The organism is Pseudomonas sp. RIT357, assembly GCF_000632245.1.
GTDB lineage: Bacteria > Pseudomonadota > Gammaproteobacteria > Pseudomonadales > Pseudomonadaceae > Aquipseudomonas > Aquipseudomonas sivasensis.
In genome coordinates this window covers 400,256-481,695 of the sequence record NZ_JFYX01000012.1, presented here as the reverse complement: position 1 = coordinate 481,695, position 81,440 = coordinate 400,256, and the positions used below count along the sequence as shown (strand labels likewise).

The following is an 81,440-nucleotide window of genomic DNA, read 5'->3' as shown; positions in this document are numbered from 1 at the left end:
TCCGCCCCTTCGCCGGGGCGCTTGGAAAAACCCCAAAAAAAAAAAAGAGCTCTTGCCCCAACACTCGGCACCTCGCTTAGGCTCGGTGTGCCCGCACTCCGGCTTGAATCCGTGGGCCGCCGCAATGGGCCATCCATGGCCCAGTGCGGCTAACCCGGCGTCCTGCCGGGTTACCCACGGATTCAAGCCTGCGTGCGGCCAGCGTGTTTGACGGGGCGCCTAAGATCACGATCAAAAGCGCAGATCAAAAGACCGCTGACTTCGTCAGCGAAAAGGATGTAAGAGCAAAGGCAAAAGCAAAAGCAAAAGCAGATCTAAAGCAGATCTAAAGCAGATCTAAAGCAGATCTAAAGCAGATCTAAAGCAGATCTAAAGCAGATCTAAAGCAGGCTGGGACTTATCTGATATGTGGAGATCAAAATGTGGGAGGGGGCTTGCTCCCGATGAGGGTGTGTCAGTTGATGCAGTTGTGACTGACCCACTGCCATCGGGAGCAAGCCCCCTCCCACAATTGGACGGAGTTCGGCTTAAGAACCCGGTCGGCTCTAAGGCCGCCGCGCTGTTGCTTTTGATCTGGAATCGCCCCGTCAACCACGCTGGGCCAGCATTCCGGCCTTTTCCAAAAGTGACCCGTTGTAAGAGCGGAACCATAGGCGGCAGTTACCGCAGCAACGGATATGCCCCCCAACCCACGCACTCAATCAAACACCACGCGCCCGCATGAAATCCCCCCACCTGCGCACCAGGTAGTTGTGCTCATCCATCACCGAGTTCCACACCGCAATATGCCCCATCCGTTGCTCATACGAACCACCATCACGCACTTCGCCAATATCAATCAGCGGTAGCCCGTCACTCCCCAACAATTCCTCCCGCGCAGGCTTGCCGGCGTACCAGTAATCCCACTCGGCGCTGCTCAGGTGATCGCGGCTGCGCGCCGGGTTGCCGATGTAGTAACCCTGCCGGGCCATGACCGCGCCGGGCCAGCCGGACAACCACCAATTGAGGTAGGCATAGGCCGCATCCAGCACCGGGCCTTGGGCATGGCGCGACAGTGACAAACCGCCAAACCAGGCGCGATAGCCTTCGCGGGGTACGGCCAGGCGGTATTTCACTCCGGCGCGGTGCAGGCGCATCAGGGTCGGCGACCACAGGCTCTGGATATCGATGCTAGGGCTGAGCATCAGTTGCGCAGCCTCTTCATCGTCAGACCAGAACGCAGCGAAATGCCCTTCTTTCTGTTTGCGCACCAGAATGTCAGCAAGCACGTCGATCTCTTCGATGCTCATATTGCCGATGTCGTTAAAGCGGGCCAGCCCCGCGCCCTGCACCGCCAGTGCGGCGTCCAGGGCGCCGATGGCGGCGTCACTTTGCAGCGCTGTGCGCGCGCGCCAGGCCGGGTCCAGCAGCCAGCCCCAGCTTTCGTTGCCGTGGCAAAAACCTTCGGGCAGGCGCTCGGGGCGGTAGGCGAAACTGTCGGCGTTGTGGGTCAGGGGCAGCATGCTGATGCGGTCGGTGACGGTGCTGCCGAGGCTGCCGTCGTGCTGCACAAATAAACGCTCACTGGGCACGCTGCCGCTACCCAGGCGGTCGCTGGGCGACAAACGCCCCCGTTTGGGCAGGTCGTTGATCTCATGCCACAGCGCGATGCGCCGTGTGTCGATGGGCTGGATCGCCCGGGCCGGCCACACGAAGTCGACGTTATGAAACCACTGGTCGTACAGGTCGTAGCTGTCGGGCTGCATCACCGCAATGCGTTGGGCCTGTTCAACGTCGTGCACCTGGTACACCAGGCGAATACCCAGCTCCTGTTCGGCACGTACGCGCAGGGTTTCAAGCAAGGTCACGGAGGTGCCGAGGACGCGTAAAGTGATCATCCGGCGAACCGCCGCGAGAACACATCAAAAGAACGCCGCAACAGCGCAGGGTCAAGACCACGCAGGATAAACACCAGGCGCGATTGCCGGTCTGTGCCCGGCCACGCAGGCAGATGGACCGGGGCATGCAGGCAGTGCTGCACGCCATGAATGACGATGGGGGCGTTGCTGGCGTTCACGTTGAGCAGTCCTTTGACGCGAAGGATTCGTTCGCCGTGGCATCTTAACAGCATCGACAACCACACCCCGAAGCCGACCCAGTCCAGCGGCTGGTCGAAGGTCAGGCTGCACACTTGCGCTGCACCGTGGGTGGCGGTGGTGGTTTGATGCAGTTGCCAACGGCTGACTTCCATCGCCGGCTCGGCGCTGCGCAAGCCTTCGCCCAGCAGCAATTGATCGCCGCTGTGAATGTCATGGGTATTGAGGATCGGCGTGCCGGTATTGAGTGCCCGCAGATGCGCGCGCAGGGGCTCGCACTCGCCCGCCAAGTCCGTCTTGCTCAGCAGCAAACGGTCCGCAGCCGCCACCTGGGCCAGCCATTCCGGGTGCAGGCGCTCTTGCAGGGCGGCGTGGCTGGCATCGACCAGCGTGATCACCAGACCGATATGAAAACGTCCACGCAATTGCACATCGTTGTTCAGGGTGGCGAGGATCGGTGCCGGGTCGGCCAGGCCGGTGGTTTCCAGGATCACGCGTTTGAACGCGGGTATTTCCCCACGCTCGCGGCGCTGCAACAGGCCGAGCAACGCGTCCTTGAGTTCGCCACGGATCGAGCAGCAAATGCAGCCGCTGGGCAGCAGCACGGTGTCTGGCGCGACTTCTTCCACCAACAGATGATCAATGCCGACGTCGCCGAATTCGTTGATCAGCAACGCAGTATCGCCGAGGCTTTCGCCTTGCAGCAGGCGTTTGAGCAAGGTGGTCTTGCCGCTGCCGAGGAAGCCGGTAATGACATTCAGCGCGATGCTCATGGGGTTGACTCCAAGTGATCCAACAGCCGTGGATCGAGAGGATCCAGCGGGCGGCCGAGCATGGTTTCGGCCGCCTGCCAGAGTTGATCCAGGCCGCTCGCCAGTTCCTGTTTACCGGTGGCGCCCAACAGCAGATAGGAGGCGCCCTGGAAATCTTCGACCTTGAGCCGGAACACCGCCAACACCTGGTTGATCGCAGCGATACGGCGCAGGCGCTCGCGGCGCCGGGGCAATTCGTCGCCCAGGGGATCACTCCAGTGCAGGTCTTCGCCGAGCAATCCGCAGAGTCCGCACATGGCTACACCTCACTCATGGCATGACATCGCCGGAGTTCGGGCCCAGGGTCTGGCCGACGAACAGATTGCCGCCCGGCTCGCTGGCGAGCAGCACGGCGGTAGGCGCGACTTCGTCCGCCAGGCCAAAGCGGCCCAAGGGCAGTTCGGCGGCCTTGGCGCGTTTCCAGTCGTCGCTGATGCCACCGACCAAAGGGGTTTCGATCGGGCCAGGGGCGATGGCGTTGACCAGCACGTTGTCCTTGGCCACTTCCAGCGCCAGGGACTTGGTAAACCCAATCACACCCGCTTTGGCCGCCGCGTAGTGAGTCAGTTCGGCGCCGCCCTTGATGCCCAGTTGCGAGGCCACATTAATGATCCGCCCCCAGCGCTGCGCGACCATGTGGGGCAAAGCGCGCTGGCTGGCGACGAACACGCTGGTGAGGTCGACGCGCAGCATGTCGTTCCACATCTCGATGGACAGGTCGACGCACCGCGCCTGGGTAAGCATGCCAGCGTTGTTGACCAGAATATCGATGCCGCCGAAGTGCTCGACGCAGCGGTCAACACTGGCTTGAGCGCCCTCGACGGTGCCCACATCGGCCACGCACTCGACCACTTCGGCGCCGAGGTTGCGGCAGGTGATTGCGGTTTCGGCGAGGCTGGCGGCGTGGCGGTCGGCCAATAGCAGACGCGCGCCTTCAACGGCGTAGGCGCGGGCGATGGCGGCACCGATGCCGCTGCCGGCGCCGGTGATCACGGCGCGGCGGTTGGTCAGTTGGTTCATGCAAAAACTCCTGAAAAATTCCACTTCCAATGTGGGAGGGGGCTTGCCCCCGATGGCAGTGGGTCAGTCACAGATGGGCTAACTGAACCACCGCCATCGGGGGCAAGTCGAATCGTCGCACCGCCCCTCCCACATTTGGATCAAGTACATCAGTCAGTCAGGCCAGCGCACGGTCAGGCCGCCGTCGATGACGATGCTTTGCCCGGTTAAATAACTCGACGCATCACTGGTCAAGAACTGCACCAGCGACGCCACTTCATCCGCGCGCCCTACCCGCCCCAGCGGAATCGCCCGCGCGGCTTTCGCCAAACCTTCCGGGCCCAGCGAGTTCTTCGCATCCAGGGACTGCGGCGTCTCGATCAAGCCTGGGATCACCGCATTGCAGCGAATTCCCAAACCGGCCAATTCCACCGCCAGCGACCGGCACAAGCCCGGCACACCGGCCTTGGCGGCGGCATAGTGCGAGTGCTCCTGCCAGCCATACACGCCGCCGGCAATCGAGGAAATCGCCACCAGCGCGCCGCCTTCCTTCATGTGCCGCGTCGCCGCACGGAAGGTGCGCATCACCCCCGTCAGGTCGACGTTGAGCATCTCGTCCCAGAGTGCATCGGTCATTTCCAGCAGTGGCGCGCGACGCAGCAAGCCGGCGTTGGCGACCGCGTAATCCAATCGGCCGAAGTGCTGCACGGCCTGTGCGGCCAGCTCGTCGACCGAGGCGGTATCACCGACATCCAGCGGCAACATCAGGCATTCGCCACCGGCCTCTTCCACCAGGGAAACGGTGGTCTGTGGATCATGGGGATCGGCCGGGTAGTACCCGCCCACCACCGCCACGCCGTTGCGCGCATACGCCACGGCGAGGGCTTGGCCGATGCCACTGGCGGCACCGGTAATCAAGGCAACTTTACGACTCATCAATCACTCCTTACTGAACGGTTTCCGGACGCACATGGCGCGCGGCAAACATCAGGACACCGGACAAAAAGCACGGCAAGGCGCCGAACCACAGCGCGGCGGTCTGCCAGTCGCTGCCGGCGGACAACACCTGGGTTGCACCGAAACCGGCGACTACTGCGCCAATCGGCCCCATGGCGTGGATGATCGCGCCACCGGTGGCGCGGATGCTGGTGGGGAAACTTTCGCTGATGAAGAACAAAGCCGCCGAGTACGGCCCGATCAGGAAGAACAGGCCCAGGCTGTAAAGCCCGACCACCATGGCCATGTTGCTTGGGCCAAACAGCATACCGGCGAACGACAGGCCGCCCAGCATCCAGCCCAGGCCGATCACGTTGCGACGGCCGATCTTGTCACCCATCCAGCCGTGGCTGAGGTAACCGCAGTAACCCACCAGGTTCGACAGCACCAGGATGATCAGCGAGTTCTCGAACGAGATGTGGTGCACGCTGACGATCACGGAAGTGCCCAACACGCTGAACACCTGGATCGCCGCCCAGTTGAGCAACAACGCAGCGCCGATCACCAGGGTGGCGCGGCGGGCCGGGCCACGGAACGCAGCTTTCAGGCCGGCCTTGCTGTGTTCGTCGTAATCCACGCCGTAGGTTGCCGCCACGTTCTGTGCTTCTGTCACCGCGCCGTTTTTGCGCAGTTGGCTGATGCGCTCATGGATCTGGAACTGCGGGCTCTCCTTGAGCTTGCGCGCCATGATCGCAATCACCACCGCCGGGATCGCGGCGAAGATAAAGCAGCCCTGCCAGCCGATGATCGGCAGCAACAGTGCAGTCAAGCCAGCGGCGATCAATGCACCGACCGGCCAGCCGCCCTGCACCAGGCTGTAGATGAAACCGCGACGTTTGGTCAGTCGCGGGTCTTCCGAGGCGCCGTACAGCTCACTCAGGTACGTGGCGTTGACGGTTTCCTCGGCATAGCCCAGGCCGCCCAACGAACGGATCAGAATCAGCGGTGACTTACCCCACGCCCCACCAATCGCGGTCAGCGCCGAGCACAGCGCGGAACCGGCCACGGTGAAGATAATGCCCTTGCGACGGCCCAACTTATCGACCACAGGGCCGATGGCAAAGGCGACTACTGCCGTGCCCACCGCCACCCACGTCGCGATTTCAGCTTGCTCCACTTCACCCCAGCCAAAGTGCCGGCCGATCTCCGGCAGCAAGGTGCCGAACAGGATGAAGTCATACACCGCAAACACCCAGGCGAAAAACGCAATCCAGGTCGCAAACCGCACTTCCTTGGAGGTGAGTTGCCGGGGTTTCCAGCCAGTCAGGTCAAGCTTGTTGTAGATGGACATGAGTCGCGCCTCGGAGGTGGGGGGCTGTTTTTCTAAGGGTCAGGTACGGGGTTGGCGGCGGATAAAGTCATCGGCGATTTCATCGAAGGTGACGAAGCGCACGCCGGCATGGCTCTGGATGTGTTCGATCAGGCGCTCAAGCATCAACAGCACTTGCGGACGGCCGGACACGTCGGGGTGGATGGTCATGGTGAACACCGCGTGTTCGTGTTCGCGGTAGACCCAGTCGAACTGGTCGCGCCACATTTCTTCGAGGTGACGCGGGTTGACGAAACCGTGGCTGTTGGGGGCTTTCTTGATGAACATCATCGGCGGCAGGTCGTCCAGGTACCAGTTGGCCGGGATCTCCACCAAGTCGGTTTCTTCGCCGCGCACCAAGGGTTTCATCCAGGTGTCGGGGTGCTGGCTGTAGTCGATCTTGGTCCAGGTGTCGCCCTTGCGGACGTAGTACGGATGGAAGTCGTTGTGCATCAGACTGTGGTCGTACTTGATGCCCTTTTTCAGCAGCAGTTCGTTGGTGACCTTGCTGAATTCCCACCAAGGCGCGACGTAGCCGGTGGGACGTTTGCCAGTCACCTGGGTGATCAACTCGATGGATTTATCGAGGACGATTTCTTCCTGCTCGGCGGTCATCGCAATCGGGTTTTCGTGGCTGTAGCCATGCACGCCGATTTCGTGACCGGCGTCGGCCACGGCCTTCATCTGCTCAGGGAAGGTTTCCATCGAGTGGCCAGGGATAAACCAGGTGGTGCGCAGGCCGTAACGTTCAAACAATTTGAGCAGGCGCGGCGCGCCGATTTCACCGGCGAACAGGCCACGGGAAATATCGTCGGGCGAGTCTTCGCCGCCGTAGGAACCGAGCCAGCCGGCGACGGCGTCCACGTCAACGCCAAATGCACAGAGGATGTCTTTAGCCATGGTGTGTCTCCTTAAACGTTAAGTACGGTTTCGACGGACAACGCTGCGCGCAGCAGGCGTGCGTCTTCTCCTGTCGGGGCGCTGAGCAGCAGCCCGGTGGGCAGGCCCTGGGCATCGCGGCCGCTGGGCAAGGTCACGCCTGGCATGTCCAGCAAACTGCCGGGCATGGTCAGGCGCAGGGTGGCGAGGTTGGTGTTCACGAAGAGGTCGTCGTCGTTTTCCAGGGGCGCCAAAGCGGGCGCGACGTGGGCGACGGTGGGGGTGATCAGGATCGCGCCGTCAAGGTCGTCGAGCAGTTGCTGTTGCAGACGACGGCGCGCATCGGTCAGGTGGATAAGTTGGCTGGCCGGCAGCGCGCGGGCGGCTTCGAGGCGGCGGCGCACGCGGGGGTCGAGTTGCTCGGCATCGGCGCTGTCAAGCAGGGTTTGGTGCAGAGCGAACGCTTCGAAGGCACCGAGCCAGCCGTGGTGTTTGATCAGATCCAGAGTGGCCTGGAAGGTCGGGCATTCACGTTCTTCGATCAGCGCGCCTTGGGCCTTGAGTTGCGCCACGGCGCTCAGCAGATTGTTGCGCACAGCGGGCTCGACGTCCTGCTGCGCCAGTACAAAGCGCTGGCCTTTGAGGCTGCGGGCGCTGTGGGTCTGTGTGCGGCCATGGAGCAGGTCATCGATGGCCAGCGCATCACGCACGCTGCGGGTCAGCGGGCCGAGGCTGTCGAGGGAACGAGCCAGGGGAAATACGCCGTCACGGCTGTAACGTCGGCTGCTGCTGCGGTAACCCACCACACCATTGAGCGCCGCCGGGATGCGAATGGAGCCAGCGGTGTCGGTGCCCATGGCAATCGGCACAATGCCGGCGGCCACGGCCACGCCCGAACCCGAGGACGAGCCGCCGGAAATGCGCGGCTGGTCCGTGCCATGGGGGTTGTGCGGCGTGCCGAAATGCGGGTTGAGGCCCAACCCTGAATAAGCGAGTTCGCTGAGGTTGGTTTTGCCGATGCTGACCATCCCGGCGCGGCAAAGCAGGCCCACGCTCGGTGCGTCGAGCAAGGCCGCAGGCGCGTTGCGCCGGTAAGCAGCGCCGGCTGTGGTGACGCTGCCAGCCACATCGAACAGGTCTTTCCAGGCCACGGGCACACCATCGAACCCACTCAAGGGCTGGCCAGCTCGCCAACGGGCCGCGGACGCTTCGGCTTCACGGCGGGCGCGCTCGGCGGGCAGGGAAATGAAAACGCTGGCCGAGCGGCTCGCTTGATCGAGTGCCTGTTCGAGGGCTTTCACCGGGTCGCTGCGACCGCTGGCGAAATCCTCGGCCATTGATGTGGCGTCTGACATCAGGAGAACCTCATAAAACGTACATATTCATAAAATGTACATTTTACAAAGGCAGCTTTCGTGCCAGTCTCTACGTAGCGCTGTTTACGCGGTTACGGTTTTTCGCCCATAGCAGCGGGATAGATGGTTTTGATCGATGGAAAAATGTCTTGCATCACACCTGGGATCCACCTCCAATGAAATAATGTATCTTTTATTAATAAGTACATTTTGGTGCAGAAAAGTAACAGTCACACCTTTCAGGCCCCAAAAAAGTGCCACCGACGTAGCACAGAGTGACAGGCGCAACTTATGAGAGAATCCCCGGCCACCGTCCTACAAGCCCCAGAGAAAGTGATGAAAGCAGTGTCCGCCTCGGCCTCCCGTTACGCGATGATTCACCAGGTGTTGCGCGACGCGATCGTCAATGGCACCGCCCGTCATGGCTTGGTTTTACTGGAAGCGCCCTTGGCCGAACTGTTCGGCACCAGCCGCGTGCCGGTGCGCAAGGCGCTGGACCTGCTGCATGCTGAAGGCTTGATCTGCCGCTTCAACGGCCGGGGTTATCTGATCAACCCCGAAGGCCTGGTCATGGAGCCGCTGCGCCTGCCCCTGAGCCATGCGCACCTGGGTCTCAACGGCGAGGCTGAGCTGGTGGACACCCGGCCGCTGGGCGAGCGGATCGTCGAGGAGATCGGCGCGGCACTGTCCACCTGCATTGCCTTCGGCCATTACCGCTTGGATGAACAAGCCGCCGCCGACCACTACGGCGTCAGCCGAGCGGTGGTGCGTGAAGCGCTGATGCGCCTGCGTGACCGTGGCCTGGTGGAAAAAGAGCCCTACTCCCAATGGTTGGCCGGGCCGTTGACCGCGCGGGAAGTCACCGAGGATTACGAACTACGTGCCTGCCTGGAGCCCGAGGCGCTGCGCCAGAGCGCACCGAACCTGGACCGCGAGGTCCTTGAAGCCATGCTGCAGCGGGTACTGGATGCCCAGAACAGCGCCGAGTGCAGCCTGGAAGCCATCGAGCAGATCGAAGAAGACTTGCACCAGCGCTGCCTGGCCGGGATGCAGAACCGCAAGATTGCCGCGCTGATTCGCCAGGGCCAAAGCCCGATGATCATCAGCCGGATTTTTTACCGATTGCTGGGGATCGGCGCGGATCCAGCCATGCTCGCCGAACATCGCTTGATTCTGGATTTGCTGCTGCATGGCGCGTTTGACGCGGCGGCGTTGAATCTGCGCGAGCATTTGCAACGTGCACGGCAGCGGATGTTGCAGCGTTTGAAAGTGCTATCGGTGCTGCCAGAACAGCCACTCCCCGCCTACCTCCACAAAATCAGCTGACGCAACACGGAGCCAATGTTGGCAGGGCGGTGCGACGATTGACTTGCCCTCTCCCACATTGACCAAGTCGCCGCAGGAATTTCATGCAATATGTTGCTATCTCACGCCCCCCATTGAAACCACTGCTGCCTCGCCCCATCTAACCTCCATACTTCCTTATGCAGGTGCCCCATGAGCGACCAGCAAGAATTCCCTGATTACGACCTCAACGACTACGCAGACCCCGAAAACGCTAAAACCTCCTCGTCCAATACCGGCCTGGCTCTTCCAGGGCAAAACCTGCCGGACAAGGTCTATATCATCCCGATCCACAACCGGCCTTTCTTCCCGGCGCAAGTGCTGCCGGTGATTGTCAACGAAGAACCGTGGGCTGAGACCCTTGAGCTGGTGAGCAAATCCGACCACCACTCACTCGCTCTGTTCTTCATGGACACGCCGCCGGAAGATCCACGCCACTTCGACACCTCCGCCCTGCCGCTGTACGGCACCCTGGTGAAGGTGCATCACGCCAGCCGCGAGAACGGCAAGCTGCAATTCGTGGCCCAGGGCCTGACCCGCGTGCGCATCAAGACCTGGCTCAAGCACCATCGTCCACCGTATCTGGTGGAAGTCGAATACCCACACCAGCCCACCGAGCCGACCGACGAGGTCAAGGCCTACGGCATGGCGCTGATCAATGCGATCAAAGAGCTGCTGCCGCTTAACCCGCTGTACAGCGAAGAGCTGAAGAACTACCTCAACCGCTTCAGCCCCAACGACCCGTCGCCCCTCACCGATTTCGCCGCCGCGCTGACCTCGGCCACCGGTAACGAGCTGCAGGAAGTGCTGGACTGCGTCCCCATGCTCAAACGCATGGAAAAAGTCCTGCCGATGCTGCGCAAGGAAGTCGAAGTCGCGCGCCTGCAAAAGGAGCTCTCCGCCGAGGTGAACCGCAAGATCGGCGAACACCAGCGCGAGTTCTTCCTTAAAGAACAGCTCAAGGTGATCCAGCAGGAGCTGGGCCTGACCAAGGACGATCGCAGCGCGGACGTGGAGCAATTCGAGCAACGCCTGGAAGACAAAGTGCTGCCAGCCCAGGCGAAAAAACGCATCGATGAAGAACTGAACAAACTGTCAATCCTGGAAACCGGCTCGCCGGAATATGCGGTCACCCGCAACTATCTGGATTGGGCAACCTCGGTGCCGTGGGGCGTGTACGGCGAGGACAAGCTCGACCTGAAACACGCGCGCAAGGTGCTGGATAAGCACCATGCCGGCCTGGACGACATCAAGAGCCGCATCCTCGAATTCCTGGCGGTAGGCGCTTACAAAGGCGAAGTCGCCGGCTCCATCGTGCTGCTCGTCGGCCCGCCGGGCGTGGGCAAGACCAGCGTGGGTAAATCCATCGCCGAGTCTCTGGGCCGGCCGTTCTACCGGTTCAGCGTCGGCGGCATGCGCGACGAGGCCGAGATCAAGGGCCATCGCCGTACCTACATCGGCGCCATGCCGGGCAAGCTGGTGCAGGCGCTCAAAGATGTTGAAGTGATGAACCCGGTGATCATGCTCGACGAGATCGACAAGATGGGCCAAAGCTTCCAGGGCGACCCGGCCTCGGCCCTGCTCGAAACCCTCGACCCGGAACAGAACGTCGAATTCCTCGACCACTATCTCGACCTGCGCCTGGACCTGTCCAAAGTGCTGTTCGTGTGCACCGCCAACACCCTTGACTCAATTCCCGGCCCGCTGTTGGACCGGATGGAAGTGATTCGACTGTCGGGCTATATCACCGAAGAAAAAGTCGCCATCGCCAAGCGCCACCTGTGGCCAAAACAGCTGGAAAAAGCCGGCGTATCGAAAAACACCCTGACCATCAGCGACGGCGCCCTGCGCGCATTGATCGACGGTTATGCCCGTGAGGCAGGGGTGCGCCAGTTGGAGAAACAACTGGGCAAACTGGTACGCAAAGCCGTGGTCAAGTTGCTGGATGCGCCGAACTCGGTGATCAAAATCGGCAACAAGGACCTGGAAAGCTCCCTGGGCATGCCGGTGTTCCGCAATGAGCAAGTGCTGTCCGGTACCGGTGTGATCACCGGACTGGCCTGGACCAGCATGGGCGGCGCGACCCTGCCAATCGAGGCGACGCGCATCCACACACTGAACCGCGGCTTCAAGCTCACCGGGCAATTAGGCGAGGTGATGAAAGAGTCTGCCGAAATTGCCTACAGCTACATCAGCTCCAACCTGAAGTCGTTTGGCGGCGATCCGAAGTTCTTCGACGAAGCCTTCGTGCACTTGCACGTGCCGGAAGGTGCCACGCCGAAGGACGGCCCGAGCGCTGGCGTGACCATGGCCAGTGCGTTGTTGTCCCTGGCCCGTAACCAAGCGCCGAAAAAAGGCGTGGCCATGACCGGCGAACTGACGCTGACCGGGCATGTACTGCCGATCGGCGGCGTGCGCGAGAAGGTGATCGCAGCGCGACGTCAGAAGATTCACGAGCTGATATTGCCGGAACCCAATCGCGGCAGTTTTGAAGAGTTGCCGGAGTATCTTAAAGAGGGCATGACGGTGCACTTTGCCAAGCGGTTTGCGGATGTGGCTAAAGTGCTTTTCTAAGCGATAGAGAGCAACCGTGTACTCATAATGACCAGGTTCAAGCCTGGTCATTTTCATTTCAGATTTGCGGTAATCAATCCCTTCCTGAGTTATCGCCAACCCGTCTAAAAAACTGTCATTTCTCACAGGTCCCAGTTGTTCCGGCGCCCTCTACATTGAAGCGACTGCGCGTCCAATCATGCGCAGGTCCAATCAAGGAGAAACCAATGACAGCAACTCGCGAAGCACCAGCCGAGATCGAAAACATTACGGGTGAGTTCAAAGGATCCGTGTCCAAACGTGGGAATTTCCAAACCCAACAGCTGGAATATACAGCCGATGACAAATGGCTTGGCATAACCGCCATTGCTGAGCGACAAAGCCGCCAAAGCGAGCGAAGAATCGAGCTGGTACTCCATCGTGATATTAAGCCCGGCACGTACCATTTTGAAGGCACCCCCTCACCACCCGTGGTGAGAGTGCGCTACTTTGAAATGTACCGCATCGGCTTCTACCACTATCTGGGTGAGGCCACAACCCAAAAAGGAACGCTGGTTTTAGATATCTCGACAGACAACCAACACCATACGGCAAAGCTAGACTTCACCGTCAAGCTCCGGAACGGAAATGAACTCAAGCTAAGCATCAAATATGACGTATGGCTGACTACGACCCTTATTTGAAACTTAGGCGGCACAGACGGTGCCGCCGTCACACCTTGTCTCATCTTCGGTTATGCTCGCCCTTCGTCGTGTATAAACGGAGTCTCCATGACTGCTGCCCGCCTGCTTCTCCCCCTGAGCCTTTGCCTGCTGACCGCGTGCGCCAGTGCGCCGAAGCAAAACGTCACCGTGGAAAACCAGAGCGCCTGCCCGCTCCAGCTTAAAACCGGGCAAAACCTGATCCTCACCCTGCCGAGCAACCCCACCACCGGCTACCGCTGGGCCATCCAGGATTCCGCCGGCGGCGTGCTGCGTGCGCTGAGCCCTGAGGTCTACAGCAGCACTGAGTCCGGCGTGATCGGGGGCGGTGGTCAATCCACCTGGCGCTTCCAGGCGTTTGCCGCCGGCCAGGGTCGTTTACGCCTGACGTCCCAGCAGCCGTGGGAGCCGGAAGCCGAACCCGTGGAGACCTTCGACTGCACCCTTACGGTGAACTGATATGCCATGGCTGATACTCGCGTTGATGGGCGCCGCCACTTTTATCTACGGTTTGAGCACTCACGCGATGTTGCTCTGCCTGCTGGTCAAACCGCTGCCGGTACTGGCGTTGTTGGGCTGGCTGCATGACGCACCGCCCACCGACTATCGACGCTGGATCAGCCTCGGGCTGATTTTCTCACTGGTGGGCGACGTGTTGCTCGCTTGGCCTGGCGACTTGTTTATCTTCGGCCTCGGCGCGTTTCTGATTGCGCACCTGGCATACCTCAAGGCCTATTTCAGCGATTGCCGTCGTTTGGCGGTATTACCGTTGGTATTGGCGCTTGGTGTAGGCGTCGTCCTGCTGAGCATCCTGATTTCCCATGGCCTTGGCGACTTGTTGATTCCCGTCGTGGTTTACGCCTTGGTGATCAGCGCAATGCTCTGGCGCGCGCTCGCGCGGCTGGGCAGTGACGTGCCAAAACGCTCGGCCTTACTGGCTGCGGCGGGCGCGGTGTCGTTTGTGTTTTCAGACGCCCTGATCGGCATCAATCGGTTCGTGGTGGCGTTCGACGCCGCGCCGTATTTGCTGATCACCACGTATTGGCTTGGCCAGTGGGGCATCACCGCCTCTGCTTTCCATCAGACAACCCGCGCACACGAGGGCCAACTTGGCTAAAATGCCGGCCTTTCCCCCCTCGTCGCCGGAACAACCGTGAGCAAAGAACCCGATCGCCTTTTCGCCCAGCCCCTGCCCCAGGTGCCGGACTTCGCCTTTAACGAGGACGTGGTGCGGGTATTCCCGGACATGATCAAGCGCTCGGTGCCAGGCTACCCGACTATCGTCGAAAACCTCGGTGTTCTCGCGGCGCAGTTTGCCCAACCCAACAGCGTGCTCTACGACCTGGGTTCATCCCTTGGCGCTGTCACCCAAGCCCTGCGCCGACACGTGCGTACCGACGGCTGCCGAGTGATCGCGGTGGATAACTCCGCCGCCATGGTCGAGCGCTGCCGCGAATACCTCAACGGCCAGGACTCGATGTTCCAGGAGTTGCTGCCGGTCGAGGTGATCGAGGGCGATATCCTCGCGCTGCAATTCCAGCCGGCCTCGGTGGTGGCGTTGAATTTCACCCTGCAATTCATCGCGCCCGACGAGCGCCTGAGCTTGCTGTCGCGTATTCGTCAGGCGCTGTTACCGGGCGGTGCGCTGATCCTTTCGGAAAAGCTGCGCTTCAATGACCTTGAAGAACACGCGCTGCTCACCGACCTGCATATCGCGTTCAAACGCGCCAACGGCTACAGCGAACTGGAAATTGCCCAGAAGCGCAGCGCCATCGAAAACGTCATGAAGCCCGACAGCCTCGAAGAACACCGCGAACGCCTGCTGGCAGCCGGGTTCTCGAAAGTCGTGCCGTGGTTCCAGTGTCTTAACTTTGCCTCGTTGATTGCCTTGCCATGATTGATTTGTCTCCCCTCGCCCGCCATCTGGTCGGCACTCCTCTGGCCGTATGGGCCCAAGGCCTGCAAGCGCAGCTCGACAGCAAAATGGAAAAAGGACATGGCGACCTGGAGCGCTGGCAGAGTGCATTGGATGCACTGCCGAAGATCATGCCCAGCGACGTCGACTTACTGAATGACCTGGTGCTGGACACCGACTGCGACGACGAAACCCGCGCACAGATGCGCACCGCATTGATGGGCCTGAGCCCATGGCGCAAGGGGCCGTTCCACCTGTTCGGCGTGCACGTCGACACCGAGTGGCGCTCGGACTGGAAGTGGTCGCGCGTCGCACCGCACCTGGACTTGAAAGGCAAGCGCATCCTCGATGTCGGCTGCGGCAACGGTTACTACATGTGGCGCATGCTCGGCGCCGGCGCCGACAGCGTGATAGGTGTCGACCCGAACTGGCTGTTCTTCTGTCAGTTCCAGGCGGTGCAGCGGTATCTGTCCGAACCGAAAGCCTGGCACCTGCCATTTCCGTTTGAAGACTTGCCGGCCAACCTCGAAGGCTTCGACACGGTGTTTTCCATGGGCGTGTTCTACCACCGTCGCTCGCCCATCGAGCATTTGCTGGCGCTGAAGGACACCTTGGTCAAGGGCGGCGAATTGGTCCTGGAGACCCTGGTGGTGGAAGGCGACCAGCAACAGGTGCTGGTGCCGGAAGACCGTTATGCGCAGATGCGTAACGTGTGGTTCCTGCCGTCGGTGCCGGCGTTGATGCTGTGGCTGCGCCGCGCAGGTTTCAGCGATGTGCGTTGCGTGGATGTGAGCGTGACCACGGTGGAGGAACAGCGCGGGACGGAATGGATGAAGTATCAGTCCCTGAGTGACTTCCTCGATCCCGAGGATCACAGCAAGACGATTGAAGGGCTGCCGGCACCGATGCGGGCGGTCATCATCGCCAAGAAGTAACCGCTAATCTCCCTGAAAAAATGAAGATCAAAAATGTGGGAGGGGCAAGTCGAATCGTCGCACCGCCCCTCCCGCATTTGATACTCGGTGTTGGTTAGATCTGAGGCTTCGCCCGGCGGGCCTTGAAGAACTCGCTCAACACCGTGCCGCACTCCTCGGCCAGCACACCGCCTTCAAACACCACCCGATGATTCAGAAAGCCCTGGGTAAAAAACTGCCCCTGGCTTTGCACAATCCCCGCCTTCGGCTCCAACGCGCCATAGACCACCCGCGCGACTCGCGAATGCACGATCAACCCCGCGCACATGCTGCAAGGCTCCAACGTCACATACAGCGTGCTGCCCACCAGCCGGTAGTTACTGATGGCCTGGGCGGCGTCGCGTATGGCGACCATCTCGGCATGGGCGCTGGGATCGTTGCCGCTGATGGGGCGGTTGAAACCTCGACCAATGATTTCACCGTCCTGTACCAACACCGCACCCACGGGCACTTCGCCCAGTGCGGCGCCTTGGGCGGCAAGTGCCAGGGCTTCACGCATGAAGTCTTGGTCGCGGCTGCGGTCGATGATTGCCGAGGGGCGAATCTGGCGCATCACGCCACCTCGATGGCGGCCATCAGGCCGGTTTCCATGTGGTCGATGACGTGGCAGTGGAACATCCACACTCCAGGGTTATCCGCCACCAAGGCCACGCGGGCGCGCTCGTTCTTGCCCAACAAATAGGTGTCGGTAAAGTAGGGGGTCACCTTGTGGCGATTCGAGGCGATCACCTTGAAGCTCATGCCGTGCAGGTGGATCGGATGCTGGTACTGGGTCATGTTCTTCAATTCGAAAATGTAGCTCTTGCCCTTTTCCAGCTTGGCAATCGGTCGGTCGGCGCAGGTCTTGTCGGTGATGTCCCAGGCCTGGCCGTTGATCTGCCACAGGCTCGGCGGCTTGCCATTGTCGACGTTGACCGAGACCGAGCCGACCCACTCGAAATTGAAGTTGAGTTTCTCGGCATTGGCCAGGTCCGGTTCGGCAATCGGATTGGCGGGCAGCGCCGGGGGCCATTCGGTCGGTGCATCGGTGTTGGCGACTGAGCGGAAAGTGCCCAGGCGCACCGGGCCGTTGCGAATAGAGAGCTCTTCGCCTGCCGGCGGTGCCTTGATCGCCAGGCAGATGCGCATACCCGGCCCCAACCAGTACTCCTTGCCCAATGGACGCGGTTCGATGGGATTGCCGTCCAGCGCATAGATCTGCGCTTCGACGTCGGGGATGTTGATGCGATAGGTCAGGGTGTTATCGAGGTTGAGCAGCCGCACGCGGGTGATCTGCCCAGCGGGTAAGTCGATCACCGCCTGGGATACGCCATTGATCGTCGACAGCCGCCCGGCCGTACCGCCACGCGCCGCTTCACGGGGAACGCTGAAGGCAACGAACGCACCCTCTTCGTCCACATGCCAGCTCTTCAGGCTGAGGGTCCGTTCGTGTTTGAAACCGGTGGGTTCACGCTCTTCGATGATCAGCGGGCCGACCAGGCCTCGGCCGAGTTCTTCGCTGCTGTTCACATGCGGGTGATACCAGTAGCTGCCGGCGTCGGGCACGCGGAATTTGTAGTCGAAGTATTCGCCCGGCAGCACCGGCAGTTGCGAGACATAGGGCACGCCGTCCATTTCCAGCGGCAGGCGGATGCCGTGCCAGTGGATGGTGGTCGCGACCGGCAGGTGGTTGATAAAGCGCACCCGCAACCATTCGCCCTGACGCACACGCAACTCGGTGCCGGGTGCCGAGGGGCCGAACGCCCAGGCTTGGGTCTTGTGCCCCGGCACCAGCTCCACGTCCAACGGTGCAGCGATCAGCTCGTAGTCGTGACCCGCTTCGGATTCGGCGACTTTCCCCAGCCAGTAACGGTAGGCGCCACCGGCACCGACGCCCACTACGGCCAGGCCTGCAAGACCACCCAGGATTTGTCGACGGGAAAAGGATCGGGACACAACAACCTCACGTATCTGCCGCAGGCCCAAGGCCTGCAAAGGGCAGATACGATACACCTGCATCGGCTAAACAGTAAGGCTTCTCATGTGGGAGGGGGCTTGCTCCCGATAGCAGTGTGTCAGCCACCACATTTATGGCTGATACACCGCTATCGGGAGCAAGCCCCCTCCCACATTGGTTCTTCATTGTTTTTTAGGGCTTGGAGGCCGCCAGGATCAGGGCTTTCATCTCGGCCACAGCGCCTTTGAAACCGACGAACAGCGCGTGGGCTACCAACGCGTGGCCGATGTTCAGCTCGTTGATGCCTTTGATCGCAGCCACGGCTTCGACGTTGTGGTAATGCAGGCCATGGCCGGCGTTGACGATCAGGCCTTCATTGAGGCCGCAGTTCACACCTTCAATGATGCGCTGCAGTTCATCCGCCACTTCGGTCGGCGTGGTGGCATCGGCGTAACGGCCGGTGTGCAGTTCGATGGCCGGCGCGCCGACACGACGCGACGCTTCGATCTGGCGCTCGTCGGCGTCGATGAACAGCGACACTTCGCTGCCGATTTTCGACAGGCGCTCCACCGCGGCCTTGATCCGCGCTTCCTGGCCGGCCACGTCAAGGCCGCCTTCGGTGGTCAGCTCCTGGCGGGTTTCCGGTACCAGGCAGATGTGCGCTGGGCGAATGCGCTCGGCGAAGAGCATCATTTCTTCGGTGACGCCCATTTCGAAATTCATGCGGGTTTGCAGCACGTCCTTGAGCAGCAACACATCGCGTTCCTGGATGTGGCGGCGGTCTTCTCGCAGGTGCACGGTGATGCCGTCGGCGCCTGCTTCTTCGGCGTCCAGCGCGGCCTTGACCGGGTCAGGGTAACGGGTGCCCCGGGCCTGGCGCAGGGTGGCGACGTGGTCGATGTTGACGCCAAGAAGAATGCGATTGCTGGTGGTCACGGAAGCGCTCCTGAAAAGGGAAAGAAACGGTGCACAGCATACACGGGGAGATCAGGGCTTTCGAAACAACTCGCGGCTGACCAACGGCCGTCCGCCCAGGTGCACGGCCAAGGCCTGACGCATCAAGCGCTTGGCGGCGGATAACGCACCGGGTGCGCTCCAGTCGGCATCGCTCATGGCCAGCAGTTCGGTGCCCTGGAACAGGCCGGGTTGCAGCAGGTAGACGCGCTCAAGACCCGCGTCGACTTGCAGGCGGTACATGCCGTCGGCGGCGACGGGGTCGCCGTGCAGGTCGTTGCTCAGCTCGAAGCCGTAGCCCAGGTCATCGAGCAGACGCCATTCGAAGGCACGCAGCAGCGGCTCCAGAGGGCGACCTTCGGCCAGGGCCAGCAAAGTGGCAGCATAGTGATCAAAGACAGCCGGGTGCGGGTCTTCGGCGGGCAACAGACGGATCAGCAGCTCATTGAGGTAGAGCCCACTGAACAACGCATCGCCATTGAGCCAGGCGGAAGTGCCGACGCTTTCCAGGCGGCCGACGTTTTTCAGCTCGCCCTTGCCGCGAAACTCCACGTCCAACGCCACGAAGGGCCGCGCCAATGTCCCCGCCTTGCCCCGCGCGCTACGCAACACCGCGCGCAGGCGGCCTTGGGGCGTGAGGAAATCCACTAGCGCGCTGGTCTCGCGGTAGGCGCGGCTGTGCAGGACGTAGGCGAGTTGGCTGGGGGGTTGGGACATGGGTGCTCACTGCTGGAATGCATTTTTTGAAAACTACACAAACCTAATGTGGGAGGGGGCTTGCCCCCGATGGCAGTGTGTCAGTCACTTATTTATTAACTGACTCACCGCCATCGGGAGCAAGCCCCCTCCCACATTTTTTGCCCTGCGGTGTTCTTACAGGTCGCCGTAACCGAGGGAACGCAGAGCGCGCTCGTCATCGGACCAGCCGCCTTTCACCTTCACCCACAGGTTGAGCATGATCTTGGAATCGAAGAGCAATTCCATGTCCTTGCGCGCCTCGGTGCCGATGCGCTTGATGCGCTCGCCCTTGTCGCCAATGATGATTTTCTTCTGGCCGTCACGCTCGACGAGGATCAGCGCATGGATATGCAGGGTCTTGCCCTGTTGCTTGAACTCTTCGATTTCGACGGTGATCTGGTACGGCAGCTCAGCACCCATCTGGCGCATGATTTTCTCGCGGACAAGTTCAGCGGCGAGAAAGCGGCTGCTGCGGTCGGTGATCTGGTCTTCCGGGAAGAAGTGCTCGTTCTCCGGCAGGTAGCCAGCGATCACGCGCTCCAGGGCTTCGAGGTTATGACCGTGCTGGGCCGAGATCGGCATGATCTGGGCGTTCGGCAGTTGCTCCTGCAACCAGGTCAGGTGCGGCATCAGTTCGGCTTTGTCTTCGATGCGGTCGGTCTTGTTCAGCGCGACGATCAATGGGCCGGTGACGTACTGCACACGCTCAAGGACCATCTGGTCTTCGTCAGTCCACTTGGTGCGGTCGACCACGAAGATCACCACGTCGACGTCTTTCAACGCCGCCGATGCGGTCTTGTTCATGTAGCGGTTCAGGGCTTTCTCGCCACCTTTGTGCATACCCGGGGTGTCGACGTAGACCGCTTGCACGGCGCCTTCGGTCTTGATGCCCAGCATGTTGTGGCGAGTGGTCTGAGGCTTGCGCGAGGTGATCGCGAGCTTCTGACCGAGGATGTGGTTCAGCAGCGTGGACTTGCCCACGTTCGGGCGGCCAACGATGGCAACATAGCCACAGCGTGTTGCGGTTGAATCAGTCATGGCCATTCTCCACGCCCAGGGCAATCAGTGCTGCAGCGGCCGCTACCTGTTCGGCAATACGACGGCTCACACCCTGACCTCGGCTTTTTTCATTCAGTAAGGTGATTTCACATTCCACGAAGAACACGCGGCAATGGGGCTCACCCTGGATATCCACCACTTCGTAGCGTGGCAGTTCGCAACCACGGGACTGCAGGTATTCCTGCAGGCGGGTCTTGGGATCTTTGTTGGTGTCGACCAGCGTAAGGCTTTCAATCTCCGAAGCCAGCCAGGCGACCACGCGCTCCTTGGCCGTTTCCATACCTGCATCGAGGTAAATCGCGCCGATCAAGGCTTCGAGGGCATCGGCCAGGATCGACTCGCGACGGAAGCCACCGCTTTTCAATTCGCCCGACCCCAGGCGCAGGTACTCACCCAGGCCGAAACCACGGGCCAGTACGGCCAGGGTCTCACCCTTTACCAGACGTGCACGCAATCGCGAAAGCTGGCCTTCGCGCGCTTGCGGGAAGCGTTCGAACAGCGCCTCACCGGCGGCGAAATTGAGAATGGCGTCACCGAGGAATTCCAGGCGCTCGTTATTACGCCCTGCAAAGCTGCGGTGTGTGAGGGCAAGGATCATCAATTCCTGATCCTTGAAGGTGTAGCCGAGCTGGCGCTCTAAACGACTTAGCGAAACGGTCACGGTTTATCCATACCTAGTTGCTGCATATCTAGTGGGTGGCACCGGCGGCCATCGACGATTGACGCAGTGTTCAAATTCAAATCCTGATGGTTACAGCCTGGAGCCGGAATTGTCCAAGCCCCAGAAAAGCAGTCGGCGCTGTGTTCACAGCGCCGCTTGTATTACTTGATCAGCCCGACCCGCGAGAAGTTCGGCAGGTGGCTGAGCTTGGGTTCCGGCCAGCTCATCCAGACCGCGAAGGCCTTGCCGACGATATTCTGGTCGGGAACCATGCCAAGCAGCTCCTTGGGAATGCTCGGGTCATCCCAGTAGCGGCTGTCGTTGGAGTTGTCACGGTTGTCGCCCATCATGAAATAGTGCCCGGCTGGCACTTTCCACTCTCCATCAGGCATGGCGCGGTAGCGGCTCATTTCCTTGCGGATTTCGTGCTCTACCGCACCGAGTTTTTCCTGGTACAGCTCGGCGCTGCCCAAGCTGTTCGGTTCGGAACCGAGCAGTTTCTCGGCCACCGACTCGCCATTGATCAACAGGCGCTTGTCGCTGGTGTAGCGAATCACGTCGCCCGGCAGGCCCACCACACGCTTGATGTAATTGACGTTCGGGTCGCTTGGATAGCGGAACACCATCACATCACCGCGCTGCGGATCACCGACTTCGATGACCTTCTTGTCGATCACCGGCAGGCGAATCCCGTAGGAAAACTTGTTCACCAGGATGAAGTCGCCCACGTCCAGGGTAGGTTTCATCGAACCCGAAGGGATCTGAAACGGCTCCACCAGAAACGAACGCAGCACCAGCACGATGAACAACACCGGGAAGAACGACTTGCCGTACTCAACCAGCAAAGGCTCTTTGTTCAGCTTCTCGATCACCACGACATCGGGCTGGCTGACGCTGCCCTGATAGGACGCGATAGCCGCCCGCCGACGCGGGGCGAAGAACACCAGATCGAGCAACGCCAGGAGACCACAAACGGCAACGGCGATGACCAGCAACAGCGGGAAATTTAGCGACATAGGACCTAACTATCCAACCTGAGCACCGCAAGGAAGGCTTCTTGTGGAATTTCCACGTTGCCCACTTGCTTCATGCGTTTTTTACCGGCCTTTTGCTTCTCAAGCAGCTTGCGCTTACGGCTTACGTCACCGCCGTAGCATTTGGCCAGTACGTTCTTTCTGAGAGCCTTGACGGAGGTCCGTGCAATGATCTGCCCGCCAATAGCGGCCTGGATCGCGACGTCGAACATCTGGCGCGGAATCAGTTCTTTCATCTTCTCGGTCAACTGGCGACCTTTGTAGTGCGCGTTGTCCTTGTGCACGATCAGTGCAAGGGCATCAACCTTGTCGCCGTTGATCAACACATCCAGTTTCACCAGATTAGCCGATTGATAACGATCGAAATGGTAATCCAGCGAAGCATAGCCGCGACTGGTGGATTTGAGACGGTCAAAGAAGTCCAGGACCACTTCGTTCATCGGCAAATCGTAGGTCACTTGCACCTGGGTACCGAGGAACAGCATGTCGTGCTGCACGCCACGTTTTTCGATACACAGGGTAATGACGTTGCCCAGGTGTTCCTGCGGCACCAGGATATTGGCGCGCACGATCGGCTCACGCATGTCTTCGATAGAAGACAGGTCTGGGAGCTTGGACGGGTTATCTACATAAATCGTTTCACCGGTTTTCAGCGCCAGCTCAAAAATAACCGTTGGCGCGGTGGTGATCAGGTCCAGGTCGTATTCGCGCTCAAGGCGCTCCTGAATGATCTCCATGTGCAGCATGCCGAGGAAGCCGCAACGGAAACCGAAGCCCAGGGCGTCGGAGCTTTCGGGGGTGTACTGCAACGACGAGTCGTTGAGGGTCAGTTTCTGCAGCGCTTCGCGGAAGTCTTCGAAGTCATCGGAGCTGACTGGGAACAGACCGGCGTAAACCTGCGGCTGGATGCGTTTGAAGCCAGGCAGCACGTCGACGTCAGGGGTGGAGCTCAAGGTCAGGGTGTCACCCACCGGCGCACCGTGGATGTCCTTGATACCGGCGATGATGAAACCTACTTCACCGGCTTTCAGATCAGTGGTTGCAGTGTGTTTCGGGTTGAATACACCGACGCTGTCCACCAGGTGGATCTTGCCGGTGGACTTGACCAGGATCTTGTCGCCCTTCTTCACACGGCCGTGGCGTACACGTACCAGGGAAACAACCCCCAGGTAGTTGTCGAACCAGGAATCGATGATCAACGCTTGCAGCGGATCTTCGTAGTTGCCGGTGGGGGCAGGAATGGTCTTGACCAGGCGTTCGAGCACTTCGTCAACGCCCAGGCCGGTCTTGGCGCTGCACTCGACGGCGTCGGTGGCGTCAATGCCGATGATTTTTTCGATTTCTTCTTTGACGCGGTCCGGATCGGCCTGTGGCAGGTCGATCTTGTTCAGCACCGGCATCACTTCCAGGCCTTGCTCGATGGCGGTGTAGCAGTTGGCCACGGACTGGGCTTCAACGCCCTGACCCGCGTCCACCACCAGCAGCGCACCTTCGCAGGCCGCCAGGGAACGGCTGACTTCATAGGTGAAGTCGACGTGGCCCGGGGTGTCAATGAAGTTCAGCTGGTACTTGATACCGTCTTTGGCGGTGTAGTACAGAGTAACGCTGTGGGCCTTGATGGTGATCCCGCGCTCGCGTTCGAGGTCCATGGAATCCAGTACCTGGGCTTCCATTTCACGCTCGGCAAGGCCGCCGCACATCTGGATGAATCGATCGGCCAGCGTCGACTTACCATGGTCAATGTGGGCGATGATGGAGAAATTGCGGATATGACTCAAATCACTCACGGATCAACACTCAAAAAGGCTGCAGGCAGATTGCCCGCTGAAAAATAGCCGGGAATTGTACCTGAAGCTTCGGCCAGACGTCATCTTTGCTGACCAGAACAAAAATGCCCCACTCATTCGAGCGGGGCATTTTTTGTGCATAAGCGCGGTATCAGCCAGCTCGGCGCAGCAGCCAGAACCCGGCCAGGGCGCAGATGGCGGTCGGCACCAGCACCGCAAACAGCGGCGAGAAACCGAATACCAGGCTCGACGGGCCGAGAAGGTCCTGAGCGATGCGGAAGGTGAAACCCACCAACACGCCAGTAAACACACGCTGACCCAGGGTCACGGAACGCAATGGGCCGAAGATGAACGAGATCGCCATCAACACCAGCGCGGCGGTTACCACTGGCTGCAACACCTTGACCCAAAACGCCAGCCAGTAACGACCGTTGTTCAGCCCTTGCTCCTTGAGGTAGTGGATGTAACTCCACAACCCAGAGATAGGCAGGCTTTCCGGAATCATCACCACGGTGTTGAGCAATTCCGGCTTGAGAGCGATGTCCCACTCTTCGCTTGGCTCATTGATCACTTCGGTGCTGGCCTTGGTGCCTTGGCCGACATTGCGGAAGTGAGTGGTAGTGATGTCCGTCAGTTGCCATTTTTCGCCGCTGTACTGCGCACGTTTGGCGAAGCTGGACGACAGCATGTGACGTTCTTTATCAAAGGTGTAACGCGTCACACCGATCAACAGGCCGCCCGGTTGCACGGCGTTGATGTGGATGAACTCATCACCCTGGCGATGCCACAGGCCATGCTTGGCGCTTTGCGCATCGCCCGAACCCTGCGCCAGGGCGCGGTTGGCTTGGGCGGTGGTTTCTGCCGGCGGCGCGACGTATTCACCGATCAGCACGCTGCACAGCATCAGCAGCAACATGGGCTTCATCACCGCCCAGACGATACGGCCGATGGACACCCCGGCGGCACGCATGATGGTCAGTTCGCTGTTGCTGGCCAGGCTGCCCAGGCCGATCAAGCAGCCGATCAGCGCAGCCATCGGCATCATGTCGTAGAGCCGACGCGGCGCGGTGAGTGCCACGTAGCTCAGTACATCCCACACGGTGTAGGTGTCGCTCACGTTGCCCACTTCATCGATGAAGGCGAACAACGAGGCAAGGCCCAGGATGATGCCCAGAACCGCCAGAATGGCGATCAGGACGCTGCTACCAATGTAGCGATCGAGCTTAGCCACGAGCCAACTCCTTCTGGCCGCGACGGCTCAACATTTTCAAACGGATAGGTTCCCAGTAGAGCAGGCCCAGGCCGATCACCAGGAAGATCCCGTGCACCCACCACAACCCCAGGGTCGGCGAAAGCTTGCCCTTCTCCAGGGAGCCGCGAGCGGAAATCAGAATGGTGAGGTAAGCCATGTACAGCAGGATCGCTGGCAACAGCTTGAGGAAGCGGCCCTGACGTGGGTTGACGCGCGACAACGGCACGGCCATCAAGGTCACGATAAACACCAGCAGTGGCAGGGAAATACGCCATTGCAGCTCGGCAATGGAGCGCAGTTCCTTGCTGCCGAACAAATCCTTCGTGGGGATGGCGTCGCGGTCAGTCACCTCGTCGCTGACATCCGGACGGGCGAGCAACACGCCGTAAGTGTCGTACTTGATGGCGCGGTAGTCGGCCTGGCCGGGACTGCCGTCATAGCGATAGCCGTTCTCCAGGATCAGGTAGCGACTGCCATCGGGACGCACGTCCTGGCGACCGGACTCGGCCACCAGCACGGAGATGCCACGGTCTTTCTTGTCCTGGCCCAGGCGCTTCTCGGAGATGAACACCCCGCCCAGGTTGGCACGGTCTTCGGTCAGGGTTTCGGTATAGGTGACCCGCGTGCCGTCATTGAGTGCCTGGAAGCGGCCCGGTTCAAGGGTGTCGAACTCGGTCATCGCGTCCTGCTTGTTCAGCACCAGCTGGAACTGCATGGCGCCCTGGGGGGCCAGGCTCAGGCTCAGCCAGGCGACGATAAGCGCGATGCCGGCTGCCGGGATCATGGTCATGCCGAGCAGACGCTGCTGGCTCATGCCGGTGGCCGAGAGCACAGTCATTTCGCTTTCGAGGTACAAACGACCGTAGGCCAACAGGATCCCGAGGAACAGGCCCAGCGGCAGGATCAGTTGCAGGAACCCCGGCAGGCGAAAGCCCATGATCAGGAACAACGAGCCTGGATCCAGGGCGCCCGAAGCGGCTTGGGCCAGGTATTTGACGAAACGACCACTCATGATGATGACCAACAGGACCGCACTCACGGCACTCAGGGTCAACAGGACTTCGCGGGATAGATAACGGAAGACAATCAAACCAGACACTCCAGGGTTGTCAGGCTAAGGCGGCCAAACAAGCAAGCATACCGAGTCAGCCCCTTTACGCAGGGCCGATTAAAAAGATGGCGCATTATCCTGTGATTGACCGCGCCTGTCACTGCGCAACCTCATACGCGGGTACAAAGCGCGTACGAAGGGTTGTCAGGCTCCGCCGGCGAGGTTCAAACTGCGGCCTTTGTCGCTGGCGGTTTACACAGCTGCCACGCTTTAAAGCCTGGATACAAATACCAGGCTCTCAGACCTTTATAAGGGACCCGAAAATGGAATTGGTTGTAAAAAGCGTTAGCCCCGAAACGTTGAAAACCGCCACCCTCGTGGTCGCCATCGGCGAAGGCCGCAAGCTCGGCGTGGCCGCCAAGCAACTCGACGAACTCAGCGGCGGCGCCATCAGCGCCGTGCTCAAGCGCGGCGACCTGGCCGGCAAAGTCGGTCAGAGCCTGCTGTTGCAGAGCCTGCCTAACCTCAAGGCCGACCGCATTTTGCTGGTCGGCGTGGGCAAAGACGCTGAGCTGGGCGACCGCCCGTTCCGCAAGATCATCAGCGGCATCCTCAGCACCCTGAAGGGCCTGGGCGGTGGCGATGCGACACTGGCTCTCGACGAAATCGTGGTCAAAGGCCGCGACAGCTACGGCAAGACGCGCCTGCTGGCAGAGACCCTGGTGGACGGCGGCTATATCTTCGACCAGTTCAAGAGCCAGAAAGCCGAACCCCGCGCCCTGAAGAAAATCACCCTGCTGACCATCAAGGCCGCGCAGGCTGAAGTTCAGCGCGCCGTAACCCACGCTACCGCGATTGCCAACGGCATGTCGTTTACCCGCGACTTGGGTAACCTGCCGCCGAACATCTGCCACCCGACCTACCTGGGCGAGCAAGCCAAGGCGCTGGGCAAAGAGTTCAAGGGCCTGAAAGTTGAAGTGCTGGACGAGAAAAAGATCAAGGAACTGGGCATGGGCTCGTTCTACGCCGTGGGCCAGGGCAGCGACCAGCCACCACGCCTGATCGTGATGCAATACAACGGCGGCAAGAAGTCCGAGAAGCCTTACGCCCTGGTCGGCAAAGGGATCACCTTCGACACCGGCGGCATCAGCCTCAAGCCGGGCGCGGGCATGGATGAGATGAAGTACGACATGGGCGGCGCCGCCAGCGTGTTCGGCACCCTGCGTGCCGTACTGGAGCTCAAGCTGCCGATCAACCTGGTGTGCATCCTGGCCTGCGCCGAGAATATGCCGAGCGGCGGCGCTGCCCGCCCAGGGGATATCGTCACCACCATGAGCGGCCAGACCGTCGAAATCCTCAACACCGACGCCGAAGGCCGTCTGGTGCTGTGCGATGCCTTGACCTACGCCGAGCGCTTCAAGCCGCAAGCCGTAATCGACATCGCCACCCTGACCGGTGCGTGCATCGTTGCCCTGGGCTCCCACACGTCGGGCTTGCTGGGTAACAACGACGAGCTGATCGAGCAACTGCTCAGCGCGGGCAAGGCTGCCGACGATCGCGCCTGGCAACTGCCGCTGTTCGATGAATACCAAGAACAGCTGGACAGCCCGTTCGCCGACATCGCCAACATCGGCGGCCCGAAAGCCGGCACCATCACCGCTGCCTGCTTCCTGTCGCGCTTCGCCAAGAACTTCAACTGGGCACACCTGGACATCGCCGGCACGGCCTGGACCAGCGGCGGCAAGGACAAGGGCGCCACTGGCCGCCCGGTTCCGCTGCTGACCCAGTACCTGCTGGATCGCGCAAAGGCCTGAAACTGAAGATGCCGGGGCGGCCATCACGCCGCTCCGGTCTCAGGAACCGCAATGACCCAAGTCGACTTCTATATATTGCCCAGCGCCGACCCGCTCGCGCGCCTGGACTTTGCCTGCAAACTCACCGAAAAAGCCTGGCGCATGGGCCATCGCATCTACCTGCATTGCAGCGATGCCGCTCAACGCGACGAGCTCGACGCCCGCCTGTGGCGCTTCAAGGGTGAAAGCTTCGTGCCCCACGGCCCTGCCGAATCACAACCTGAAGGTCTGATAGTGCTGGGGCTGGGTGACAACTGCGGCGATCACCATGACCTGCTGGTCAACCTGGACCTGAAAGTACCGCCGTTCGCCAAGGCCTTTGCCCGTGTGGCGGAAGTGGTGGTGGAAGATCCGGCTATTCGTCAGGCCGCGCGGGAGAGTTTCCGTTTCTACCGCGAACAGGGCTATCCTTTGCAAGATCACCGGCTACAACGACTTTGAGCACACGATGGACACTTCCAACCCTGTAAAAAAAGATGACCACCTGCTGGACGACCTGGAGTCGATCCGTCAGTTGCTGGGTGATGATGGCTTGCAACCGCCGCTGCTGACCGAACCGGTCGACGGCGAGGTACAGATTCCGTTGCTGTTTGACATGGTGGGCGGCAAACCTGCGCCGGCACCGGTCGAACTGCCCGTCGTAGAACCAGCCCCCGTTGCCGCCGCCGCCGAGAAAACCCCCGACGCCCTGCTGCTGCATCTAGACAACGAACTGCGCGCCGCCGCGCAATTGATCATGCAAGACGTGATCGACGACTTTGCCCCGCATATCGAAACCGAGATCAAGCGCCGAATGGATGCGCGAATGGAACGGTTGCTCAGCCAGTACCAGTCTTAAACCGTGCATAGATCCCCTGTGGGAGGGGGCTTGCCCCCGATCGCGGTGTATCAGTCAGCCCATGTATGGTTGACACATTGCCATCGGGGGGCAAGCCCCCTCCCACATTGACCGGCGCACGTCTTTAGCCCGTCTTCGCCTCGCCCTGCGCCCTATCCCCCGTTATACTTGCCGGCTTTCCTGAATATATGCCAACTAGGGTCCCGCCGCGCATGGATAAGACCTACCAGCCGCACGCTATTGAAACTTCCTGGTACAACACCTGGGAGTCCGAGAACTATTTCGCTCCGCAAGGTGCGGGCGAGTCCTACACCATCATGATTCCGCCACCGAACGTCACTGGCAGCCTGCACATGGGCCATGGCTTCAACAATGCGATCATGGATGCGTTGATCCGTTTCCGCCGCATGCAGGGTCGTAACACCCTGTGGCAACCGGGCACCGACCACGCCGGTATCGCCACCCAGATGCTGGTGGAGCGCCAACTCGAAGCCACCGGCCAGAGCCGTCACGACCTGGGCCGTGAGAAATTCCTGGAAAAGATCTGGGAATGGAAAGACCAATCCGGCGGCAACATCAGCCGTCAGATCCGTCGCCTGGGCTCGTCCGTCGACTGGAGCCGCGAGCGTTTCACCATGGACGACGGCCTGTCCGAATCCGTGAAAGAAGCCTTCGTGCGCTTGCATGAAGACGGCCTGATCTACCGCGGCAAGCGCTTGGTCAACTGGGACACCAAGTTGCACACGGCGATTTCCGACCTCGAAGTGGAAAACCACGACGAGAAAGGCTTCCTGTGGAACCTTAAGTATCCGCTGGCCGACGGCGCCAAGACCGCTGAAGGCAACGACTACCTGATCGTCGCCACCACCCGTCCGGAAACCATGCTCGGCGATGCCGCCGTCGCGGTTAACCCGAACGACGAACGCTACCAGGCACTGATCGGCAAGTTCGTCGACCTGCCATTGGTTGGCCGTCGCATCCCGATCATCGCGGACGACTACTGCGATCCCGAATTCGGCACCGGCTGCGTGAAGATCACCCCGGCCCACGACTTCAACGACTACGAAGTCGGCAAGCGCCACAACCTTCCGCTGCTGAACATCTTCGATAAAAATGCCGCCGTACTGCCGGCCTGCCAGGTGTTCAACCTGGACGGCACGCTGAACGAAAGCATCGACGGCAAGATCCCGGCCGAATACGCCGGCCTCGACCGTTTCGAAGCACGCAAGCAGATCGTGGCCGCTTTCGATGCCGCCGGCCTGCTGGTCAGCGTTGACGACCACGGCCTGAAAGTGCCGAAGGGCGACCGCTCCGGCACCGTGATCGAGCCGTGGCTGACCGACCAGTGGTACGTGTCCACCAAGCCGCTGGCTGAGCCTGCGATTGCTGCCGTAGAAGATGGCCGTATCCAGTTCGTACCTAAACAGTACGAAAACATGTACTTCTCGTGGATGCGCGACATCCAGGATTGGTGCATCAGCCGTCAACTGTGGTGGGGCCACCGCATTCCGGCCTGGTACGACGAGTCGGGCAAGGTCTATGTCGGCCGCGATGAAGCCGAAGTGCGTGCCAAGCACAACCTCGGCCCGGACGTGGCGCTGCAACAGGACAACGACGTACTGGATACCTGGTTCAGCTCTGGCCTGTGGACGTTCTCCACCCTGGGCTGGCCGCAGCAGACCGAATTCCTCAAGAAATTCCACTCCACCGACGTGCTGGTGACCGGCTTCGACATCATTTTCTTCTGGGTTGCCCGGATGATCATGCTGACCATGCACTTGGTGAAGAACGAGGACGGCACGCCGCAGGTTCCGTTCAAGACCGTGTATGTGCACGGCCTCGTACGTGATGGCCAGGGCCAGAAAATGTCCAAGTCCAAGGGCAACGTCCTGGACCCGCTGGACATCATCGACGGCATCGACCTGGAAACCCTGGTGCAGAAGCGCACTTCGGGCTTGATGCAGCCGAAACTGGCAAAGAAGATCGAAAAGCAGACACGCGACGAGTTCGCTGACGGCATCGCCAGCTACGGCACCGACGCCCTGCGTTTCACCTTCTGCTCGCTGGCGTCTACCGGTCGCGACATCAAGTTCGACATGGGCCGCGTCGAAGGCTATCGCAACTTCTGCAACAAGATCTGGAACGCCGCGCGCTACGTGCTGGATAAAGGTGAAGACTGCGGCCAGAACGGCGAAGCCTATGAGCTGAGCCTGGCCGACCGCTGGATCATCTCGCAGCTGCAACGCACCGAAGCCGAAGTGACCCGCCAACTCGACCAGTTCCGTTTCGACCTGGCCGCGCAAGCCTTGTACGAGTTCATTTGGAACCAGTATTGCGACTGGTATCTGGAGCTGTCCAAGCCCGTGCTGTGGGACGAAAACGCACCGGTCGAACGCCAGCGCGGCACCCGTCGTACCCTGGTACGCGTGCTGGAAGTGGCGTTGCGCCTGGCGCATCCGTTCATGCCGTTCATCACCGAAGAAATCTGGCAGCGCCTCGCGCCGCTGGCCGGTATCGAAGGCAAGACCATCATGCTGCAGCCTTGGCCGGTGGCCAATGAAGCACGCATCGATGAAGCCGCTGAAAGCGATATCGAATGGCTCAAGACCCTGATGCTCGGCACGCGCAACATCCGCGCCGAGATGAACATCGGGCCGGGCAAGCCGTTGGCGGTGTTCGTGAAGAACGCCAGTGCCGAGGACCAGCGTCGCCTTACCGAAAACGATGCACTGCTCAAGAAACTGGCGAAGCTGGAGTCGATCACCGTCTTGGCTGACGGCGCCGAAGCACCGTTGTCCGCTACCGCGCTGGTTGGCGACATGGAAGTGCTAGTGCCAATGGCCGGTTTGATCGACAAGGGCGCAGAGCTGGCCCGTCTCGACAAAGAAATTGCGCGCCTGCAGGGCGAAGTGCAGCGGGTGGGCGGCAAGCTGTCCAACGCGGCATTCGTCGACAAGGCGCCAGCTGAAGTGATCGAGAAAGAGCGCGCCAAGCTCGCCGAGGCCGAACAGGCTCTGGGCAAGCTGGCGGAGCAACATGCGCGGATTTCCAGCCTGTAAGGTGGAATCAGCGTGAAAAAAGAGACCTTCGGGTCTCTTTTTTTATTTGCGAACCCGGTCAATGTGGGAGGGGGCTTGCCCCCGATAGCAGTGCATCAGCCTGAATATCTTTGACTGTCACACCGCCATCGGGGGCAAGCCCCCTCCCACATTTGCCCGGGTCAGGCTCAAGATGTGTGACAATGCCCACCACTTTGAGCCAACACCAGAATCAACATGACCGCCCCCACTACGCCCAAACCTCCGCGCAAGAAGCCTAAAACCGCTGCCACGGCCAAACCCGTCGCGCCGCGCAAAGAGGCCACCCTGCACCCGCGCAACCGCCACACAGGCCGTTACGACTTCCCGGCGCTGATCAAGACCACGCCGGAACTGGCGAAATTCGTGATCCTCAACCCCTACGGTAAGGAAAGCATCGACTTCGCCAGCCCTGACGCCGTGCGGGTATTCAACCGGGCGTTGCTCAAGTCGTTCTATGGCATCCAGCATTGGGATATCCCGCAGGATTACCTATGCCCGCCGGTGCCGGGGCGTGCGGACTATGTGCACTTCCTCGCCGACCTGCTGGCCAGCGTCAACGACGGCAAGATTCCCCGTGGTTCCATCGTCAAGGTGTTGGACATCGGCATGGGCGCCAACTGCGTCTATCCGCTGATTGGCTACATGGAGTACCGCTGGAACTTCCTTGGCTCGGAAGTCGACCCTATCGCCGTAGCCGCTGCCAAGGCCATCGTGCAGTCCAACGACCTGAGCAAGGTCATTCAACTGCGCCAGCAAAATAACCCCAAGCACATCCTGTTGGGCCTGCTGGAACCTGGCGAGCGCTTTGACCTGACCATGTGCAACCCGCCCTTCCATGCGTCCATGGACGAAGCCACCAAGGGCAGCGAACGCAAGTGGCGCGCGCTGGGCAAGGCTGATCCCAAGCGCAAATTGCCGGTGCTGAACTTCGGTGGCCAGTCGGCCGAGTTGTGGTGTGAAGGCGGTGAAGCGCGGTTCGTGACGCAGTTGATCGCTGAAAGCGCGAATTTTGCCCATAAGGTGCTGTGGTTCAGCACCCTGGTATCAAAAGCGTCGAACTTGCCCGTCATTGAGACAGCCCTGAAAAAAGCCGGCGTGCTGGAAAGTCAGGTGGTGGAGATGTCCCAGGGTCAGAAGCAAAGCCGTTTCGTGGCATGGACTTTCCAGACCAAGAACGAGCAGCAGATCTGGCGCCAACGCTGGGTTCGCGATTAATAAATCGCAGGCAACAAAAAACCGTGCCCGGATTGCTCCGGAGCACGGTTTTTTTTTGCTGCGTCTTACTTGTTAACAGCGTCGGTCAGGCCTTTGGCCACAACCAGCTTGATAACTTTCTTGGCAGCGATTTCGATGGCAGCGCCAGTCGAAGGGTTACGGCCAGTACGGGCTGGACGCTCGGTCACTTTCAGTTTGCCAACGCCTGGCAGAGTGATTTCGCCGCCGTTTTCCAGCTGATCAGCAACAACTTGGCTCAGTTGGTCCAGCAGAGCGCGCACGGTAGTTTTCGGTGCGTCTACTGCTTCAGCCAGGTCAGCGATCAGTTGGTCTTTAGTAATAGCCATTGTGGTGTTCCTTCCCTATCAAATTCATATGGATTGCAGAGTGCAGTGTCAGCCGTCGAGCCCGACCGTCTAGGCCTGGCACCCCAGGCTTATAACCTCGGAGAACGGGGTTATAGATGCTTGAAACGGGGATTGGTTCGACCTGACAGATGCTGAATGCACGCTTAACGCCGAGACTTGGCGTAAGACGGGGCAAAACTAGCACAGAGACGGGGAAATATCCGCCTCTACCTACCCATTTGGTCAGCTTTATCGCTCTAAACCGTCAAAAAAAGGAATATACCCGGTCGGACCCCACCCAAAACGCCCTTCGAAGCGCGTCTTGACCAATGGGTGCGGTACACTGGGCGACTTTTCGGGGAGGCCAACCGCTCCCCTTCAACCAGCCGAGAAGCCTATGCCGATCCGTCATTGCATCGTCCACCTGATCGACAAAAAACCCGACGGCACGCCCGCAGTTCTCCACGCACGCGACTCGGAGCTCTCCGAATCCGCCGCCATCGAGAATATGCTTGCCGACCTCAACGAGAGCTACAACGCCAAACAAGGCAAGGCCTGGGGTTTCTTCCATGCCGAGTCCGGCGCGCACCCGTTCAGTGGCTGGTTGAAGGAATATTTCGAGGGTGGCCAGGATTTCACCACCTTCAGCCGCACCGCCGTTGAGCATCTGCAGAAGCTGATGGAGGAATCCAACCTCTCCACCGGCGGCCACGTACTGTTCGCCCACTACCAGCAAGGCATGACCGATTACCTGGCCATCGCCCTGCTGCACCACAGCGAAGGCGTAGCGGTAACCGACGAGCTGGACGTGACTCCGTCGCGCCACCTGGACTTGGGCCAACTGCACCTGGCCGCACGGATCAACGTGTCGGAGTGGCAGAACAACAAGCAGTCCAAGCAGTACATCTCGTTTATCAAAGGCAAGAATGGCAAGAAAGTCTCGGAGTACTTCCGCGACTTTATCGGCTGCCAGGAAGGCGTCGACGGTCCGGGCGAGACCCGCACCCTGCTCAAGGCCTTCAGCGACTTCGTGGAAAGCGAAGACCTGCCGGACGAGTCCGCCCGCGAGAAAACCAAAACCCTGGTGGACTACGCCAGCAGCCAGGCCAAGCTCGGCGAGCCGATGGGCCTGGAAGAACTGTCGGGCTTGATCGATGAAGATCGACCAAAGGCGTTCTACGACCATATCCGCAACAAGGACTACGGCCTCTCGCCGGAAATCCCCGCCGATAAGCGCACCCTTAACCAGTTCCGCCGCTTCACCGGGCGCGCCGAAGGGCTGTCGATCAGTTTTGAAGCGCACCTGCTGGGCGACAAGATTGAGTACGACGAAGCCGCTGGCACCCTGATCATCAAGGGCCTGCCGACCCAACTGACTGACCAGCTCAAGCGCCGTAACTGATGCTCGGCGGGGTTCTCAAGAAAGTCCTGTTGGTGTTGCTGGTGGTGGTGGTTATCCAGAACTGGGGCAAGATCGAGCGGCTATTCAACCCGTCGCAGGTGGTTTCAGAGCAGGTCCGCACTTCGGCGCGGGTGGTGCTCTATGCCACCGAGTGGTGTGGCTACTGCAAGCAGATCCGGCGCTTCCTGGATCAGAAAGGCATTCCGTACCAGGCCTTCGACATCGAGAAGGACGCCCCTGCGCGCAAGGCGTATGAGGCGTTGGGCGGTGGCGGGATTCCGTTTGTGGATGTGAATGGGACGCTGATTCGCGATTACAACCCTGAGGCGATCATGGCGGCGTTGAAATAATCAGCGCACCACGATCACCCGTCCCAGCAGGCTGTGCTGTTCAAACCCCAGCACTGCCTGCAACGCGTTCAGCACGGCCTGCGGGTCTTTGCTCGGGAAGCTGCCACTGACCCGCTTGGCGCCCATATCTTCGTTGAGCAGCAGGATGCGGCCAGGGTAGTAACGCCCCAAATCCTTCACCACATCGGCGAGCGGTGCCTTGTAGTAGTTGAGCCAGCCGTCGCGCCAGGCCAGGCGCGATTCGCTGTCGACCGCGTGCAGGGGATCGGCAATGCCATCGGCGTAAACCACTTGCTGACCTGCCGTCAAAACCTGCTGCTGGCCCTGCTCCGACGGCGTCACGCCGACCCGCCCCGACAACACCGTCACTTGAGCGCCCGCTGGTTGCAGGCGCACTTCGAATTGTGTGCCGAGCACCCGCGCTTCACCGCTGCCCGCCCCCACCACAAAGGACTCGCCGGTGTGGGTCACGCTGAAAAAACCGGCGCCGCGACGCAGCTGGATATGCCGCTCGCCATGGCTGAAATCCACGGCAATCGCGCTGTCGGCATCCAGGGTGACTTGAGATTGATCCGCCAGGGTGACGGTTTTTATTTCTCCTGGCGCCGTCACGTAATCGGCGCCGAAATCATCGACCCAACGCGATGGCTGCCAACCTACGCCCATGGACACCATCAACAGCAGGCAGGCAGCCATGGCCAGGGCGCCGGACCAGCGTACGACACGTGAACGCTTCGCGGTGTTCATCGTATTGAGGTAGCCCTGCAATGCCAGGGCTTCTTCTTCCGCCAGGGCGCGTGCAGGTACTTCGCTCAGCTCCCAGAGCACCTGGGCCTGGGCGTAGGCCTCGACGTGTGCCGGGTTGGCGCGCAGCCAGTGGCTGAACGTCGCCTGGTCGCCGCTGCTGGGTTGGTCGTGCAACAGACTCAGCCAGGCCAGTGCGGCGTGTTCCTGCTCGGGCGTGGGGGTGACGTTCACGGTGCTTTCCCTGGCGTGCGTGGAGGCGATGGGTCGCGAAGGCTGGCCTTGCAAGCTTCGAGGGCACGCATCATATGTTTTTCCACGGCACTTTGGGACAGGCCCATGGCCTTGGCGATTTCCGCGTATTTGCGGCCATGGATGCGGTTGAGCAGGAAAATCTGCCGAGTGCGCTCGGGCAGGCTGCGCAAGGCGGCTTCGACATGGCGCAGGTCGTTACCCGCTTCCAGTGCGGCCTGGGGTTCAGAGCCCTGGTTGTCCTGCTGCTCGGGCAACCAACCTTCGCTGCTGCGCACCCGCGCGCCTTCGCTGCGCAGGTGGTCGATGGCGATATTGCCGGCGCAGCGCAGCAGGTAGGTGCTGAGCTCTTCGACCTGCACCAACGGCCGGCGCCAGAAGCGTAGAAACAGATCCTGCACCAGGTCGGCCGCCGTGGCGCGGCAGCCTACACGTCGACTCACCAAGGCTTCCATCTGCGAACGCTGGGACAGAAAAACCTGCAGAAAATGCGCACGCCCACCCGCCGCATCAGCTTGCGAGCTGTCCTGGGATTCGGGTGGGGTGCTGATCATCATGGCTTGGGCTCAGAGGGTGGCGAAGGCCGCAACGGGGCTGGCCATCAGGCCGACGCCCGCGAGGATCAAGGCCAGCCTTGGCCGATACGGCAACAGCAACACCAGCAGCAGCGCGCTGAGCATCAATACAGCGCACCACTCCACCAATCCCAGGCCCCAGCCAGCCACGCTCACGGCGGGCCAGATCGCGACGGCAAGCAGCAACCCGCCAGCCACACGCAAACCCAGGCGTCGACGAGGCGATGGCTTGCTGTGCAGCAGTTCGCCGTGATGGCGATCGGTGGACAGGCACAGAGCAGTAAACCCGGCATAGCACATCAGCAGCGCGAGGAGCATTCAATTGGCCTCTTGCTTGAGGTTAAGCGGACGCGCCCGTTCAGCCTTGGGCTGCGGTGCCGTGCGGTGGTGCATCTTCCACGCCGCCCAAGCGAGAAACACGCCGCTGCCCAGACAGGTCAGATCAAAGCCGGCCATCGCCCAGTCACCACGGGCCAGGGACACGCCCAAAGGGTGATCGGTGGTGATTGCGTTGAGCAGTGGCACCGCGGCAAACAACAACGCACCGACGCTCAATTGCTCGACCCAACCCTGGCGCCCACGACGCACAATGGCGTGCAACAGGCTCAGGCCCCAGGCGATAAAGAAGGTCTGCACTTCCCAATCGGAGCGTTCGGCGAGGCTCACCGGCAGCAGGCGGTTGGCCCAGAAGAACGCTGCAATGGCGATCAGCAAACCGGACATGCTGGCGATATTCAGCACTTCCACCAGTCGCAGCTCAAACGGCATCACAGCGGTTTTGGCATGTTTGAGTTGGCGCTTGCCAAGCCAGATCACGAGCCCGGTGCCGATCATCGCAGTGCCTGCCAGGCCGCAGATGAAGTACAACCAGCGCAGCACCGGCCCAGCGAAATGACCCATGTGCAGGCCGTAGAAACTGCCGCCGACCATGGCGGTCAACGATTGCCCGTCGCTGGCCCGCAACAGTTCGCCGGTGTGCCCGTTAAACGACACAATGCTGTCGAATTCATGCACCACGCTGTCGGAACTTGCGCGGAACACATTGACCGACGCGTTGACATCACCGGGGTTATTCACCCCGATCCGCCCTACGTGGCCACCCTCCCATTGCGCCCGCGCTTGCTCGTACATCGGCAGCAGCGGCACCAATTTGCCCGGCTGCCCCGACGCCGGCGCGTTGTTGGTCGCGGGGAATATCTCGTTGAAAAATGCGCGGGTATCGTTGCCATAGGAGGCCATGATCGGCGCCGGCATCACCATGCTCATAAAGATCACCAGGCTGCTGTACGTGATCATCAGGTGAAACGGCAGCACGAGCACACCCACCGCGTTATGCCCGTCGAGCCAGGAGCGCTGGCCTTTACGGGGGCGGAAGGTGAAGAAGTCCTTGAATATTTTCTTGTGGGTGATGATGCCGGTGATCAGCGCCACGAACATCACCATCGCAGCGAGGGTGGACAGCCAGCGGCCCCAGGGGTGCGGCATTTGCAGTTGGAAGTGGAAACGGTAGAAGAAATCCCCGCCCATGCTTTCGCGGGCCTCTACGGCTTGGCCGCTGACGGGGTCGAGGGTTTTGCGCATGAAATTGCCGCGGCGGCCGGGGTCGAGCTTGTCTTGCCACATGACCGACAGGCCGGGGTCGCGGCTATCCGGCAGGGCGATAAACCAGCGTGCCGCTGTGGGTGCCACCTGTTGCAGGTAGGTTTGCGCGACGCTGAGGCTGCGCGCATTGTCCAACGGATGAGCCTGGACCTCGGGCTGCATCCAGTGGCTGATCTCATCCTTGAAGTAAGACAGCGTGCCCGTCAGGAAAATCGCAAACAGCAGCCAGCCGAAGATCAAGCCCGCCCAGGTATGCAGCCAGGCCATGGCCTGGCGAAATCCCTCTTTCATGTGCGCACCATCCACAAGCCAACACCCGCCAAAGCGGCAAAGACTGCGCTCGGCAGCATCACGCCAAACCAGGCGCGCCAAGCCGTACGGCAGGCGAAGCACCAGAGTACGGCCAGCAAATAGAACACAAATGAACTCATCATCCCGGTGATCACGGCGTCGGCGCGAGAGGTTGGCATCCACAATGCCAGGCAGATGGCGGCGAGGGAGGCCATGAGGTAGCCACCGACCACGGCCGCCAGCACGCGGGAGGTGACAGCCAAGCGGTAGAGCGCGGGAAGCGAAGTTTTGCTTTTCATGCGGGAGGCGCCAGGTTCATCAGCGCGCAATATTAATGATAAATATTCTCATAAGCAAAAGAGAACGGATGAAACACCTGCTCTGCCGGATTGCCGAACCGTGTCTCGGGCCATACAATGCGAACAATTCTTGTTCTCTAAAGCATGCCGATATTTGCGGAGTGTTTGCGTTGAGCCCGTCCAACCCCGTCGAAGTTCTGTACAACGACCATCACCACTGGCTCACCGGCTGGTTGCGACGCAAGCTCGGCTGCCCGGAAAGTGCTGCCGACCTGGCGCAGGACACCTTCGTCCGCGTACTCACTGCAAGGGAAACGCCCACGCTGGTCGAGCCGCGCGCGTTTCTCACCACCGTCGCCAAGCGCGTGCTGTTCAACTTCTATCGCCGCCAGGACCTCGAACGCGCCTATCTTGACGCCCTCGCACAAATGCCCGAACACGTGGCGCCGTCGGAAGAAGAACGCGCAATCATCCTGCAAACCCTGGTCGAGCTGGATCAACTGCTCGCCGGCTTGCCCACACAGGTCAAGCGCGCGTTCCTGCTGGCCCAACTCGATGGCCTGACCTACGCGCAGATCAGCGCTGAACTGGGCATTTCCATTGCCACCGTCAAACGCCACCTGAATAAAGCCGCCATGCGCTGCTACTTTGCCCTATGAACGTCTCGACCCAAGTCGCCGAACAGGCCGTGCGCTGGCTGATGGAAATGCAGCAAGGCGCGCTCAACCCACGCCAACAGGCCGCCTGGCAACACTGGCTGAATGCCCACAGCGAGCACCAGCGCGCCTGGGACCATATCCAGCGCGTTAACCAGCGCCTGCGCGGCATGCCCTCGCCCCTGGCTCACGCCGCGTTGAATGCGCCGACGTCTACCAGCCGGCGGCAGGCGCTGAAGTTGCTGTTGATCCTCGGCGCTGGCTCGGCAGCCGCCTGGAGCCTGCGCCAGCAGCATATTCTGCCGCCCCTGACCGCCGACTACCGCAGCCCGGTGGGCCAACGCCGCAAGGTGCAATTGGCCGACGGCAGCCAGTTGCAGCTCAATACCGGCAGTGCCGTAGATGTACATTTTGATGGCCAGCAACGGCTGATCCGACTGCTCGAAGGCGAGATAATGCTGAACGGCATCGCGGGCAACACGCCATTGCGCGTCCTTACCGGCCAGGGCCTGCTCAGCAGCCAAGCGGCGCGCCTGAACGTACGTCAGTTCAACGACCACACCCAGCTGGCGGTGCTCGACGGCCAAGTCGAGGTGATGCCGAACACCTACAGCGGACTGCCGCTGACAGTCGAAGCGGCGCGCCAAGTCAATTTCACCCGCAAAGGCTGGGACACCCCGCGCCCCACCGACGCCAACAGCGGCGCCTGGGCCGACGGCATGCTGGTGGCTGCACACATGCGCCTGGAAGATTTCCTCGGCGAACTGGGCCGCTATCGTCGCGGCCAGGTCAATTGCGATCCGCAGGTTGCCAATTTATTGATCTCCGGCAGCTACCCGCTGGACGACAGCGAACGCATTCTCAACCTGTTGGAAGTCAGCCTGCCGGTGAAAGTGCGGCGCTTTACCCGCTATTGGGTGACAGTGCAGGCGCGCGCCTGAAATTATTTTCTGTACCTGTGAGCCGTTTTCCACACCTCGCGTGACAGAGAAGGAAAGCCACCTTGATCCTTCCTTCTCAGGACCGCTCTTCATGCCCCAGCAGCCGACCCTAATCGCCCGCACCTTGCGCCAACTGTTACTGGGCGCCAGCCTCAGTTTCGCAGTATTGCCCCCGGTGATGGCCGCCGACGCCAAGCCTTATCACATTGCCCCGACCTCGCTGGAAGCGGCCCTCAATCAGTTTGGTCGCGAAGCCGGCGTATTGATTTCCTTCGGTTCCGAAATCACGGCGGGCATGCAGAGCCGTGGTTTGTCCGGCAGCTACAGCACCACCGAAGGCCTGCAAAAACTGCTGGAAGGCACAGGCCTGGAAGCCCGCCCTGAAGGTGACAACGCCTTCAGCCTGCAACCGGTAAACGCACCCGCTGCGGTAGAGCTGGCGACTTCCAGCGTGGTCGGCGACTGGCTCGGCGATGCGGCACAAACCAATGTGTTCGAACACCCCGGCGCCCGCGATGTGATCCGCCGCGAAGAGTTCGAACGCCAAGGCGCCACCCAAGCCAAGGACGTGCTCAACCGCATCCCCGGCGTCAACGCTCCGGACAACAACGGCACCGGCAGCCACGACATGGCGCTGAACTTTGGCATTCGCGGACTCAACCCGCGCCTGGCGTCGCGCTCCACCGTGCTGATGGACGGCATCCCGGTGCCCTTCGCGCCGTATGGCCAGCCGCAACTGTCCTTCGCACCTATCAGCATGGGCAACATGGACGCGGTGGACGTGGTACGCGGCGGCGGCGCCGTGCGTTACGGCCCGCAGAACGTCGGCGGCGTGGTCAACTTTGTGACCCGCGCGATCCCGGATGCGCCCACGGTCAAAGGCGGCTTGCAGACTGAAACCAGCCCGTCATCCAGCCATGACGGTTTCAAGACCACCGGCAACCTGCTGGCCGGCGGCACGGCCGACAATGGCCTTGGCGGCGCGATTCTGTATTCCGGCACCCGGGGTGGCGACTGGCGCGAAAACAGCAACACGCGCATCGACGATTTGATCCTCAAGGGCAAATACCAGCTCGACGACGCCAATAGCTTCAACGCCATGGCGCAGTACTACGAAGGCCAGGCCGATATGCCCGGCGGTTTGAACGTGGCGAACTACAAGGCCGATCCGTACCAGTCCACCCGCCCCTACGACAAATTCTGGGGCCGCCGCACGATGTTCAACGTCGGCTACCGCTACGAACAGGATCGTCGCGAATTCACCGTCAACAGTTTCTTCACCAAGACCCTGCGCAGCGGTTATCTGGACCAGGGCACGTTCCTGTCGCTGTCACCGCGTGAGTATTGGGTGCGCGGCGTGGAAACCCGCTTCGCCCAGGGCTTTGACCTCGGCCCGACCAGCCATGAAGTGGGCGTCGGCTACCGCTACATCAACGAAGCCGGCCACGAGTTGCGCTACCGCACGCCGATTTCAGCCAACAACCAGCAAATCCCAACGACTGACAGCCGCAACGACCGCGACACCCGTGGCGGCACAGAAGCCAATGCGTTCTTCGTCGATGACCGGATTGATATCGGCAAGTGGACCATCACCCCGGGCATTCGCTACGAGATGATCGAGTCCCAGCAGAGCAACAACCTGACCAACGTCAAATACAAAGGCGACTACAACACCGCGCTGCCGGCGCTGAACGTGCTCTATCACCTGACCGACGACTGGAACCTGTATGCCAACACCGAAGGTTCATTCGGCAGCGTGCAGTACAGCCAGATGCCCAACCGTGTCACCAGCGGTGAAGTCAAACCGGAAAAAGCCCGCACCTGGGAACTGGGTACCCGCTATGACAACGGCACCTTGCGCGCGGAGATCGGTGCGTTCCTGATCAACTTCGATAACCAGTATGAAAGCAACCAGACCAACGACTCGGTAATCGCCCGGGGTGAGACACGCCATCAGGGTATCGAAACCAGCGTCAACTACGCCCTCGATGGTTTGAGCCCGGCGTTGGCCGGTTTTGATGTGTACGCCACCTACGCCTACGTCGACGCCACCATCCGCGAAGACGGCCCGAACAAAGGCAACCGCGTGCCCTTCTCGTCCAAGCACAAAGGCACCCTCGGCGTGGGTTACACCGAAGGGCGCTGGAAACTCAATGTGGACAGCAGCTACCAGAGCAGCCAGTTCGCCGATAACGCCAACACCGAGGCCGAGACCGCCGACGGTGCCAACGGACGCATCCCCGGCTACATGCTGTTCAGCAGCCGCGCGGCCTATGATTTCGGCCCGCAACTGTCGGATTTGAACGTGGCGGTCGGCGTGAAGAACATCTTCAACAAGCAATACTTCACGCGCTCGTTTGACGATAACAACAAGGGCAAATACGTCGGTGAGCCACGCACGGTGTACGTGCAGACCTCCATCGCGTTCTAACTGCCCAAGCAACACACCACCTGTGGCGAGCGGGCTTGCCCCGCGTTGGACTGCGTAGCAGGCCCGGCCTTTTCAAACAAAGAGCTGGGGTCGCTTCGCAACCTAACGCGGGGCAAGCCCACTCGCCACAACAAACCCGTTTGCCTTAATAGAATGCTCGCCCTGACCCGCCGGTTCTAACTGCCCGCCAGGCAACTGGGGGTGGCTTCGACCAATGCATCGATTGCACACCGTGTCTTGGCCGGCATATGCGTGGCAGTGGGCCAGATCACATGGATGGGCGCAGGTTGCTCGCGATAGCCGGGCAATACCGCGACCAACTTCCCACGCAGCACATAGTGCGCAATCAACCAACTCGGCAACCAGGCCAGGCCGACGCCCGCGATGGCGGCATCGGCCACAGCCTGGAGGTCGTCCATCATTAACGGTGAGGCCACGCGATTGCGGTGCGGGGTGCTGCTGCGGTAGGCGATGCCGCGATGGCCGGCAAGGTCTTCGATGCATTCAATCGGCCCAACGCGCTGCAAGTACGCCGGTGACGCTGACAGTCCCACGGCCTGCTCGCCCAGCCGACGCGCACTGAGGCGGTCGGTGTCGGGGAGCGGGCCGATCCGCACGGCGACGTCGAAGCCTTCCTGTGCCAGGTCCACCAGCCGATCGGCGAAGCTGATCTCGATTTCCAGTTCCGGATAACGCGCCATCAATCCCCACAATGCCGGGGCCGCGTAGTGGTGCCCGAAGGCCAGCGGCAAGCTGGCCCGCAAGCGGCCGCGTGGCTGTTGCCGGCCACTTTCCAGCACCGATTCGGCAGCCTCGAGTTCCGCCAACGCCCGCAGGCAATGTTCGTAGTACGCCTGGCCGTCCTCGGTCAAACGCTGGCGGCGGGTGGAGCGCTGCAGCAGGCACGTGCCCAAGCGTGCCTCCAATCGCGCCAGGCCCTTGCCAACCGCCGAGCGTGTGAGATTCAGGCGTTCGGCGGCCTCGGTCAGGTTGCCGCTTTCGACGATTTGCAGAAACAGCTCAACGCCATCAAAACGCGGTGTGGCCATGGCTCTATTGTCGCCCTTGATTCCCCTATTAGCAGAAAACTTATCACGAATAACGAACCCTATTCCCCTGAAAATATCCCGATACCCATCCACAGGAGAATCCCATGCCACCCGTCGCCACGTTAACCGCCACCAGCCGCCCGCGCACCGCCAGGAATGGGCTGGCCCTCACTGCCGTGTGCCTCGTCGCGCTGATGTTCGGCCTGGAGATTTCCAGCGTCCCGGTGATCCTGCCGACGCTCGAGCGAGAGTTGGGCACGGGCTTCCAGGACGCCCAATGGATCATGAACGCCTACACCTTGGCCTGTACCAGCGTGCTGATGGCGGCGGGCACATTGGCGGATCGCTTTGGCCGTCGCCGCATGCTGGTGTTGTGCCTGTGGGTGTTTGGCCTGGCCTCGCTGGCCTGTGGGCTGGCCGAGGAGGCTTCGCTGCTGATCACGGCGCGGTTTGTTCAGGGCATCGGTGCAGGAGCGATGATGATTTGCCAGTTCGCCATCCTGTCGCACCTGTTCAGCGAACCGGTAGCACGGGCACGGGCCTTTGCAATATGGGGCGTGATTGCTGGCGTGGGCCTGGGCTTCGGACCGATGATCGGCGCATTGATCCTGGCGGTGGCGGATTGGCGTTGGGTGTTCCTCGTGCACGTGCCGCTCACCCTGTTCACCCTGGTGCTGCTGCACATCAGCGTGCAGGAGTCCCGCGACCCGGCCGCCCGTCGCCTGGACATCGCCGGTATGCTCACCTTGACCGTGTCGGTGTTTGCCCTGGTGTACTTCATCACCCAAGGCACCGAGCACGGCTTCGGCGCACCGGCCATGCTCGGTTGGGCGGCGTTGTCGGTGCTCGGCTTGCTGCTGTTCATCGCGGTCGAGCTTCGCAGTGCACACCCAATGTTCGACTTCTCGGTGTTCCGCATCCAGCGTTTCAACGGCGCGTTGATGGGCTCTATCGGCATGAACTTCAGCTTCTGGCCGTTCATGATCTACCTGCCGTTGTACTTCCAGGCGGGCCTGGGTTACGACACCCTGACCACCGGCGCAGCCCTACTCGCCTACACCTTGCCGACCTTGCTGGTGCCGCCGCTGGCCGAGCGCCTGGCTCTGCGCTATGGCGCCGAACGCATTATCCCCTTGGGCCTGGGCCTGATGGGCGCGGGCTTTCTGGCCATGGCCGCCGTCAACGGCGCCGAGCACCCACGTATTGAGCTGGTGCTGCTCAGTTGCGTGATCGCCGGCGTAGGCCTGGCGCTGACCAACTCGCCCACCACCAACACCACCACCGGCTCGGTGTCGGCGGATCGCGCAGGCATGGCCTCAGGCATCGACCTCAGTGCGCGGCTGATCACCCTGGCGCTCAACATTGCCCTCATGGGGTTGGTGCTGTTGCTGGGGATCAGCCATCACCTGGCCGAGGTGCTGCCCGCTGCCACGGCAATGGATTGGCCGGTTATCAGTCAAAACATTGCCGCAGGAAAACTCGAGTCGATGGGGCTGACAGTCAACGACGCTCAGGCAGCACTGCGCCACGGCGCCGGTTGGGCGATGCTGTTTGCCGGGTTGGGTGCGGGCGGGCTGGCGGTGCTGAGCCGGTATTTTTTCCGACGCAGGCGCTAAACGAAAACGGGCCTGCAGATGCAGGCCCGTTTGAGGGGGTCAAAAGAAAGTTAGCCGTTGATGACAGCGTTTTCGTTTTCCAGGAATTCCTGTTCCAGCGCGTCTTCATTCACTTTGTTGATTGGCTGGTTTTTCGCGGCAGCGCGGGGCTTGCCTTGCAGTCTGCCAAACAGATGTTCCAACGCGTGGTCCAGCTTGGTGGCCGCACTGTCGATCGCTTGTTCCAGGGTATCGCCCTTGGCGGATACCGACAGTGGTTGATGGCCTTTTGGCCGCGCTTCCAGGCGGCAACTTAAATCGTGGGGACCGGGCTTGTCGCCGTTCTCATCCCGCAGATAGACCTCCACTCGGGTCAGGTCTTCTTCATAACGTTCGAGCGTGCTCTCAATGGTAGTACGTACCCACTCCTCCAGTCGGATGCTGCTTTCAATATGGTTATCGCTATTGACTTGGATTTGCATAGTTCTTCCCTTATTTCAGCTAGCTCGCGAGAGGTCACAAACTGCAACACCGGGGTGGTGAAACCATGACCTCTTGATTACACAATTGAGCAGCCAGAGAAACATTTCAACCCCTTTGCAAAGATAAATCCTACATTACAAATTAACCCTGACGACAAGCAAAAACGCTGTTAGGGTGGGGAGTTAGTTACATCTTTCTTACGCCCTGCGATCCTCACAATTGCCCCTCTCCGAGCGGGTGCAATGTGCGAAAAATCCCCGCTTCCTCTACCAGCCAGTCATGCACCGCGCGCACGCCCGGATGGCTCAGTGCGCCTGGCGCATACAGCAGCACATAGCGCTTGTGGTTGGGCACCGCGAGGCCAAATGGCACGATCAAGGTGCCGCGCTCCAGCTCATCGTTGAGCAAAGTACGCCGCGCAATCGCCACGCCCATACCGGCGATGGCGGCTTCTATGGTCAAGTGGTTGCGGTTGAAGGTGTGGCCGCGGCGAACATCGGCGTCGTGGTAGCCAATTGCATTCAGGTAAAACTCCCACTCGGCATACTCATAACTCCCACGCCAGGCGGTGATGTCGTGCAGCAGCGGGAAATGCACAAGGTCGGCCGGGCCATGCAAGGGCGGACGACCGCGCAATAGGCTTGGCGCACACACCGGAAATATCTGCTCATCCAGCAAGGCTGTGGATAACAGCCCAGGGTAGCTGCCGTCGTTCAAGTCGATAGCCAGGTCGAAGTCCCCCTCATGCAGGGCAATGCTGCTGTCCTCGGCAACCATGCGCAGTTGGATGTCCGGAAAGCGTTGCTGCAAGCGTGGCAAACGTGGGGTGAGCCACTTGCCGAGAAACGACGGGATCGAGCGTAGGCGCAAGGTGCCGCTAATCATCCCCGCATCGAGCCGCTGCAATTCGGCATCAATGCTGCCGTAAGCCTCCCCCACCGTAGCGGCCAACCGCTGCCCCTCCGCACTCAACTCCACACCCCGCGCCCGTCGATGGAACAGCCGAAACCCAAGACGCTCCTCCAACTGGCGGATTTGTTGGCTCACCGCCCCCGGTGTGATGTGCAGTTCTTCGGCGCAGCGGGTGAACGACAGATGCCGCGCAGCGCAGGAAAACACGTGTAACCAGACATAAGTCTGGCCATGGAGAGGGCGAGCCATAGGGTTTAGTCCTGCTAAAGGGTGTCTTAGGATAATTCGTTGGTCAGTGCCGATCCAGAGGCTCAGTATCGCGCCAATTGCGCTCGTCCTACAAAACATGGCAGCGATTCCTACTCCATTGCTTGTAAGGGTTTAGCATGGCTATCAGTGTTTTTGATCTATTCAAGGTGGGCATCGGCCCGTCCAGCTCCCACACCGTCGGCCCCATGCGGGCAGCGGCGACCTTCGCCCAAGCCCTGATCGACCAGCGATTGCTTACCGACACCCGACGGGTTGAAGTGCGTTTGTACGGCTCGCTGTCCGCCACCGGCGTCGGCCATGCCACCGACCGCGCCTGCGTAATGGGCCTGATGGGTGAATGGCCGGACCGTATTGACCCCACCTCGATCAACAGCCGTATCCAGCAACTGCGCGAGACCGGCCGCTTACTGCTGGCAGGCACCCAGGACATTGCCTTCAACTGGCACACCGATCTCCTGCTGCTGGAAGAAAGCCTGCCCTACCACCCCAACGCCATGTCCCTACACGCCTATGGCGACAGCGGACTGCTTAGCGAGCAGACGTATTACTCGGTGGGCGGTGGTTTCATCATCGAAGCTGCCGAAGCAGCGTCAGGCATTGCGCCGACCAGCGATGTTGAATTGCCCTACGACTTTTCCAGCGCCGTCGAACTGCTGGCCTTGTGCAACAAGCACGGGCTGCGCGTTTCAGAGTTAATGATGGCCAACGAGCGCGCGTGGCGCAGTGACGAACAGATCCGCAGCGGCCTGCTGCATATCTGGTCGGTGATGCGCGAATGCGTGGAGCAAGGCCTGCGCGATGAAGGCATCTTGCCCGGCGGCCTAGATGTGCCACGGCGCGCGGCGAAATTGCACCGCAGTTTGTTGGAAATCGGCAAACCCAATGTCATCACCTCGACCTTGTCGGCCATGGAATGGGTCAACCTGTTCGCCCTTGCCGTCAACGAAGAAAACGCCGCCGGCGGACGCATGGTCACCGCACCCACCAACGGCGCGGCGGGGATCATCCCGGCGGTGCTGCATTACTACATGAAGTTCAACGCCGACGCGTCCGACGACGACGTGGTCAATTTCTTCCTGGCCGCCGCCGCCGTCGGCATCCTGTGTAAGAAAAATGCGTCGATCTCCGGTGCCGAAGTCGGCTGCCAGGGCGAAGTCGGCTCGGCCTGCGCCATGGCCGCCGCCGGCCTTGCCGACATCCTCGGCGCCACCCCCGAACAACTGGAAAACGCCGCCGAAATCGGCCTGGAACATAACCTCGGCCTGACCTGCGACCCGGTCGGCGGCCTGGTGCAAGTGCCGTGCATCGAGCGCAACGCCATCGCGGCGGTCAAGGCCATCAACGCCACGCAAATGGCCCTGCGCGGCGACGGCAAACACTTCATCTCCCTGGACCGGGTGATCCGCACCATGCGCGATACCGGCGCCGACATGCATGACAAATACAAAGAAACTTCACGGGGCGGCCTGGCCGTGAGCTGGGTGGAGTGCTGAGGAGCATTCCCTGACTGCCCCAACGTGAGCCCGCGCAAAAATAATAACGAGGCAATAACGATGACCGATGTACGTACACCTGCTGCCGAAAATCCTGTTGAGGTAGAAAACACCGTAACAAACGGCTGGACCAAGCACGACACCACTTGGATGCTCGGCCTCTATGGCACCGCCATCGGCGCAGGCACTTTGTTCCTGCCGATCAACGCCGGCGTCGGCGGCTTCTGGCCACTGATCGTGCTGGCGTTGCTGGCCTTCCCGATGACCTTCTTCGCCCACCGTGGGCTGACGCGCTTTGTACTGTCAGGCACATCCGGCGACATCACCGAAGTGGTCGAAGAACATTTCGGCGTCGGTGCAGGCAAGCTGATCACTTTGCTGTACTTCTTTGCGATCTTCCCGATTTTGCTGGTGTACAGCGTCGCGTTGACCAACACCCTGGGCAGCTTTATGGAACACCAACTGCACATGACACCGCCGCCCCGGGCGATCCTGTCGCTGGTGCTGATCCTGGGTTTGATGGCGATTGTGCGCTGCGGCCAGGGCGTGATCGTCAAGGCCATGAGCGTGCTGGTGTACCCGTTCGTCGCCGCCTTGCTGTTGCTTGCGCTCAGTCTGATTCCCAACTGGAACGGCGCGTTTTTCGCTTCTGCCAGTGAGGGCATGCCGCTGCCCGTGTTCTTCAAGACCCTGTGGCTGGCGATCCCCGTGATGGTGTTCTCGTTCAACCATTCACCTATCATCTCCGCGTTCGCCGTCGACCAGAAACGCGTGTACGGCCCGCTGGCCGAGCGCAAAAGCAGCGGCATCCTCGCCACAGCCCACGGCATGATGGTGCTGACGGTGATGTTCTTCTGCTTCAGCTGCGTGCTGGCTCTGTCCCCGGCGGACCTGGCGGCAGCCAAGGCGCAGAACATTTCGATCCTGTCGTACCTGGCCAACCACTTCCAAACCCCTGTGATCGCTTACGCCGCGCCGTTGATCGCGCTGGTGGCCATTACCAAATCCTTCCTTGGCCACTACATCGGCGCCAGCGAAGGCTTCCAGGGCTTGATCGTCAAATCTCTGCGCGGGCGTAACCGCTCCCTGTCGTCCAAGTGGCTGGAACGTAGCACCGCCCTGTTCATGGTGCTGACCTGCTGGGCCGTGGCCACCTTCAACCCAAGCATCCTGGGCATGATCGAAACCCTGGGCGGGCCGATTATCGCGTGCCTGTTGTTCCTGATGCCGATGTACGCGATCCAGCGCGTGCCAGCCTTGCGCCAGTATTCGGGCCAGGTGTCGAATGTATTTGTGGTGGTGATCGGCGTGATTGCGCTGTCTGCGATCGTTTTCTCTGTACTGCCCTGAAACAGGTCACCGATTTCAATAACAACCCAAAACAATTGTGGGAGGGGGCTTGCTCCCGATAGCGGTCCTTCAGCCAATAAATGCTCGGCTGAAGGACCGCTATCGGGAGCAAGCCCCCTCCCACATTGGGATCACGGCGCCTGGAAGGCCACTGTACGGCACGCCCCTTGCTGTACAGCTCATGAGGTAAACGGAATTTGTACAACCTCAGCGACGGAGTGGCCGGTGGTCAGGAGACGCGAACTAATCACGACACCGGTCGTCAATGACTGCATGTTCTTATCAGGCGGTAACGCACCATGGACAATCCTTTTCAGATCATCACCGACACCTTCACCCCAAAATACCGCGTCAACCTGAGTATTCAACGGCTGGACGGCAGCATCATGCTCACCCTCTCGAATGAGGATGGCGTGGTGGCCAAGCGCATGATCAGCGCCGCACAACGCAACGACCCGCAACGGCTCAAACGCCTGGTGCAGAGCATCCAGTTCGGCATTGCCATCGAGCAGGGCCACAGTGCCATGGAGATCCTGGCGGTGATGACGGATGGCGATCACAAATTATTGCAGCGACCGCCCACCCGCCCCCTGCCCTTCAGCGTCGGGCTTTAAAGCTCGCCCTTCTCGGTTTCCAGGCTCGCCTCGCCCTTGCGACGCGGGCCTTCCACCTTCACCGACGGGAATGCCGACGAGGCGTAACGCACCACCAGAATCGCGAATGCCAACAGCAAGATCCCACCGCACAGGTAAATGATGCCCAAGTCTGGCGGATTGTGGTGGGACACGTTGGAGATCAGCAGACGCGTCAGCGCAGTGATTGCCACGTAGATCAGGAAGCGCACTGGCATGTGGTTGGTCTTGAAATAAATCCCGACCATGGCGCCCAATTCCAGATAGATGAACAGCAGCAAGATGTCATCGATCTTGATGTGTCCGTTCTCCAGCATCCCCAGAAATTCCATCACCGCCGCCCAGGCGGTCACCGCACCAATGGCGAACAGCGCCAGGTAGTGGAACGACTCCACAAACAGATTGCCCAGCGATTCAGCCAGCCCATGGACTTGCTGGCGCAGCTTTTCGGCCCAGTTGATTTTCACGAGGGTACTTCCTTAGGTCGATTCGACCGGATAATGCGGGTTGGACGTGACGGTTGTTCTGCATGCAGAAAAAAGGCCAGAGGCAGGGATAAGATGATGGCGGGGTGAGATGAGACACGCCAAACCTGTATTTACGGGCTACATTAAAAAACTGCTACCCAAACCACACGGTTTGGCTTACCCTTTTAGCTGTATATAAATACAGTAGTCGCAAAAGACAACTATCGTGAAGGCATGTGAGGTGGTGAATGGCCGTCGAAGTGGTATACCGCAGCAGCCGAGATCTGGAGCGTTTGTTCATGGATAAAGCCGAAGCTGACCGTCATGACAAAATGCTTGAACTCGCTGAGTTGCTGGCAGAAGTGTTGCAAAAAGCCGTGCCGTCCCTGAGCGAGCAGCAGGTGGAAGAAGCCGGGATCTACATGGCGAAGAATCGCGATGTATTTGCCAAGGCGTTCAAGAGCCAGCCGGACGCGTTGTCCGAGTTGCTCAACGCAGCGGCGGAATAAAGTCCGAATTGAACAGGCCCTGAATCAATGATTCAGGGCCTTTTTAATGCCTGATCATCCGTAGAGCAGGCGTTCGGCGAGTTCATCAGCCACGCGTGCTGGGGAGCGTTTTTCCGCCTGGGCGTGGGCGTAGATTTCGGTCAGGCGTTTGCCGATGTTGGACAGGTGCGCGGTGATGGTCGGCAGTTCGGCGCCGCTGTGCTTGAGGGCCACATATATCAAGCCACCGGAGTTGATCACATAGTCCGGGGCGTAGAGGATGCCGCGCCCTTCCAGTTGGTCGGCCACTTGCAGATTGGTCAATTGCGCGCTGGCGGACCCGGCCACGGCGGCGCAGCGCAGTTGCCCGACGCTGGTGCGGTTGAACACTGCCCCAAGGCCACAGGGCGCGAGGATGTCACAGGGCGTGCTGAGCAAGGCGTCGTTGGCGATGGGGTGCGCGCCCAGTTGTTCCATGGCCAGTTGCACTTTGCCGTGGTCGATGTCGCTGACCAGCAATTCAGCGCCGGCGGCGTGAAGTTGTTCAGCCAGTGCGTAACCGACGTTGCCCAGGCCCTGGATTGCCACGCGCAGCCCTTCAAGGTTGTCGCTGCCCAGGCGGGCCATGGCAGTGGTGCGAATACCGGCGAACACGCCCATGGCCGCATGGGGCGATGGATCGCCTGCGGCGGTGGTGCTGGTAACGAAGCGAGTGTGCTGGGCGATGCAATCCATGTCGGCCACTGAGGTGCCACTGTCGACAGCGGTGATGTAGCGGCCGTCGAGTTGTTCCACACAACGCCCAAAGGCTTCAAACAGCGCCGCACGGTTTTCCACATGGGCGGGGCGCAGGATGACCGCGGTGCCGCCACCCACCGGCAACCCGGCCAGGGCGGCCTTGTAGCTCATGCCCTGGGCCAGCCGCGCAGCATCGGCCACGGCGCTTTCGTCGTCGGGGTAGGCGATGTAGCGACAGCCGCCCAAGGCAGGCCCCAGGCGGCTGTTGTGAATGGCGATGACCGCCTTGAGCCCCGTGACCGGGTCGACGCTCAGGTGCAGCGATTCAAGGCGGGTGCTGTGCATGAGAGCAAACATCGTCAAGCTCCCGAATCACTTCTGGTGTCGCCAAGTATAGGCTTGCGGTAGAAAACTGCCGAAGTGCACTGGAATAAGCCGCCCGGTTTTGCAGGGCTTGCGACATAAGCGCGCGGGAAATTTCTTAAGGCACTGGACGAATATTCCCAGCAAGGCTAAAACGAGGGCATCCGCCGGAGAAAGCAATGAAGCCCCGCCAAGCCTTTTTCGCCTGCCTGCAACGTTCGCCGCCGGCGCTGTTCGAAGCGGCGTTATGGATCGCCGCCGAGCACGATCCTTTGGTGAAGCCGCTGGAGATCCTGCAGAACCTGACCTCACTGCAACAACAGATCAGCCTGAGCATGCCCATGTTGCCAGCGGATGAACTGGGTCAACCGCTGCTGCGGTGCATGAATGACCTGGGGTTCGCCCAGGATGACTTCACACCGCTGCGCCCCGCCGCCGCCCTGCTGGACAAGGTGCTACAGCGCAAACGCGGGCAGCCCTTGGCCATGGGGTTGATTGCCATGGAGTTGGCACGACGCCTGGATATTCCGATGGTTGGCGTCAATTTCCCTGGGCACTTCCTGCTGCGAGTGCCCGGTGCCGATCACCTGCTGGACCCGTGCGGCGGCCGACGCCTGTACCCCAACGATTGCCGAGAGCTGCTGCAACGCCAATATGGCCCCAACCTCACGCTGCAGGCGGACCACCTGCACACCGCCGATCCGCGTTCGATCCTGCAAAGGCTTTCGCGCAACCTGCGCCAATTGCATCTCTCCAACGACAACCCGCTGGCCGCCCTGGTAGACGCCGAGCGCGTGCTGGAACTGGGCAGCGCCAACGCCGCCGACTACCTCGCGCGGGCCAGTCTGTATCAACGCCTGGACTGCCCCAACGCCGAGCGCTTTGACTTGGAACACGCCCTGATGCTCAGCGAAGACCCGATCCAACGCCTGCGCCTGACCGAGCGCCTGGGGCACCTGCCGCCCAACTCAGTGGTGCATTGAATAGCGTGACCATCGGGAGAATCCTCAGTGATTCGCCGGCGCTTTCAGAATATCGCCAGGCAGGGGGCTGACAGGCGCATCGCGCCCTGGCGAACGCACCTGAATAATCAACAATGCCGCCATCACAGCCGGAATCGCGCAAAAGAAGAAAATCTGCTGCACCGGAATATGCATCGCCAGCAACATGCTGCCAAACAGCGGCCCCAGGATCGAGCCGAAACGCCCCACGCCCAACGCCCAGCCCGTACCGGTGGCGCGCACGTGTGCGGGGTAGAAATTGCTGGCGAAGGCATTGAGGGTCAGTTGCCCACCGATGATGCAGAACCCGGCCGCAAACACGCAGGCCACCAGGTAGCGCGGGTTGTCGTGGTTCAGCCCCAGCAGAATGGTGCACACCGCCGCTGCCGCCAATACGCCAGACAGCAGGCGCACCTTGCTTTTGAGCCGGTCGGCAAACCAGGCCATACCGATAGCGCCCAAGGTGCCGGCGAACAGAAACATCGACGTCACCAGGTTGGCTTCCTTCAACGCCAGGCCGCTCTCCAACAGCAGCGACGGTAACCAACTGATCATGAAATACAGCAGGATCAGGCTGACAAAAAAGGTCGACCAAATCAGCACGGTCGGACGCGCATAGCCGTTGCGAAACAGCTCCACCACCGTCAGTTTGCTGCCCTGTTCTTGCAGGTTTTCTGCCGCGCTCGCCAGCGGCGGCTGCCAGTCGGGCAGCATACGCCCGGTCACTTTGCGCAATCGCACGTACGGTGGAGCATCTCGTAGCAAGCGCGGCAAAGACTCAGGCAGCAGCCACACCAGAAACGGAAACAGCAGCAACGGCGTGACGCCACCGGCCAGGAACACCGCCTGCCAGCCGAAGTTGTCGATAAACCCCGCCGCCACGAACCCACCGGCCGCACCGCCGAACGAGAAACCACACGCCGCCAAGGTCACCATCAAGGTGCGCAGGCGCGGTGGGGAATACTCCGACATCAACGCCATGGCGCTGGGCATCGCACCGCCCATGCCGATACCGCAGATAAACCGCGCAGCCATGAGGGAGGTCAGTGAGTTGGCGAACACCATCAGCAGGGTCAGGCAGGCATAGATCAACACGCAGCCCAGCAGGATGCGCCGCACGCCAAATCGGTCAGCCAGAGGCGTTACCAGCAGCGAGCCCAATGTGAGCCCCAACAGGTTGGCGCTGAACACGGGGCCGAACGCGGCTTTTTCCAATCCCCAATCCGACGCCAGGGCCGGCACCACGTAACCTAGCACCTGGGCATCGTAGCCATCGGTGACCAGTAGCAGCGCCAGCAACAGGAGGATCAACCACTGATAGCGCGACACCGGACGGGCGTCGAGTGCCGCGCGAAAGCTGGCAATCTGATTGTGCATCGCAAGGTACCTGTTTATTTTTATTTGAAGTGACACAAATCCAATGTGGAAGGGGGCTTGCTCCCTCTCACATTGGGTTCTGTGCAAACCTGAACATCACGGGGTATCAGGTTGATTCGCGGGATGGGCCTGAATAAACGCCGGATGCTGCGCCGCCAAGCCGGCCACCCGCCCAATGCGCGGATAAGCCGCCAACGGCACCTTGAAGCGCTCCGCCGCATAGAGCTGGGGAATCAGAAACGCATCCGCCATCCCAGGCTGTTCGCCAAAGCAAAACCCGGTATCGCCAATCAACTGTTCCACCGCGCCCAGCCCCTGGCTAATCCAGTGGCCGATCCACTCCAACACCTTGGCCTCATCGTGCCCCCATTGGCGCAGCAGGTTCTGGGTGCTGGAGTTGTGCAGCGGGTGGATATCACAGCCGATGATCGACGCCACCGCGCGCTCGTGGGCGCGGGTGGCCAGGTCTTTGGAGAGCAGCGGCGCCTGTGGATAACGTTCGTCCAGGTACTCGATGATCGCCGGCGACTGAATCAACAGCTCGCCGTCATCGATGCGCAAAGCCGGCACACGGCCTTGCGGGTTGATAGCCAGGTACTCCGGCTGACGATTGGCACCGCCTGCCGGGGCCAACAGGTTCACCGGTATCGCCGTGAAATCCAGGCCCTTGAGGGCCAAAGCGATACGCACCCGGTACGACGAAGTGGAACGATAGTAGGTATAGAGTTCCATCACCCTGCCCTCTTAACGTGCGGCGACCACAGTGCCACGGCATTCGCCGAAGCCGATGGAGGCGAACCCTTCGCGGGTGCAACGGGCACGCAGGATGACTTCATCACCATCCTCCAGAAACCTGCGCACTTCGCCCGACGGCAATTCGATGACCTTCTTGCCGCCTTCGGTCATCTCCAGGAGGCTGCCGAACTGCCCGGCCTCAGGGCCGGACAAAGTGCCGGAACCGAACAGATCACCCGCCTGCAACTGACAGCCGTTGACGCTGTGGTGTGCCACCAACTGCGCGACGGTCCAGTACATATGCAGGCTGTTGCTCAGGGCCAGGCGATGGGCCGGCAATTTCTGTTCGCGCATGGCAGCGGTGGTCAGCAGCACTTCCAGTTCGATATCCAGAGCACCGGCGGCCTGATCACGTTTATCCAGCAAGTACGGCAGTGGTTGAGGGTCGCCCTCGGGACGAGCGGGTTGCGCCTTGCGGAACGGCTCCAGCGCTTCGGCCGTGACGACCCAGGGCGAAATCGTGGTGATGAAGCTTTTCGACAGGAACGGCCCCAGCGGCTGGTATTCCCAGGCCTGAATGTCCCGCGCGGACCAGTCGTTGAGCAGGCAGAAGCCGGCGATGTGCTCGGCGGCATCGCCGATGGCAATCGAGTCGCCCATGGCGTTGCCCTGGCCGATCCAGATGCCCAGCTCCAGCTCGTAGTCCAACCGTGCACAAGGGCCGAAGGTCGGCTCGGTCTGGCCAGCGGGCAGGGTCTGGCCCTTGGGACGGCGCACATCGGCGCCGGAAGCGCGAATGGTCGAAGCGCGGCCGTGATAACCGATCGGCACGTACTTGTAGTTAGGCAGCAAAGGGTTGTCGGGGCGGAACAGCTTGCCGACGTTCTGCGCGTGCTCGATGCCTACATAAAAGTCGGTGTAGTCGTTGATCCGGGCCGGCACATGCATCTGGCAATCGGCGGCACGGTGCAGCACCTGCGCCTCACGCGCTTGCAGCGGGCTGCCTTCACCGAGCAACTCCAACAGGCGTTCCCGCAGGGCAACACGCGGGCCACGGCCCAGTTCGAAAAACGCGTTCAACTGCCCGCCCGCTGTCGCTTCAACCGCTCGGCGTGCCTCACCTTCAAATGCATCCAAAGCGGCCTGCAGGTCGAAAATATAGTCGCCAATCGCCACGCCACTGCGGGGGGCCGAACCGTTGATGCTGAACACGCCCAGTGGCAGGTTCTGCAGTGGAAAGTCGCGGTGACCGTTGGCGCAGGCCACCCAGCTGCGGGTAGAAGTGGGCTGAGTCATGGGTTATCTCCGGTTCGGGTTGAAGGTGTTGGGCAGCGAGGCCCAGCACGCGTCGTAAGCAGGTTGTAGTTGCGGGCAGTCCAGGGCGAACTGAGTGGGACGCAGCACTTGGCTGGTCTCGAACATGAAGGCCATGGTGTTATCGATCTTGTGCGGCGCCAACTCGACGTTGATGGCCTTGGTGCAGGTCTCGCCGTCCGGACCGTGAGCGCTCATGCAACTGTGCAGTGACGCCCCGCCCGGCAGGAAGCCTTCGGCCTTGGCGTCGTAGGCGCCCTGAATCAGGCCCATGTATTCGTTCATCAGGTTGCGGTGGAACCACGGCGGACGGAAGGTGTTTTCGGCCACCATCCAGCGTGGCGGGAAGATCACGAAGTCGAGGTTGGCCAGGCCGTGCACGCTGGTAGGCGAGGTCAACACGGTAAAGATCGACGGGTCCGGGTGATCGAAACTCACGGTGCCGATGGTGTTAAAGCGGCGCAGGTCGTATTTGTACGGCACGTTGTTGCCGTGCCAGGCGACCACGTTCAGCGGTGAATGGTCGAGTTCACAGGCCCACAGTTCACCGAGGAATTTCTGCACCAGGGTTGTAGGCTGCTTCAGGTCTTCGTAGTGGGCAACCGGAGTGAGGAAGTCGCGTGGGTTGGCCAGACCGTTGCTGCCAATCGGGCCAAGGTCCGGCAGACGCAGCGGCGCGCCGTGGTTTTCCGCCACATAACCGCGTGCGTGCGCATCCAGCAGTTCGACGCGGAATTTAAGACCGCGCGGCAACACCACGATTTCCAGCGGCTCAACATCCAGCACACCGAGTTCGGTGGCGACACGCAAGCGACCCTGCTCGGGGACGATCAACAGTTCGCCATCAGCATTGAAGAACACGCGTTCCATCGATCGATTGGCACGGTAGGTGTAGATGCTGATGCCTGAAGGCTTTTCTGACCCGGAGTTAGCCACCATCCCAACAAGGCCGTCGATGAAGTCCGTCGACTCACTCGGAATATCCAGCGGGTTCCAGCGCAGACGATTGGGCGTCACCGCGCCCAACGGGCCACCGGCCAGTTGCCGTTCCAATTTGACGAACGCCGGGTGATTGGCCGACGGCTGGATGCGGTACAGCCAAGTGCGGCGGGCTTCGCTGCGCACCATGGTGAAGGCAGTGCCGGAGAACAGTTCGGTATACAGCCCGTAGGGCGCTTTTTGCGGGGCGTTCTGGCCGACCGGCAATGCGCCGGGAAGTGCTTCGCTGGCGAATTCATTGCCGAAGCCCGAAAGATATTCGAGGTTCATGGAGCATCCTCTGTACGGAAGTTGTTTTTATCGTAATCGAGTTACGCATAACGTAATTTGATCACTATCGACCGTCAAGCTATAAAGACGCCCATTCATCTCTCGGATCCTCGCCCTTCCATGGAAAAGCCTCGCGACACCGGTAAACAAAAAGTCCGCTCGGCCGAAGTGGGCACCGATATCCTCAAGGCCCTGGCCGAGTTGTCGCCCGCCACGTCGCTGTCGCGTCTGGCCGAACATGTGCAAATGCCGGCAAGCAAAGTTCACCGCTACCTGCAGGCGTTGATCGCGTCGGGTTTTGCCGAACAGAACACCGCCACTAACCACTATGGCCTGGGCCGCGAAGCGCTGCGGGTGGGCTTGGCGGCGCTGGGCAGCATGGACGTGCTGAAAGTCGGCGCGATGCCCCTGGCCGAGTTGCGCGATGACTTGAATGAAACCTGCTTTTTAGCGGTGTGGGGCAACCAGGGCGCGACCGTGGTGCACATCGAACCGGCGGTGCGTGCGGTTACGGTGGTGACGCAGTTGGGCTCGGTATTGCCGCTGCTCAGTTCGTCCACCGGGCTGGTGTTCAGCGCGTTCCTGCCAACGCGGGAAACCGTGGAATTGCGCGAGCGTGAGATCCAGGCCGGTATCGCCCATGCCCTGGCGGACGACCAAACCTACGCAACCACCTGCGAGCAGATCCGCAGCCGTGGCCTGCACTTTGTGCATGGCCTGCTGATGCCGGGGGTGGACGCGCTGTCAGCGCCGGTGTTCAACGCGGTCGGGAACGTGGCGGCGGTGATGACCGTGGTCGGCCCCACCTCGCTGTTCCACGCCGACGAAGATGGCCCGGCGGCGCAGCGTCTGCTGGCGGCGACCCAGGCCGTGAGTTGGCGGATGGGCTATCAACCCTGAGCTAGTCGTGCCATTGAGTCAGGGCCTGCACGACACGGTTCTCCAACGCGCGGATGGGCGCGGCGTCACTCACGTAGTTATTGCTGATCATCGAGAACACCAGGCGCCGCCCCTCGGCATCGGTGATATAGCCGCTCAACGATGACACGCCGGCCATGGAGCCGGTCTTGGCGTGCAGGTTGTTTTCAGCTGCGGTGCTGCGCAAGCGATAGCGCAGGCTGCCGCCGGTCATACGGTCGGCGTTGCCGGCAATCGGCAAGGCGTTGTACCAGGCCTCGAACCACGGTTGTTTCGCGGTCGCGAGCAGCAGGTCCGTGAGGTTCTGCGACGACACCAGGTTACGCCGCGACAAGCCCGAGCCGTCCACCTGGACCAGCGTCGACGGGTGCATTCCCTGGCGTTTCATAAACGCCGCTACCGCTGCCACACCCGCCTGCGCTGTGCCCGCGTTGGCGGTCTTGCGCCCCATGGCTTTGAGCAACGCCTCGGACATGTTGTTGTTCGAGAGTTTGAGTAGTGGCGTGATCAGTGCCTGCAACGGTGCCGACTGATGCTCCGCCAGCACCCTGGACGTCGCCGGGCTTGCACCGCCAATCACCCTGCGCCCCATCACCTGGATGCCCTGCTGCGCCAATGCCTGCTCGAACAGATTGGCCACCAGTTGCGTCGGCTCCCACACACTGACCCACTGCCGGCTTTGTTTGCCCGGCGCCAGCGCGCCAGTGAGTTGCAGCACGTTGGTGCCGTGCTGACGAGTGATGCCATAGCTGTTGCCGGGGCCGCTGACGGCGCGGTTACTGAGTTGTACGTAATCGGTGGGCGGGCTTATAGAAACATTCACCGGCTGGCCGGAAATGACCGACGCCTTAGCCGTGACGATCAAGGTGCCCGCGTCAAAATCCGTATTGGGCGATACCGTCAGCGCGGAAATCTGCGCACCGTAGTAGGTGCTTTCGTCATCCTGGGCCCAGTCAACGCCCAGGCGCTCGGCGTCGAACCAGGTGTCGTCGAACACCAAGTCGCCCTGCACCTGGCGCACGCCCTGGCTCGCCAGTTGGGCGGCCAATGCCTGGTAGTCGGAAAACTGTGTGGTCGGGTCGCCAAGACCACGCAGGTAGAGGTTACCGGTCAGGCGCTCACCTTGTTGCGGGCCGTCGCTCAACAGTTGCGTGGAGAACCGATACTGGGGCCCCAGCACATCCATTGCCGCCGCCGTGGTCAGCAATTTGAGGTTGGACGCGGGAACCAGGCGTGTGCGCGGGTTGTGCTGATACAGGGTGCTGCCACTGCGGGCGTCGCGCACCATGACGGAAACCGTGGCGCCGTTGAGGACAGGATCGGCCAGCAGGTGATCCAGTGTTGAAGGCGTGGACGGCGGCGAAACACTCGCACAGCCGCCCAGTAAAACGCTCAGGCACAGCAGGTGTAGCCATCTTCCAAAGTGCATCAGTACCGTGTTCCGCAAAGCCATTAATGGCCGCAACGCTAACAGCTCCGTACCTTTGTGGCGAGCGGGCTTGCCCCGCGCTGGGTGGCAAAGCCGCCCTTACTGATGCCGCCGCGTTCTTTCAGGAACACCGCAGAGTCTGTTTTGGGACTGCTTCGCAGCCCAACGCGGGGCAAGCCCGCTCACCACAGGAAGCCTGCCCACCACAAGGAGCACACTTGCCATAGGGAGCCCGTCAGGTTTTAGAACTCCAGGGTACTGGACACCGACACCTGCCGCGCATCACCAATGGACACAAACAACCGGCTGGCCGCGGAGGTGTAGTAGGTGCGGTCGAACATGTTCTTCACGTTGAGCTGGAACTTGACCTTCTGCCCTTCGATCTTGGTGTCGTAGGTGGCAAACGCGTCGGCCACGGTGTAACCCGGCAGATCGAAATCGTTGGCGGCGTCGCCGGCGCGTTCGCCGACGTAGCGTGCACCCGTGCCCACGCGCAATTGATCGCCACCAAAAATGCTGCCGAAGTCATAGGCCACCGACAGCGAGCCGGTGTGCTTGGCCACGTTTTGCAGGCGGTTGCCTTGCAGGGTCGGGTCTTTGTCCTTGATGTCTTCGGCGTCGGTGTAGGCGTAGCTGCCGATCACGCTCCACTTGTCGGTCAACTGGCCGCTGGCATCCAGTTCCAGACCACGAGACCGCACCTGGCCAGCGATGCTGTAGATGGTGTTCGCGAGGGATCCCACCGACACCAGTACGTTGCGCTTATCGATATTGAACAGTGCCGCGCTGGCGGTGATGCGTCCTGGAATATCGAGCTTGGCGCCCAACTCCCACGACTTGGATTCTTCTGGCGTAAGGTCACCGGTCAGCGTGCTGCCATCGGCCAGGGCGGCGATGGTGGAGTTGGGTTTGAACGACTCGGTGTAGCTGCCGTAGAACGACAACTCATCGGTGTAGCGATACACCAGCCCCGCACGCGGCACCCAGGCCTGGCCGTTGCCATTGGTGTTGGCCTTGAACGGCACGCCTTTACCGGCGTATTGGTCGTACATCTGGTAGCGCGCGCCCGCGACAAAAATCCACTGGTCGGTGAGATGAATCGCGTCCTGGAAGAACAGCGAGTCGCTGCGCAACAGGTCGGTCTGGGCGCTGTCGGCGGCGCTGACCGTGGTGCCCGCGACTTCGTTGCCGTACACCGGGTTGTTGTAGTTGAACGTCGTGCGCGAGGCCTGGCGAATCAGGTCGGCGCGGTAGATCTTGCGGTACTCATCGTCCATGCCGAATACCAGATCATTCTGCAGGCCGAACACATTGACCTTGCCTTCCAGGCTGACGGTGGTGAAGCGGTCGGTGGTGATCGCGCCCTGAGTGCCGTCCATCTTGCGGGTCAGGGTTCCATCCGTGTTCACCGCGCTGACGCGCACTTGGCTGGCGTCGTAGGTTTCGCGATTCCAGCTGTAGCCGAAGTGGGCTTTCCAGTCGTCGTTCAGGTCGTGGTCGGCTTCGAAGCGGTAAAGGTCGGAGCGGCCTTCCATGTTGTTGAACGGCTCATCCAGGCGCCGGGTGGATGGAATGTCCAGCGGATGATTGGACTTGTCGATGGCGGTGCCACGGTCGAACGGCGAGAGAAACTCGCGGTGTTCGTAGGCGAACAAGAGCTGGGTGCTGTCGCCGTACCAGGCCAGGGACGGCGCGACCAAGGTCTCGCGGTGGGTGCCGAAATTGCGCCAGTAGTCCTCGTCTTCATGATCGACGATCAGCCGATAGGCCAGGCCCGAGTCACCGATGGGGCCGGTGGTGTCGAGGCCGCCACCGCTGCCGTTTTTGCCGTTGCCGAAGGTCGAGCCGCGCACGGTCAGGGCAGTGGATTGGGTCAGTTCGGGCTTTTTGCTGACGATGTTCACCACGCCGCCCGGATCCTGGATGCCATACAGCAGCGACGACGGGCCCTTGAGCACTTCGACACGCTCCGCCGTGGCATTCAAGGCGCGGCCCTGCACCACCGGCATGCCGTCACGCATGATCGAGCCGTTACGGTTGTCGCCAAAGCCGCGCAGCATCACGGCGTCCTGGGTGCTGGCCAAGGTGTTGGCCTGGGTGATGCCGCTGATATTGCCCAGGGCGTCATCCAGGTTGCGTGGGGTCTGGTCGCGCAGCACTTGGGCCGGCACCACGTTGACGGTTTGCGGGGTTTCCAGCAGCAGGGCACGGGAGCGCATCACCGAACTGGTGGGTGGCGGCTGGTAGCTGGTGCTGTCCTGGGTTTGGCCGACGCCACTGATGGTGGTGGCGCCAAGGTTGACTGCGCCATCGGTCGGCACCGGCTCAAGCGCCAGCGTGCGGGCGTCGATCTGGCGGAAGGTGAAGCCGGAGTTGCCCAGCAAGCGTTGCAGGGCCTGGGTCGCGCTCATCTGCCCGCTCACGGCCGGGGCGCTGAGGCCGTAGGGCGCTTCATCGGTGTAGATCACGCTGATTCCGGTGACCCGGCTGAAATCACTCAGAGCCTGGGGCAGCGGCTTGGCAGCCAGGGCAAACGTGAACTGAGCGCTTTGCTGCTCCTGCGCCTGAGCCACGCAAAGGGGCAGCAAGGCCAACCCCGATACCGCCAATACCGAGGCTCCCAGCCACTGTTTAACCAAACCGCCCGCCGTCGACTTCATGCTGTGAGAACCCGTGTAGAAAACGCTGTTAATGCGAATAGATCGCAGTTTCAAGCACTACACGGATGGGCCACCGGTTTACCTCACGTTTATTTGCAAATATTTTTCTTACTGCGCCTGAATGCGAAAGCCAAAGCGCGGGAAGTGCACGTGCACGGTGCCGCCACGCGGGTCGGTGCGGCGCAGGATCAGCTCTTCGCGCCCGGCAAAGAGCAATTCGCCGGCGACCGGGTCGACGCCGTAGTCGATGGCGCCGATGGTCACCTGCTGGCCGGCCTTGAAGCCATTCAAGTCCTCGAACACCTCGTCCGGCAGCGGCGCCGGTGTGGCGTCGCGCGCAATCTCCAACGCCTGCTCGGCAGTCATTTGGCTGGACGTGCCGTGACCAAAACCAAGCACACGCCCCAGCCACGCAGATACGGCCGGATACGCGTCCACCAACGGCGCGGTTACCGGCGTGGCCTTGAGGAACCACAACGGATGGGCCATAGCAAAGTCGGCAATCGACGGCTCGCCAAACAGGAAGTCCCCCGACTCACGCTGCAGTTGCTGCTCCAGCCGCGCCATGATCGCCGGCCATTGGTGCTTGGCCAGCTCAGTCGGCAGCTTGCTCGCGGTGCCGCCACTGAACAGCGCGGCGCGGTCGGCAAGAAACGCCTTGATCGCTTCCGGTGGCAGCTTGCCAAAACGCACCGCCACCGATTCTGGCTGGAACACCAGGCTCACCGCGTGGGCAAACACCACGCTGTCGGCCCAGGTGGCGAAGGTTTGGGTGATCATTTCCTGGCCCAGCGGGAACAGCGCCGGCGCAGCTTTTTCCTGCTCAAGGCGACGGGCAATCAAGGCGGTGTCGCAATAGATATCGGCGCCCACTTGCAGCACTGGGGTTTTGCGATAGCCGCCGGTGAGGGCCGTCAGGTCCGGCTTGGGCATCACCGGCGAGATATGCACCGAATGCCAGGACAAACCTTTGAAACCCAGCAGCAGCCGAGCTTTTTCCGCGAATGGAGAGGTTGGGTAGTGGTGCAGGATGAGTTCAGACATGCCGGGGTCCACTTGGAAAAATGAACCCGCAGCTTAGCGCGCAACGGGCTATGGCGGCGTGATGGGAACCCATCAGTCAGATCAATGAGCCCTGCGCCGCCAAACACTCCTTGGCACTCTTCTTCAGCTTCTTGATCAACCGCTCCTGGCGCAGCGCCTCGCCCTTGCTTGCGCATTGCTCGGTGTATACCAGCGCCACGGCCGGGCTGGACAGGAAGAACCGCGCGCCCTTGCCGCTCTGGTGCGTGGCGAAGCGGCGCAGCGGATCATTGCTGATGCCGCAATACAGCGAGCCATTGGCAGCGCGCACCAGGTAGACGAACCAGGGCTTGGGTGGAGGAAGATCAGTCACAGTTCATGTCAGCAAGCCAGAGGAGCGCCAATCTTATCAACGCCCGGCCTGAAATGCCTTGAGGCCTTTGCGTGCTTGGGCGCGGACGGCATTTTTCAAGGCCGGCGACCAGCCCAGCAACAGGCCCTTGATGCCCAACGCCTGGCGCGACCAGCGCCACAGGTCGAAGTGGTCGTGGTGCTCACAGATCTTGCCGTCGCGGAACACGAACCGCGCGCCGATATCGTTGACCACGGTGTTGCCGGTGGCACTGAACAGGTAAGTCGCCACCCAATGCGCACTGCCGGTGGTGTCATCGCTGCGTACATGGTCGAACGTCAGGGAGAAATCCTTGGCCCGCGTGGTCAGCATGCGCCACATGTCGCCCGCATCACGGCCGCGCAATTCGCCGAAGGCCGGGTCGCTGAACACAACGTCGTCGGTGTAGCAGGCGGCCATGGCCTCGGCATCCAGGCGCTGGAAGGCGCTGTAAAACTCAGTAATCAAGGCGTTGTGGGCATCACTCATGGGCAGCTTCCAAACCTGGGGTTGTAGGCCGCTCAAGATAGTCTGCGCACCGGCAAAACTCTATCGGCATTTGCACAGGTGATGACGGCCCAAACCCTAGGGCACCATGCCGCAGCTGCGGGCGTAGGCGAACAGGTCGACGTCGGTGGAAATGCACAGCCGGCTCATGGCCGTGCTTTTCTGTTTACTGATCGTGGAAATACTGCGATTGACCCGCGCCGCGATCTGGCTGACGGTCATGCCGCTGGCGAGCATGCGCACCACTTCGCGTTCCTTGCTCGACAATTGCGGCTGTTGCGACTGATCCCCCGTGCCTGCCTCCTCCATCTGCGCGCGCAGGCATTCACTGGCGAAGGTCTGGCCTTTGATCACGGTGCTGATCGCAACCGGCAGCTCCCGGGCCGACGCGCTCTTGGCGACGATCGCCCGCGCGCCATGGGCGAACGACGCACGCAGCGTCGCGACATTGGCAAACATCGTGACCAGGATCACCGGCAAATCCGGATACTGGCGGCGCAACAGGCCCAGCAGTCCGTAACCGTCCGCCTGCTGACCGCCCGGCATGGCGAAGTCGGTCACCAGCACATCACAGGCGACGGTCTCCAATAACCGGAGCAATTCATCGGGCCCATCGGCCTCGCCAACCACTTTGCATTTACCGCCCGCCTCAATCACCACCCGTTGGCCGATACGCACAATGGGATGATCGTCGGCAACAATTACACGAAGCATAAATACCCACGAATGATGGCAAAATGAATTCGCGCAAAAATACCCCTGTCCAAGCGGCTCAACAACTACCTGACGCGACACGTTTCGGACCGCGCCCAGCAATTGATAGCCAATAACTTCATGCCTACAACATAAAAAGAAATTACCTACATCCAAAACCTAGTACACATCCGAACAGCATCTTGCGAACTTCCAGGCAGCACTATTCATAACCGACTCAGATAACGGATGTAGACATGCAAGTTGCGCTGAAACGCTTGCAAATGCGGGGTACTGGCCAAGACGCCTCGGGCTTTGACATGCGCGATCAGTTGCTCGCCACTCAATTCCAGATCAGCGCCCCCCACGAACGCCAGACTCCCCACCAAACGGTGCAGGCGCTCTACCACCAATGGCGCATCGGCGCTGGCCCGGGCCTGGTCAAGCAAAGCGTCATCTTCCCGTGCTTCGTTGATCAGACTGACCAGCACGCGGTTCACCACCTCATCACTGCCGAAAATCTCGATCAGGCTGCTGCGTGTCGGCCAGGCGGTATGGCGCGCACCATCAGCGGGGCCTTCCATCAACGGTGGCGAGAGTAAAGGTGTCAACTTCAGGACAGGTACTGGATTAAAAAATACCCTTGTCACCAGACTCACCTCAATGCGCTTACATTAATTTTCAAGCCCATGGGTTCTCGGCACACATCGTGAGTGGGTGAAAGGCTTTAACAGCCAACCGAGAACAACGTGCGACACTTGCGTGACACTCACATGACCATTAATAAGCAGCGACAAATAACGGTTTACCTATGAACCTGGCGATACAACAACTACGAAAAACACTAACTTTCCTACAAATTTGATCATTAATTCCCACGCACTTAGGTAGGAATAACGCCGGCCAGGATTGTCGTAAAAGTTGTATTTCCCCGCCCCCACCCGGCAGCTAAATTGCCGTCACCCCGCAAAGAGGGAATGGACTTGCTGCCACCGGCGAGCCCAATCAAACACGACCAGCCGCCCTGATCACCGTCCTCCTTGAAAGATCGGACGATGCGGTGTGCGCGCCTTTATCAGCCAGCCCTGTAGTGGAATGTATTGAAATGAACAAATCCCTGACCCTGTTGAGCTCTGTCCTGCTGCTCGCCAATGCGCTGCCGACGTTTGCCGCCAGCAGCGTGGACATGACAGTAACGGGCGTAATCACGCCCAGCGCCTGTACGCCCAGCCTGCCGGGAGCTGTCGATTTCGGAAAGATCTCAGCCAAAGACCTGAATGCCGACGTCCAAACCCGGCTTCCTGACCAAACCATAAAACTGTCGGTCAGTTGCGAGGGTTCGACACTGTTTGCCATCACGCCCTTCGACAACCGCACCGGTTCCTCTACCCAAAACAGTGCTTTTGGCCTGGGCCTGATCAACGACACCGAGAAACTGGGCAGGTATTTCCTGACCATGCGCAACCCAGTGGCTGACGTAGCCTCAACCTTGCTGAGTACGCGCGGCGAAGGTCGCTGGGGAGAGCTGTATGAAGACGATGCGGTCGTGCCTAACGCCTTGATCGCACTGGGTAGCTTCGACGCTACCAACGGCTGGCTGCCGCACCCATTGCAAGACATGAGTGTGGAAGTGGTGCTCAACACCGCCATCGCGCCGGCCAAATCTCTAACACTCACCAACGAGGTGCAGTTGGATGGTTCGGCGACCTTTGAAGTGAAGTACCTGTAACGCCCACCCAACGTCCTTCCACCCCGCTCAAATGGTGATTGCCCTATGAACCTATGTGCCACTCGCACTGCGCTGCTATTGCTGTTCACTCCCGTCGTGTTTGCCTCCAGCAATACCGACCTCAGCGTGAGCGGCACGATTACGCCCAGCGCCTGCGCGCCGCTGATTTCCGATGGCGGCATGGTCGACTTCGGAAAAATGTCGGCAAAGTCGCTCAATGCCGACCAGCACACCTCCCTGCCCAACCAAAGCATGCATGTGAGTGTGCGCTGTGAAGGCCCCACTTTTTTCACCCTCAACACCATCGATAACCGCGCCGGCACGTCGGCCAACCATGATCGGTGGCATGGCTTGGGGATGACGCCCAGTGACGAAAAAATCGGTGGGGCAAGCTTTCACCTTTACACCCCCGTTGCGGATGGCGTCGCGGTACGCATGATTAATTCAGAGGATGGCGGCGTCACCTGGAGACCCGCCAATGAGTTGAATCACCTGTGGCTGACCACGATTGCGAAAAGCGGTGAAGAGACGCCCATCGCCGCCCAGGAGTTTGACGCCGAGATCCGTCTGTATACCCACGTTGCCCCTTCGGAGCGCTTGACCCTGTTGGACGAAGTCCCCATCGACGGTCACGCCACCATCCAACTCAAGTACCTGTAATTACCCATTATCGAAAGGAATCAGTTCGCCATGAAAACCCTGCTCAGTACCGTCGCAGCCAGCGTGATGCTGGTGACCGGCGCGACCGCCTTCGCAGCCTCCACCGTCGACCTGGCGGTCAAGGGCCTGATCGTTCCCAGTGCCTGCACGCCCAGCCTATCCGGCGGCGGCATCATCGATCACGGCAAAATCTCCGCCAAGGACCTGCGCCCGAACAACCCCACGCTCATCGGCACGCACACCCTCATTATCGAAGTGAATTGTGATGGTCCGACCACGTTTGCCCTGAACTCAATCGATAACCGGGCAGAATCGGCACTGATGAGCACGCTGTACGGCCTGGGCCTGATCAACGGCACGCAAAAACTGGGGTGGTTCACGCTGATTTTGGAGAACGCCATCGCCGACGGCGCCCCAGTGAAAACCATCGCCTCCGGTGATGGCGGCAAGACGTGGTACGAAGAAAGGTTCTGGGACCCTGGCCTCTACATGTCGGTAGCGGCCACAAGTGACACCTCGACGCCAGTACCCGCCACGGAATTGGTGGCTGACCTGCAGGTGAACACCTCGATCGCCCGCACCGACGGCCTGGACCTGACCAACGAGGTCACCCTGGATGGTTCGGCCACCCTGGAAGTGAAGTACCTGTAACGCCAGGGCGACCATGCTCAGGCATGGTCGCCTTTACGTACGGCCACCGTCCTCCAGCCAGTGATCCCCATGAACCTGCAGCCCAACCTTTTTGCCGTTCTGCTCACACTGACCTTCGCCGCACCGACAAGCGCAGCATCGATAGTCGACGTCACGGTGACCGGCAGGCTCACCCCGGACGCCTGCCACGTCGAGCTGTCGGAAGAAGGCAATGTCGACCACGGCAAGATTCCCACGCATACCCTCAACAGCGATGAATTCACCGTGCTGCCAAGCCAGCGACTGGAACTCTCCGTGCAATGCGCGCGGCCCATGCTGTTTGCGCTGGCGGGCATCGACAATCGCGCGGAATCAGCACTGACGCCGGGCGTTTTCGGCCTGGGTCGAAATATTCATGCCCCCGATGAGCGCATGGGCAGTGTGGCGCTTTCCTATCGCAACGCGGTGGGCGATGGGCAGCCCATGCAGGTGCTGGTGTCCACCGATGGTGGTGAAACCTGGGCCCCGCGGCCCGACGCCGAGCCAAAGGCCTATGCCGGTTTCGCGCTACCGGGTGACCGTCAGCCGGATTTCATCCGCCAACTGGACGCCCAATTGCACGTAGAAACGTCCATCAACTTTTCAAACTACCTGACCCTGGATCAAGAGGTGCCCTTGGACGGGTCGATCGTCTTGGATCTGCGCTACTTCTGATTCTTCTTTTGCCCAATGGAACCCCGTCATGACGACGTTACTTTTGAACATCGCGGCCCTGACACTTCTGTTCAGCCTGAATGCCAGGGCCGACGGAATGGTCCCCGACACCTCCGTGGTGATCGTGCATGAAAGCGAGGGCGAGGCCAGCGTTTCGGTGACTAACACCGACAGCCAACTGGCCCTGCTGCACGTCACCCTCGAAAACATTCCGGAAGACACAGAGCCGTTGTTGGTGGTCACTCCCCCGCTGGCGCGCGTGGACCCCGGCAAATCGCAACTGGTGCGTTTCATTTTGCAGGCGCAGCAGCCGCTGATGACGCAGCGGCTCAAACGGGTGATTTTCGAAGGCATGCCCACCGGCCGAGCCGCCACCAAAGCAGGGCATGCCCGCGTCGGCGTGACCGTGCGCCAGAACCTGCCGGTGATCATTCATCCCGAAGGGCTGGCGCCCAATCGCACGCCCTGGACCGGTTTGACCTGGGCCCTTGAGAACAACCAATTGCAGGTCAGTAATGACACGCCGTATGTGGTGCGACTGGCCCAGGAACTGAGCCTGCTTCCGGGTAACGGCAAGGCGATGCTGCCGCGCACCTACGTGTTGCCGGGCGAGCGATTGCGTGTACCGGTAACCGGCACCGGCGCCCAAACTGTCCGGCTGCAACCGGCCACCCTCTATGGCTTCGCGGTGGCCGCCTACGAAGCCCCTATCACCGTGCTCTAACGAAAAAAACAGACGCTCGCGCCTGTAAATACGAAGTGACGGCGCAATGACCGTCACCGCGACGCACAGACGTCCAACACTTAATGCCTTTGGTGAAAACAGTCGTGAATTATCGTGACGGCAAAGCCGTGCCCGCCGCACCCACCCACCTTGCCCTGCCGGCGTGGCTGTTAACCTGCGCCCTGCTCCCTGAAGTGACCTGGGCCGATGCCGATTCCGGTTTCGATTCCAAGACCCTGAGCCAGCGCGGCATTGATCCGCAACTGGCCAGCCTGCTGCTGGAAGCTCCGCGCTTTACCGCTGGCAAACACGCGGTGACGCTGCGGGTCAACGGCCAAAACCGTGGTCGTCTGCAAGCCCGTTTCGATCAACAGGGTGCCCTGTGTTTCGACCGCACGTTACTGGATGCCGCCAACCTGGTGATCCCGGACGACAGCGGCAAATGCCACGACTTTCTCGCCCAATTTCCCCAGAGCCTGATCGAACCCGACCCGGCCACCCTGACGGTGTCGCTGGTGGTGCCGACCGAGGCCCTGCGACCGCTGAAACAGGATGTCTCGGGGTATCAAGCCGGCGGCGTCGCGGCCTTGCTCAACTATGACCTGAGCGGTTTCTACAATCAGTTGGGCGATGACACCAACCGCTTCGGCTCGGCGAATACCGAAGTTGGCTTCAACGCCGGCGACTGGATCGTGCGCAGCCGCCAGGTGCAGACCTGGCAGGACGGCCTGTCGCGCAGTACCCACCTGGAAGCCTACGCCCAGCGCACCTTCGCCCAGCATCAGGCGGTGCTGCAAGCCGGGCAGATCAGCCTCTACAACCCGGTGCTGTCCGGGGCGCAGATCAATGGCGTGCAGGTGTTCACCGAGCAGGCACTGCTGGACCAGGAGCAAGGTGCGACCATCGAGGGCATCGCCAACAGCCCGGCGCAGGTCGAAGTGCGGCAGAACGGCGCGTTAATCCACTCAACGGTAGTCCCCGCCGGCCCGTTCGCCTTGCGCGATGTGCGGCGCTTGAACACCCGCTCGGACGTCGAAGTGACTGTTCGGGAAAGCACCGGCGAGGAGCGCCGTTTTACCGTGCCGGCAGCGATGCTTGGCCTGGGCCTGCCAGCAGCCGGTTATTCGGTGGGCGCAGGTCGCGTACGCAATATAGGTGACGCCAAAGGCGATGACCCCTGGGTTGTCAGCGCCGGCTGGAACGGCGCCGTGCACCCGCAAGTCTCGGTGGGCGGAGGCCTGCTCGCAGCCAGCGAATATCGCGGCGTGGGCGCAAGCCTGGCCTGGCTGCCAGGGCTCGACAGCCAAGTGCAACTGGCCAGCCAGTTCTCCGATGCGCAGTCCCACGACAAGGCCCAAGGCATGCAGACCGACCTCGCATGGTCCCAGCGCCTGGGTGAGCAATGGTCATTCAGCGCGGCCAATTCCTGGCGCACGCCGGGCTATCGCGATCTGGAAGAAACCACTTACGACACCCAACCCGACCACCATCGCCGCTCACGTTACCGCGACCAGCAAAGCGTCACTCTCGGCTGGTCGCACCCATCGCTAGGGGCGTTCAGCGCCGGGGTGTCGCGTTCCAGCAATTTTGACGACGAGACCAGCAGCCGTGCCCTGGCCTCGTGGGGCACCAGTGTCGGCGGCGTATCGCTGTCCGCCAGCGCCGAATGGCAGATGGGCGGTCGCCAACAGCAGGACAACGCGGTGTACCTGAACCTCAGCCTGCCCCTCGGCGAGCGTCGCCGGGGCCGCGCGTGGGTGCGCAATTCGGGAGGCGAGCATCGCTCGGGAGTCGGGCTCAACGAGCAGATCGACGATCAACTCAGCTACCGCGTCAGCGCCGAATACGACACCCGCGACCGCCAGGTCGAGACCACCGTCGGCGTGTCCACCCTGCCCCGCTACAGCCAGTTGGACCTGAGCTACAGCCGCAGCGACAGTGAACGTTCAAGCTACCAAGGCGGCGCTCGCGGCGCCGTGGTGGCCCACCGCAGCGGTCTGACCTTCTCGCCGTATCCAGTGCGCGACACGTTCGCACTGGTGTCAGTGGGCGACATGAGCGGCATCAAACTCAGCACCCCCAGCGGCCCGGTCTGGACCGACTGGCAGGGGCAAGCGGTGGTGTCCCAGGTCAACGCCTATGGCCGCAGTCCGGTCGAAGTGCAGACCCGTTCGCTACCGCGCAATGCCGACATCAACAACGGCCTGGCGATGATTTCGGCCGGGCGCGGTGCGGTGGATCGCGTCGAGTTCGGCGTGGCGCTCACCCGTCGGTTGCTGCTTACCGCACGCACTGATCAGGGCCAACCGCTGCCGCGCGGCGCGGTGGTAAGCACGGCCGAGGGCGAGTTCATCACCCTGATCCAGGATGGAAGCCAGGTGTTCCTGCCCAACGTGCTGGAGCACACCACGCTGTGGGTCAGCAACGCCGACATCGGGCGCTGTGAACTGCGCTTCGACCTGCCGACCAAGCCCGACCCCACGGTGTATTTCGAAACCGCCGACGCCCGCTGCCATCCCCCTGGAGAATGACCGATGCCCATCCTGAGAGTTGCCTGCCTGCTGCTGATAGTGTCCAACTGCGCCTTGGCCGCGGATGAATGCCAGTTAAACCTCAGCGAGGCGCGCCTGGATTTCGGCTCAATGAACCGCGCCGCGCAGCACGACAGCGCCCCCCAGCGCCTACTCGGCGAGCGCCGTCTGAGCCTGACACTCAACTGCGCGCAACCCGGCGACATGAGCCTGTTCTATCGCGCTGTCGCCGCAAGTGCAGAGCGCCTGCAATTCACCGAGCACGGCAGCTACGCCATACAGGTCAGCGACGGAATGCTGGATGGCCAGGCGGTCAACCTAGGGTTGCTGCCCGCCAACGGTCAGCCGCCCGTGGCCACCGGCGCCGCACTCGGCTGGCGGCCGGGGCACGGGATCGCCCCGATGCTCAACGGCACACCGCTGACCGGCAAGCATTTCACGCTGCAACTGAGCGTGAGCGCCTGGGCCGATGCTGCCGCCACACGCGTGCGGGACGCGACCACTTGGGAAGTGACCGGCCGCGTCTCCCACCCGCAAAGCGAGCGAGAGCTGACCCTGCAAGCGCACTTCGCCCCTGTGGCGTGCGTGCCGCTATTGTCCAATGGCGGGCTGGTGAATTACGGCAGGCTGCTGGCCAAGGACTTGAGCGCCACCAGTGAAACGCCGCTGCCCACGCGTACCTTGCAGTTTTCCGTGAGCTGCGACGCCGCCACGCCCTTCGCCCTGAAGATGCATGACAACCGCAACGGTTCCGCCACCGGCGGCACCGATGAAACTGCCTACGGCCTGGACGTGGACTACAGCCACAACAAGATCGGGCGCTACTACGTGAACATCGACCCGGCCGAGTTCAGCGCTGATGCCCTCGGCCCGCTCTATCGTACCGACTCCACCAGTGGCGGGGCGGCGTGGAGCAGCTCCAGCCCGCGCCAAATCCCCATCGCCGCCAACAGCCTAATGGGCTTTACCGACCGCACCGCCAGCACGTTGGGGCCGGTGCCGATCCAGAACCTCTCCGGCACGCTGCGCATCAAGGCCTACCTGGCGCCGATGGAATCGCTGGACTTGCGCAACATGGTGCACATCAACGGCGCCGGCACCCTCGAAATCATTTACCTGTAACCCAAGGGATCAGCCTCATGAAAACGCACAACATCGCCCTTCTTTCCCTGCTGCTGGCCGCAGGCACCGCCGTTCAGGCGGCCTCGCAGGTGGATCTGGCGGTCACAGGCCGTCTCACGCCCACCGCCTGTACGCCGCTGCTGTCCAACGGTGCAGTCATCGACTACGGCAAGATCTCCCGTCAGGACCTCAACGTGGACAAGGGCACGCGTCTGCCCATCAAGCCGTTGCAAGTCAGCATTGCCTGCAACGGCGCGAACCGCTTCGCCTTGCGCATGCGGGACAATCGTGACGGTTCGGCGATGGTCAACAGCGAGATTTACTACGGCCTGGGCTTGGACCATAGCGGTAACCGCATCGGTCTGTACTCGATGGCCTTCGACCCGCGCCAGACCATCGTCGACGGCAGCACGCTGGTGTATGGCACCGAGTCCACCACCGGTGGCCTGGCCTGGCGCACTGCCAACCTCAACCCGATCAACATCGGCGCCAAGAGTTACCTTGGGTTCACGGACATCGCCGGCAGCACGGCCGGCCCTTCGGCGATTCAAGAATTGACCAGCACGGTGCAGGTCGAGACCGTGATCAACGCCACGCAAAACCTCGACCTGAGCCGCGACATCGCGCTCGACGGCCTCGCCACGCTGGAGGTGGTGTACCTCTAGATTTTCTCGCTGGTCACCTGCACATACCGCGCCCGCCCGGCGCCAAGGCCCGCGGCGATCGCGCCGACACCAAGCACCGCGAAGATCCAGCCAATGGCCGACCAGCCGCCGGTCCAGTCATGCACCAGGCCCACGGCCAATGGGCCGAGCGAGGCCAGGGTGTAACCGAAGCCCTGGGCCATGCTCGACAGATTGGCCGCCACGTGGGCATCAGGGGAACGCAGCACGATCAGGGTCAACGCCAGGCTGAACGTGCCGCCCTGCCCCAGCCCAAGCAAAATCGCCCAGCCCCACAAGCCATCGAGCGGTGCATAGAGGCAACCGAACAGCCCGCCGAGGGTCAGTAGCATCACCACCACAATCGCCAGGCGCTGGTCCTTGCCCCGGGTGGCCAGCCACGGCGCGGCCAGCGAACTGACCAATTGCACAATGATCGAGCCGGACAGCGCCAACCCGGCCTCGGTGGCGCTCAGGCCACGACCGATCAGGATCGACGGCAGCCAGCCAAACACGATGTACGCCAGGGACGATTGCAGGCCCATGTACAAGGTCACCTGCCAGGCCAGTGGGTCACGCAGCAAACCCTTGACCCGGTACGCCACCTGATGCGCGCCCTGTTTATGCCCGACCTGGGGCAACCAGAACACGGCCGCCATCAGCGCCGGCAAGATCCAGAAGCCCAGGCCTATCGGCCAACTGTCGCCGAAGTAATGACTCAACGGCACCGTTGCGCCTGCAGCCAGCGCCGCGCCCAGGCACAGCGCCATGGTGTACACGCCGGTCATGGCGCCGGCCTGTCGAGCGAAATCACGCTTGACGACGCCTGGCAACAACACGCCGATAATCCCAATGCTTGCGCCGGCAATCAGGCTGCCGGCGAACAGGCCCACTTCACCGAACGAACTGCGTAGCAGGATGCCCGCCGCCAGGGTCAACAGAATTCCCAGCACCACGCGCTCGGCGCCAAAACGCCGCGCCAGGATCGGCGCCAGGGGCGCGAAGAGCCCCAGGCACAACACTGGCAAGGTGGTCAGCAGACCGGCCCTGGCGGCCGACAAGCCCAGGCTGCTGGACACTTCACCGAGCACCGGCGCCATGCTCGACAGCGCCGGACGCAGGTTCAACGCCACCAGGACCAGGCCTAGCAGCAACAACCAAGGGCGGTTCAGCGGCGCGGGCGCCTGCTGCACGATGTCGTCGTCTGCTTCGGCGTCGATCAACAGTTCTTCAAGTTCAGTCGTGCGTTTGGCTTCAAGGTTCATGGATCAACTGGGCGCCGAGGATGGCGTAGAAGGAGTGGTACAACTCGCTCAAGGCGGGGTTGCGCGCTTCGTCCAATCATTGGATGAATTTGCCCACAGGCTATTCGGAGTTTCCTACGAGGGCAAGGCAACGGTTTTTTTGAACAGGCAAAAATAAACCCGGCGCCAGGCCGGGTTTATGGTTAAGCGTCACCTGTCGATCAATGCAGAATCTGGCTCAAGAACAACTTGGTCCGATCGTTCTGCGGGTTGTCGAAGAAGTCATTCGGCGCCGCTTGCTCAACGATTTCGCCTTTGTCCATGAAGATCACGCGATTGGCCACGGTGCGGGCGAAGCCCATTTCGTGGGTTACGCACAACATGGTCATGCCGTCTTCAGCCAGGCCGATCATGGTGTCGAGTACTTCCTTCACCATTTCAGGGTCGAGGGCCGAGGTCGGTTCGTCGAACAGCATGATTTTCGGCTTCATGCACAGCGCACGGGCAATCGCCACACGCTGTTGCTGGCCGCCGGACAGTTGCCCCGGAAACTTGTGGGCCTGCTCCGGAATGCGCACGCGCTCCAAGTAGTGCATGGCGATTTCTTCGGCCTTGCGCTTAGGCATCTTGCGCACCCACATCGGCGCCAGCGTGCAGTTCTGCAGGATGGTCAGGTGCGGGAACAGGTTGAAGTGCTGGAACACCATGCCGACTTCACGGCGGATCGCTTCGATCTGCTTGAGGTCGTTGGTCAGTTCCACGCCATCGACCACGATGCGGCCTTGCTGGTGCTCTTCCAGACGGTTGAGGCAGCGGATGGTGGTGGACTTGCCCGAACCCGACGGGCCGCACAGCACGATACGCTCGCCCTGCTTTACGTTGAGGTTGATGTCTTTCAACACGTGGAACTGGCCGTACCACTTGTTGACGCCCTGCATCTGGATAATGCCTTCAGGGCTCACAGGCTGTTTGATTGCTTCGCTCATAACAACAACTCCTAACGCTTGTGGCCTGTGTCGAGCTTGTGTTCCAAATGAATGGAATAGCGCGACATACCAAAACAGAAAATCCAGAACACCAGGGCGGCGAACACGTAGCCTTCAGTGGCCATGCCCAACCATTTCGGGTCGGCGGCGGCTTGCTTGACGCTGTTGAGCAGGTCGAACAGGCCGATGATGATCACAAGGCTGGTGTCCTTGAACAACGCGATAAACGTGTTGACGATACCGGGGATCACCAGCTTCAAGGCTTGCGGCAGAATCACCAGGCCCATGCTGCGCCAGTAACCCAAGCCCATCGCTGCAGCCGCTTCGTACTGACCTTTAGGGATCGCCTGCAAACCACCACGCACCACTTCGGCCACATAGGCCGACTGGAACAGGATCACGCCGATCAACGCCCGCAGCAGCTTGTCGATGCCCATGCCTTCAGGCAGGAACAGCGGCAGCATCACCGAGGACATGAACAGCACGGTGATCAACGGCACGCCGCGCCAGAACTCGATGAACGTCACGCAGATCACACGAATTGCCGGCATGTTCGAACGCCGTCCCAGCGCCAGCACGATGCCCAGAGGCAAGGCGCCGGCGATACCGACGGTGGCGATCACCAGGGTCAGCATCAGGCCGCCCCACTGGCTGGTCGCCACGTTGGTCAGGCCGAAGATCCCGCCGTGCAACAGGAAGAACGCAATGATCGGGTACAGCACCAGGAAGCTCAGGCCGTAGATCGCCTTGCGTTGGAAACGCGAGATGAACAACGGTGCCACGCCAACGATGGCCAGCCACACGGTCAGGTCTACACGCCAGCGCAGGTCGCCGGGGTAGTAGCCGTACATGAACTGCCCAAAGCGCTGTTGGATGAACACCCAGCAGGCGCCTTCTTTCGTGCAATCGGCGCGGGTCGTACCGACCCAGTTGGCGTCGAGGATTGCCCAGTGCAGGATCGGCGGCACCACCAGGTAGATCAGGTAGAACGCCAACAGCGTCAGCAGGGTGTTGAGCCAACTGGAAAACAAGTTGGCGCGCATCCATGCCACCGGGCCGAAGACTTTGCTCGGCGGCGGCATATCAGGTTTGAAAGTATGCGTACTCATGGGCGTTTCCTCACCGCTCGATCAGCGCAATGCGCTTGTTGTACCAGTTCATCAGCAGGGAAATGCTGATGCTGATCGCCAGGTACACGCTCATGGTGATGGCAATGACTTCGATGGCCTGGCCGGTCTGGTTGAGCACCGTGCCGGCAAACAGCGAAACCATTTCCGGGTAACCGATACCGGCGGCCAACGACGAGTTTTTCGCCAGGTTCAGGTATTGGCTGGTCAGCGGCGGAATGATCACCCGCAGGGCTTGCGGGATGATGACCTTGCGCAGCGTCGGCCCAGGGCGCAGGCCCAGGGAGCGCGCAGCTTCGGTCTGGCCGTGGCTGACGGACTTGATGCCCGAACGCACGATCTCGGCGATAAACGCTGCCGTGTACACGGTAAGCGCCAGGGTCAGCGCCAGCAGCTCAGGGATCAGCACCCAGCCGCCGACAAAGTTGAAACCTTGCAGCGTGGGCATTTCCCAGTGCAGCGGTGCACCGAAGATCAGGGCGCACAACGCCGGGATCACGAAGAACAGCGCCAGGCCCGCCCAGAATTTGTGGAACGGAACGCCGGTGGCTTCAAAGCGTTTGTTGGCCCAACGCGCCATCGCCACGATTGCCACGATCGCCACCACCACACTGGCCACAAACGGCCAGAACCCATCAGCGGCAAGCGCTGCCGGCATATTCAGGCCACGGCTGCTGACAAAGAAGGTGTCGCCGAAGTTATGGCTGTTACGCGGCCCCGGCATGGTCAGGAACACCGCGAAGTACCAGAACAGGATTTGCAGCAGCGGCGGAATGTTGCGGAACACTTCCACATACACGGTCGCCAGCTTGTTGATCATCCAGTTCGGCGACAGACGCGCCACGCCAATGATGAAACCGAGCAAGGTCGCCAGGACCACGCCGATCACGGTCACCAGCAGAGTATTGAGCAAGCCGATTACAAAGACGCGGGCATAGCTGTCCGATTCGGTGTAGTCGATCAAATGCTGCGCGATGCCGAACCCGGCACTGCGCTCAAGAAAGTCGAAACCCGAGGTAATGCCTCGGTGCTGAAGGTTGGTCTGGGTATTGTCGAAGAGGTACCAGCCCAGCGAGATCACCGCCACAATCGTGATGATCTGGAAGAGCCACGCACGCACTTTGGGATCGCTGAAGCTGAGCTTCTGCTTTGGTGCGCCGATTTGATTTTGCATGAAGTGCCCCGGAAAGAATGGAACAGAACATCACCCGGCGGTTGGCCCACCGGGTGACAGAACCATCAGCGATCAGCGCACAGGGGGTGCGTATTGAATGCCGCCGTTGTTCCACAGTGCGTTCAGGCCACGGTCGATTTCCAGCGGGGTGCTCTTGCCGAGGTTGCGCTCGAACACTTCGCCGTAGTTACCGACTTGCTTGACGATCTGTACGACCCAGTCTTTCTTCACTTTCAGGTCTTTGCCGTATTCGCCGTCAGCACCGAGCAGACGTGCAACGTCCGGGTTCTTGGTGGATTTGGCTTCAGCTTCAACGTTTTTGGAAGTGATGCCGGCTTCTTCAGCGTTGAGCATGGCGTAGCCAACCCAGCGCACGATGGCCAGCCACTCGTCGTCGCCGTTACGCACGACTGGGCCCAGCGGTTCTTTGGAGATGGTTTCCGGCAGAACCACGTAGTCCTTCGGCGCGGCCAGCTTGCTGCGCTGGGCGAACAGTTGGGACTTGTCGGAGGTCAGTACGTCGCAACGACCGGATTCCAGCGACTTGGCGCTTTCGTCGGAGGTGTCGAAGGTGATCGGGGTGTATTTGAGGTTGTTGCCACGGAAGTAGTCGGAAACGTTCAGCTCGGTGGTGGTACCGGCCTGGATGCAGATGGTTGCACCGTCCAGTTCCTTGGCGCTTTTTACGCCCAACTTGTTGTTAACCAGGAAGCCGATGCCGTCGTAGTAGGTGATGAAGCCTGGGAATTTCAGGCCCATGCCGGCGTCGCGAGAGCTGGTCATGGTGGTGTTACGGGACAGAATGTCGACTTCGCCAGACTGAAGCGCGGTGAAACGCTCCTTGGCGTTCAACTGGCTGAACTTGACCTTGGTCGCGTCGCCGAACACAGCAGCAGCGACAGCGCGGCAAACGTCAGCGTCGATCCCGAGGATCTTGCCGCTGGCATCCGGTACCGAGAAACCCGGCAAGCCGTCACTCACGCCACATTGCACGAAGCCTTTCTTCTGCACGGCGTCCAGAGTGGCGCCAGCTTGGGCGAAACCACTGACACCCAGTACAGCGGCCGCGGAAACGATGGCCAGGGTGGATTTCAATACCTTCATTCAAACCTCCAAATACGCTCTTGTTGTGTCGGAGCTCGAACCTCAGCGCACCCTTATGAGGCGATATTGACCCGTGTTGGTTTTTTTTAGGGTCAAGCGGCATGAGGCTGTCGCAGTAATTCCAGCGGCTATCCCATAAACGGCAGTCACTGATAGTGTTACCGTCCCGGGATAGTTCTGACATCGACCTACACATAGCAAGCGCCGTACCAGAGTGGTGGCTGAGTCGTTTCAGCCCATGGTCAATAGGAAAAGATTCAACCTTGCGACATTCTCTTAACAGATCAACCTATGACGCACCGTTCCGTCGCACTTAATCGGAGCGCACGCACATTTATGGAGCAGACATGACCGAACCCTTGATTCTTCAGCCCGCCAAGCCCGCAGACGCCTGCGTAATCTGGTTGCATGGCCTGGGTGCCGATCGCTACGACTTTTTGCCGGTGGCCGAAGCGCTGCAGGAAAGCTTGCTGACGACGCGCTTTGTATTACCCCAAGCGCCGACCCGCGCGGTGACTATTAATGGCGGCTACGAAATGCCGAGTTGGTACGACATCAAGGCCATGAGCCCGGCCCGTTCGATCAGCCTGGAAGAACTGGATGAGTCTTCCAGAAT

At 61.0% G+C, this 81,440-nt stretch carries 78 protein-coding genes (1 of these 78 cut by a window edge); 33 read left to right on the top strand and 45 right to left on the bottom strand.

Going from position 1 to position 81,440, the window contains the following annotated elements; translation table 11 throughout:
• Positions 1-701 precede the first annotated feature (701 nt).
• The 8 genes from BW43_RS15855 to BW43_RS15890 form a co-directional block, all read right to left on the bottom strand.
• Complete coding sequence (locus BW43_RS15855; protein ID WP_032886475.1) at positions 702-1,877, bottom strand: PotD/PotF family extracellular solute-binding protein; 1,176 nt, start codon at positions 1,875-1,877, stop codon at positions 702-704.
• Complete coding sequence (locus BW43_RS15860) at positions 1,874-2,848, bottom strand: GTP-binding protein (RefSeq protein WP_032886474.1); 975 nt, start codon at positions 2,846-2,848, stop codon at positions 1,874-1,876. The genes BW43_RS15855 and BW43_RS15860 overlap by 4 nt, the downstream gene beginning before the upstream one ends.
• Positions 2,845-3,144, bottom strand: coding sequence for a hypothetical protein (locus tag BW43_RS15865; RefSeq protein WP_032886473.1), 300 nt, complete (start codon positions 3,142-3,144; stop codon positions 2,845-2,847). The genes BW43_RS15860 and BW43_RS15865 overlap by 4 nt, the downstream gene beginning before the upstream one ends.
• A 13-nt stretch (positions 3,145-3,157) precedes the next feature.
• The gene (locus BW43_RS15870; RefSeq protein WP_032886471.1) at positions 3,158-3,907 is read right to left on the bottom strand and encodes an SDR family NAD(P)-dependent oxidoreductase; all 750 of its coding nucleotides are present in this window, start codon (positions 3,905-3,907) and stop codon (positions 3,158-3,160) included.
• 153 nt (positions 3,908-4,060) lie between these two features.
• Positions 4,061-4,822: an SDR family NAD(P)-dependent oxidoreductase gene (locus BW43_RS15875; protein WP_032886470.1), complete on the bottom strand. Its 762-nt coding sequence runs from the start codon at positions 4,820-4,822 to the stop codon at positions 4,061-4,063.
• A 10-nt stretch (positions 4,823-4,832) separates the two neighbouring features.
• A complete protein-coding gene (locus BW43_RS15880; RefSeq protein ID WP_032886468.1) occupies positions 4,833-6,173 on the bottom strand; it encodes an MFS transporter in 1,341 nt (446 codons plus the stop codon).
• Between the two features lie 39 nt (positions 6,174-6,212).
• A complete protein-coding gene (locus BW43_RS15885; RefSeq protein ID WP_003210406.1) occupies positions 6,213-7,091 on the bottom strand; it encodes a polysaccharide deacetylase in 879 nt (292 codons plus the stop codon).
• Between the two features lie 11 nt (positions 7,092-7,102).
• On the bottom strand, positions 7,103-8,425 hold the full coding sequence (locus BW43_RS15890) for an amidase (RefSeq protein ID WP_032886467.1): 1,323 nt from the start codon (positions 8,423-8,425) through the stop codon (positions 7,103-7,105).
• Between the two features lie 336 nt (positions 8,426-8,761).
• Between BW43_RS15890 and BW43_RS15895 the strand changes: the two genes are divergently transcribed.
• The 7 genes from BW43_RS15895 to cmoB all read left to right on the top strand — a co-directional run bounded on the left by BW43_RS15895 (position 8,762) and on the right by cmoB (position 15,873).
• The gene (locus BW43_RS15895; protein ID WP_032886466.1) at positions 8,762-9,751 is read left to right on the top strand and encodes a GntR family transcriptional regulator; all 990 of its coding nucleotides are present in this window, start codon (positions 8,762-8,764) and stop codon (positions 9,749-9,751) included.
• 171 nt (positions 9,752-9,922) lie between these two features.
• Positions 9,923-12,343: an endopeptidase La gene (lon, locus tag BW43_RS15900; protein WP_032886465.1), complete on the top strand. Its 2,421-nt coding sequence runs from the start codon at positions 9,923-9,925 to the stop codon at positions 12,341-12,343.
• Positions 12,344-12,549: 206 nt separating this feature from the next.
• On the top strand, positions 12,550-13,005 hold the full coding sequence (locus tag BW43_RS15905; protein ID WP_032886464.1) for a hypothetical protein: 456 nt from the start codon (positions 12,550-12,552) through the stop codon (positions 13,003-13,005).
• Between the two features lie 87 nt (positions 13,006-13,092).
• Positions 13,093-13,482, top strand: coding sequence for a protease inhibitor I42 family protein (locus tag BW43_RS15910; protein ID WP_032886463.1), 390 nt, complete (start codon positions 13,093-13,095; stop codon positions 13,480-13,482).
• Between the two features lies 1 nt (position 13,483).
• Positions 13,484-14,140, top strand: a complete 657-nt coding sequence (locus BW43_RS15915; RefSeq protein ID WP_032886461.1) for a lysoplasmalogenase — start codon at positions 13,484-13,486, stop codon at positions 14,138-14,140.
• Positions 14,141-14,176: 36 nt separating this feature from the next.
• Positions 14,177-14,920: a carboxy-S-adenosyl-L-methionine synthase CmoA gene (gene cmoA / locus BW43_RS15920; RefSeq protein ID WP_032886460.1), complete on the top strand. Its 744-nt coding sequence runs from the start codon at positions 14,177-14,179 to the stop codon at positions 14,918-14,920.
• Positions 14,917-15,873: a tRNA 5-methoxyuridine(34)/uridine 5-oxyacetic acid(34) synthase CmoB gene (cmoB, locus tag BW43_RS15925; RefSeq protein ID WP_032886458.1), complete on the top strand. Its 957-nt coding sequence runs from the start codon at positions 14,917-14,919 to the stop codon at positions 15,871-15,873. Before cmoA ends, cmoB begins: the two co-directional genes overlap by 4 nt.
• Positions 15,874-15,967: 94 nt before the next feature.
• Here cmoB and tadA read toward each other — a convergent pair whose 3' ends face one another.
• From tadA to lptF, 10 genes are all read right to left on the bottom strand, one after another.
• Positions 15,968-16,465 carry a tRNA adenosine(34) deaminase TadA gene (gene tadA / locus BW43_RS15930; protein ID WP_032886457.1) on the bottom strand — a complete coding sequence of 166 codons (498 nt, stop codon included), beginning with the start codon at positions 16,463-16,465 and terminating at the stop codon, positions 15,968-15,970.
• Positions 16,465-17,847 carry a multicopper oxidase family protein gene (locus tag BW43_RS15935; protein ID WP_032886491.1) on the bottom strand — a complete coding sequence of 461 codons (1,383 nt, stop codon included), beginning with the start codon at positions 17,845-17,847 and terminating at the stop codon, positions 16,465-16,467. Before BW43_RS15935 ends, tadA begins: the two co-directional genes overlap by 1 nt.
• 193 nt (positions 17,848-18,040) lie before the next feature.
• Complete coding sequence (gene pdxJ, locus BW43_RS15940) at positions 18,041-18,784, bottom strand: pyridoxine 5'-phosphate synthase (protein WP_032886456.1); 744 nt, start codon at positions 18,782-18,784, stop codon at positions 18,041-18,043.
• Positions 18,785-18,835: 51 nt separating this feature from the next.
• Positions 18,836-19,519 carry a DNA repair protein RecO gene (recO, locus tag BW43_RS15945; protein WP_032886455.1) on the bottom strand — a complete coding sequence of 228 codons (684 nt, stop codon included), beginning with the start codon at positions 19,517-19,519 and terminating at the stop codon, positions 18,836-18,838.
• Positions 19,520-19,675: 156 nt separating this feature from the next.
• Positions 19,676-20,578, bottom strand: coding sequence for a GTPase Era (gene era / locus BW43_RS15950; RefSeq protein WP_032886448.1), 903 nt, complete (start codon positions 20,576-20,578; stop codon positions 19,676-19,678).
• A complete protein-coding gene (gene rnc / locus BW43_RS15955; RefSeq protein WP_032886446.1) occupies positions 20,571-21,260 on the bottom strand; it encodes a ribonuclease III in 690 nt (229 codons plus the stop codon). The genes era and rnc overlap by 8 nt, the downstream gene beginning before the upstream one ends.
• Positions 21,261-21,421: 161 nt before the next feature.
• Positions 21,422-22,276, bottom strand: coding sequence for a signal peptidase I (gene lepB / locus BW43_RS15960; protein ID WP_032886444.1), 855 nt, complete (start codon positions 22,274-22,276; stop codon positions 21,422-21,424).
• Positions 22,277-22,281: 5 nt separating this feature from the next.
• Positions 22,282-24,081, bottom strand: coding sequence for a translation elongation factor 4 (lepA, locus tag BW43_RS15965; RefSeq protein ID WP_003210439.1), 1,800 nt, complete (start codon positions 24,079-24,081; stop codon positions 22,282-22,284).
• 151 nt (positions 24,082-24,232) lie between these two features.
• Positions 24,233-25,312, bottom strand: coding sequence for an LPS export ABC transporter permease LptG (gene lptG, locus BW43_RS15970; protein ID WP_032886442.1), 1,080 nt, complete (start codon positions 25,310-25,312; stop codon positions 24,233-24,235).
• Entirely contained in the window at positions 25,305-26,423 is a 1,119-nt protein-coding gene (gene lptF, locus BW43_RS15975) for an LPS export ABC transporter permease LptF (RefSeq protein ID WP_032886439.1), read from the bottom strand. Before lptF ends, lptG begins: the two co-directional genes overlap by 8 nt.
• A 284-nt stretch (positions 26,424-26,707) precedes the next feature.
• Here lptF and BW43_RS15980 point away from each other — a divergent pair, with 284 nt between their 5' ends.
• The 5 genes from BW43_RS15980 to rlmF all read left to right on the top strand — a co-directional run bounded on the left by BW43_RS15980 (position 26,708) and on the right by rlmF (position 33,370).
• The gene (locus tag BW43_RS15980) at positions 26,708-28,198 is read left to right on the top strand and encodes a leucyl aminopeptidase (RefSeq protein WP_032886438.1); all 1,491 of its coding nucleotides are present in this window, start codon (positions 26,708-26,710) and stop codon (positions 28,196-28,198) included.
• Positions 28,199-28,249: 51 nt separating this feature from the next.
• Complete coding sequence (locus tag BW43_RS15985) at positions 28,250-28,678, top strand: DNA polymerase III subunit chi (RefSeq protein WP_032886436.1); 429 nt, start codon at positions 28,250-28,252, stop codon at positions 28,676-28,678.
• 7 nt (positions 28,679-28,685) lie between these two features.
• Complete coding sequence (locus tag BW43_RS15990) at positions 28,686-29,075, top strand: hypothetical protein (protein ID WP_032886434.1); 390 nt, start codon at positions 28,686-28,688, stop codon at positions 29,073-29,075.
• A gap of 212 nt (positions 29,076-29,287) precedes the next feature.
• Positions 29,288-32,134, top strand: a complete 2,847-nt coding sequence (locus BW43_RS15995; protein ID WP_032886432.1) for a valine--tRNA ligase — start codon at positions 29,288-29,290, stop codon at positions 32,132-32,134.
• Positions 32,135-32,350: 216 nt separating this feature from the next.
• Positions 32,351-33,370, top strand: a complete 1,020-nt coding sequence (gene rlmF / locus BW43_RS16000; RefSeq protein WP_032886431.1) for a 23S rRNA (adenine(1618)-N(6))-methyltransferase RlmF — start codon at positions 32,351-32,353, stop codon at positions 33,368-33,370.
• Positions 33,371-33,435: 65 nt separating this feature from the next.
• Here the strand turns inward: rlmF and BW43_RS16005 are convergent, their stop codons facing one another.
• A complete protein-coding gene (locus BW43_RS16005; RefSeq protein WP_003188840.1) occupies positions 33,436-33,717 on the bottom strand; it encodes an HU family DNA-binding protein in 282 nt (93 codons plus the stop codon).
• Between the two features lie 397 nt (positions 33,718-34,114).
• Here BW43_RS16005 and yejK point away from each other — a divergent pair, with 397 nt between their 5' ends.
• The gene (gene yejK / locus BW43_RS16010) at positions 34,115-35,119 is read left to right on the top strand and encodes a nucleoid-associated protein YejK (RefSeq protein WP_032886429.1); all 1,005 of its coding nucleotides are present in this window, start codon (positions 34,115-34,117) and stop codon (positions 35,117-35,119) included.
• Entirely contained in the window at positions 35,119-35,469 is a 351-nt protein-coding gene (locus BW43_RS16015; RefSeq protein WP_032886428.1) for a glutaredoxin family protein, read from the top strand. Before yejK ends, BW43_RS16015 begins: the two co-directional genes overlap by 1 nt.
• Here the strand turns inward: BW43_RS16015 and BW43_RS16020 are convergent, their stop codons facing one another.
• The 5 genes from BW43_RS16020 to BW43_RS16040 are packed head-to-tail and all read right to left on the bottom strand — an operon-like array spanning position 35,470 to position 39,232.
• Entirely contained in the window at positions 35,470-36,447 is a 978-nt protein-coding gene (locus tag BW43_RS16020) for a FecR family protein (RefSeq protein WP_032886426.1), read from the bottom strand.
• Positions 36,444-37,022 carry an RNA polymerase sigma factor gene (locus BW43_RS16025; protein WP_032886425.1) on the bottom strand — a complete coding sequence of 193 codons (579 nt, stop codon included), beginning with the start codon at positions 37,020-37,022 and terminating at the stop codon, positions 36,444-36,446. Before BW43_RS16025 ends, BW43_RS16020 begins: the two co-directional genes overlap by 4 nt.
• 9 nt (positions 37,023-37,031) lie before the next feature.
• The gene (locus tag BW43_RS16030) at positions 37,032-37,358 is read right to left on the bottom strand and encodes a DUF3325 domain-containing protein (RefSeq protein WP_032886424.1); all 327 of its coding nucleotides are present in this window, start codon (positions 37,356-37,358) and stop codon (positions 37,032-37,034) included.
• Positions 37,359-38,933 (bottom strand): PepSY domain-containing protein, encoded by a 1,575-nt coding sequence (locus tag BW43_RS16035; RefSeq protein ID WP_032886422.1) that lies wholly within the window; start codon positions 38,931-38,933, stop codon positions 37,359-37,361. It abuts the gene before it with no gap.
• On the bottom strand, positions 38,930-39,232 hold the full coding sequence (locus BW43_RS16040) for a DUF3649 domain-containing protein (protein ID WP_032886421.1): 303 nt from the start codon (positions 39,230-39,232) through the stop codon (positions 38,930-38,932). The genes BW43_RS16035 and BW43_RS16040 overlap by 4 nt, the downstream gene beginning before the upstream one ends.
• A 170-nt stretch (positions 39,233-39,402) precedes the next feature.
• Between BW43_RS16040 and BW43_RS16045 the strand changes: the two genes are divergently transcribed.
• The 3 genes from BW43_RS16045 to fecA all read left to right on the top strand — a co-directional run bounded on the left by BW43_RS16045 (position 39,403) and on the right by fecA (position 43,260).
• Positions 39,403-39,891: a sigma-70 family RNA polymerase sigma factor gene (locus tag BW43_RS16045; protein WP_032886418.1), complete on the top strand. Its 489-nt coding sequence runs from the start codon at positions 39,403-39,405 to the stop codon at positions 39,889-39,891.
• Positions 39,888-40,829: a FecR domain-containing protein gene (locus BW43_RS16050; protein ID WP_032886417.1), complete on the top strand. Its 942-nt coding sequence runs from the start codon at positions 39,888-39,890 to the stop codon at positions 40,827-40,829. Before BW43_RS16045 ends, BW43_RS16050 begins: the two co-directional genes overlap by 4 nt.
• Before the next feature lie 91 nt (positions 40,830-40,920).
• On the top strand, positions 40,921-43,260 hold the full coding sequence (gene fecA / locus BW43_RS16055) for a TonB-dependent Fe(3+) dicitrate receptor FecA (RefSeq protein ID WP_032886416.1): 2,340 nt from the start codon (positions 40,921-40,923) through the stop codon (positions 43,258-43,260).
• A gap of 176 nt (positions 43,261-43,436) precedes the next feature.
• Here the strand turns inward: fecA and BW43_RS16060 are convergent, their stop codons facing one another.
• Positions 43,437-44,309: a LysR family transcriptional regulator gene (locus tag BW43_RS16060; protein ID WP_032886415.1), complete on the bottom strand. Its 873-nt coding sequence runs from the start codon at positions 44,307-44,309 to the stop codon at positions 43,437-43,439.
• 104 nt (positions 44,310-44,413) lie between these two features.
• Between BW43_RS16060 and BW43_RS16065 the strand changes: the two genes are divergently transcribed.
• On the top strand, positions 44,414-45,925 hold the full coding sequence (locus tag BW43_RS16065; protein ID WP_032886413.1) for an MFS transporter: 1,512 nt from the start codon (positions 44,414-44,416) through the stop codon (positions 45,923-45,925).
• 50 nt (positions 45,926-45,975) lie between these two features.
• Here BW43_RS16065 and BW43_RS16070 read toward each other — a convergent pair whose 3' ends face one another.
• A complete protein-coding gene (locus BW43_RS16070; RefSeq protein WP_027604683.1) occupies positions 45,976-46,386 on the bottom strand; it encodes an HPF/RaiA family ribosome-associated protein in 411 nt (136 codons plus the stop codon).
• A gap of 214 nt (positions 46,387-46,600) precedes the next feature.
• Entirely contained in the window at positions 46,601-47,548 is a 948-nt protein-coding gene (locus BW43_RS16075) for a LysR substrate-binding domain-containing protein (protein ID WP_032886412.1), read from the bottom strand.
• A gap of 137 nt (positions 47,549-47,685) precedes the next feature.
• On the opposite strand from BW43_RS16075, the gene BW43_RS16080 reads away from it, so the two are divergent.
• The 3 genes from BW43_RS16080 (at position 47,686) to BW43_RS16090 (ending at position 51,026) form a co-directional block, all read left to right on the top strand.
• Positions 47,686-49,062: an L-serine ammonia-lyase gene (locus BW43_RS16080; protein WP_032886411.1), complete on the top strand. Its 1,377-nt coding sequence runs from the start codon at positions 47,686-47,688 to the stop codon at positions 49,060-49,062.
• Positions 49,063-49,122: 60 nt separating this feature from the next.
• A complete protein-coding gene (locus BW43_RS16085) occupies positions 49,123-50,412 on the top strand; it encodes a serine/threonine transporter (RefSeq protein ID WP_032886410.1) in 1,290 nt (429 codons plus the stop codon).
• Between the two features lie 299 nt (positions 50,413-50,711).
• Positions 50,712-51,026 (top strand): DUF3509 domain-containing protein, encoded by a 315-nt coding sequence (locus BW43_RS16090; RefSeq protein WP_032886408.1) that lies wholly within the window; start codon positions 50,712-50,714, stop codon positions 51,024-51,026.
• Here BW43_RS16090 and BW43_RS16095 read toward each other — a convergent pair.
• Complete coding sequence (locus BW43_RS16095) at positions 51,023-51,511, bottom strand: phosphate-starvation-inducible protein PsiE (protein WP_017526243.1); 489 nt, start codon at positions 51,509-51,511, stop codon at positions 51,023-51,025. The two genes, BW43_RS16090 and BW43_RS16095, sit on opposite strands and share 4 nt — an antisense overlap.
• A gap of 248 nt (positions 51,512-51,759) precedes the next feature.
• Between BW43_RS16095 and BW43_RS16100 the strand changes: the two genes are divergently transcribed.
• On the top strand, positions 51,760-52,020 hold the full coding sequence (locus BW43_RS16100; protein ID WP_003171979.1) for a YebG family protein: 261 nt from the start codon (positions 51,760-51,762) through the stop codon (positions 52,018-52,020).
• Positions 52,021-52,074: 54 nt separating this feature from the next.
• Here BW43_RS16100 and BW43_RS16105 read toward each other — a convergent pair whose 3' ends face one another.
• Positions 52,075-53,094 (bottom strand): Glu/Leu/Phe/Val dehydrogenase dimerization domain-containing protein, encoded by a 1,020-nt coding sequence (locus BW43_RS16105; RefSeq protein WP_032886406.1) that lies wholly within the window; start codon positions 53,092-53,094, stop codon positions 52,075-52,077.
• Between the two features lie 185 nt (positions 53,095-53,279).
• On the opposite strand from BW43_RS16105, the gene BW43_RS16110 reads away from it, so the two are divergent.
• Complete coding sequence (locus BW43_RS16110; protein ID WP_032886404.1) at positions 53,280-54,083, top strand: SirB1 family protein; 804 nt, start codon at positions 53,280-53,282, stop codon at positions 54,081-54,083.
• Positions 54,084-54,107: 24 nt separating this feature from the next.
• Here BW43_RS16110 and BW43_RS16115 read toward each other — a convergent pair whose 3' ends face one another.
• The 4 genes from BW43_RS16115 to hmgA all read right to left on the bottom strand — a co-directional run bounded on the left by BW43_RS16115 (position 54,108) and on the right by hmgA (position 58,796).
• Positions 54,108-55,478: an aromatic acid/H+ symport family MFS transporter gene (locus tag BW43_RS16115; protein WP_032886402.1), complete on the bottom strand. Its 1,371-nt coding sequence runs from the start codon at positions 55,476-55,478 to the stop codon at positions 54,108-54,110.
• A 96-nt stretch (positions 55,479-55,574) separates the two neighbouring features.
• Positions 55,575-56,210, bottom strand: a complete 636-nt coding sequence (gene maiA / locus BW43_RS16120) for a maleylacetoacetate isomerase (RefSeq protein WP_032886401.1) — start codon at positions 56,208-56,210, stop codon at positions 55,575-55,577.
• 12 nt (positions 56,211-56,222) lie between these two features.
• On the bottom strand, positions 56,223-57,509 hold the full coding sequence (gene fahA / locus BW43_RS16125) for a fumarylacetoacetase (protein ID WP_032886399.1): 1,287 nt from the start codon (positions 57,507-57,509) through the stop codon (positions 56,223-56,225).
• Between the two features lie 3 nt (positions 57,510-57,512).
• Positions 57,513-58,796 (bottom strand): homogentisate 1,2-dioxygenase, encoded by a 1,284-nt coding sequence (gene hmgA / locus BW43_RS16130; protein WP_032886398.1) that lies wholly within the window; start codon positions 58,794-58,796, stop codon positions 57,513-57,515.
• 120 nt (positions 58,797-58,916) lie between these two features.
• Here hmgA and BW43_RS16135 point away from each other — a divergent pair, with 120 nt between their 5' ends.
• On the top strand, positions 58,917-59,696 hold the full coding sequence (locus tag BW43_RS16135; RefSeq protein ID WP_032886396.1) for an IclR family transcriptional regulator: 780 nt from the start codon (positions 58,917-58,919) through the stop codon (positions 59,694-59,696).
• A gap of 1 nt (position 59,697) precedes the next feature.
• Here the strand turns inward: BW43_RS16135 and dacB are convergent, their stop codons facing one another.
• From dacB to BW43_RS16170, 7 genes are all read right to left on the bottom strand, one after another.
• A complete protein-coding gene (gene dacB, locus BW43_RS16140) occupies positions 59,698-61,143 on the bottom strand; it encodes a D-alanyl-D-alanine carboxypeptidase/D-alanyl-D-alanine-endopeptidase (RefSeq protein WP_032886490.1) in 1,446 nt (481 codons plus the stop codon).
• 242 nt (positions 61,144-61,385) lie between these two features.
• Positions 61,386-63,803: a TonB-dependent receptor gene (locus BW43_RS16145; RefSeq protein ID WP_032886395.1), complete on the bottom strand. Its 2,418-nt coding sequence runs from the start codon at positions 63,801-63,803 to the stop codon at positions 61,386-61,388.
• 108 nt (positions 63,804-63,911) lie between these two features.
• Positions 63,912-64,847 (bottom strand): glutathione S-transferase family protein, encoded by a 936-nt coding sequence (locus BW43_RS16150; protein WP_032886394.1) that lies wholly within the window; start codon positions 64,845-64,847, stop codon positions 63,912-63,914.
• A gap of 76 nt (positions 64,848-64,923) precedes the next feature.
• A complete protein-coding gene (locus tag BW43_RS16155; RefSeq protein ID WP_032886393.1) occupies positions 64,924-65,199 on the bottom strand; it encodes a GIY-YIG nuclease family protein in 276 nt (91 codons plus the stop codon).
• Between the two features lie 36 nt (positions 65,200-65,235).
• A complete protein-coding gene (locus BW43_RS16160) occupies positions 65,236-65,706 on the bottom strand; it encodes a nuclear transport factor 2 family protein (RefSeq protein ID WP_032886392.1) in 471 nt (156 codons plus the stop codon).
• Positions 65,707-65,802: 96 nt separating this feature from the next.
• The gene (locus tag BW43_RS16165; RefSeq protein ID WP_032886391.1) at positions 65,803-66,438 is read right to left on the bottom strand and encodes a response regulator transcription factor; all 636 of its coding nucleotides are present in this window, start codon (positions 66,436-66,438) and stop codon (positions 65,803-65,805) included.
• Positions 66,439-66,644: 206 nt separating this feature from the next.
• Positions 66,645-67,001, bottom strand: a complete 357-nt coding sequence (locus tag BW43_RS16170) for a hypothetical protein (protein ID WP_050442825.1) — start codon at positions 66,999-67,001, stop codon at positions 66,645-66,647.
• A 521-nt stretch (positions 67,002-67,522) separates the two neighbouring features.
• Between BW43_RS16170 and BW43_RS16175 the strand changes: the two genes are divergently transcribed.
• The 8 genes from BW43_RS16175 to BW43_RS16210 all read left to right on the top strand — a co-directional run bounded on the left by BW43_RS16175 (position 67,523) and on the right by BW43_RS16210 (position 75,192).
• Positions 67,523-68,146, top strand: a complete 624-nt coding sequence (locus BW43_RS16175) for a DUF1120 domain-containing protein (RefSeq protein WP_032886390.1) — start codon at positions 67,523-67,525, stop codon at positions 68,144-68,146.
• 45 nt (positions 68,147-68,191) lie between these two features.
• A complete protein-coding gene (locus BW43_RS16180; RefSeq protein WP_032886389.1) occupies positions 68,192-68,806 on the top strand; it encodes a DUF1120 domain-containing protein in 615 nt (204 codons plus the stop codon).
• A gap of 30 nt (positions 68,807-68,836) precedes the next feature.
• Positions 68,837-69,457 (top strand): DUF1120 domain-containing protein, encoded by a 621-nt coding sequence (locus BW43_RS16185; RefSeq protein WP_032886388.1) that lies wholly within the window; start codon positions 68,837-68,839, stop codon positions 69,455-69,457.
• A gap of 69 nt (positions 69,458-69,526) precedes the next feature.
• Positions 69,527-70,150 (top strand): DUF1120 domain-containing protein, encoded by a 624-nt coding sequence (locus BW43_RS16190; RefSeq protein ID WP_032886387.1) that lies wholly within the window; start codon positions 69,527-69,529, stop codon positions 70,148-70,150.
• Between the two features lie 28 nt (positions 70,151-70,178).
• Entirely contained in the window at positions 70,179-70,874 is a 696-nt protein-coding gene (locus tag BW43_RS16195; RefSeq protein WP_032886386.1) for a fimbria/pilus chaperone family protein, read from the top strand.
• Positions 70,875-70,978: 104 nt separating this feature from the next.
• The gene (locus BW43_RS16200) at positions 70,979-73,405 is read left to right on the top strand and encodes a fimbria/pilus outer membrane usher protein (protein ID WP_032886488.1); all 2,427 of its coding nucleotides are present in this window, start codon (positions 70,979-70,981) and stop codon (positions 73,403-73,405) included.
• A gap of 3 nt (positions 73,406-73,408) precedes the next feature.
• Positions 73,409-74,527: a DUF1120 domain-containing protein gene (locus tag BW43_RS16205; RefSeq protein ID WP_032886385.1), complete on the top strand. Its 1,119-nt coding sequence runs from the start codon at positions 73,409-73,411 to the stop codon at positions 74,525-74,527.
• A gap of 17 nt (positions 74,528-74,544) precedes the next feature.
• Entirely contained in the window at positions 74,545-75,192 is a 648-nt protein-coding gene (locus tag BW43_RS16210; RefSeq protein WP_032886384.1) for a DUF1120 domain-containing protein, read from the top strand.
• Here BW43_RS16210 and BW43_RS16215 read toward each other — a convergent pair.
• The 5 genes from BW43_RS16215 to BW43_RS16235 form a co-directional block, all read right to left on the bottom strand.
• Positions 75,189-76,454 (bottom strand): CynX/NimT family MFS transporter, encoded by a 1,266-nt coding sequence (locus BW43_RS16215; protein WP_032886383.1) that lies wholly within the window; start codon positions 76,452-76,454, stop codon positions 75,189-75,191. The genes BW43_RS16210 and BW43_RS16215 overlap by 4 nt on opposite strands.
• A 200-nt stretch (positions 76,455-76,654) precedes the next feature.
• On the bottom strand, positions 76,655-77,419 hold the full coding sequence (locus BW43_RS16220) for an amino acid ABC transporter ATP-binding protein (protein WP_003171943.1): 765 nt from the start codon (positions 77,417-77,419) through the stop codon (positions 76,655-76,657).
• An 11-nt stretch (positions 77,420-77,430) separates the two neighbouring features.
• On the bottom strand, positions 77,431-78,528 hold the full coding sequence (locus tag BW43_RS16225) for an amino acid ABC transporter permease (RefSeq protein WP_032886381.1): 1,098 nt from the start codon (positions 78,526-78,528) through the stop codon (positions 77,431-77,433).
• A 10-nt stretch (positions 78,529-78,538) separates the two neighbouring features.
• Positions 78,539-79,720, bottom strand: coding sequence for an amino acid ABC transporter permease (locus BW43_RS16230; protein WP_032886379.1), 1,182 nt, complete (start codon positions 79,718-79,720; stop codon positions 78,539-78,541).
• Between the two features lie 72 nt (positions 79,721-79,792).
• A complete protein-coding gene (locus BW43_RS16235) occupies positions 79,793-80,824 on the bottom strand; it encodes an amino acid ABC transporter substrate-binding protein (protein ID WP_010212954.1) in 1,032 nt (343 codons plus the stop codon).
• A gap of 347 nt (positions 80,825-81,171) precedes the next feature.
• On the opposite strand from BW43_RS16235, the gene BW43_RS16240 reads away from it, so the two are divergent.
• On the top strand, positions 81,172-81,440 hold the start of the coding sequence (locus BW43_RS16240) for an alpha/beta hydrolase (protein WP_032886377.1). The gene runs 388 nt beyond the window's last position; 269 of the gene's 657 nt are visible here — the first part of the coding sequence; its start codon is at positions 81,172-81,174; its stop codon lies off the right edge, out of view.

Excerpts from the sequence above, each read along its gene's own strand:
- BW43_RS15855 (WP_032886475.1), bottom strand. The coding sequence starts at position 1,877 with ATGATCACTTTACGCGTCCTCGGCACCTCCGTGACCTTGCTTGAAACC.
- BW43_RS15860 (WP_032886474.1), bottom strand. The coding sequence starts at position 2,848 with ATGAGCATCGCGCTGAATGTCATTACCGGCTTCCTCGGCAGCGGCAAG.
- BW43_RS15865 (WP_032886473.1), bottom strand. The coding sequence starts at position 3,144 with ATGTGCGGACTCTGCGGATTGCTCGGCGAAGACCTGCACTGGAGTGAT.
- BW43_RS15870 (WP_032886471.1), bottom strand. The coding sequence starts at position 3,907 with ATGAACCAACTGACCAACCGCCGCGCCGTGATCACCGGCGCCGGCAGC.
- BW43_RS15875 (WP_032886470.1), bottom strand. The coding sequence starts at position 4,822 with ATGAGTCGTAAAGTTGCCTTGATTACCGGTGCCGCCAGTGGCATCGGC.
- BW43_RS15880 (WP_032886468.1), bottom strand. The coding sequence starts at position 6,173 with ATGTCCATCTACAACAAGCTTGACCTGACTGGCTGGAAACCCCGGCAA.
- BW43_RS15885 (WP_003210406.1), bottom strand. The coding sequence starts at position 7,091 with ATGGCTAAAGACATCCTCTGTGCATTTGGCGTTGACGTGGACGCCGTC.
- BW43_RS15890 (WP_032886467.1), bottom strand. The coding sequence starts at position 8,425 with ATGTCAGACGCCACATCAATGGCCGAGGATTTCGCCAGCGGTCGCAGC.
- BW43_RS15895 (WP_032886466.1), top strand. The coding sequence starts at position 8,762 with ATGAAAGCAGTGTCCGCCTCGGCCTCCCGTTACGCGATGATTCACCAG.
- lon (WP_032886465.1), top strand. The coding sequence starts at position 9,923 with ATGAGCGACCAGCAAGAATTCCCTGATTACGACCTCAACGACTACGCA.
- BW43_RS15905 (WP_032886464.1), top strand. The coding sequence starts at position 12,550 with ATGACAGCAACTCGCGAAGCACCAGCCGAGATCGAAAACATTACGGGT.
- BW43_RS15910 (WP_032886463.1), top strand. The coding sequence starts at position 13,093 with ATGACTGCTGCCCGCCTGCTTCTCCCCCTGAGCCTTTGCCTGCTGACC.
- BW43_RS15915 (WP_032886461.1), top strand. The coding sequence starts at position 13,484 with ATGCCATGGCTGATACTCGCGTTGATGGGCGCCGCCACTTTTATCTAC.
- cmoB (WP_032886458.1), top strand. The coding sequence starts at position 14,917 with ATGATTGATTTGTCTCCCCTCGCCCGCCATCTGGTCGGCACTCCTCTG.
- tadA (WP_032886457.1), bottom strand. The coding sequence starts at position 16,465 with ATGCGCCAGATTCGCCCCTCGGCAATCATCGACCGCAGCCGCGACCAA.
- recO (WP_032886455.1), bottom strand. The coding sequence starts at position 19,519 with ATGTCCCAACCCCCCAGCCAACTCGCCTACGTCCTGCACAGCCGCGCC.
- era (WP_032886448.1), bottom strand. The coding sequence starts at position 20,578 with ATGACTGATTCAACCGCAACACGCTGTGGCTATGTTGCCATCGTTGGC.
- lepB (WP_032886444.1), bottom strand. The coding sequence starts at position 22,276 with ATGTCGCTAAATTTCCCGCTGTTGCTGGTCATCGCCGTTGCCGTTTGT.
- BW43_RS15980 (WP_032886438.1), top strand. The coding sequence starts at position 26,708 with ATGGAATTGGTTGTAAAAAGCGTTAGCCCCGAAACGTTGAAAACCGCC.
- BW43_RS15985 (WP_032886436.1), top strand. The coding sequence starts at position 28,250 with ATGACCCAAGTCGACTTCTATATATTGCCCAGCGCCGACCCGCTCGCG.
- BW43_RS15990 (WP_032886434.1), top strand. The coding sequence starts at position 28,686 with ATGGACACTTCCAACCCTGTAAAAAAAGATGACCACCTGCTGGACGAC.
- BW43_RS15995 (WP_032886432.1), top strand. The coding sequence starts at position 29,288 with ATGGATAAGACCTACCAGCCGCACGCTATTGAAACTTCCTGGTACAAC.
- rlmF (WP_032886431.1), top strand. The coding sequence starts at position 32,351 with ATGACCGCCCCCACTACGCCCAAACCTCCGCGCAAGAAGCCTAAAACC.
- BW43_RS16005 (WP_003188840.1), bottom strand. The coding sequence starts at position 33,717 with ATGGCTATTACTAAAGACCAACTGATCGCTGACCTGGCTGAAGCAGTA.
- yejK (WP_032886429.1), top strand. The coding sequence starts at position 34,115 with ATGCCGATCCGTCATTGCATCGTCCACCTGATCGACAAAAAACCCGAC.
- BW43_RS16015 (WP_032886428.1), top strand. The coding sequence starts at position 35,119 with ATGCTCGGCGGGGTTCTCAAGAAAGTCCTGTTGGTGTTGCTGGTGGTG.
- BW43_RS16025 (WP_032886425.1), bottom strand. The coding sequence starts at position 37,022 with ATGATGATCAGCACCCCACCCGAATCCCAGGACAGCTCGCAAGCTGAT.
- BW43_RS16030 (WP_032886424.1), bottom strand. The coding sequence starts at position 37,358 with ATGCTCCTCGCGCTGCTGATGTGCTATGCCGGGTTTACTGCTCTGTGC.
- BW43_RS16035 (WP_032886422.1), bottom strand. The coding sequence starts at position 38,933 with ATGAAAGAGGGATTTCGCCAGGCCATGGCCTGGCTGCATACCTGGGCG.
- BW43_RS16040 (WP_032886421.1), bottom strand. The coding sequence starts at position 39,232 with ATGAAAAGCAAAACTTCGCTTCCCGCGCTCTACCGCTTGGCTGTCACC.
- BW43_RS16050 (WP_032886417.1), top strand. The coding sequence starts at position 39,888 with ATGAACGTCTCGACCCAAGTCGCCGAACAGGCCGTGCGCTGGCTGATG.
- fecA (WP_032886416.1), top strand. The coding sequence starts at position 40,921 with ATGCCCCAGCAGCCGACCCTAATCGCCCGCACCTTGCGCCAACTGTTA.
- BW43_RS16060 (WP_032886415.1), bottom strand. The coding sequence starts at position 44,309 with ATGGCCACACCGCGTTTTGATGGCGTTGAGCTGTTTCTGCAAATCGTC.
- BW43_RS16065 (WP_032886413.1), top strand. The coding sequence starts at position 44,414 with ATGCCACCCGTCGCCACGTTAACCGCCACCAGCCGCCCGCGCACCGCC.
- BW43_RS16070 (WP_027604683.1), bottom strand. The coding sequence starts at position 46,386 with ATGCAAATCCAAGTCAATAGCGATAACCATATTGAAAGCAGCATCCGA.
- BW43_RS16075 (WP_032886412.1), bottom strand. The coding sequence starts at position 47,548 with ATGGCTCGCCCTCTCCATGGCCAGACTTATGTCTGGTTACACGTGTTT.
- BW43_RS16080 (WP_032886411.1), top strand. The coding sequence starts at position 47,686 with ATGGCTATCAGTGTTTTTGATCTATTCAAGGTGGGCATCGGCCCGTCC.
- BW43_RS16085 (WP_032886410.1), top strand. The coding sequence starts at position 49,123 with ATGACCGATGTACGTACACCTGCTGCCGAAAATCCTGTTGAGGTAGAA.
- BW43_RS16090 (WP_032886408.1), top strand. The coding sequence starts at position 50,712 with ATGGACAATCCTTTTCAGATCATCACCGACACCTTCACCCCAAAATAC.
- BW43_RS16100 (WP_003171979.1), top strand. The coding sequence starts at position 51,760 with ATGGCCGTCGAAGTGGTATACCGCAGCAGCCGAGATCTGGAGCGTTTG.
- BW43_RS16105 (WP_032886406.1), bottom strand. The coding sequence starts at position 53,094 with ATGTTTGCTCTCATGCACAGCACCCGCCTTGAATCGCTGCACCTGAGC.
- BW43_RS16110 (WP_032886404.1), top strand. The coding sequence starts at position 53,280 with ATGAAGCCCCGCCAAGCCTTTTTCGCCTGCCTGCAACGTTCGCCGCCG.
- BW43_RS16115 (WP_032886402.1), bottom strand. The coding sequence starts at position 55,478 with ATGCACAATCAGATTGCCAGCTTTCGCGCGGCACTCGACGCCCGTCCG.
- maiA (WP_032886401.1), bottom strand. The coding sequence starts at position 56,210 with ATGGAACTCTATACCTACTATCGTTCCACTTCGTCGTACCGGGTGCGT.
- fahA (WP_032886399.1), bottom strand. The coding sequence starts at position 57,509 with ATGACTCAGCCCACTTCTACCCGCAGCTGGGTGGCCTGCGCCAACGGT.
- hmgA (WP_032886398.1), bottom strand. The coding sequence starts at position 58,796 with ATGAACCTCGAATATCTTTCGGGCTTCGGCAATGAATTCGCCAGCGAA.
- BW43_RS16135 (WP_032886396.1), top strand. The coding sequence starts at position 58,917 with ATGGAAAAGCCTCGCGACACCGGTAAACAAAAAGTCCGCTCGGCCGAA.
- dacB (WP_032886490.1), bottom strand. The coding sequence starts at position 61,143 with ATGCACTTTGGAAGATGGCTACACCTGCTGTGCCTGAGCGTTTTACTG.
- BW43_RS16145 (WP_032886395.1), bottom strand. The coding sequence starts at position 63,803 with ATGAAGTCGACGGCGGGCGGTTTGGTTAAACAGTGGCTGGGAGCCTCG.
- BW43_RS16150 (WP_032886394.1), bottom strand. The coding sequence starts at position 64,847 with ATGTCTGAACTCATCCTGCACCACTACCCAACCTCTCCATTCGCGGAA.
- BW43_RS16160 (WP_032886392.1), bottom strand. The coding sequence starts at position 65,706 with ATGAGTGATGCCCACAACGCCTTGATTACTGAGTTTTACAGCGCCTTC.
- BW43_RS16165 (WP_032886391.1), bottom strand. The coding sequence starts at position 66,438 with ATGCTTCGTGTAATTGTTGCCGACGATCATCCCATTGTGCGTATCGGC.
- BW43_RS16170 (WP_050442825.1), bottom strand. The coding sequence starts at position 67,001 with ATGGAAGGCCCCGCTGATGGTGCGCGCCATACCGCCTGGCCGACACGC.
- BW43_RS16175 (WP_032886390.1), top strand. The coding sequence starts at position 67,523 with ATGAACAAATCCCTGACCCTGTTGAGCTCTGTCCTGCTGCTCGCCAAT.
- BW43_RS16180 (WP_032886389.1), top strand. The coding sequence starts at position 68,192 with ATGAACCTATGTGCCACTCGCACTGCGCTGCTATTGCTGTTCACTCCC.
- BW43_RS16185 (WP_032886388.1), top strand. The coding sequence starts at position 68,837 with ATGAAAACCCTGCTCAGTACCGTCGCAGCCAGCGTGATGCTGGTGACC.
- BW43_RS16190 (WP_032886387.1), top strand. The coding sequence starts at position 69,527 with ATGAACCTGCAGCCCAACCTTTTTGCCGTTCTGCTCACACTGACCTTC.
- BW43_RS16195 (WP_032886386.1), top strand. The coding sequence starts at position 70,179 with ATGACGACGTTACTTTTGAACATCGCGGCCCTGACACTTCTGTTCAGC.
- BW43_RS16205 (WP_032886385.1), top strand. The coding sequence starts at position 73,409 with ATGCCCATCCTGAGAGTTGCCTGCCTGCTGCTGATAGTGTCCAACTGC.
- BW43_RS16210 (WP_032886384.1), top strand. The coding sequence starts at position 74,545 with ATGAAAACGCACAACATCGCCCTTCTTTCCCTGCTGCTGGCCGCAGGC.
- BW43_RS16215 (WP_032886383.1), bottom strand. The coding sequence starts at position 76,454 with ATGAACCTTGAAGCCAAACGCACGACTGAACTTGAAGAACTGTTGATC.
- BW43_RS16220 (WP_003171943.1), bottom strand. The coding sequence starts at position 77,419 with ATGAGCGAAGCAATCAAACAGCCTGTGAGCCCTGAAGGCATTATCCAG.
- BW43_RS16225 (WP_032886381.1), bottom strand. The coding sequence starts at position 78,528 with ATGAGTACGCATACTTTCAAACCTGATATGCCGCCGCCGAGCAAAGTC.
- BW43_RS16230 (WP_032886379.1), bottom strand. The coding sequence starts at position 79,720 with ATGCAAAATCAAATCGGCGCACCAAAGCAGAAGCTCAGCTTCAGCGAT.
- BW43_RS16235 (WP_010212954.1), bottom strand. The coding sequence starts at position 80,824 with ATGAAGGTATTGAAATCCACCCTGGCCATCGTTTCCGCGGCCGCTGTA.